Source organism: Cytobacillus oceanisediminis 2691 (genome assembly GCF_007678455.1).
In the GTDB taxonomy this organism is placed as follows: domain Bacteria; phylum Bacillota; class Bacilli; order Bacillales; family Cytobacillaceae; genus Mesobacillus; species Mesobacillus oceanisediminis_A.
The window spans coordinates 245,410-336,692 of record NZ_VEEP01000007.1 but is presented as its reverse complement, the minus strand read 5'-3'; the positions used below and the strand labels follow the sequence as shown (position 1 = coordinate 336,692).

The 91,283-nt window shown below is 39.4% G+C and carries 84 protein-coding genes and 3 pseudogenes; 17 read left to right on the top strand and 70 right to left on the bottom strand.

Annotated elements, in window-relative coordinates; translation table 11 throughout:
- Positions 1 to 196 precede the first annotated feature (196 nt).
- The 7 genes from FS736_RS15910 to FS736_RS15880 all read right to left on the bottom strand — a co-directional run bounded on the left by FS736_RS15910 (position 197) and on the right by FS736_RS15880 (position 5,581).
- Entirely contained in the window at positions 197 to 976 is a 780-nt protein-coding gene (locus tag FS736_RS15910; RefSeq protein WP_144479000.1) for a hypothetical protein, read from the bottom strand.
- A 235-nt stretch (positions 977 to 1,211) separates the two neighbouring features.
- Positions 1,212 to 2,030, bottom strand: a complete 819-nt coding sequence (locus FS736_RS15905) for a GNAT family N-acetyltransferase (protein WP_144478998.1) — start codon at positions 2,028 to 2,030, stop codon at positions 1,212 to 1,214.
- Positions 2,031 to 2,176: 146 nt separating this feature from the next.
- On the bottom strand, positions 2,177 to 2,554 hold the full coding sequence (locus tag FS736_RS15900; protein ID WP_144478996.1) for a VOC family protein: 378 nt from the start codon (positions 2,552 to 2,554) through the stop codon (positions 2,177 to 2,179).
- Positions 2,555 to 2,729: 175 nt separating this feature from the next.
- Positions 2,730 to 3,494 carry a helix-turn-helix domain-containing protein gene (locus FS736_RS15895; RefSeq protein ID WP_144479044.1) on the bottom strand — a complete coding sequence of 255 codons (765 nt, stop codon included), beginning with the start codon at positions 3,492 to 3,494 and terminating at the stop codon, positions 2,730 to 2,732.
- A 25-nt stretch (positions 3,495 to 3,519) separates the two neighbouring features.
- Positions 3,520 to 4,338, bottom strand: coding sequence for a VOC family protein (locus FS736_RS15890; protein WP_144478994.1), 819 nt, complete (start codon positions 4,336 to 4,338; stop codon positions 3,520 to 3,522).
- Positions 4,339 to 4,576: 238 nt separating this feature from the next.
- Positions 4,577 to 4,996 carry a VOC family protein gene (locus tag FS736_RS15885; protein WP_144478992.1) on the bottom strand — a complete coding sequence of 140 codons (420 nt, stop codon included), beginning with the start codon at positions 4,994 to 4,996 and terminating at the stop codon, positions 4,577 to 4,579.
- Positions 4,997 to 5,206: 210 nt separating this feature from the next.
- Positions 5,207 to 5,581 carry a VOC family protein gene (locus tag FS736_RS15880; protein WP_144478990.1) on the bottom strand — a complete coding sequence of 125 codons (375 nt, stop codon included), beginning with the start codon at positions 5,579 to 5,581 and terminating at the stop codon, positions 5,207 to 5,209.
- Positions 5,582 to 5,845: 264 nt separating this feature from the next.
- Here FS736_RS15880 and FS736_RS24375 point away from each other — a divergent pair, with 264 nt between their 5' ends.
- From FS736_RS24375 to FS736_RS15850, 7 genes are all read left to right on the top strand, one after another.
- Complete coding sequence (locus FS736_RS24375; protein ID WP_186326814.1) at positions 5,846 to 5,989, top strand: hypothetical protein; 144 nt, start codon at positions 5,846 to 5,848, stop codon at positions 5,987 to 5,989.
- Between the two features lie 172 nt (positions 5,990 to 6,161).
- Complete coding sequence (locus tag FS736_RS25495; RefSeq protein WP_395883520.1) at positions 6,162 to 6,617, top strand: CBO0543 family protein; 456 nt, start codon at positions 6,162 to 6,164, stop codon at positions 6,615 to 6,617.
- Positions 6,618 to 6,887: 270 nt separating this feature from the next.
- Complete coding sequence (locus FS736_RS15870; RefSeq protein ID WP_144478988.1) at positions 6,888 to 7,133, top strand: spore gernimation protein GerQ; 246 nt, start codon at positions 6,888 to 6,890, stop codon at positions 7,131 to 7,133.
- Positions 7,134 to 7,149: 16 nt separating this feature from the next.
- Complete coding sequence (locus FS736_RS15865; RefSeq protein WP_144478986.1) at positions 7,150 to 7,518, top strand: spore coat protein; 369 nt, start codon at positions 7,150 to 7,152, stop codon at positions 7,516 to 7,518.
- A gap of 18 nt (positions 7,519 to 7,536) precedes the next feature.
- Positions 7,537 to 8,673 (top strand): zinc-dependent alcohol dehydrogenase, encoded by a 1,137-nt coding sequence (locus FS736_RS15860; RefSeq protein WP_144478984.1) that lies wholly within the window; start codon positions 7,537 to 7,539, stop codon positions 8,671 to 8,673.
- Between the two features lie 17 nt (positions 8,674 to 8,690).
- Positions 8,691 to 8,885 (top strand): hypothetical protein, encoded by a 195-nt coding sequence (locus FS736_RS15855; RefSeq protein WP_144478982.1) that lies wholly within the window; start codon positions 8,691 to 8,693, stop codon positions 8,883 to 8,885.
- A gap of 18 nt (positions 8,886 to 8,903) precedes the next feature.
- Positions 8,904 to 9,203: a spore coat protein gene (locus tag FS736_RS15850; protein ID WP_144478980.1), complete on the top strand. Its 300-nt coding sequence runs from the start codon at positions 8,904 to 8,906 to the stop codon at positions 9,201 to 9,203.
- A gap of 111 nt (positions 9,204 to 9,314) precedes the next feature.
- Here FS736_RS15850 and FS736_RS15845 read toward each other — a convergent pair whose 3' ends face one another.
- Both FS736_RS15845 and FS736_RS15840 read right to left on the bottom strand, forming a co-directional pair.
- Positions 9,315 to 10,409, bottom strand: coding sequence for an L-dopachrome tautomerase-related protein (locus FS736_RS15845; protein WP_144478978.1), 1,095 nt, complete (start codon positions 10,407 to 10,409; stop codon positions 9,315 to 9,317).
- A gap of 493 nt (positions 10,410 to 10,902) precedes the next feature.
- Positions 10,903 to 11,766: an SDR family oxidoreductase gene (locus FS736_RS15840; RefSeq protein WP_144478976.1), complete on the bottom strand. Its 864-nt coding sequence runs from the start codon at positions 11,764 to 11,766 to the stop codon at positions 10,903 to 10,905.
- A 221-nt stretch (positions 11,767 to 11,987) separates the two neighbouring features.
- Here FS736_RS15840 and FS736_RS15835 point away from each other — a divergent pair, with 221 nt between their 5' ends.
- Positions 11,988 to 12,422, top strand: a complete 435-nt coding sequence (locus FS736_RS15835; RefSeq protein WP_144478974.1) for an Rrf2 family transcriptional regulator — start codon at positions 11,988 to 11,990, stop codon at positions 12,420 to 12,422.
- A 149-nt stretch (positions 12,423 to 12,571) separates the two neighbouring features.
- Here FS736_RS15835 and FS736_RS15830 read toward each other — a convergent pair whose 3' ends face one another.
- Positions 12,572 to 12,931: a winged helix-turn-helix transcriptional regulator gene (locus FS736_RS15830; RefSeq protein ID WP_144478972.1), complete on the bottom strand. Its 360-nt coding sequence runs from the start codon at positions 12,929 to 12,931 to the stop codon at positions 12,572 to 12,574.
- Positions 12,932 to 13,183: 252 nt separating this feature from the next.
- On the opposite strand from FS736_RS15830, the gene hxlA reads away from it, so the two are divergent.
- The 3 genes from hxlA to FS736_RS15815 all read left to right on the top strand — a co-directional run bounded on the left by hxlA (position 13,184) and on the right by FS736_RS15815 (position 15,197).
- Positions 13,184 to 13,816 carry a 3-hexulose-6-phosphate synthase gene (gene hxlA / locus FS736_RS15825; protein WP_144478970.1) on the top strand — a complete coding sequence of 211 codons (633 nt, stop codon included), beginning with the start codon at positions 13,184 to 13,186 and terminating at the stop codon, positions 13,814 to 13,816.
- Positions 13,817 to 13,824: 8 nt separating this feature from the next.
- The gene (gene hxlB / locus FS736_RS15820) at positions 13,825 to 14,382 is read left to right on the top strand and encodes a 6-phospho-3-hexuloisomerase (RefSeq protein WP_144478968.1); all 558 of its coding nucleotides are present in this window, start codon (positions 13,825 to 13,827) and stop codon (positions 14,380 to 14,382) included.
- A gap of 98 nt (positions 14,383 to 14,480) precedes the next feature.
- On the top strand, positions 14,481 to 15,197 hold the full coding sequence (locus tag FS736_RS15815) for a 3-ketoacyl-ACP reductase (RefSeq protein WP_144478966.1): 717 nt from the start codon (positions 14,481 to 14,483) through the stop codon (positions 15,195 to 15,197).
- Between the two features lie 68 nt (positions 15,198 to 15,265).
- Here FS736_RS15815 and FS736_RS15810 read toward each other — a convergent pair whose 3' ends face one another.
- From FS736_RS15810 to FS736_RS15735, 14 genes and pseudogenes are all read right to left on the bottom strand, one after another.
- Positions 15,266 to 15,529 carry a hypothetical protein gene (locus tag FS736_RS15810; RefSeq protein WP_144478964.1) on the bottom strand — a complete coding sequence of 88 codons (264 nt, stop codon included), beginning with the start codon at positions 15,527 to 15,529 and terminating at the stop codon, positions 15,266 to 15,268.
- Positions 15,530 to 15,672: 143 nt separating this feature from the next.
- Positions 15,673 to 16,071 (bottom strand): annotated as a pseudogene (locus FS736_RS25490) (YfmQ family protein).
- Positions 16,072 to 17,622: an ATP-binding protein gene (locus FS736_RS15795; protein WP_144478960.1), complete on the bottom strand. Its 1,551-nt coding sequence runs from the start codon at positions 17,620 to 17,622 to the stop codon at positions 16,072 to 16,074. It abuts the pseudogene before it with no gap.
- 320 nt (positions 17,623 to 17,942) lie between these two features.
- Positions 17,943 to 18,189: pseudogene (locus FS736_RS25485) on the bottom strand (IS110 family RNA-guided transposase); the annotation flags it as partial.
- Between the two features lie 697 nt (positions 18,190 to 18,886).
- Positions 18,887 to 19,309: a reverse transcriptase domain-containing protein gene (locus FS736_RS25215; RefSeq protein ID WP_260983626.1), complete on the bottom strand. Its 423-nt coding sequence runs from the start codon at positions 19,307 to 19,309 to the stop codon at positions 18,887 to 18,889.
- Between the two features lie 48 nt (positions 19,310 to 19,357).
- Positions 19,358 to 19,555, bottom strand: coding sequence for a hypothetical protein (locus FS736_RS25210; protein WP_260983625.1), 198 nt, complete (start codon positions 19,553 to 19,555; stop codon positions 19,358 to 19,360).
- Between the two features lie 252 nt (positions 19,556 to 19,807).
- Positions 19,808 to 21,826 carry a peptidoglycan D,D-transpeptidase FtsI family protein gene (locus FS736_RS15780; RefSeq protein ID WP_260983624.1) on the bottom strand — a complete coding sequence of 673 codons (2,019 nt, stop codon included), beginning with the start codon at positions 21,824 to 21,826 and terminating at the stop codon, positions 19,808 to 19,810.
- Positions 21,827 to 22,020: 194 nt separating this feature from the next.
- On the bottom strand, positions 22,021 to 22,242 hold the full coding sequence (locus tag FS736_RS25480) for a penicillin-binding transpeptidase domain-containing protein (RefSeq protein ID WP_144479042.1): 222 nt from the start codon (positions 22,240 to 22,242) through the stop codon (positions 22,021 to 22,023).
- 4 nt (positions 22,243 to 22,246) lie between these two features.
- The gene (locus FS736_RS25475) at positions 22,247 to 22,495 is read right to left on the bottom strand and encodes a penicillin-binding transpeptidase domain-containing protein (protein ID WP_395883522.1); all 249 of its coding nucleotides are present in this window, start codon (positions 22,493 to 22,495) and stop codon (positions 22,247 to 22,249) included.
- Between the two features lie 179 nt (positions 22,496 to 22,674).
- On the bottom strand, positions 22,675 to 24,711 hold the full coding sequence (pbp4, locus tag FS736_RS15760) for a penicillin-binding protein PBP4(5) (RefSeq protein ID WP_144478954.1): 2,037 nt from the start codon (positions 24,709 to 24,711) through the stop codon (positions 22,675 to 22,677).
- Positions 24,712 to 24,934: 223 nt separating this feature from the next.
- On the bottom strand, positions 24,935 to 25,840 hold the full coding sequence (bla, locus tag FS736_RS15755; RefSeq protein ID WP_144478952.1) for a class A beta-lactamase: 906 nt from the start codon (positions 25,838 to 25,840) through the stop codon (positions 24,935 to 24,937).
- Positions 25,841 to 26,882: 1,042 nt separating this feature from the next.
- Positions 26,883 to 28,679, bottom strand: a complete 1,797-nt coding sequence (locus FS736_RS15745) for a BlaR1 family beta-lactam sensor/signal transducer (RefSeq protein ID WP_144478950.1) — start codon at positions 28,677 to 28,679, stop codon at positions 26,883 to 26,885.
- Positions 28,679 to 29,068, bottom strand: coding sequence for a BlaI/MecI/CopY family transcriptional regulator (locus FS736_RS15740; RefSeq protein WP_144478948.1), 390 nt, complete (start codon positions 29,066 to 29,068; stop codon positions 28,679 to 28,681). The genes FS736_RS15745 and FS736_RS15740 overlap by 1 nt, the downstream gene beginning before the upstream one ends.
- Before the next feature lie 370 nt (positions 29,069 to 29,438).
- Positions 29,439 to 30,014 carry a dihydrofolate reductase family protein gene (locus FS736_RS15735; protein WP_144478946.1) on the bottom strand — a complete coding sequence of 192 codons (576 nt, stop codon included), beginning with the start codon at positions 30,012 to 30,014 and terminating at the stop codon, positions 29,439 to 29,441.
- Between the two features lie 403 nt (positions 30,015 to 30,417).
- Between FS736_RS15735 and FS736_RS15730 the strand changes: the two genes are divergently transcribed.
- Both FS736_RS15730 and FS736_RS15725 read left to right on the top strand, forming a co-directional pair.
- Positions 30,418 to 30,879, top strand: coding sequence for an Rrf2 family transcriptional regulator (locus tag FS736_RS15730; RefSeq protein ID WP_144478944.1), 462 nt, complete (start codon positions 30,418 to 30,420; stop codon positions 30,877 to 30,879).
- A gap of 40 nt (positions 30,880 to 30,919) precedes the next feature.
- Positions 30,920 to 31,588 (top strand): NAD(P)H-dependent oxidoreductase, encoded by a 669-nt coding sequence (locus tag FS736_RS15725; protein ID WP_186326812.1) that lies wholly within the window; start codon positions 30,920 to 30,922, stop codon positions 31,586 to 31,588.
- 319 nt (positions 31,589 to 31,907) lie between these two features.
- On the opposite strand, the gene FS736_RS15720 is transcribed toward FS736_RS15725, so the two are convergent.
- From FS736_RS15720 to FS736_RS15670, 11 genes are all read right to left on the bottom strand, one after another.
- Positions 31,908 to 32,348, bottom strand: coding sequence for an NUDIX domain-containing protein (locus FS736_RS15720; protein ID WP_144478942.1), 441 nt, complete (start codon positions 32,346 to 32,348; stop codon positions 31,908 to 31,910).
- A 355-nt stretch (positions 32,349 to 32,703) separates the two neighbouring features.
- Positions 32,704 to 33,204 carry a DinB family protein gene (locus tag FS736_RS15715; RefSeq protein WP_144478940.1) on the bottom strand — a complete coding sequence of 167 codons (501 nt, stop codon included), beginning with the start codon at positions 33,202 to 33,204 and terminating at the stop codon, positions 32,704 to 32,706.
- 214 nt (positions 33,205 to 33,418) lie between these two features.
- Positions 33,419 to 34,075 (bottom strand): lysoplasmalogenase, encoded by a 657-nt coding sequence (locus FS736_RS15710; protein WP_144478938.1) that lies wholly within the window; start codon positions 34,073 to 34,075, stop codon positions 33,419 to 33,421.
- A 376-nt stretch (positions 34,076 to 34,451) separates the two neighbouring features.
- A complete protein-coding gene (locus tag FS736_RS15705; RefSeq protein WP_144478936.1) occupies positions 34,452 to 34,901 on the bottom strand; it encodes a GNAT family N-acetyltransferase in 450 nt (149 codons plus the stop codon).
- A gap of 111 nt (positions 34,902 to 35,012) precedes the next feature.
- Positions 35,013 to 35,384, bottom strand: a complete 372-nt coding sequence (locus tag FS736_RS15700) for a hypothetical protein (RefSeq protein WP_144478934.1) — start codon at positions 35,382 to 35,384, stop codon at positions 35,013 to 35,015.
- 195 nt (positions 35,385 to 35,579) lie between these two features.
- Complete coding sequence (locus FS736_RS15695) at positions 35,580 to 36,149, bottom strand: histidine phosphatase family protein (RefSeq protein WP_144478932.1); 570 nt, start codon at positions 36,147 to 36,149, stop codon at positions 35,580 to 35,582.
- Between the two features lie 114 nt (positions 36,150 to 36,263).
- Positions 36,264 to 36,827 (bottom strand): hypothetical protein, encoded by a 564-nt coding sequence (locus FS736_RS15690; protein ID WP_144478930.1) that lies wholly within the window; start codon positions 36,825 to 36,827, stop codon positions 36,264 to 36,266.
- A 341-nt stretch (positions 36,828 to 37,168) separates the two neighbouring features.
- On the bottom strand, positions 37,169 to 37,528 hold the full coding sequence (locus FS736_RS15685; RefSeq protein WP_144478928.1) for a hypothetical protein: 360 nt from the start codon (positions 37,526 to 37,528) through the stop codon (positions 37,169 to 37,171).
- Positions 37,529 to 37,958: 430 nt separating this feature from the next.
- The gene (locus FS736_RS15680) at positions 37,959 to 38,702 is read right to left on the bottom strand and encodes an SDR family NAD(P)-dependent oxidoreductase (RefSeq protein ID WP_144478926.1); all 744 of its coding nucleotides are present in this window, start codon (positions 38,700 to 38,702) and stop codon (positions 37,959 to 37,961) included.
- A gap of 312 nt (positions 38,703 to 39,014) precedes the next feature.
- Complete coding sequence (locus FS736_RS15675; RefSeq protein WP_144478924.1) at positions 39,015 to 39,932, bottom strand: pseudouridine-5'-phosphate glycosidase; 918 nt, start codon at positions 39,930 to 39,932, stop codon at positions 39,015 to 39,017.
- Positions 39,916 to 40,893 carry a carbohydrate kinase family protein gene (locus tag FS736_RS15670; RefSeq protein ID WP_260983622.1) on the bottom strand — a complete coding sequence of 326 codons (978 nt, stop codon included), beginning with the start codon at positions 40,891 to 40,893 and terminating at the stop codon, positions 39,916 to 39,918. The genes FS736_RS15675 and FS736_RS15670 overlap by 17 nt, the downstream gene beginning before the upstream one ends.
- 323 nt (positions 40,894 to 41,216) lie before the next feature.
- Between FS736_RS15670 and FS736_RS15665 the strand changes: the two genes are divergently transcribed.
- On the top strand, positions 41,217 to 42,311 hold the full coding sequence (locus FS736_RS15665) for a carbohydrate kinase (protein WP_144478922.1): 1,095 nt from the start codon (positions 41,217 to 41,219) through the stop codon (positions 42,309 to 42,311).
- A gap of 185 nt (positions 42,312 to 42,496) precedes the next feature.
- On the opposite strand, the gene FS736_RS15660 is transcribed toward FS736_RS15665, so the two are convergent.
- The 8 genes from FS736_RS15660 to FS736_RS15625 all read right to left on the bottom strand — a co-directional run bounded on the left by FS736_RS15660 (position 42,497) and on the right by FS736_RS15625 (position 53,755).
- Positions 42,497 to 43,612 (bottom strand): Ger(x)C family spore germination protein, encoded by a 1,116-nt coding sequence (locus FS736_RS15660; protein WP_144478920.1) that lies wholly within the window; start codon positions 43,610 to 43,612, stop codon positions 42,497 to 42,499.
- Positions 43,612 to 44,706 (bottom strand): GerAB/ArcD/ProY family transporter, encoded by a 1,095-nt coding sequence (locus tag FS736_RS15655; RefSeq protein WP_144478918.1) that lies wholly within the window; start codon positions 44,704 to 44,706, stop codon positions 43,612 to 43,614. The genes FS736_RS15660 and FS736_RS15655 overlap by 1 nt, the downstream gene beginning before the upstream one ends.
- On the bottom strand, positions 44,703 to 46,235 hold the full coding sequence (locus FS736_RS15650) for a spore germination protein (RefSeq protein WP_144478916.1): 1,533 nt from the start codon (positions 46,233 to 46,235) through the stop codon (positions 44,703 to 44,705). The genes FS736_RS15655 and FS736_RS15650 overlap by 4 nt, the downstream gene beginning before the upstream one ends.
- Before the next feature lie 172 nt (positions 46,236 to 46,407).
- Positions 46,408 to 47,031 (bottom strand): trimeric intracellular cation channel family protein, encoded by a 624-nt coding sequence (locus tag FS736_RS15645; protein ID WP_144478914.1) that lies wholly within the window; start codon positions 47,029 to 47,031, stop codon positions 46,408 to 46,410.
- 54 nt (positions 47,032 to 47,085) lie between these two features.
- Positions 47,086 to 48,273, bottom strand: coding sequence for an amidohydrolase (locus tag FS736_RS15640; protein ID WP_144478912.1), 1,188 nt, complete (start codon positions 48,271 to 48,273; stop codon positions 47,086 to 47,088).
- Positions 48,274 to 48,333: 60 nt separating this feature from the next.
- Positions 48,334 to 49,755, bottom strand: coding sequence for an MFS transporter (locus tag FS736_RS15635; protein WP_144478910.1), 1,422 nt, complete (start codon positions 49,753 to 49,755; stop codon positions 48,334 to 48,336).
- Between the two features lie 325 nt (positions 49,756 to 50,080).
- Positions 50,081 to 52,417, bottom strand: a complete 2,337-nt coding sequence (locus FS736_RS15630; RefSeq protein WP_144478908.1) for a helix-turn-helix domain-containing protein — start codon at positions 52,415 to 52,417, stop codon at positions 50,081 to 50,083.
- 264 nt (positions 52,418 to 52,681) lie between these two features.
- On the bottom strand, positions 52,682 to 53,755 hold the full coding sequence (locus tag FS736_RS15625; RefSeq protein ID WP_144478907.1) for an NAD(P)H-dependent flavin oxidoreductase: 1,074 nt from the start codon (positions 53,753 to 53,755) through the stop codon (positions 52,682 to 52,684).
- A 220-nt stretch (positions 53,756 to 53,975) separates the two neighbouring features.
- Here FS736_RS15625 and FS736_RS15620 point away from each other — a divergent pair, with 220 nt between their 5' ends.
- Entirely contained in the window at positions 53,976 to 54,617 is a 642-nt protein-coding gene (locus FS736_RS15620) for a hypothetical protein (protein WP_144478905.1), read from the top strand.
- Between the two features lie 83 nt (positions 54,618 to 54,700).
- Here FS736_RS15620 and FS736_RS25205 read toward each other — a convergent pair.
- A pseudogene (locus tag FS736_RS25205) lies at positions 54,701 to 54,868 on the bottom strand (IS1595 family transposase); the annotation flags it as partial.
- An 89-nt stretch (positions 54,869 to 54,957) separates the two neighbouring features.
- Here FS736_RS25205 and FS736_RS15610 point away from each other — a divergent pair.
- Positions 54,958 to 56,451, top strand: coding sequence for a nitrate/nitrite transporter (locus FS736_RS15610; protein ID WP_144478903.1), 1,494 nt, complete (start codon positions 54,958 to 54,960; stop codon positions 56,449 to 56,451).
- Between the two features lie 83 nt (positions 56,452 to 56,534).
- On the opposite strand, the gene FS736_RS15605 is transcribed toward FS736_RS15610, so the two are convergent.
- The 5 genes from FS736_RS15605 to FS736_RS15585 all read right to left on the bottom strand — a co-directional run bounded on the left by FS736_RS15605 (position 56,535) and on the right by FS736_RS15585 (position 63,529).
- Complete coding sequence (locus tag FS736_RS15605; RefSeq protein WP_144478901.1) at positions 56,535 to 57,008, bottom strand: hemerythrin domain-containing protein; 474 nt, start codon at positions 57,006 to 57,008, stop codon at positions 56,535 to 56,537.
- A gap of 64 nt (positions 57,009 to 57,072) precedes the next feature.
- Complete coding sequence (gene narI / locus FS736_RS15600; protein WP_144478899.1) at positions 57,073 to 57,780, bottom strand: respiratory nitrate reductase subunit gamma; 708 nt, start codon at positions 57,778 to 57,780, stop codon at positions 57,073 to 57,075.
- Positions 57,777 to 58,334, bottom strand: a complete 558-nt coding sequence (gene narJ / locus FS736_RS15595; protein ID WP_144478897.1) for a nitrate reductase molybdenum cofactor assembly chaperone — start codon at positions 58,332 to 58,334, stop codon at positions 57,777 to 57,779. The genes narI and narJ overlap by 4 nt, the downstream gene beginning before the upstream one ends.
- Positions 58,309 to 59,856 carry a nitrate reductase subunit beta gene (gene narH, locus FS736_RS15590; RefSeq protein ID WP_144478895.1) on the bottom strand — a complete coding sequence of 516 codons (1,548 nt, stop codon included), beginning with the start codon at positions 59,854 to 59,856 and terminating at the stop codon, positions 58,309 to 58,311. Before narH ends, narJ begins: the two co-directional genes overlap by 26 nt.
- A complete protein-coding gene (locus FS736_RS15585) occupies positions 59,846 to 63,529 on the bottom strand; it encodes a nitrate reductase subunit alpha (protein ID WP_144478893.1) in 3,684 nt (1,227 codons plus the stop codon). Before FS736_RS15585 ends, narH begins: the two co-directional genes overlap by 11 nt.
- Positions 63,530 to 63,948: 419 nt before the next feature.
- On the opposite strand from FS736_RS15585, the gene eutH reads away from it, so the two are divergent.
- Complete coding sequence (eutH, locus tag FS736_RS15580; RefSeq protein ID WP_144478891.1) at positions 63,949 to 64,158, top strand: ethanolamine utilization protein EutH; 210 nt, start codon at positions 63,949 to 63,951, stop codon at positions 64,156 to 64,158.
- A 325-nt stretch (positions 64,159 to 64,483) separates the two neighbouring features.
- On the opposite strand, the gene FS736_RS15575 is transcribed toward eutH, so the two are convergent.
- The 21 genes from FS736_RS15575 to FS736_RS15480 all read right to left on the bottom strand — a co-directional run bounded on the left by FS736_RS15575 (position 64,484) and on the right by FS736_RS15480 (position 91,143).
- Positions 64,484 to 64,921 (bottom strand): GreA/GreB family elongation factor, encoded by a 438-nt coding sequence (locus FS736_RS15575; protein ID WP_144478889.1) that lies wholly within the window; start codon positions 64,919 to 64,921, stop codon positions 64,484 to 64,486.
- 352 nt (positions 64,922 to 65,273) lie between these two features.
- Positions 65,274 to 66,764: a glycoside hydrolase family 32 protein gene (locus tag FS736_RS15570; protein WP_144478887.1), complete on the bottom strand. Its 1,491-nt coding sequence runs from the start codon at positions 66,762 to 66,764 to the stop codon at positions 65,274 to 65,276.
- Between the two features lie 92 nt (positions 66,765 to 66,856).
- Positions 66,857 to 68,257, bottom strand: coding sequence for a sucrose-specific PTS transporter subunit IIBC (locus tag FS736_RS15565; RefSeq protein ID WP_144478885.1), 1,401 nt, complete (start codon positions 68,255 to 68,257; stop codon positions 66,857 to 66,859).
- Positions 68,258 to 68,486: 229 nt separating this feature from the next.
- On the bottom strand, positions 68,487 to 69,482 hold the full coding sequence (locus tag FS736_RS15560; protein WP_144478883.1) for a LacI family DNA-binding transcriptional regulator: 996 nt from the start codon (positions 69,480 to 69,482) through the stop codon (positions 68,487 to 68,489).
- A gap of 81 nt (positions 69,483 to 69,563) precedes the next feature.
- Positions 69,564 to 70,265, bottom strand: a complete 702-nt coding sequence (locus tag FS736_RS15555) for a polysaccharide deacetylase family protein (protein WP_144478881.1) — start codon at positions 70,263 to 70,265, stop codon at positions 69,564 to 69,566.
- 37 nt (positions 70,266 to 70,302) lie between these two features.
- Positions 70,303 to 70,695, bottom strand: a complete 393-nt coding sequence (locus FS736_RS15550) for a MarR family winged helix-turn-helix transcriptional regulator (protein WP_144478879.1) — start codon at positions 70,693 to 70,695, stop codon at positions 70,303 to 70,305.
- A 200-nt stretch (positions 70,696 to 70,895) separates the two neighbouring features.
- Positions 70,896 to 71,576 (bottom strand): adenine nucleotide alpha hydrolase, encoded by a 681-nt coding sequence (locus FS736_RS15545; RefSeq protein ID WP_144478877.1) that lies wholly within the window; start codon positions 71,574 to 71,576, stop codon positions 70,896 to 70,898.
- 126 nt (positions 71,577 to 71,702) lie between these two features.
- Positions 71,703 to 72,260 carry a hypothetical protein gene (locus tag FS736_RS15540; RefSeq protein WP_144478875.1) on the bottom strand — a complete coding sequence of 186 codons (558 nt, stop codon included), beginning with the start codon at positions 72,258 to 72,260 and terminating at the stop codon, positions 71,703 to 71,705.
- A 2-nt stretch (positions 72,261 to 72,262) separates the two neighbouring features.
- Complete coding sequence (locus FS736_RS15535) at positions 72,263 to 72,895, bottom strand: SCO family protein (protein WP_144478873.1); 633 nt, start codon at positions 72,893 to 72,895, stop codon at positions 72,263 to 72,265.
- Positions 72,896 to 73,289: 394 nt separating this feature from the next.
- Positions 73,290 to 74,975: a cbb3-type cytochrome c oxidase subunit I gene (locus tag FS736_RS15530; RefSeq protein ID WP_144478871.1), complete on the bottom strand. Its 1,686-nt coding sequence runs from the start codon at positions 74,973 to 74,975 to the stop codon at positions 73,290 to 73,292.
- Between the two features lie 15 nt (positions 74,976 to 74,990).
- A complete protein-coding gene (locus FS736_RS15525; protein WP_023626815.1) occupies positions 74,991 to 75,452 on the bottom strand; it encodes a cytochrome c oxidase subunit II in 462 nt (153 codons plus the stop codon).
- Positions 75,453 to 75,468: 16 nt separating this feature from the next.
- The gene (locus FS736_RS24370; protein WP_186326811.1) at positions 75,469 to 75,636 is read right to left on the bottom strand and encodes a hypothetical protein; all 168 of its coding nucleotides are present in this window, start codon (positions 75,634 to 75,636) and stop codon (positions 75,469 to 75,471) included.
- 629 nt (positions 75,637 to 76,265) lie between these two features.
- The gene (opuFB, locus tag FS736_RS15520) at positions 76,266 to 77,783 is read right to left on the bottom strand and encodes an osmoprotectant update ABC transporter permease/substrate-binding subunit OpuFB (protein ID WP_144478869.1); all 1,518 of its coding nucleotides are present in this window, start codon (positions 77,781 to 77,783) and stop codon (positions 76,266 to 76,268) included.
- Complete coding sequence (locus FS736_RS15515) at positions 77,780 to 78,727, bottom strand: ABC transporter ATP-binding protein (protein WP_144478867.1); 948 nt, start codon at positions 78,725 to 78,727, stop codon at positions 77,780 to 77,782. The genes opuFB and FS736_RS15515 overlap by 4 nt, the downstream gene beginning before the upstream one ends.
- A 226-nt stretch (positions 78,728 to 78,953) precedes the next feature.
- Complete coding sequence (gene mgrA, locus FS736_RS15510) at positions 78,954 to 79,943, bottom strand: L-glyceraldehyde 3-phosphate reductase (protein WP_144478865.1); 990 nt, start codon at positions 79,941 to 79,943, stop codon at positions 78,954 to 78,956.
- A 31-nt stretch (positions 79,944 to 79,974) separates the two neighbouring features.
- Positions 79,975 to 80,910 carry an aldo/keto reductase gene (locus FS736_RS15505; RefSeq protein ID WP_144478863.1) on the bottom strand — a complete coding sequence of 312 codons (936 nt, stop codon included), beginning with the start codon at positions 80,908 to 80,910 and terminating at the stop codon, positions 79,975 to 79,977.
- A 471-nt stretch (positions 80,911 to 81,381) separates the two neighbouring features.
- The gene (locus tag FS736_RS15500) at positions 81,382 to 84,312 is read right to left on the bottom strand and encodes a carbohydrate binding domain-containing protein (RefSeq protein ID WP_186326810.1); all 2,931 of its coding nucleotides are present in this window, start codon (positions 84,310 to 84,312) and stop codon (positions 81,382 to 81,384) included.
- Between the two features lie 117 nt (positions 84,313 to 84,429).
- Positions 84,430 to 85,764 carry a glycoside hydrolase family 30 protein gene (locus FS736_RS15495; RefSeq protein ID WP_144478861.1) on the bottom strand — a complete coding sequence of 445 codons (1,335 nt, stop codon included), beginning with the start codon at positions 85,762 to 85,764 and terminating at the stop codon, positions 84,430 to 84,432.
- Between the two features lie 18 nt (positions 85,765 to 85,782).
- On the bottom strand, positions 85,783 to 88,962 hold the full coding sequence (locus FS736_RS15490) for a cellobiose phosphorylase (protein WP_144478859.1): 3,180 nt from the start codon (positions 88,960 to 88,962) through the stop codon (positions 85,783 to 85,785).
- A gap of 26 nt (positions 88,963 to 88,988) precedes the next feature.
- Positions 88,989 to 90,323 (bottom strand): GH1 family beta-glucosidase, encoded by a 1,335-nt coding sequence (locus FS736_RS15485; RefSeq protein WP_144478857.1) that lies wholly within the window; start codon positions 90,321 to 90,323, stop codon positions 88,989 to 88,991.
- A gap of 22 nt (positions 90,324 to 90,345) precedes the next feature.
- Positions 90,346 to 91,143, bottom strand: coding sequence for a glycoside hydrolase family 16 protein (locus FS736_RS15480; protein WP_222125078.1), 798 nt, complete (start codon positions 91,141 to 91,143; stop codon positions 90,346 to 90,348).
- Between the last annotated feature and the right edge of the window lie 140 nt (positions 91,144 to 91,283).

The window sequence follows — 91,283 nt, the reverse complement described above, 5'->3', positions numbered from 1 at the left end:
TCTAACTAAATTACGAAAAACCTTCCAATTCTAAGAATATGAAGGTTATTTGGTATACCCTTTTTTAGTATATCACGGTTGAATTTTAGATTTTAATGAAAAATATTGACAAACTATTAGCTGGTTTTGTTTAATAAAGGATTCAACAAAAAAGGTGGCTAATCCTTCTGGATTAACGCACCCATTGGTGAAACACTTAAATTTTTGTTCCTTGTTCTAGTTCGCTCAATAAATTCTGTATTTTCCTTGCCTGCTGGAAGCTTTCTTCAGATGCATAAGTACCCGATAATGTGTTATTAAATTCTTTAAGTATTTTTTGTTCAATAATATTTATTGCCTCAGTCAAAGAATGATGTTGTCCTAGCTTATTTCTTGTATATTCTTCGTATTCTTTTTTGGTCAATGCAGCTTCTAAAAGTTGCATTAATCCTCTATCTTGATGCCATCGCTTGATATTTCTTTCATTAACACTTCTTTTAAAAATTATTACTAGACGCCCAGAAAATGCTCTATATATTGTAAATAAGATCCATAATTTTTCTCCTAAATATGGTCTTTTCTTTTCTAATTCATCCATACTTCCAATAAAATTGACCAATTCTTCCTCTGAGGGTAAATGCATTTTCAACGAGGTAAGATACATATTTTCCTCGTTGTTGTATTCTTCGGGCAAAAAAAGAGTATAGAATGTCACTATCTTAGATGAAGATTCTCTAATTTTAAGAACTTTATCCCACATTTCCTCAATTGCGGCTGATCTCTTTTCTTGAGCTTGATTGTATCCTTGAGAGAAAATGTTTAGCGAGGAATTCATTATCTCATTGTTTTTATGAATATCCCCTTTAAGCGATTCAATTTGCCTTTGATACCTATTGCTCCATTTCATAATTGTTCTTTGTTTAAATAGCGTTATTAATGCTGTTACCAATCCTGAACCACTTAAAATATATACTATAATTTTACTCCATTCATTCATTAATTTTTCATCCTCTTAAGATAATTATTGTATAACAGAGACTTTCTCGATGATACACCAATATTGCTAGAAGAATAAATCGTATTATAATTTAATTGTAACATTGTAAAGTTACAATTAATGGTCCAATAATAAAATTAAACACCATTCTTCAACTAACACCTTTAGCTTAATAAGGCATCCAGCAAAAAAGTTCAGTAATCTTTCCTGGATCAACGCACCCATCAGTGAATTTTTACTTTTTAACCCATATTGCTTTTGTATAAGCTATACTCAATCCCGCTCTCTCCATATTATTTTGACTGACTGAGCCAAATTTTGCTTGTCCCACAATTAAATCGCATTTTTTTAGATATGCTTGGTAGATACGATACTTTATTAATGCACTTTGTATACCTTTTTTTCTAAATGTCGGTAATGTTGTCGCTGCAGCTAACGTAGCTATACGGTCTTTTATGAACAAAACTCCAATTCCAGCAGGTTCTTTTTCATAGCTGGCTAGATAAAATGCCCAATTTTTTATGTTATAAAGTATTTCATTATTTTGTGCTATTCCACTTTTTAAGAACGGTGGCATTTCAAAACCCTTTGTGTAGATTTCTGCAAAAGTATCAAATTCGTTACTTTTTAACTTACGGATAACAATTTTTTGGTCACCTAATACATAGCTTGGTTTTAATTCGTTTGAGCGAGACGCATAAAGAGTTGTATGAAAATCATTATGATAATAACCAGTTTCACTGAGGTGGGTTAGTAATTCTGGAGAAGTATGTCCTGGAGTTAATTCAAATCGTACAGGAATTTCTTTTTGCTTATAAAAATCTATTATCTTACCTATTTGATTTTCATCACCCTTTCTTAGCCCCTTAACCGTGTTGAAGGATGGACCAGGTATGTTCTTTACCGAGAATGCAGTTGCATTGCCAAACTTTTGAATTTCAACTTTCATTGGATTCCCATCTATTTTTTGCATTTCTGTTAACCTAGAGCTTAAAGTATCAATTTCTGAATTCTCCAGCCTCTCTGCTAATCCTTTATCCACAACTAAGCCCATTCTCACACCTCCCCGAAAAATTAATTAATGCTATATTTATTCAACAGTGACATTATTATCTCCTTTTATTCAACTAAACTGCTTCGTTCGTTCCACAAACAAAAGAGGTGCTGTTGGCACCTCAAAAATTAACCTATAATAAGATTCTATTGGCAAACCCCTAAAGGATTATTATCTGGATCATAAAAAGTAAAAAATTTAGTTGCTCCATCTCCACCAATTGGATTTACTTTTACTTCCTTCTCCAGTAAGAGTTTGTGGGTTTCTTCTATATCATTAGGAATAAAATTATAGTATTTCCCCACCCCAAAATTATTTTCTGGAAACTTCATTGGTTGATGATTTGCGGTTTTAACCAAACACACTACTGTTGGGGATTGTTCTCCAATACGCATCACGGCTGCATCTTCTTCAATATAAATCAGTTTAAATCCAAGTATGTCCTCATACCATTCTGCAGACAATTGAGGATCTGTAACAGGAATAAAAACTCCTTCCATACCTTTAAAGAGGGCAGTTGTCATATATCCAGCTCCTTGTTAAAATTTGTATTACGTTTACAATTCTACACATTTGTTATGTAAACCTTCTTTAGCAAACTGCATTATTATTTGTTCAATAAGAAAAAGCCACCTGGTACATTTGGCAGCTGTTCTTGAATATCGACCCCTTAGTCTAACAATATATTCCGCTTTAACACTAACTTTGTATTAAAAGAGGAATCATGTAACTAAACGTTTGCGCATTCGGTGATTCAAATTTTTCTAACTTAATTCCTTTAGTGTTAAAACCAAAACGGTGAACTAACTTGATAAAATTAAAGCAGATAAACTGGTCATAGACATTAAAATTCATTGTTGCATATAATGTGGGCTCCAATTGTTCTATATAGATATTACTATCACTTTTTAATGAATCGGAGGAAATCTCTTCATTTAAGATAAAACCTACCTCTCCCACCATTGAAGCGCCTTTCGAATCTAGTGTCCTTATAAATATTCCAGGCCGCACATCTATCCCTAATTTTTTCAAACTATCTATATCATCCTTCATTACAGATTGAAAAGGGTTTATCATTCTGGGTACCACATGTCTAAACCAGACAAATGTAGTTGGAGAAGCCCATTTAATTAGGTGCATATGTTGCTCTTTATAATTCAAACCATTTAAGTATTGTTTAGCAATATTTAATGAAGATAACTTTGCTTCAACTTCTTCTCTCCATGCAGAGATTAATTGCTGCTTCTCTCCTTCATCTACTTGCAGAAACTGATATATTTCTTCAATCTTTATATCTGCTAGCCGGAGGGAATGGATGATTAAGGCCTTTTCAACTTGATTTTCTGAATATATTCTATATCCATTCTCTAACCTCTTAAGCGGTTCTAACAATTTTTTTTGGTCATAGAATCGAAGAGTGCTTGGTGATAGACCTGTTCGTTCGGAAAACTTATTAATTGTCATTTCCAAAACTCTTCCCCCTTTTATCTTAGAAAGGATATGACCAAACATTTATACGGTTACCATCTAAGTCAAAAAAATGAAAGCCTGCCCACCCATTTTTTGGATCACCTGCAACTTCAGACAATTCCACCCCTTTTAGTTTTAAATGGTTGTAGGTATCATTAAATACTTCTGGTCGGATATCAAAATAATTTCTCACAGCAGGGTTAGCCTTTCTAAAATATTCATGTTCAAGCTTTTCCAGCCAAATATTATCATAGAACACTTCAGAAAGCTGCATCCAATCATAAGCGTCTTCAATATGCAGGTGAGCAAAATCTTTATTGTATTGTTTTACTAATTTCACTCCAAGGTATTCCTTATACCAAGATATAGCTCTGTCGATATCACGCACTCCTATTCTTACATTTACATCACTGAATCCTGTTATTCTTGATGTAAGAAATTCTCCTTCAATACTTTTATTATAAACAGCTGTAAGCCTAGCGTTCTCAAATCCAGTAATATCAAAACTAACTTGCCCATCAGGTAATGTTTTCAGTTCTGTAACATTAATTCCTTCCCTATCAAAATAGTTTAGTGTTTCCTTGAGGTTCGTTATCTCGAAACCTATTCTCATGTTGCCTTCAAAGTCATTATCAGCTTTAAAATGCTCCATATCAGACTCAAAAGATTTTAAAGTTACAACACCTAATCTTGGCATTTTAAGAAAAGCCTTTTTCCCCACTGGAGTAATTACCTGGTCCAAACAAGACCACCCCATATGCTTGGTATACCATTCCACTCCCTCTTCAAATTTATCCCATGATACCATAATAAAACCGCCATCCCAACGGAATGTCATCTGTCGCACCCCTACTTTCTAATTTCTGATTCGGTATGTTCTACCAATTTCATTCTAAAGGTTAAAGTAAGTTTAAGGTCAAGTGTTTTTAGGTTAATTTATTTGACTAATCTTCCCCTTTAATCGATAAGAAAAAAGAGCTGCCGATCCCTGGTGGATCTTCAACTCACAAACGTTCCCGTTATGGAACAAAGAGGAGGCTATGCCTTATTAAAACATCGCCTTCTCATTAAATTATCTATTTGGAATTGAGATATTTTTCTTTAAAGATTGGACTTAGTTCACTCCATACATCAAATTTATTACCATCTAAATCATAAAAAACGAAATTTCTTCCTGAGTGTCCTCTGTTTTCAATCTCTCCAACTCTAATTTCACTTTGCCTGAATCTTTTATGTATTGCTTCCAAGGCATTTAATCCATTAACTTCGAATGTTAACGAAAAACGCTCATTACCGTAAATATCAATGAAATTGGAGCTTTGATTTTCATTAGATTTTACAAGAAAAATACTTTGATTGGCAAAGTTTAAAATAGCTTTGTCTTGATCTTTGTAGCTTAACTCTGCTCCTAGCTTATTTACATACCAATCAGTAGAAAGGTCTACCTTAGTCACTGGTATATAAGTTGTGCCTATCCTTAGTAATTGCTCATCCATTTTTCTGCCCCCTCCAAAATTCCAAAATATACTAAATTTAATTATTCAACAAAAAAATACTTACTTCCTGCCTTAAAGTAAGTATTTTATACTGTTTTAGTAACCGTTAATCAACTAAACTGCCCCTTTACTTAAAAAAAGCATTCTAAAAAAAATGCCCTTTTAGTATAAGAGTGACCTTCCACCGAATATTACCTTTATATATATTCCTTACCAGTGCACCTGAAGTTTATTGCCATTTAAATCAAAAAAATTGAAATAGGCATGTCCATTATCCTCTTTTATATCCTCAACCTTAACACCCTTTTCAATAAGGTGTGTATGAAACTTAGATAGTTCTGGACTTGTAAAACCAATGCTAAAGGCTGGGACATTACCAATTGTGAAATGTGCAAATGTATCATCTTCAGTAGGAACTAAGATAAGTAAAAATGGTCCCTCATTAACTTTTATAATGGCAAATGGATCCTCAGTAATTGTTAATAATTGAAGCCCTAGTATATCTCTATACCATTGTGCAGACTGCTCCAAGTTTTTTACCGGAATTCTAATATAATGTACTTGTTCAATAAATGAATTACTCATAAACTACCTCTCCTTTATTTAGTATGATTTATTAAGTAATTCCCTTTTTATATCCCTTTTTCCTTCCAATTTATTGAACTAACCTGCTCCGTTCGTATAATAAGAAGTTCGATAAAAAAGGTGCTTAGTCTTTCCGTTTGGTTGAATCAAAGGAGTGATAGACATCACAACCAAAATGCAAAAATCCCTTGATTCTTTTGAATAAAAATAAGGTTCAAGAGCAAAATATTGTTGCAACATTAAAAGAAGAAGGTGGTGGTACTAATGTATGGTAATAATAATAATTTGTTTGGTATAGGAATGATTGCAATGCTTTTAACATCAATCTACACTGCAATTTTGGCTTCACTACTTATGAAAACTAAGGAACGGGTAGATTATATTTATCATAAGGAACGTTCAAAATAAAGATGCTTAAAGATGGCGATGATTTCATCGCTTTTTTTATTAATCACTGATTAACCCCCCTTTCTCTACATTGTTTACTTAACTAATCCCCTCGAAGGTCCTAAGTATAACCACCAGTATAAGAGATAACCTATCTTATGGAAGTGCTAAACATGGGGCGAAAATTATAAAATTGCTTTATTTCTTTGGTATTAGTTCCTTTATTTACTTAATTAAAAAACCACTTGCAAAGGACTGGCTCCTTGTTTTCTTTATAAAAAGTTATTATGCATCATTGGTCGATCAACTAGTTGTAAATAAAGGTTATGTTAAATATCCCACCATATTTCCAAAACGAGTTAAAACAAGTTTTATTTTTGATTACATACTTTTCCCAATTTCTTGTGTCTTTTATAATCAACTGACTAAGGATTCTCGTATCCTTCAGTGCCTTTTAAAAGTTCTGTATTTCAGTGTACCGATGACTATTACTGAGCTATGGCTAGAAAAAAATACACAGCTTGTTAAGTATAAAAAGGGGTGGAATTGGAAAACCACTTTCTATTCGCTTTCTTTTTCCTTTTTATTGGTCAGATTTTCAATAGCTGTTATAAGAAGTATCTTCAATAATAAATACGATTTTTCTTAAGATTGGGGTTCTTAATCACAAGAGAGTAAAAAGGATAAGGCATTTCTTCTTCCTTTCTTATTTTATGTTCAACCAGATTTTTCTAGTTGTACATTTTTTAAAATAAAAGAAAAAACCGTCCCAACAATCATCCTCAGTCAACACAATGCATAAATGTTCCAACCATTTAAGCTAATTTACCAATTTTTAAAAAACATTAAAGAATGTTTTCCTCCTACTTTTGGAACAATACAATTTGATTGTATTAACAAATCAGGAGGGTAATCAGAAATGGATAATCAAAAATTAGCCGATCATGAGTCATTGGATTTACATGAAGTTATAAATTTTAAAACCCTTTGCTTAGCCAAATCAAAACTAATGCAAGGATTGGTTTTTGATCAGGATTTGAGAAATTTAATGAAAAAAGATGTTGAACAATCCATGCAAGCGCTAAAAGAATTACAGGCAATTTATCAACGTGCACCTTTTGAAGCTCCTGTTCCTCAAAACCGGCCAACACCAATAGTAAATTGAAAAGGAGGCAAATTCATTGAATAATGACTATTTAGACCCTATAAACTCGCTACACGTACCAGAGCTAGCAGATACCACATTTGCGATGGATTTACTCCTTCGTGCCAAAGAAGGTGTCCGCAATATCGCTGTCGCATTAACGGAGACCGCATCACCTGATCTTAGAGCCCTCTTACGAAAACAGTTAATGCAAGGGATTGCCATGCACCAAGAAATTTCAGAACTAATGATTAATAAAAAATGGTTCCATCCATACGAACTAAGTGAACAGTATAAACTAGATCAACTCTCTGCTAACAATACATTGATGATTGGAAAAATGAATCTTTTTCCTGTTGAGACCAATAGAAAAGGTATGTTTGACCGGACACCTGATGATCACTAACACTGGAGGCTGTAACCAATGAAGGCAGTAACGTATCAAGGTATTAAAAATGTTGTAGTCAAAGACGTCCCAGATCCAAAGATTGAAAAACCAGATGACATGATTATTAAAGTTACGAGTACAGCTATATGTGGGTCTGATTTACATTTAATTCATGGAATGATTCCAAATATGCAAGAAGACTATATTATCGGTCATGAACCGATGGGAATTGTTGAAGAGGTGGGACCAAATGTTACGAAAGTAAAAAAAGGGGATCGTGTTATTATTCCTTTTAACATTGCCTGCGGGGAATGCATTTATTGTAAAAACCATTTGGAAAGCCAATGTGATAATTCTAATGATAATGGTGATATGGGTGCCTATTTCGGATATTCTGGTACGACGGGTGGCTATCCCGGTGGGCAAGCCGAATATTTAAGAGTGCCCTTTGCCAACTTTACTCATTTCAAAATCCCTGAGACTTGTGAAGAACCAGATGAAAAGTTAACAGTTATTGCCGATGCGATGACTACCGGTTTTTGGAGTGTTGACAATGCAGGCGTAAAGGCCGGAGATACTGTTATTGTATTTGGCTGCGGTCCGGTTGGCCTTTTTGCTCAAAAATTTTGTTGGTTAAAAGGAGCAAAGCGTGTCATTGCTGTAGACTATGTCAATTATCGCCTACAGCACGCCAAACGTACCAACAAAGTTGAAATTGTTAACTTTGAGGACCATGAGAATGTGGGAAGTTATCTTAAAGAAATTACCAAAGGCGGCGCTGATGTTGTCATTGATGCCGTTGGTATGGACGGCAAAATGACTGATATGGAGTTCCTTGCGAGCGGAATGAAGCTTCAAGGGGGAGCGTTAAGTCCATTTATTATGGCTTCACAAGCAGTGCGTAAAGGCGGGACAATCCAAGTTACAGGCGTTTACGGCGGCAGATATAACGGTTTCCCATTTGGAGATATTATGCAGCGGAATATCAATATCCGCTCCGGCCAAGCCCCTGTCATCCACTATATGCCATACATGTTCGAACTGGTAACAACTGGCAAGATTGACCCAGGCGATGTCGTAAGTCATGTCCTTCCTCTTAGTGAAGCAAAACATGGCTATGAAATTTTTGATACAAAAATGGATGAATGTATTAAAGTCGTGTTGAAACCTTAAGGAAGGAGGTATGAAAAATGAACTACGCCTTGCATGAAGTTCTTGAGGTCCATGAGATGGCGGCATTTAAGACCAATTGTCTTACTAAGTCCAAAACGATGAAAGCATTAGTTACAGATCAGCGATTAAGAGATATTATGCAGCAAGACATTGATTTATCTACGATACAATTACAAGAATATGCTTCTATCCTTTCCAATGCTAAGCAGTAAATTAGGAGGTGAACGAACATGAATCCAATCATTGAAACTTTCACTGGCATGGACGCACTATCTGATCAAGTGGTTGCAATGGATTTATTGATTGCAGCTAAGAGTGGAGTAAGAAATTATGCCATGGCTGTTACAGAATCAGGAACGCCCGAAATTAAAGAAATTCTCACTCGCCATTTAACAGAAGCACTAGATATGCATGAACAAATTTCCTTATATATGGAAGAAAAAGGATGGTATCATGCTTGGGATACAAACGAACAAATCAGTTTGGATTTAAATAATATCGATACAGCATTGAACTTACCCACTCTATAAAAATAAAATAGGAACAGTTTAGAATTACACCTAAACTGTTCCCACAAAAACTCAAAGAGTCTTCCCTTTCTTGACCAAATTACAATTATAAATTTGAAATTATTTTTATGATCAAATGGTAGGAGCAGGAAATTCACCAATTTTTATACGAAGTAAACTATAAGGTTTTTGTCGCAGGTCTTTCCCATAATGAAATCTTGCCTGCCGATGTAATTGGTTCACAATGACATATAAGTATTGATCCGGCCCAATCGAAAAAGTATCCGGCCATAAGATTCTCGGGTCATGTGCGATGGTTTCCATTGTGCCATTTGGCCATATCTTTCGAATACTGTTGTTTTCATAGTCTCCGGCATAAATGGCTCCTTTTGCATCAGTGATCATTCCATCAGACGCCCCTTTTTCTCCCCAGTACACCACATGATAAGGTAAATCCATGTCCGGTATATTTCTGTCTCTCAGGACTTCTGTTGGAATCGAGTATAGATGACGGCTTGTAAGTGGACAAAAAAACAAAACCTTTCCATCTGGAGAAATCGCAATACCGTCAGACGCCAATCTAAATGGAGAGGTGGAACCATCTTTGTTTCGGTTCTTCAAAATTTCTCCTTCTACTTTCGGTAAAATATAAGGATCGGGTGAAGTTGAATTTGCCCCATTTAACCGTCTAAACGCGTTTCCAGTTTCTAAATCTACAACGATAATAGCTCCGGGTCCTTTGGAAGATGAATCCGTTATATATGCATAACCTGCGTTTCCAACACGAAAATCAAATCGGACATCATTCAGATAAGTTGTTGGCAGGACCACATCTTCTGTAAAGGTATATACTCTTCTAATTGTATTGGTTTTTAAATCGACAGCGACTAATTTTGCCCCACCTTTTATGGGTTCAGAAAAATTGGGTGCCGCTGTATCCAATACCCAAAGCGTTCCCCTGCCATCCGCAACCACACTTTGGACACTGATGAAAGTCATTCTGATATTTGCGGGGTTAGCCAAATTGGTTTGAAAGTTAGGATACGGCTGCAATTGACCCTCAACAATTTCCGCAACCGTAAATTTAACATCATCTCCCCATTTCGGAAAACAAATAAAAATACGACCCGTTTCCGAAACACTAACACCTGTAGGCATAGCCCCATAAAATGTATGAACCAGTTCTAAATTACCGAAATATTTTTCACTAGGCAGCATAGATTTCATGATATCCTCCTCAACCATTTAAAACGGGATATCACCTATATATGATTTATATTTTTTCTAGTGCATGTTTTGTAACAAATTTTCCTTTACGAAAAGATGATGGAGTTGATTGTTCGGAAATTCGAACCATTCCCTATTCTTCAAGGCTGATATTTTCTAAGAAATATATAAGATAATGCTGATGCAAAAAAGCCTAAAAATTGTACCATGGCAATTTAGTAAGCTAATTTTTTATAGTCAGTCTCACGATTTATTATTATCTCCTATAAACATTAATAGGTTGGTCGCCTAATATACCATTACTATTCAAAATTTCTCATTAACCCAAAGAAGCAGACCAATTCAGTTGCGAATTAGACTGCTTCTTTGGGTGCTTTTTATTTTTTTTACTCAAAAACCAGACCTATTACTTATTTTCTGCATTATGTTGTTTATTTGTTTATTAAAAGGCAATCTTTATTAACGGATTTAAAATAAAATCCCAAAATACACTTTATTGGATACTTTGAACGATTTGAGATAACCCTTCGCTAAGTGGTGCAGCAGGACGACCTAGTAGTTTTTCAAAATCGCTGCTCTCGATTTCAAGTGTACCCTCTCGAATATCTTTCTGGATACCAACTAGAAAAGGAATGAGGAATTCTGGAACGCCAGCACCCTTCATTATCTCAGCATAAGAAGCATCATCAACCTGTTGTACTGGTATTTCCTTACCCAATACAGCGCCAAGTGCAGAGGCAAACTCCTCCTGTGTGAATAACTTGCCAGAGAGCTCATAAATAGTGTTTTCGTGCCCGTTACCAGCTAATACTGCCGCTGCAGCCTCTGCATAATCCTGTTGTAATGCCCATCCAACCTTTCCGGTTCCTGCAGAAGTCACCCATGGGGCTCCTGCCAGTACACCTTGAATGCTTGAACTTTCATTCTCCAAGTACCAATTGTTACGTAAGAAAGAATAAGGAATTCCTGTTTTCAAAATAGCTTCTTCTGTTGCCTTATGTGTTGGCGCAAGCATGTTTTTACTTTCCTGTGCGTTTGCAATGCTAGTATATGCAATAAATTTAACACCGGCACGCTCTGCTGCAGCAACCGCATTTGTGTGCTGACGAATTCTTGTTTCATTGTCTCCATCCGCAGAAATAATCAATAAGCGATCGATTCCTTTAAAAGCTATATCTAAAGTTTCTGGACGGTCAAAATCTCCCTGGCGAACTTCTACTCCTCGAGTTTTTATTCCTTCTGCCTTCTCCGGATTACGAACACTAACTGCAAGTTGATTAGCTGGTACAGTTTTCAACAATTCATCAACAATTTTGGTACCCAATTTCCCTGTAGCTCCAGTTACTAACAATTTCATCTTCCATTCCTCCCAATTAAATGTTTTCGTTCCATCCTTCAGTTACATCCAATTCGATTAACTGTAACCATCTCTATTACATGTAACCATAATAATTACAACTCGAGATTTTGTCAATAACTATAAATGATAATTTTTTAAGGTATAATATAAACAGTGTAACCAATTTTATTACAATTAAAGTTTTATCCTTATGAAAATGCAAGAAAGGTGATGAATAAATGTCCATTAGCAGCCGATTCGCTGTAGGCGTTCATATATTATCTCTTATAGAGTTTAATAAAGAAGGTGTAAGTTCATCTGAATATTTGGCAGAAAGTGTAAACACAAATCCAGCACTTATAAGAAAAATTATTGGAATGCTAAAGAAAGCAGGGTTAGTAGAGGTACATCCTGGTATTCCGGGAACTAAACTTGCAAGGAATTTATCTGACATAACTCTGTTAGATGTATATAAGGCAGTTAATGTAGTACAGGACAATGAGTTGTTTAATGTTCATGAAAGTCCAAATCCTAAATGTCCTGTAGGAAGAAACATTCAAAATACGATCATTCCTATATTGTCTGCCGCACAATTAGCGATGGAAAAGGTCTTAGGAAATGTAACCATCGAGGATGTAGTTAAGGATATGCTTGAAAAAGAAAAAATAAATTAACAACTAGTCATAGTTTAATAAAAGTATGTCATTACCATTGGCATTTACAATTTAAAAGATATGTTTTGTCAAGAAAAAGAGGCAATGCTATTTCACATTGCCCCTTTCTATATTGTGGTGCTATTTACCTCGATTTATATAGTCAAGTTTTAATTAATTGACTCTTTCTTAGGGTTTAACCCTACAGTCTCCATATAGTTTTTACCCCATTTATACATAGCATCAAGAATCGGCATCAAGCTTCTCCCCTGTTCAGTAAGGGAGTATTCCACTTTTGGAGGAACAACCGGGTAAACTTTCCGCTCTACTATCAAGTCTTCTTCCAGTTCACGCAATTGGTTCACAAGCATCCTTTGCGTGATTCCTGGCATGAGAGCCTTCAATTCACCAAATCGCTTGGTTCCTTCTTTCCCTAGATGCCATAAAATAAGCATTTTCCACTTTCCACCGATAACTGATAGCGTCAATTCCTTCTCACAGTTAAAGATCTTATCCTGCATTCGTGACATTTCACTCACCTCAATCGTTATTATACCCCATAGTATACTTTTTAGCACTATGTAAAATAAAAGTGCGTACTTCCACTAAAATGTTATAGGTTGTATACTTGCAATTGTTCAGCGATTAGGAACATCATCGATCCTGGTTGCTGGTACAGATAATACTCCAAAAGGATAATATTCCTGAAGAGGATCTATTTAATTTTGGAGACAGTATAACTGCACGAAAAATCCGAATAAAATTAATAGGAGTGAACATATATGGAATTACAATTAGCTTTAGATTTAGTCAATATTCCAGAAGCCATTGAATTGGTGAAAGAAGTGGAGGAGCATATCGATATCGTAGAAATCGGTACCCCAGTCGTAATCAACGAGGGTCTCCATGCAGTAAAGGCAGTAAAAGAAGCATTCCCTAATTTAAAGGTATTAGCAGACCTGAAAATCATGGACGCTGCTGGTTATGAAGTGATGAAAGCCTCTGAAGCAGGTGCTGATATTATTACGATTCTAGCCACAGCCGAAGATATGTCTATTCAAGGTGCTGTAGAAGAAGCGAAAAAACAAGGCAAAAAAATCCTTGTTGATATGATCGCTGTTAAAGATCTGGCTGCTCGAGCTAAAGAAGTCGATGCAATGGGTGTAGACTATATTTGTGTCCACACTGGCTACGATCTTCAAGCAGTAGGTAAAAACTCTTTCGAAGATTTGCAAACCATTAAAAGTGTTGTAAAAAATGCAAAAACTGCAATCGCAGGCGGCATTAAATTAGAAACACTTCCAGAAGTCATTAAAGTAAATCCAGATCTTGTCATTGTTGGCGGCGGTATTACAGGTCAAGCTGATAAAAAAGCTGCAGCAGCAAAAATGCAAGAAATGATCAAACAAGGGTAATTTCGAGCATGCATACGACACAATATTTAGCTAAGATCTTAAAAGAGTTGATCAGAACAACTGATCTCATTTCGAATGAAGAAGCTGAGAAATTAGTCAATGGGATTCTTGAAGCAAAGAAAGTGTTTATAGCTGGCGCAGGTAGATCTGGATTTATGGCCAAGTCATTTGCGATGCGAATGATGCATATGGGCATAGATGCTTATGTCCCAGGCGAAACGGTGACCCCTAACTTTGAGGAAGGTGACCTGATCATCTTCGCCTCTGGTTCAGGTGAAACAAAAAGCCTGGTCTCCATGGCTGAGAAAGCAAAAAGCTTAGGTGGAACTGTTGCAGCTTTAACCATTTTCCCTGATTCCACTATTGGAAAATTGGCAGATATGACAGTTAAATTACCCGGATCTCCTAAAGATCAATCGGAAGGTGATTATAAAACCATTCAGCCTATGGGCTCATTATTCGAGCAAACTCTTTTACTATTCTGCGACGCTCTCATTCTGAGGTTCATGGAGAAAAAGGGCTTAGATTCGAATAAGATGTATGGCAGACACGCCAATTTAGAATAAAACGCTGATTGTCTATGAGAGACCGCAAACTGTTCCATGCAAGATTGCGGTCTTTCTATTTAACTTTGTGTAAAAACCTTGTTCATAGGAGTGAAAAAATGAATTCATTAAATGGCAAAACTGCTTTAATTACTGGTGCAGGCAGAGGTATAGGACGAGCTACTGCTATCGCCTTAGCAAAAGAAGGGGTCAATTTAGGATTGCTTGGCTTGAATATGTCTAACCTTGAAAAGGTTGCGGCTGAACTAGCACAATTTGATGTGAAAGTTTCAATAGCAACAGGAGATGTTTCCAATCTCGAATCAGTTATTAATGCAGTTGAACATATTAAAGCTGATCACGAACCAATTGATATCCTCATTAACAATGCTGGAGTTGCCAAGTTTGGCGATTTCCTTGATTTAACTCCTGAAGAATGGGAGAAAATCATCCAAGTGAATTTAATGGGAGTTTATAATGCAACAAGAGCCGTACTTCCCGGCATGATTGAAAGAAAAACAGGTGATATTATCAATATCTCTTCCTCTGCCGGACAAAAAGGTGCTCCTGTAACAAGTGCTTACAGTGCTTCTAAATTCGCTGTTTTAGGACTAACAGAATCACTTATGCTCGAAGTAAGGAAGCACAACATCCGTGTAACAGCTTTTACACCAAGTACGGTTGTAACAGACCTTGCAATTGATACTAACCTTGTCAGCGGTAATGAAGATCATGTTATGCAGCCAGAAGACCTTGCTGAATTAATCGTAGCCGGCCTAAAATTAAATCCAAGGGTATTCGTAAAAACTGCTGGGCTTTGGTCAACCAATCCTTAATCTAAAAGAAGCAGATCCATTTGGATCTGCCTCTTTTTTATTCACACCATTAGCAGCCGCATCCGTCATTAATGGTACATGGACATTACTCTCTCCAAATCACAAATCAACTCATTAATTTCTTTTTGTGTCAGGTGTAAAGGCATTTGATCGTAAAGGGTAATTATTTGCCCATCAGCTTCATGCTGATGTTTTTTTAAATAATGATAAATATTGTTTAATTGGTTTTCTTTAAGAACCGATTCTGTATTTAAATTTTTCACCTTCTGTAAGGAAAATTCATTCATGGAGGAATCAAATTCACCTGCAATAATTGTACCTTGCAAATACATGGTCTCACTCCTCAAAATCAATAATTGTTAGTTTCCCCTACAAATAAATACTAGATGCACAATGTTAACAAAAGATAGAAGGAGCGATATATAATTCACTCCCTCAACCCTTTTATCAGTATTAAAAAATTGATTTGCTCACTTTACAGTGTAGAACCCCCTCGGCTTGCGGACATTCCCTTCTGAAGACTGTAGGACCGAAGAATATATGCAACTACTTTCTTTTTGAATTTTTTTACTAAATGAACGCAATCGTTTTAACAAATAAACCATAACTTAACATCAGTCTTGCCTCTGTGAGTTTGGATTATAATTGGAGTCTTATTGCTCTCTGGATTAAAATACAAATCCTCAGTCCCCGGCCAAATATGATTTTTCTCTAAAAATGTTGCTCCGTTTACGGAGTGATCTGTTCGAGCTTTTTCACTGCCTTTATATAGAGGAATAATCGTCTGAAAACCACATAATTCAACTTCTGAAATGAAAAAGAATGCCTTTGATTGGCATTCTCCTTTCGCTAGTCTTTGATTAATGAATTTCACTTATTCATTCTCAGTTATATTGGAGCTATAAGTTTTTTCTTTTTTTATTTGGGTTTTGAATGATATTTTAAAAGTTGTTCCATTATTCGATTTGCTTCTAACATCGACGCTTCCTTTATGGTTCTGAATAATTTTATAGCTCACCATAAGCCCTAAGCCATTTCCATCTTGCTTTGTCGTAAAAAAAGGCTCTCCCAGTTTTTTAATCTGTTCGGATTCCATCCCTATACCGTTATCCTTTATTGTGATAGATATATTTTGTTCTGCCCTTTCGATAATAATGTCTATTGTGCCGCCAGTAGGCATTGCCTCAATGGAATTTTTAATTATATTCAAAAATACTTGTTTTAATTGATTTCTTTCCCCATAAATCACTACATCTTCTATCGGGAAATGGTATTTAATTTTTACATTTTTCATGATTGCTTCGGGCTCGAGAAATTTAACTACACTGGTTAAAATACTTTTTATATTACAATCACTGAAGTAAATCTGGTGAGGTTTTGCAAAGACCATGAATTCACTGACAATAAAATTGATACGATCAATTTCTTCAAGGATCGTGATTGCATAATTTGGTTCAATCTCATTAGCAGACAGAAGCTGTACAAATCCACGAATGGTTGTTAACGGATTTCGTATTTCGTGGGCAAAGCCTGCTGCCAATTGTCCGATCATTGCAAGTTTCTCTGCTTTACGCAATGTTTCTTCAGTTTTTCTTTTTTCAGTTATGTCATATTGAATTGAAATATGTTTATAACGCTCTCCATTTGAATCTACAAACGGAACGATGGTTGTATCTAACCAATATTGTGTCCCATCCTTCGCTTGATTAAGAATATCCCCTTTCCAAACCTCTCCCCCTTGTATCGTCTCCCATATTTCATGAAAAAATGAAGGAGGATGAAAGTTAGAAGAGTATACATCATGTTTTTTCCCGAGCAATTCTTCTCTGGTATACTTATATAAATCGCAAAAATTATCATTTGCATATAATATTTTATCTTCACGATCTGTAATAGCAAAAATGGTTGCTTCATTTAAGACTTTCTCTAAATCCGCCAGCTCTCTTAGTGTCATTTTTAAATCCTCTTTAGACTCATCTAAGGCAAGCTTAATGAATAACAATTCCTCATTGTAGATATTCAAAAGTGTTTTGGAAATAAGCTGGTAGGAGTATTCAATTATTTTAAGCACTTCAAAAAAGCTGCTTATGGAAATCCTATTTTGTAGCAATTCTTGTTCAAGCAAATCCATAATTGAGCAACGAGTCAGATAAACAAAATTGATTGATTGATCCAGGGAGGCTTTAGATTTGATTAATTCTAGGCCAAAGGCTTCTACAAAGGTAATTAAGTTATTTTTGTGTTCCTCATTCGGATTAATTAAAAACTGCCCTATATGAATAAATAAGTTCTTCTCAGAAAACCCAGGAATGTTATATATTGGGTTATGAAAATTTTCTTCATCTATTGGCGTCTTGAATTTTTTTAGAGTATTCCCACTTAGTTCTTTAAACTTCCTGCCAATATACTCAATTTGTTTATTCATCCTAATACCTCAATAAAATTTTTTTTACTTAATATTTAGATAAATTTATTCAAATACCTTTTTTCTAAACAAAATTATAATTTAGTAGAGTAAGAAACTTTTTTAATTGCCAGGATATCCATCCTTCAGTAAAAACGCTATAGTTCTTTCAATAATCTCTTCAATAATAATTCGTACTAATCCCCCTTGGATAAAAGCACACGAATGTAAAAGGATATTTTTCCAACAATTGGCTTTAAGCAAAGATTTATTACGGAATTCAACCATGTTTTATTGGGTATTATCTCGGTTTTCTTAATTTCTTTTCACCAAATGAGGGTAACTTTCACTACCTCAATATCTTGTTTCATAAGCAATTAGAAAGGTTTATCCAATAGTGGCCAGTAGGTTCCATACCAACTAGGGCTGCCTCAAGTCTATGTATTCTTCTAAGCTTATTAATCCTGATCAATTGGGTTGAAAAGGATTGGACCTCCTTCTACAATCGATATTCACTGCTCTGGCTACGTGAAATTGCTGTGCAATATCCATACCAACCACGAGATGTTTATCAGCAATTCTTTCTATTAGTTAATTTTGTTTGTCCTGCATTTTAAATTTCATAGTAAGGGTTCCTCCTAAGGTTGAGTTTGAGTCGTGTCTTACTCATAACTTACTGAGGATCCCTATTGTGGATTTTTTATTAAGAAAGAGCCTGAATTTATCTCAAGTAAATGATTTCCTTTGACTTCTTCTGTTTAGCCATTTAAATAGTAAGCTCTGGATTTTCTCTTTAAAGTTGTTAACAGTTTGAGTGTTATCAGTGATTCAATAATAGTTGTAATAACCTATTAGTGAGCGTTTAAATCTATCCAAAATCATATGAATATCTTTATTCCTATTATTCTTCAGCCATTCTTTCGTTTCTTTAAGTTTACCTTGAACTTTCCTCCTGCTGGTTTTCCGCTTTACTCGGAAATTACCTTGTTTACTTATGCCACAATTATGGGTAAACTCGAGGAAATCAAAAGTATCTGGTTTGCCAGTCCCGTCACGTTTTGCATTCTTTTCCGCAAACCGGCCGAAAGGAATAATTTTCGTTTTATCCTCGGCTATTTCCAGGTTAAACTTCTTAATCTCGCTTTTAATGAATGGAAGAATTGCTGGGCTTCACTTTTACTCTGAAAACAACAACAAAATCATCTGTGTACCTTACTATAAATGCCTGGCCTTTACATTGCTTCCTAACCACTTTTTCAAACCATAGATCAAGAACCTAATGGAGTTAGACATCTGCTAATATCGGAGATATCACTCCACCTTGCGATGTGCCATTGTCTGTCTTGTATTTCTTACCTTCCTCCATGTATCCACCTTTAAGAAACCTGCTAATTATTCTCAGTAGGTTAGGGTCAGTGATTCGGAGTTTCAAGAATTCCATCATCCATTTGTGGTCAACGTTATCAAAGAATCCTTTAATATCTACATCCACTACATAGCTTACTGCTCTCTTCTCAATATATTGATTCAGTATTTTCAGGGCATCGTGACAGTTTCTATTTGGACGGAACCAAAATGAGCAGTCTAGAAAGTCATTTTCATAGATGGCATTTAGTATTTTCGTATTGCCCTTTTGAACAATTTTATCTTCATGTTCCGGTATTCCCAGTGGTCTCATCTTGTTTGAGTTGAGCTTTGGGATGTACATTCGTCTTACTGGAACAGGACGGTATCTTTTGCTTTTAAGCCTACTTACTTAATCCTCTATGTTTTCTTCCAGGTTGTCATTGTATTGTTCTTTTGTCGTTCCGTTGATACCAGTGGCCTTTTTATTAGGCAATTCATGATGACACTGAGTTACAGATTGCTCATTCAATAAATGTGCAAGAGATGTAAACATCATTTTAGGCTCAAATTTTGCTAATTCTGCTATCCTTAGTAGTTTTGTTTCCATTTATTATTCCTACCTCTGTGTGTAGTAAATGTGTCCTAGTAAGGGTGATAACTGGTAGCTATCCTTCCCTCCATCGGCATTACCCAACTTCATTGGTACTATGCTGCTATCGTCATTCACCCCGAAATGCAAGGGGGATTTTTCTCTTTTCTCTAATTTGATTACATGTGCGATAAAAAGATATCAATATCATTTTGTGGTTTTGTACTGCACCCCAAAAGTTAGAGTGAAATCTAACCTTTGGAGGTCACTTCATTTGTTGTCCTTTTCTTTAAGGTCAAAATATGCCCGAAAAACCCGCTGACTGATGATATTAGCTGCACTGTGCGGCTGGGCATAACCATCTCGGTAAGCATTGGGTACAATTACGGCAATTGCTATCTCAGGATTATTGAATGGAGCATAACCAGCAAAAGAAAGATTCCACGTCTTCACCCCATTTTTATAGGATTCAGAGGTCCCGGTTTTACCTGCGGCATTGTAGGGTTCGCCTTTAAAATATCCTCTCGCGGTTCCTTTGGGACCATGGGTAACCAGCCAAAAACCTTGTTGAACCCGCTTTAGCATCTCCTCACTCATATCCACCTGATTCAGCACCATTGGTTCGATTTCATCGATGAGGTTGCCCGGTTCATCGCCATTCTTATTGGGTTCACGAATCTCCTTCACCAATTGAGGCTTCATCCGGTATCCTCCATTAGCAATCGTTGTAATATACTGGGCAACTTGCATGGGTGTATAGGTATCTAGTTGTCCGATGGCAATTTGAAAGTAGGTGCTTGTATTGGTTCCTTTAATTCCAGCCGTTTCATTATCAAAACCAATTTTGGTCGGAATGCCCAAACCAAATTGGTTGAAATAATAGCGGATGGTTTCAATTTTTTGCGGATTGATATTCAATGTGCCATTTGGGATATACTTGCCACCCATAATTTCTATCGCTGTTTTCCACATATAAACGTTTGATGAACGCTCTAATGCCTCTAAATCATTAATTCTGTTCATCACTAGGTATGAGGAAAAGGTTTTAGGAGAACCTTTAAATCGCATGACTTCATCCAGCTCGATTTCCCCGAAATCCCTGATACCCGTTTGGTAGCCGGTTAATACGGTGGCCCCTTTTACAACGGACCCCTGTTCAAATGCATAAGTGAAGGTTCCCGGTGTAAAATCAGTAAACTCCCTGGACTGCCTGTCAAACACATTTCCTGACATTGCAAGTATGCGGCCAGTTTTCGGTTCAATCGCCACAACAAATGCAGTATCAAGCGTATCCGTATGCGGCTTTTGTATTGCACTGATTAACTCTTCCTGGATAATTTTTTCCACTTGAGCTTGGAAATCAATATCAATGGTCAGAACAATATCCTTGCCGCTCTTCCCTTCTGATACAGTCTCTGTACTCACCACATTTCCATTAGTATCTGTCACCGTTTCCACTTTTTCCTTTTGGCCTTGCAACACACTATCATAAAGTTCTTCGATATAGCTTTTCCCGACGCGATCATTCAGTTCGTAACCTTTAGACGTATAGTATTCTACCTTATCAGCCGGAAGGCCTTCATCTTCACTCGTTACTTCCCCAAGCATATTCCAAAACGTTTCCCCGTAGGTACGGCCCCTCTTCCAATCGGTCGAGACATCCACACCCGGCAAATCTTCCAGATTTTCACTGACCTTCGCATATTCTTCCTCTGTTACATTTTCATTTTTAATCATCGTTGGAGTTAAAGCGATGGCGGAAGAAAGTTTCCGGTAGATGGCTGCAAGGTTTTTGTCCATTGCCTGGAGATCGCTTTCTGTAATGCGGTTTAATTTTAATTGGTATAAATCCTTGTCATTCAGCTTTTTCTGTTCATTTAATTTCTCCTCCTTCTTTGTGATTAAATCCGTCCCATTGTTATGTGCCAACAGCCATATATCTTTCAAATCCCGATCGGTTACTTTATTGATCTCTCTATCAGTCATGACCAGAAAGGTAGTTAACTTTTTGGCCAGTTCAAGCAATTCGCCCGGCTGTGGATATTTCGGCGGTGTATAGACAATTGCCTTTTCCGGAATATTGTAGACTACTAACTTATTATTCGTATCATATATTCTTCCACGCGGAACTGAATAGCTGACTGTTGTCACATCTGTCTCCTTTGCTTGAGCCGAATAGGCTTCCCCTTTAATAATTTGGATAAAGCCAAGGCGGAGAATCAAGATAGAAAACAGAACAAAGACCATGAAAAAGAGACCATTCAGTCTCAATTGGATTAGGTTTTTCACTATATTTTCTTTCTGCCTTTTCTGCTTCAAAAAGTATCAGTCCTTTCATTCTGGAAAGAATTAAATACTACAATTGTAGTATTATTGTAAAAAAAGTCCCAAAAAGGTAATTCCTTTCTGGGGTTGATTATTATAAATCTTTTTATGATGCAGGATCTGCTTGGCAATCTCGGCTGCCTTTTTTCTTCTAATTGTTATAATAATTGGACTTGCTCAATTGGTGATATTTTTAAAGAAGATTCTATCCAGTAACTATCCAAATTCCCTGAAAGATCCGCATTCCCGTATTTTATTTTGTGAAAATAATCTTGTAGCTGCTTTCTCGCTACCTCCTGATCGTTATTTTGGAAATACCAATTAATGGAACGGCTCAAGACAGTCGCTAAATTTTGATGCCATTCTGAATAGGGATTAATTTAATCAATCCCAAACCTGTTCATTGTTATACGTGGAAATTACATTAGATCCCAATGCAAATAAGGCAGAAAATATTTTAAAGGTGCTATTAGGAGATATCCTCTGTTCACTCATCTCTCGATTATAAATTTGATATTGTTTGTTAGAGGAATTATATAAACCAATCTTCCCTAGTAGCCCTTTAAAAAAAGAGCTTAGATCTTCAACGGTAGTGATTGGAGCAAAGTACCTCAGGAGTCGAGATGGGCTCATATTTCCATACAACTTTCATCACTCCATATTCTGATTTTGATAATTGTGGAATCTCTCTCATTATGACCCTCCTACTTTTACATCTGTAGTATTTTTTTAGCGAGAAGATCGCATTACTCGAAGTTTTAAGAGTACTTTTACCTATTGTAAGAGTTCCCGCATGATGAGGTATATACCAATCACCTCATTTGTAAATATGAATATAGTTGCTCTATAAATGATCGGTTCAGCTGGGTGGCTGAACTACCTGGTGTATAATGTTCGACGAGTGAAAGAAGAAGAAAAGAATTCTGTTCTGCTTCAAAAGCAAGTAAAAAACTATTTTCATTCCCCTTTTCACCTTGTTTCATTTTTAGCTCGGCAGTTCCGGTCTTGGCTGCCAGCTTATATTTTGGGTTGTATAGAAGGTGGGCCGTCCCTTTTGGGTCACTTACCACCGTTGTTAAACTGTTTTTCATTTCATTTGCCGTTGAACTGGTGATCGCTGATTTGGTTTTTGGTTCACTTTTATCATCTAGCAATCTCGGATAAACCAAGTTTCCCTCGTTTTGAAAAACCGAATACATGACGGCCTGTTGAATGGGTGTAATCAATAATTCTCCTTGTCCGTATGCAGTATCTGCCAACAGGATTTCCGAATCAAATGCATTTTGCTTAGAGATTTGGGCTGCGTTCATGACGATTGGCAGCTCTAAATCTTCCCCAAAAATAAACTTATTCAACCCATTTCTATACACTTTTTCTCCTATTTCCAGGGCCTCTTGTGCAAAATAAATATTATCGGAATAAATTAACGCTTTTCTCATATCCACATTTTGCACATCGGATACTCGGGTGACGGAATAACCTCCCCAGGTTCCATCCTTCTTCCAGCTTAATTCCTTTATGTTTCGTAGCTTATCTGGGTAGGTCACTTTGGCATCAAGACCAATGCTAGCGGTAATCGTTTTAAAGGTAGAGCCAGGCGCATACCCAACTGCAAATCTTGAAATAAAGGGTTTGTTATCATCCTTTGCATACTGATCATATTCCTGCTGAGATATACCTTGAACCATTTTATTAGGATCATAGGAAGGAGAACTTACAACGGCATAAAGCCCTCCCTTTTTAGGGTCCATAACGACAGTAGAACCAGCTTTTCCGTTTAGATGTGTAAAGGCCTCCAATTGGATATAAGAATCAATGGTCAACTGAATATCTTTACCGTCCAACTTTTCTACCTTTAGAATTTCTTGCTTTTTATTCCCCTGTTCATCAACAATCAGGATTTCTCCTCCATCTTTCCCCCGCAGTCGTTGATCAAAGGCCTTTTCTAATCCAGCTCTTCCAATCATCTCTCCTTCTGCTAAAGTTGGATGTTTATCCAAATCTTCCTTTGTCACTTTTCCAATGTAACCAATTAAATGAGCAGCAGCTTCCTTAAGCGGGTAATAACGAAGTTTTGTATTTTGATAGACCACTCCAGGTATGACTTCTTCTTTATCTACTTCAATTATTTTTAAGGGAACAAATAGATCCTCTTTTACCCAGCTTTGATTTAGTTTTTGATGAATTTCCTCTATTGGCATACCGAACTGTTGGCTAATCCTTTGTAGCGTATCGTCTTTGTCATCGCCTTGATTTAATTCTTTCGGTACTACCCCTGCCCATTTAAACTCTTCGTTTACCGCCAATCCGTTCCCTAAATGATCTTTGATCTCTCCTCGTTCTGCTTCTAGAGAGTTAAAAGCCACTTTATCTTTTCCTTCCATTCCAGGAAATATCAAGTGAGGACCCCACTTCACCCTATAATGGTCCTCTGTTTTTTCTATTTTTGTATGATAGTTCAAATTCTCTACTGTTCCTAAAGGAGTTGTAAAGCTTAATTTATAAGATAACTCATACCCGTGGTTTTTGACTTTCTCTAATTCAACTTTGGAAGCATGTATATTCTTAATATTGATTCCGTTAAATATACGATCATATTTATCTATGACTTCTTCCAAAGTATAATCCAAAGAAGTGTAGGATTGTTTTTCAAGTACATCCCCTAATTTTTCATATTCTTTGTCTTCTAATAGTTGAATAAAAGTATTAGCTACTTCCTGAACTTCATTGTGACCTTTTTTGTCCATGATTTGGAATAAACTAAATCCCCCAATCCCAGCTAAAATGAGGAATATTAAGAGGTAATAAGGATTGATTTTCCTCTTTTTTCTTTCGACTCTACTATTCATTCTATAGCTCTCCTTTACTATACATTTGGTCCTCCAGTAAAGAGTCTTGTTAATGCTGTATAAATAAATGGCCTCCCATTCGGGAGACCTATATTGTTGATTTTAGCCTATAGAAAAAATATAAGTCTTTACATGCTAAGCTTACTATTCATTGCACAGGATGACTGTTAAGCCTAGGCAATGATGTAATTGAGAATTATGATAGGTAAATTTAAATATCCGTTCACTTCAAAGAGTTAAGTGCGACTTTGGCAGCTTCAGCGATCAGCGCATTGTCATAGGTCGCATTCTGTGTTTCGCGGCTGGATAGAACTGCAATAACGATGGGAGCTCTATTCGGCGGCCAAACAACCGCAATGTCATTCCGCGTTCCATAGCTTCCTGCCCCGCTCTTGTCAGCAACTTCCCAGCCAGTTGGTGCACCAGCACGAATTAATGCATCCCCGGTGGCGTTACCCCGCATCCAATCTGTCAGGATAGTACGTTTTTCTGTTGGAATCAAGTCGCTTACTGCAAAAGCCTGTAGGCTGGTAGCAAGTGCTTTTGCTGTGCTTGTGTCACGTGCATCTCCAGGAACAGCTGAGTTCAATTCCGTCTCGTAGCGATCAACTTGGGTAATATTATCGCCAATCTTCCTTAGTGCTGTTTCAAATCCTTTAGGTCCTCCCAGTTTCTCTAATAAAAGGTTCCCAGCGGTGTTGTCGCTATATCGCACAGCAGCCTCAGTAACTTCCCGAAGAGTCATCCCGGTATCAATGTGAAGTTGTGTAACGGGTGAGTATGAAACGATGTCTTCGCTATTGTATGTGACTAACTCGTCAAGTTGATCAATTGAGTATTGATGCAGCAATGCACCTGCTGCTAGAGCTTTGTAAGTAGATGCGTATGCGAACCGCTCTTGAGGTCGATAAGAGACTTTCCGATTTGTACCTGTATCGATGGCGTAGACTCCAAGCCGGGCATCATATTTGTTCTCGAGTTCAGCAAACTTACGGTGTAGTTGTGGTGTTGGTGTTTTCTCCACTGCCTTTCCATGCTTGTCGGAAAAGTTATCGGTGGTCATCGACCACCCTGCGAGGGGTACAATGGCAACCACTAGCACAAGCAGGGCAACTATTAAATGATGCATTCTGAAAATATTATGTTTTTTCATCGAGATACTAACCTCTTTTCTATATTTTTATTAACATCAATCGGCTGTTAACCAGCTGATTCTAAAAGTCGTGTATTACGGTTCGAATTCAATTTAACTATGTTTGCAATGGAAAATTCTTTCCGTTTGAAATTAAATTGACCATGTTTAATATCTATTTTTCATACCTGATGCTGCTCCTAAATGACGGAGTTGATTATCCTCCTTTCTCCAAAATTGATTACTTGTGTAATATAAATACTACATATGTAGTATAATAATTACAAACTTAATACTACACTCGTAATAAATAGTTGTCAAACTCATTTTGTAGTTTGCCGTGATTTCCATTAAGGTAAAAATATACCTTAAAAATGGCTCACTGATGATATTAGTTGCACTGTGCGGCTGAGCATAACCATCTCGGTAAGCATTCGGTACAATTACGGCAATTGCTATCTCAGGATTCAGGATTATTGAATGGAGCATAACCAGCAAAAGAAAGATTCCAAGTCTTCACCCCATTTTTATAGGGTTCCGAGGTCCCGCTTTCACCTGCGGCATTGTAGGGATCGCCTTTAAAATATCCTCTCGCAGTTCCTTTGGAACCATGGGTAACCAGTTTTTAATACGGTGCCCCCTTTTACAATGGACCCCTGTTCAAATGCATAAGTAAAGGTTCCTGGTGTAAAATCGCTAAACTCCCTGGTCTTACTGTCAAACACTTTTCCTGACATCGCAAGAATGCGGCAGTTTTCAGTTCCATCTCCACAACAAATGCAGTGTCAAGCGTATACGGATTTTGGATTGCACTCATTAACTCTTCCGGCATAATTTTTTCTACTTGTGATTGAAAAGGAGGCTATACATTCTCTATCGAATTCGGTTTCTAAATATATTTTCTTTCTGCTTTTTCTGCTTCAAAACAAACTAGCCCTTTCTAACTGGAAAGTTTGTAAACAACTTTAAATACTACAAATGTGGTATTTAGTATCAATAAATCCCCAGAAAGGAATGTAATCCTTTCTGGGGTTAATGATTAATAGATCTTTTCATCATGCAGGATCTGTCTGGCAATCTCCGCTGCCTTACTTCCTTGAGCCTGCCCATTCTTATTTTGAATATTGACGGCAAAATAATAACGCTCATCACCTTTTTCGACAAAACCAATAAACCAGCCATTTACATCTTTTCCATTAATCTTGCCGGTTCCCGTCTTGCCATACAACTTCCCATTCTTTTGCCCATCTATTAAAATAGCCTTTTTTACTGCATTGATATTTTCTACATTAAAACCCCATTGATTTTCATCAAATTGATATAATAATTGTGCTTGTTCGATGGGTGATATTTTCAGGGAAGATTCCATCCAGTAACTATCCAAATCCCCTGAAAGATCCTCATTCCCGTATTTTATCTTTTGAAAATAATTTTGCAGCTGCTTTCTCCCTACCTCTCGATCGGTTTTCTGGAAATACCAATTTACGGAATGACTTAAGGCAGTCGCTAAGTTTTGATTTTGATTCCATTCCGGGAAGGGATTAATTTTTCCATCCCAAACCTTTGAATTGTTATTTTGAGAGATCACATTGGATTCCATTGCAAATAAGGCAGAATATATTTTATAGGTACTATTAGGAGAAATCCTTTGTTCACTTAACTCCCTATTATATATTAGATATTGGTTTTTAGAGGGATTGTATAAAACAAAGCTGCCCTTATAACCCTTAAAATAAGAGCTTAGATCTTCATTGACTACATTCTTACCGGTAAAATGATACACATCATCCTTGCTGGCAATCACGGTGGTGATGGGAGCAAGAAATAGCACAACCATTCCTAAAACAGCACAGATGGCCATACTTTTCCATTTCAATAATAGAGAATCTCCAGAGTAGCTTGCAATGCACTGGATTCTTTGTTTGATTTCTTTTTTTGTTCCGCCTATCCCTGGAGCAAACTGATCAAGGGGCCGATCATGTTTTTTATCTGCAAAGCGAATGATGGTATACCCATATTCAATATATCCGCTCTCATCCAAGAGGTTTAAAACGGATGCATCACAGGCCAATTCCCGATCCATTCGAATCCTTTTTAAAGCATACCAGATTACTGGGTTAAACCAATATATAATATGGAATAACCACATGACATAATTCACGAATAGATCTTTGCTTTTTTGATGGTACAGTTCGTGCAAAAACACGTGTTTTAATTCATTTAACGAAAAAGTTTCTGTCGTTTTGCTTGGTAAAAAAATAAAGGCTTGAAAAATCCCGAACGTGATCGGTGAGGAAATAAGAGCGGTCTCCCGCAACTTTATGTTTCTTTTCACCCCAACTATCTCTTTACATTCTTCTAATAGTTTATTTAGCTTTTGGTTATGAACAGCCACAGCCGACTTTTTGATTTGATTGATTTGATAGTTTGAATATACAGCAGCCCCAATAGAAAGAACCACTCCAATCACCCAGACTGTAAAAATTGTCTGGTAGACAAATTCGGGCGCTTCCTTGTTTACCGATACCGTGAAATCATGTATTATATCGCTGTTTGGCGCCGGAGAGGCACCCACTCCATTAATCCTTTCACTGCTCAATGGCGCTTCTCTATGAAAAAAAAGAAAGCTTTTTAAATAACGGATTTCTTCACCAAAACGAAAATAATTCCAAGGTAAAAATGCAGTAAAGATTGGAATGCATAGAAAAAACCAGATATGATAATGTGCTTTCACAGTCATATGATTGTTTAATAGCTTTTTGATTAATAGAATGATGAAAATAAGGAGTGATACCACGATTGCACTTACTAAAAGCCGCAGTAGCATGGTATCCATTATTTTTCCCCTTCTTTCTTATCCCTCATAGACAATATTTCCTTTAATTCGGATATTTCCTCTTTTGATAATTGATCATTTTCAATAAAATTTAGTATCATTGAATTTAATGTACCGCCAAAAAACTGTTGCAGGAAGGATTTACTTTTTTGCTCAACATATTGGTGTTTTTCAACCAATGATGTATATATAAACACTCGGCCATCTTTTGTTGCATGCAAAGCCTTTTTCTTAACTAGGCGTGCCAGCATCGTGTGAATGGTATTTGGCTTCCAATCGCTCTTATTCGAAAATTTCTCCACTACCTTAGGAGTAGAAATCGGCTCATATTTCCATATAACCTTCATCACTTCATATTCTGCTTCTGATATTTGTGGAATTTCCTTCATGATAAACCCCCAACTTTTACAGGCGTAGTATTAGTATAGCAAGAAGAGCCTAAAACATAAAGTATATTTCAAACTATAGTCCATGGTAACAAGTACCACCCTTCCATAACTTCCGTTTGTCCAATAAGGAATTCAAGAAGGGGCTGAAGTCCTCTCTGGAACATCGAATCCTTCTATTTAATAAGGTTCTACCGTAAATCCCTTATAGATAAACTAGTAGCTTAACCAAAATTTGAAAACGAAATAGAACCCATAAATTCGATTAATCTATATAAAAATGTTGTTTTTTGGCGATAAGAAAACCGCCTTGATAAAAGGCGGTTTATTGAGCTATCGTTCCCGCTAGAGTAATCTACTTTGGATGAAAGGGTCATTTTATCTTCTGGTAAATGAGACCTATGGCTCCAGAATCAAATGTCTTGTTTTCGATAAGTTTAAGATTGATCTTCTCCTGTAGACCATGGAATAACGGCAACCCGCTGCCAATCAGGACGGGAGAAACCGTAATTTTAAACTCATCTATTAAATCAAGCTGCATAAGGTAGTGTGCGAACCTAGGACTGCCGAGGATGACCATATCCTTGCCTGGCTGCTGTTTGAGGTTCTTGATCTCTTCCTCGACATTCTCTTTCACCAGTCTGGAATTGTTCCATTCGACTTTCTCCAGCGTCGTGGAAAAAACGATTTTGGCTGTCTTTTCGATCCACTCGGCATGATTCCGTTCATGCTGCGAAGCTGATGGGTTCGAATGCACAGATGGCCAGTAACTGTGCATCATCTGATAAGTCCCACGTCCCCAAATGACAGTGTCGGCAGTACTCAGAATTTCTTTCGCGTGTTTTTCCAAATCAGCATCGTAGGAAACCCAGCCAATGTCCATTTCACCATTCGGCCCTTCTACAAAACCGTCAAGCGATGCGTGCAGAAATAAAACGAGTTTTCTCATTTTCAGTTCTCCTTTGTTTATGAGGGATATCTACCTAAACTATATTATAGGACATTTCAGGTTAGGCCATTTCTTATGGATTGCTAATCCTAAATGAAATATTCTACTCATCCTCAAAAAATCCTTCACTATATTCTGTAATGCTCCCCCGTTTGCTTAATAAGGATTTCAACAAAAAGGGTGGTTAATCCTTCCTGGATCAACACTCCCGTTCATTTAATAAGAATTTCGAGTCATAAAAGACAGGTTCAATAACGATATCATTTGTAAAAAAGCCAATTCTTTTTTTTATTTCCGTGTTTTTTTCTTTACTTTTTAATTTTCGTTTTATAAAATCAGATAAACAAGATAACTATTATCCAGTTAATCTTATTTAATTCTTTATAGAAAAGGGGTGATTATTATGCAAATTAAAAATGGATTCGAACAAAGTGTATATGCCATTTGTTTACTTAGTATGTTACCTGCTAAGTCCGTACTACCAGGCGAAGCAATAAGTAACCAAATAGGAGCTTCACCGACTTATTTTCAAAAAATATTAAGGAAGCTTGCAGATTCTGATCTGATTACTTCAGTTCCTGGTAAAAAAGGGGGATTTAAACTAAAAAAGACCCCTAGTGAAATAAGGATATATGATATTTTTCTAGCAATCGAGGGACAGCAAGCATTGTACTACTCCAATAATGTTTTAGGAGAGATGGTTCATAAAAAGGACAAAGAAGCATGTGTGCTAAGTGACTTAATGGAAAGAGCGGAAACTTCTTGGATAACAGTCTTAAAAAGCGAGACTATTTCCTCTCTATTTACAGAGTTGCATAAAGAAAAAGAACTGCAAGATTGGGTAAATCAAAATTCAGTTCAATAAACCAACAACCAGAATTAACCATAGAATGGAGAAAATAATCATGAATACAGATTTTCAAGTAAAAGAACAAGTAATTAATGCTTTACAGTTTAGACATGCAACTAAAAATTTCGATACCAGCAAGAAAATTTCAAAAGAGAATTTTAACTTTATACTTGAAGCGGGAAGATTATCTCCAAGCTCATTAGGTTTTGAACCTTGGAAATTTTTAATTGTGCAAAATCCTGAATTAAGGGAACGACTAAAAGAAGTTTCTATGGGTGCAGTAAGTCAACTTGATACCGCAAGTCATTTTATAATCATACTAAGTCGCACTGATGTTAGATATGACTCTGAATATATTTTTGACCATATGAAAAACGTTCAAAAGATGCCAGATGAAGTTATGGAGTTTGTATCTAATGCTCTAAAAGATACGCAAGAAGCCCGTGAAACGATAAATAACGAACGAGCATTATACGATTGGTCTTCAAAACAAAGTTATATTGCTATGGCTAACATGATGACATCTGCTGCTCTTATTGGAATAGATTCCTGTCCAATGGAAGGCTTTAATTATGATGAAGTGGAAAATATCCTAAAAGAAGAAAATTTATTAAAAGGAGAAAACTGGAAGCCATCGGTAATGGTAGCTTTTGGCTATAGAAAGGAAGATCCAAAACGTCCTAAAACCAGAAGAAATTTAGATGAAATTATAGAATTTGTATAAATACTAATATAAAAGATAGCTAAAGATTAAGGTAATTCCCTTTCGGAGTTACCTTAATCTTATTTTTTATAAATCATCAGTTTTACTACATCTTCCTTTGCAATCAATGCATGTAGCTTTATAACACATTTATAGATTTTTCTTTTAAGTTGAATAAGAAAAAAACCGACGAAGCACCTGTTGATCTTCAACTATCGCAGCCTATAGTTTAAGTTCATTTCTTCACAAACTTTTCTTTATTACAGAAATGCCGCCCCCTAGTTGAACAAGCGACAGCCCTGTTCTGCTATAGCTAACCGCTAACTCAACAATAATATCACTAACGAATAAACGCCAATTCTTTATTAGCCAGCGCATCTTTTAACCATCGAGGATGCATTTTCAATAAGTCTTGCGGTAGGTTTTGTTGTTTAAAAAACTTAATTTCTAGCGACTCGGAAGAATTACATCGTAGTTCACCACCAGTAATTTCAGCAAGAAAACAAGTTGTTATAAAATGTACTATCTTACCATTTGGATAGGCAAACACCTGTGAATTAGGGTCAGAGTACACTCCAATAAGCTTTTTAATCCTTATATCCAAATTAGTTTCCTCTTTTACTTCTCTGATTGCTGCCTCAGAAACTGTTTCTCCTATTTCTATATGTCCTGAAGGAATACCCCAAAGTCCTACATCTGACCTTTTCTGTAACAAAACTTGTTTTTCCTCATTCATAATAATAACTGCAACCCCGGCTTTTAAGTCATCAATTCTTTTCATACAATAAATCTCCCTTAAAGTAATAAAAAAGGTCCGAAGAGAAAGATTTCAACGCATAACAAATACGCTGAACCTTTCCCCTCGGACCTTTTATGTCAATAGGTGCCTTTTACATATTGTAAAAGATGTAGCCCTTGGTCACTGACCTATCTAAATAGCGGTACCCTAGCTACAATTTTCCAGTTCATTTTTACTTTACATTAAATACTCGGAAAATGAAAGGTACTCTTTTACTAAACTTCCTCTATAGCTCAATACGGGATTCCAGAAAAAAGTGGATAACCCTCTTGATCATCGCACCTGTTACTTGAATAAGAAAACAGGTTCGCCAAAACAACTATCCTCAACTCACCCGTCACATATCAAGCCTTTGTTCTAACTCATCTTTTTGACGCAAGTGATGACGAAAATGCATACCAACCAAATCATACCATTCCCTTGCATTCAGCCATCCTAACCCTCCATGCTCGACTTTATAATTTGGGTTTATCTTATCCACTTTCGAATTCCATTGACTTAACCTTAGAATCACTTCATCCATTCTGCGGATAAGATCGTCCTTGCCATCTGAATTATTAGGTGGAGTATTTAGTTCATCCGGTAATTTAATTTTTATTGGTGGAAACCCTCCAATCTTATATAAATGCTGACCAAACTCCGTTTTCCCAAGGGGCTGTTCATCACTTAAAGTGGAACATTTTTCTATATTGTCTAGATACTCATGAGCAACAAGGATTAAATGGTCATACATTTGCCCAATCGACCAAACCTCTTCATCAGATTTATATCTTAGCTGTTCCAAGGAGTAATCTTGTAGCTCGTTTTTGTAAGTCTTAATTAGTTTAAATTCGCTCAATTTAATTTCTCCTTTTTATTGATTAACTCTAATCTAATAGTTTTACCTTTTTGTATATGTAACTAATTATTCAATTTCCGATTACAAATACCTTCTTCAACAAACCTGACCCGTTAGAGTTCAATAAATACTAAAGGTGCACTTACAAACTCCAACCTTTCACAAAAGTTCTAAACCTTACAGCTCCTATTATTAAACTTTTTGAAAGAATACTTTACAATCCTTCTTTTCTAGATTTGGTTAATAAGCTACCGAGGCTATGGGCAATTAAAAACTGAGCTGTGTAATATGTAGACATGATGAGTAAACTTGATTGTGGAACATCAGATACAAACAGATTCCAAGATAATATAGAATCGGATAGGACAAATAAAAAACTTCCTGCAATTGCCCATTTATTACCTGTCATAATGGCTGACCATGCCATAAGTGAAATCACAAAAACATATGCAATAACAGGAATAATGAGATTACTGTTTCCATTGTCCATCAAAGCTTTTACAAGTTCGTTACTAATTAAGAAAGAGTAAACAAATATAAGAATGATCATTGCGAAACGTGTTTTAGAAAACTTCCATGTTCTAATGAATCCGAATAAGTAAAATAGATGCCCTGTTAAAAATGCTGCTAATCCAAAGATAAAAGAACCTGCAATTAAGCCATCTCCCAACATACATATAAACAATCCAGTTATTATAATCCATTGAGCAGGTTTAGGATTAGTATTGCAATGTAGGTATGCATAAATAAGTATTAATACCATGGGAATGAGCTTAAAAGTGATTTTAAGAGATGCAGGATCTTCGGGGATAAAAAAGATATAAAGGCCACTCATCAATAAGATTAGAAGAGGTAATACAAATTTTTTCATATGTACATCACTTCCTAATAATTTTTATTATATTTTATGTTTTATTGTAGATTAATAGGACTTTTTAAAAGAAACTGGTAATTATAACTTCAGTAGTAAGCCGATAGGGAAAGCACCTGTAACTTTGGAATTGCATGGTTCATATGCTAAATCAAATTGGATTTTTATTACATTGAATCTTTTCCTTGATCTGCTAAACTTCCAATAGTGGAAGACGTGACAGCTTTATTCTGCTATTGCACCCTTATGTTTCAGTATTTATTTACAATCCCTGGCTATTGTTTCGACCAACACAAAAAAGAACCGACATTTACCAAGTCATTGCTTTTACTATAGCTTTTTATGCCTGATACCTTTAGCCTCCGTTAACTTTTGTTTATTTTGAAATCCATTCATATTGAATATCAGGTAAATTTTCTTCATTTTCGTGTCCTCTACCAATGATTTTAAATCCATTCTTTTCATAAAATCGTTGTGCATTTTCATTTACTTCAAATGTATATAATGTTAATCTCCCACTTGATATTACTTTTACTTTATCTAGTAATGATTGACCTATACCCATTCCTTGATAATCTGTATGAATATAAAGTTGGCTTATTTCCGTTTCATTAAAAGCAATCATTCCTACTACTTTATCGTCAATTAACGCTAAATTTATTTGAAACTGTTTAGGTAATATAGTATTTAAAAAATAAACGTGATTTTCAAAGCTATGAATTTCTTTCTGACCAATTGCCTGCTCCTTACTATCGCGCCACATTTTAACTGTTTGTTCAGCGTACTTTGGATTATACTGAGTAATGATGATTTGGTGTTGGCTCACTGCAATACCTCCTCATTTTTGTTACTGCTTTTTTGTTGTTTTCTTGTTATAAGTTTGCACCCGTATGTTTAAACAATTCAAACATGATTAGCCTAATACCACTATTACTTATTAATCTGTTTTAATTTCATAATCTGTTACTATGTCTTTATCATCAAACCAAAGGAGCAGCCATTCACTATCTATACTCACAAGACCACGCTCGTCACCTAGATAATAAACCAGATTGTTTGGTTCCTTAAAATAAGCCTTTTCTTCTTCCTCGCCCAGAAGTTTAATAATTTCAGTTTTAGTCTTTCCTTTTAACTCCACTTCCGAGAACATACTATCTATCATATCGACTCTTTCCGAAGGCTTATTAAACCATTTCTCTTGGTTGAATTCATCAGGTGAAAATATTAAAAATAGCACGTAAATGGTTCCGCCTACAATTCCTAAAAGTGTTCCAAAAGTAAATGCGACGACTTTAATGGTTTGTTTCATTATTTCCTCGAAATTTTGACTTCGAAAATGTTAATTTATTAGAGTAAAAGCATTCTTTATCGTTGCAGCTATTTATAAGTTCGTATTTAACTCTTCTGCAATCGTTAGTGGAGCAAGAAAAAGAGATGCTGCAGCAACTCTTTATTTAACACAACACTGACAAAATATTATCGTCCTATTGTTAGTTAACAACTTTTAACTAGTCCATAACCTTTGAATATCTACTAATTCCTGTCCGATGAATTCCATCTTGTATATATCTGGTTTTGATGTATTTAATAAGAAGTTCAAATCGTACTTATTGTCATAATACCTTAACATTAATGTCATAATAGCCCCGTGAGTACCTAAAAGTACTTTTTGTCCTCTATAGGTATTCAATATTTCTTTTAAAGCCTTTATTGCTCGTTTCTGACAATCAGCATTAGATTCTCCTCCCTTTAAAGCATATTTTGAATCAGCAAATGACCTTTCTAATAAAGGGTATAATGCCTTGTTAGGTATTCGAGAATTTTCAGCAGAAAAGACTCTTTCTTTAAGTTCTTCAATTACTAAAATTTCCTGTCCTAATTCTATTGCTAACTGTTGAACAGTTTGGATGGAACGTTTGTAAGGACTCGAGATAACAGCATCAATGCACTCACTTTTTAAAAGTTGAGCAATTCGTTTAGAGTCTGAGACTCCTTTTTCAGTTAGTTCTCTTGTTCTTTCATCTCCAACTTTTGGGGAATCACCGTGCCTCAGCAAATATATATAAGTTTTCATTATATCCCTCTTTAATTAATATATCTTCCTAGTACTAAGAGCCTCTTAATAGCTAAAAATATGAGATCCCATAATGGCAGCACTTCCAGAATCGGTGTTGAATAGAAAGTCACCCTATTTTAAATCAATTTCCTTAAACCAAAACTCCAACGAATCCATTGGTTCTTCTCTAATATGGACATAATAGACTTTAATATCGCTGGGGTTTATGTTTTCTGGGAAAGCAAAAGAAATGCGAAACTCCTTAGTTGTCTCAATATCAAAAAGTTGAGGTTGCAATTTAGGTGCATCTATTTCTTTTAAGCTTTTGTGAACTGCTGCCTCTAATCCCTTATAATCCATCTCGTTATAGTCTTTGTATCTGTTACGTTTCACATTGGACAACTTTATATTATCCGGAACGTAAAATACAATATAATCGGTGACGAATCTGTAGTTATCCATGGGTTTCACCCAAACACCTGAAAGAGAATATCGTTGCTTTTCTCTTTCCACACTAATCTCCAGGGATTCAGAAGTTGTATGATACCAAGAGTTAAAGACTACGTATCCAATAATGAATAAAACAAAAAAAACTGGAACTGTTAGACAAATTGATAAAAACCTACTTTTCTTCCAAATGCTAACTGCTAAAATTATTAAACCAAACACAATCAATATTCCAAGAATAGTTGTCATATTAAACTCCTAAAAATCTAATTCCATTTAATTTAACCTTTAAATCTCATATATGTAAATACTTAGAAATAATTAGTTGAACAACCTCCGCCATTAATCTGGCTTGCTAAGCCGAATATCGTTATAACTATCTTGCTTTGCTAGTTCATTAACTTTGTGTCCCCTCTAAAATACTTAATTACAAGTAAATAATCTCCATTGGCTTAACCAGAAAAACCCTCATAAAATATGAAGCCAGTTTTGAATTCCCATTAAAAATTGTTTAAACACCATTAGCCCGTTCTGACAGAAATGAAAAAACCCTTCTCAGACGAAGGGCTTTGTAAGGTATATTGATTTTTTTAGATTGCTTTCATGCCTTCTAGGATAATTTTTGCATCTGCGTTTAGATATGCTGGTGTATCTTTTCTAATCAGTAAGTTGGGATGGTCCTTTACAATCATTTTTATTCCTCTTACGTCGAACTTATTGGCGTATGTATTAATTGTATTTATGATAGCCATATCCTTTCTTGTCAATGGCTGCCCATCATGAACCTGCATTTGCAAGAGGAAGTCCAATAACTCCCTTGCATTTTTATTTAACATATTTCTATGTTCATTTAAGATTTCAATGTTTTCTTCAATATAAACCCTTGCGATAGCAAGTTCCATTTCTTCTACGTTTTTGTTTATCTTTGCTGTAAGTGATTCTAAACTCAATGTATCCATCTCCTTGTTTGTGGCTACAGTGTATATCGGAATAAAAACGATTTACTTTAAACAAGTCAAACTTATAACTAACAATAGGGGAGAGGTATTTTCTTTTTTCAGGATTTATCTCTTAGAAATCTAGTTGTCCTCTGTGTTTTCTTTGTCATTTTCTATATGGCCTAGAGTCCTGGTTGTCATATTGATTTTGAGACATATTCCTTTTAAGTCGTTCTGATCTTAACTGAGTACCTAAGCTCTCTTTATTCATCTGGAAACCTACGTGTAGCATATATGAATTATATCCCTTCATAAAAAAAGCCAGTTAAGTTTTAACTTAACTGACCTTTTTTTACCACATGCTCTTAAAATAGTGCACGTGCACAGACTTAATTTATTTAATTGAACTAGATTGGATTATATGCCAATAAGTTTGGTACAATTACAAATCTGAAATCATTCCGCCATCAACAACGAATTGTGCTCCAGTGGAGTAACTAGAATCATCAGAAGCAAGGTATACAACTAAATTAGACACTTCTTCAACTTCTGCCCTTCTTCTTAGGGGAATATCTTTTTCAAGTTGTTTTAGATATTCTTCAACATCTGGCTGGTCAGCCATAGGTGTTTTGATAATTCCTGGATGGACAGAATTCACACGGATGTTATATTGCCCTAGTTCGGTTGCAGCACCTTTAGTCATACCGGTTACAGCATGCTTTGAAGCACTATAAGCAATAGCGGTTGGAGCACTTACCAAACCATCTACGGATGAAATGTTAACAATAGAACCAACGCCAGCTTTTTTCATTGAAGGAAGTACTTTTTGCATCCCTAAGAATACACCCAGCTCGTCTACTTTAAATGTTAATTCGAAGTCTTTTACAGTTAGTTCTTCTAATGTTTTGAAGATACCAATTCCTGCATTGTTTACCAGGACGTTGATTGGTCCAAATGCCTCTTCGGTTTTTGCTACAACTTCTACCCAGTTCTCTTCACTGGATACATCTAATTTAAGCGCAATTGCATGGTCTCCTAATTCATCGGCCAGTTTTTGTGCACCTTCAAAATTAAGATCCGTAATCGCTACTTTTGCGCCTTCTGCCACAAATTTACGAGCATGCATAGCACCCATACCTTGTGCTGCCCCTGTAATGATTGCTACTTTCCCATCTAATTTACCCATTATAAATTCTCCTTTCGATTTTAAAAACAACTTCATATACAATTTGTATTATTTGCTTTAATGAACAATTTAATAATAATCCTATTATTAATTACTTTCAATTAAAGAGTCTCGAATTAAAAGTATTTTCCTATATTAATACGCTTGTTTAGATTTTTTGCCTTAGTATGCCGACCACTGCATTTATCTGATCGGTATTTTGCTGACCATCAATAACTAAAAAGCATATTATAAACAACTTCAATAAAGCAGAAACCAAGATTGATAGATTTCGCTCTATTGAAGTTGTGTTTGGTTTATTAAGAATTCATTTTACTTCGTTTGGCTGTTAAAGCTGACAGCAATTTGCGTTCCTACTTTAGCATTGTGTTTTACTAATTCGATATTCGCATCAAGGCTTTTACCGTTTGTTAATTCTTTGATTTTTCCGAGCAGGAATGGCGTGCTGTCTTTCCCGATGATATGTTGTTCTTCTGCTTCTTTCACTGCTTGATCAATAATGGAATTGATATAGTCTTCATCCATAGCAAATTCTTCCGGGATCGGGTTTGCAATCACTGCTCCGCCTTTAAGGTTTAGTTCCCATTTTGTTTTTAATGTCTCGGCAATAACGTCGACAGAATCTGTGGAGAAGTTTAATTTATGTTCGCTGCTTCTCGTATAGAATGCTGGAAGGTACTCTGTTTCATAACCAATTACCGGTACTCCTTTTGTTTCGAGGTATTCCATAGTAAGCGCCAGGTCAAGAATTGATTTAGCACCTGCACAGATGACTGCTACATCCGTTTGAGCAAGCTCTTCGAGGTCAGCCGAGATATCCATGGTTCTTTCTGCTCCTTTATGAACCCCGCCAATACCGCCTGTCACGAAGATTTTGATATCCGCTAAGTCAGCACAAATCATGGTGGATGCAACAGTGGTCGCGCCTAGTTGTTTTGTGGCAACGATTTGCGCAAGATCACGCCTTGATACCTTTGCAACACCAGAACTTTTTCCAAACAATTCTAATTCATCATCTGTTAAACCAATTTTGATTTTCCCATCAATGATGGCAATTGTTGCTGGGACAGCACCGTTATCCCGAACAATTTGTTCAACCTCACGGGCCATTTTAACGTTTTGCGGATACGGCATACCATGGGAAATAATCGTGGATTCCAATGCAACGATAGCTTTCCCTTCCTTTTTTGCTTGTTGTACCTCTGCTGATAATTCAATATATTGTTTCATTTTTTAATTCCTCCATATCTAAGATAAATTGTTTTTGCGTTAACTCTTGTCTAACTGTATATTTTGACATGATCGTTTTATGGGCATTGATCAAACCTGACTTGATAATGTAGTCCATTTCTTTATTTTGTAACCAGGAATAAATGACTCCTGAGCAAAAGGAATCTCCTGCACCTGTTACATCTACAACCTTTGGTGTTTCGATTGCCGGAAAGTAAGATAGCTCTCCATTTTCGACTCCCGCCATCACACCTTTTGAGCCATTAGTGACAATCACATTTTTCACACCTAATTCTAACCATTTCTTTACAGCATTTTCCCAGTCTTGAACATCCAGGATATTCATGTTCATGAATGTTTCGGTTTCATCCTTGTTTACGATCAGCCAGCTGACACCATGCAGCGATTTTGTAAGCCTATTCATTTTTGGGGATGAAACAGGGATGATCACAAATGGAATTTGATGCTGAGAAGTGAAAGAACATAGATAATCAATCGTTTCACTTGGACAATTCAAATCAGCAACGATACATTTAGCTCTTTTGAGAATGTGGATATTACTGATTAACAGTTCAGGAGTGATTTTTTCGTAAATATCCATATCCGCTAACGCGACTGATAAATGGCCATTTCGGTCCAAAACGGCCGTATAAGTTCCCGTTGAAGAATCTTTAAATAGCGTGACATACTCCAGATTCATGAACGGGGATGATGAATCATAGATTCCAATCCATTCAGCATCGTTTCCTCTTGCTGTTAAAAGGATGACTTCTTCCCCTAATCTGCCCAGGTTTTCGGCAATATTTCTGGCTACTCCGCCAACCGATGTAGAAGATTTGACAGGATTGGAAGTTTCGCTAGTTATGTCAAACTTCGCATAAAATTTTCGATCAAGATTGGCTCCGCCAATGCAAATGATAGGATTTGTTTCCTTGAATGCTTCGGCCATTTCCTTCGTCATTTTATCCCCCCTTCCCAAGTTCAAAACATTTGTTTATTTAATAAACATAAGTTTAGTATACGCTTTCTTTTTTATTTGTCAATGAGTTTAAAAGAATAGTAGTCTCTAGATTGAACATCAATTACTGGAAAATGCATTTTAATCGTCCCATTTTACAGGGGCTTTTTTGCCGTTGTTTTTTTGGTTATAATGGATTGATTAAAACAACTATCAAAAAAAACAATCAGTTGATTCTGCAAAAGCTTAACGAGATGAAATTAAATTTGAAAATCTATTCACGTTGAGTTGAAAAACTATGGTTTTTCGGGAAGTGAGGTTGTCTCATGGATAAAGAGAAGCAAATTTTACACCATATAAGAATGAATCCTTTCATTTCACAACAGGAATTATCAAGCAAGGTAGGGTTATCCCGACCTGCTGTTGCTAACTATATTGCCAACCTGACAAGACGCGGAGAGATCAAAGGGCGCGGTTATATACTTGGAGAAGAATCGTCAATCGTGTGTATTGGCGGGGCAAACACAGACCGTAAAGCACGGACGAATCAGAAGGTACGCTTATATTCTTCAAATCCAGTAAGAATTACCGAAACATGTGGCGGGGTGGCTCGCAATTTTGCCGAAAATTTAAGCAGGCTCGGCGTCAGCACATCTCTAATTGCATGTGTCGGAGAGGACAAAGAAGGAAACTGGTTATTGAAGGAGACGAAAAGTGTTGGTGTCGATATTAGTCAGGTATGGGTATTGCCAATGGAACGGACAGGCAATTACACAGCATTGTTAGATGTTGATGGTGAAAGTATTGTTGCGATGGCTGACATGACTATATATGAAAAAATCACAACCTCCATGTTTGAAGAAAAATGGTCCCATATCGCTGCTTCACAGGCTGTTTTTCTGGATACGAATATTCCTGAGGACAGTATACGATATTTAATTAAACGCTGCAGAGATGAAAGCATTCCTTTATATATTGATCCAGTATCTTCAACGAAAGCACAAAGATTGCCTGTTCGCCTTGACGGAGTAGAATTACTGCTCCCGACCCGGGAAGAAGCCGAAGTCCTGTCAGATATGAGAATAGAATCTATCACGGACTGCCAGTTAGCCTGTGAAAAAATTAGGCAGCGTGGGGTTAAACAAATCATTGTAACACTTGGGAATGAAGGTGTTTTTTACTCGTCATCTGATGAATCCGGGCATTTGCCGCCATTTACAACTGACATTATTGATGTCACTGGAGCAGATGACGCATTTGCTTCATGTGCCATCTATGGGATGATGATGAAAGAATCGTTAATCGGCTCGTGTCAATTAGGCCTTGCTGGTGCTGCGCTTACCCTTCAAACTGAGGAATCAATATCCCCAGTTTTGAAGCCTGAAAAACTTCATGAAATCATAAAGATGTTTTCTGAGTAAGAGCAAGAAATAACAGGTGAAGCAACAATATCCCTTCACCTATTCAAATATGGGTGACTCAAAAAGTTGTATGAACGACTTTTTTCTGGGTCACCCCTCCCTTGGTAAACTGTTTTTGACGCTTTCAATTTGCAGAAAAAAATAGAACAATCAGCAGGCTTAAAAAGCTCTCTAACATTTTTTTATTACTTTGTCGCCCCCATCGATTTTATTTCTATATTTAAGTCCATATCAATATTTGCTTCCGAAAGAGCTTTGCCCCAATCATCCTGCACTTTTTTGTAATGTTCATATTCATAGGCTCTTGCATAGATTCCAAGCCCGATGGGGTCAATTTTGTGGTCCTGGACTTTTTTAATGACTTCTTCGAACTTTGATTTCAATTCTTTCTCAATCATTTTCTCTAACTCTTCATCTTTTACACTGTCTTTAGGAAATAAGCGCTCTACAATATTAACACCCAAATTAATCTTATAATGAAAATGGAATTTCCCCTGGGCATATTTGGTCTTTACGTTAGATTGAACTCGCCTTACATCTATGCTTACTTCTTTAGTATTAAAAACCTCCATTTCATCCTCCAGCGCGGGGAGTTCCAGGGAATAGGTCAATTCCTTCTTCTTTTGATCCTGGAGGACTATGAGGAGAGCAGATTCTTGAATACTGAGCGTGTCTACAATCTTTCCCTTCTTATCCAACAATGATACCCCGACAAGTTCAAGGTCTTTTTCTTTTTTTATTTCCGATATAGACGGCGTCATTCCCTTTTCGTACATTTGCCGATGCAGCACCTGGAGTGTGGTCATTACAGTCTGCGTACGATCACTGTTTTTATCAATCACTTCTTTCAAATATAAAGGTAATTGCGGTTTATTATCGGGTTCAAAATAAATAACATCCGAGACAGGGCCATCCACCACGATTACCCTTGTATTCAGGGAAAAGGTGGGATTCCGATATACTGTATCCAGAAGAGAAAACCAGCCTTCATGTTTAAGTACGCGTTTTCCAATCAGTAAAATTTGAATTTTCGCCGCAGTGACTTCACCTGTGGCTTTCACATCAAAATATTTCCGGGATTCCCTGATTGATTTAGCCTTTACCTGATAGGTTTCTGTATTTTTTTTGCTCTCTTTATTGAATACTGGACTTGATTCAGAAATAATCAGGTTGTTTTCATCATCCAGATCAATGCCTAGAATCAATGAAATCGTTAAGTCTTCCAGCGGGACATTTCCTCCGCAACTTGAAAGCAAGGCAACAAGAATCAACAAAGGTAAGGTTAGAAACAGGCGTTTCATTAAGATGCCCTCCTTTTAAAAAGCCCTCGTATCTTTAACCCCCCCCACAAACAAAGAGGAAAAGCAAATGCTAGAAGCAAACTAAACTGTTCCGTTATTTGCTGAAGAAAGGTATTTTGATCGAGAGTGGGAGGAAACAAAATCACGTAAATCCCTTCAATCAGCAAAAGCAAGAATAAATGCCTATTGTTATTTTGATTTCCTGTCAGCCGAGTTGTGCAAAAAACCGTTAAATACATGAGTGGCAGTACGGTAGTAGACATAACAAACAAATAAAAGGAAAAAAAGACAATTTCCAATCTTTCAATAAACTTGAATTCAAGGACTTTCAATTTGGCAATAGTCGGTTCATTATATGCCGTAATTTCATCGGGACTGAAAAAAGCAAAGGCTCCTATTGTGATCGTCAAGAATGCGAGAAGCGACAAGCTATTGGCAATCACAATCCCCAATGATGCTTTTTCTTTCTTGTGCAAAAAGGGATAAAGAAAAAAGGCAATTTCAAAACCAACGAATGAAAAGATAGCCGTTTTTGCAGCTTTAAAGATTGGGAGCCATCCTTCCTTTATTACGGGAAGCAGATTAAGCCACTCGGCATTCTTCAAAGGAATTAAATAAATGGCCACCGTCCACAAGGTCATGAAAAAGACGAGTTCTGAATACCTTCCTAAAATGTTGATGTTCTTTCTGGCTATAAGATAGCTGGGTATTGATAACAACAAAATCGTTACATACACCTCAGTATAAGGTAAAATCCATGCCTGGATAAAAAGTGCTTCCCTAATAAATATCACATGAGCTAATAAAGCAAAATATAACCCAAACAAGATCGTTCCTGCTTTCCCGACCCATTTGCCAAAATAATGGGTTAATAAATCAAGAAGCGTTCCATTCGGGTGTTTCTTCATGATTTGTATGATCAATAAACTAGCAAGAGTTGAAATCGACCAGGAAATGAAGATCGCAATCCAGCCATCGGTTCCTGCTATCTCCGCTAGTTCACGTGGCAAAGTCAGTACCCCAACACCCATTTGCACGCCATGTATTAAAAAGATATATTGCATTAAGGTTATCCGATTTTTCATATTATTCATTGCTCTTCGTCACCCTTTGGCTGGCGGGGATTAGCTCTTTTCATTTGAATCGCATTTGTACTGAAAGGGCGCTTTTCGAGCGACCACTGAGGGAAGCGAATAAATAGATCCTTCCAGTCAGGAAAACGTAAAGGAGCAACCGGACTGCCATAAGGCATTCCCAGTGATTCGAGACCGATAAAATGGGAAAGTAAGATCATCAGTCCTACTATGATTCCGACGAAACCAAACAATGAAGCAAGAATCATCATCGGGAACCGGACAATCCGAATAGCTGAACCCATTTCATAATTAGGTATGATGAAAGAAGCGATTGCTGTCAAAGCAACAACGATCACCATAATATTGCTGACAATCCCAGCTTCTACGGCTGCCTGGCCAATGACAATACCCCCAACAATGCCTACTGTTTGCCCAATTTTGGCAGGAAGCCGAATTCCCGCTTCCCTGAGCATTTCAAGAGTCAGCTCCATAATAAAAGCCTCAATAAAAGGCGGAAAAGGAATCCGTTCTCTCGATTCTCCGATAGAAAATAACAGCTTCAGTGGAATGACTTCAAAATGAAATGAAATAGTAGCAATATAAATTGCAGGAAGGAAGATCGCAATGAAAAAGCCAATATATCTAAGCAGTCGAACAAAAGATGCTACCATCCACCGGTTACTATAGTCATCTACTGTTGTGAAAAAATTATTAAAAGACGCAGGTCCGACGATCACACTTGGAGAGCGATCGACCACGGTTACGAATCTGCCCTGTAAAATTTCTGTTGCTGCGAAGTCAGGTCGTTCTGTTAATAAAAATTGAGGAAAGGGAGAGTATGAATGGTCTTCTATGTATTGTGAAAGTACCCCCGCATTGATGACGCTGTCGACATTCACCCTCTGTATCCGGTCCACAAGCTCTTTCAATATTTCCTGATCCGCTACATCCGCCAGATATAATATGGAGAGCTTCGTCTTCCCTCTTTCTCCAACTGTCATTTCCTTTATTTTCAGTTCTCGATTAGGAATTTGCTGACGGATTAATGCAATATTATCGCCGCCAGTTTCCGTAAACCCCACATGTGCCCCAGATAAATAAGTTTCAATAGGGGAGTCCTCCAGAGATCTCTTTGGAAATGCCGGCGTGTCATATATGTACGCCTCTTTATGGTTATCCAAAAATAAGACGCACTCGCCACTTAATATTGCACTTTCCACTTGCTTCCATGTGGCAGCCTCTTTGATATGACCAAGAGAGACCTTTATATCTCCCTCCTTCTTTTCTTTCTCTCCCTGGAATAAAAGCGGGTCCAATATATGATCAAAAACAACCTTACTATCGGTGATTCCACTTAAATACACAAGCGCAGCCTTATTACTGGTTTGCCTTATGACTAACTCCCTCACGACTAGATCAGGTGTATCACAAAAAATGGCTTGAATTTCAGCAGTATTCTCCTCTAATTTTGCACTTATCCGTCCCTGATTTGTTCCATATCTGGATTCAGAACCCTCTGATGCGTTATACTTCCGAAAAAATACCATGTGATATTCCCACCTAGTTGATGATAGTTTATTTTGTATCGTCAGTTGGCAAATCATACATGAATAGTAGTTACTGCACGTGGAAGAACATCCTCTTAGACACAAAAAAAGCCCATGTATACATGAGCTTTCTGAGTGTCTGTATATAAAAGCAATATTTTTGAATCCAAACTTATGATTTATCCAAACTCCTTTTACTATTTTGGATGCTCTGTGGCAGATTCCATCTAAAGTAAACTGATATGATTCGAAACAGAACGATGGCAATTAAGAGCAGAGTCGTGGCATACGGTCCCCGTATCAAACCTAATCCAATGGTGATTCCCGCGATTGCTGCCCATAAAGCATAAATTTCTGAGTGGAAAATCATTGGCTTCCGCCGTGCAAAAACATCCCGTATCATCCCGCCTCCGGTTCCTGTCATTACAGCTGCAATAATGACCGCTATTAGAGGTGCGTCAATGGAGACTGCATATTTTGCTCCTTGTATGGCAAATGACGCTAAACCAATCGCATCGAAAAATATTACCCATTTTTTAAAACGATTGATCCATTTATTATGGAGGATAAAAACGATGGTCATAGCCAAAAAGGCAAATTCGAATAAATAATCCTGCTTCCAAATATGTTCAATAGGCAGTCCAATTAACAGATTACGAATAATGCCGCCACCAAAGGCAGTAGTGAATCCTAATACATAAATTCCTATTAAATCATATTCTTCTTCCCTTGCGACCATTGCGCCACTTATAGCAAAGGCTAGGGTGCCAATGATGTTAAGGAATTCCCACGTCATGAGCACCCACTCCAATCTCTGGTTCAATTTTTAAGATAGACCTTACTATATCTCCTAATCTAATTCATAATAACCGCAAACAACATGTCCTACCGCTTTAGCTGCGACAAGCAGGGCATCTTCATCGATATCGAACTTCGGATTATGGTTGAAGTACGGATCCTCTACTCCTTTAGGTGTGCAGGCGATGTAAAAGAAGCAGGAAGGGAATTTTTCAGCATAGTATGCAAAGTCTTCGGATGGAGCCATTGCTGGGAATTCCTTCACTTCTTTTATATCTTTATCGTTTGCACTCTTAAGAATCTCTGCAACCTGTGCTGTTACGGCTGGATCATTATATAATGGCGGATAATCATTTAAATAAGTCAGTTCACAGCTTACACCAAATTCTTCTTCGATTCCTTTCACAAGACGTTTTACTTCTTTTTCAATAGTAGCTTTCGTTTCAACAGTCATATACCTGATATCACCTTCAAGTTCAATGCTGTCTTTAATGACATTGAAGGTTCCTTTTCCATCAAAGGATCCAATCGTGATCACCCCGATATCAAAGGGACTTAACCTGCGGCTGATGATTGTCTGAACGGCTGTTACAAAATGGGCCCCAGCGACGATAGCATCGTTCGCCAAATGCGGCGAAGAACCATGTCCGCCTCTTCCATTGATCTTTAATTTCATGTAAGCCCTGCCGTTAAAAGAATATCCAGAGTGATATCCGACAACCCCAGCTGGACCCATCGGCAGCAGATGGATGCCGAAGATATTATCTAAATCATCAAGTACACCGGAATCAACAATGCTTTTAGCTCCGCCTGGCGGTACTTCTTCCGCATGCTGATGGATGATTTTGATTGTGCCTGGTATTTCCTCTTTTAATTGAATAAGACAATCCGCCAAAACCATCAAATAAGCTGTATGTCCATCATGGCCGCATGCATGCATGACACCCTCATTTTTCGATTTAAATGGTACATCTGTTTCCTCGACGATTGGGAGGGCATCAAAATCAGCTCGCAAACCAATGTTTTTACCTGATTTCCCGCCTTTTATCGTGACGATGATCCCGTGTCCGTTTCCGACATTCGATTGTACCTCGACATCTTTTCCTTTATAAAAATCTAAAATATATTGAGCTGTTTTTTCTTCTTGAAAAGAAAGTTCAGGATATTCGTGAAGATGCCTGCGTATTTCAATGATTTCATCCTTACGCGATTCAAGCATTTCCATTAATTTTTGTCTCATGATCCTATCATCCCTTCTTTAACTTTTTAAAACTCAACAAAAAGCTTCGTTTACCAAGCATTATTCTGCAACTGGCTTTCGGCTGGTCCGAGATCCTTTGGCAGGAGCAGTCTTGCCGGCATCTCCCGGTACGAGGAAGATGATTGATAAAATCGAAAGTATCCCGAAAATGACGTTTACGATAATCCCAATTGAAGCTGCTGTTTCTAGATTTCCGTTTCCTGCGATTGCACCGTAGACGGCTGCAGATATAGCAACGCCGAAGGCACTTCCAAGTGAGCTAGCCATTTTGTAAACCCCTGCTGCTTCACCGACCTTGTCTGCGGGAGCATTGGAAACTGAAGTATCTGTTGATGGAGTTGCATAAATTCCAAGTCCAAGACCAAATAGGGCAAATCCAATGAAAACGGTAATGGTATAAGCAAGGTCTGGCAAGAATGTCAGTCCCATCATCGCCACGCCGACTGTTGTAATGAAGGCTCCCCAAATCATCGGTAATTTAGCTCCAACCTTCTGCAGGATTTTTTCACCTACACGAATCATGGCAAGCACTGCGACTAGATAACCGAGTGATAGCATACCGGACTGGAAGGAATTAAATCCCCGCCCTACTTGTACATACGTATTGGCGACAACTAGTGTACCTGCGATAGCATTAAGCAAGAAATTCGAAATCGTCGCGCCTGTATATGGTTTATTTTTAAAGACATCGAAATCAATCAGTACGACCTCTTTACTTCTTTCCACTTTGATGAACACAATGAAACCAATGATTGTAACTGCCAGAAGACCTAATGTAAGCGGGCTGGCCCACCCTAAATCAGCTCCGTAGTTGATAAAGACATTCAGAGCAATCATTGTGATGATAAAAATCGATAAACCTGTGTAATCGAATTTAAAACCGCCCACAGATTCTTGTTTACTTTCTGGAGTATCCTTCAGCAGGAACATTCCAATCAAAGCAAAGATGATAGAAAAAATGAAGATCCATCTCCAGCCCATTGAGGTAGCGATGGCGCCGCCTGCAAATGAAGCAATCCCAGAACCGCCCCATGATCCAATGGACCAAAAACTTAATGCACGCTGCCGCTCTTTTCCTTCAAAATAGGCTTTCATCAATGCAATGGTTGATGGCATAATAAATGCAGCTGAAATCCCTTGAATAATACGTCCAATAATCAGCATTGCTGAACCCTGGGCTAAAACAAGGAAAAGTGAACCGATAATACTTAATATAAAGCCAATGTACGCAATCTTTTTCCTGCCAATTTTATCGGCAAGGCCTCCGGCAGCAACAATGAACATTCCGGAAAACAAAGCCGTTAAACTAATTGCGATGTTTACCGTTCCAATTGATATGCCCAAATCCTGCTGGACTGCTGGAACGACATTGACAATCGCCTGGGCAAACAGCCAGAAGGTAATAACACCAAACACTATGCCTGTGATCATTTTATTTGTACCTTTATAACTTGTCTCCATGAATATAACCTCCTAATTCACATAAATGGCAATAATAGTATTGTCCCAAATTGAAATTAATTAAGTCAGTTTTTGTTCTGCCTAACGTTCACCTTCCTCCTGGAATGAACATCTTCTCTTTGTTCCTACAAGAAAATTGTAGTCCAAATCCTGCAGATTAGAGAGTCATTATTTGCTGTATTCCTTTTCGTAAAATGTAAAATATTTCACCACCACTAATAAGGGTGAAAAAAGGGAGGTCAAAATTTGACTTCCCTATGCGAAATCCTGGATTCTTAAGATGTAAAACAAAAAGCCATTGCCGATACGGCAATGACTTTCTGTTTTACATCGCTTTTCTTATTTCAAAAAAATGAATAGCATTAACTGTTAAATAGGAATAAAATGACCATTCTCCTGTGATGGTTTCATCATAAAGCTCAATATCTGGATGGCTTGTCCTATTGATGTAATCGATAATCTCCAGATCAATTCCATGTCTGCTGTTAAGATTCCACCATTTCGTATATAAAGCTCCGTGATCTTTATCAAAAATATATTTCCGAATTTGATATTCCCCTGCTTCAAGCCCAGCAATCTTGACCTGGATCTCTTTATTCAGCTTTTGCAAAAATGCTTCCTCGATGGAGTAATATGGATTTATCGTTTTACAATTCATCAACACCAACTGATAGCCCCGGTCTGTTTTGGTCATCAAATAATCAGACCCCCGGGCTATGATGGTCCCATCGAGCTTATTAGCAAACATCATGGCAAAAAATGCAGGTCTTTTCCCGCTGAAATAGTGGAAAAATTCCAATCCCTCAATACGGATTCTCTGTCCATTATCACTGCCTTCATGCAATGCAGTATTAATCCAAAAGCCGATGGACTCAACATCATTGGCTATATCCAATACACTTTTCAACACTAAGGCTGCACGAAAAAAAGTTCCATTCGTAAAACGGGTGTTTCCAGAAAGTGTGTTCCATGAAATAAGGTGCATCGGTTTCTCAAGATGATGTTTTTTCAGATAAGATTTAATTTTCGCCGTGTTTTCCTTTACATAATCCTTTGTCAAATTAAAACGGTTATCACTCAATTCCTTGAAATCGATCATGTCATTCTGATTTGAATGATACGCAATGAAATCGATATGATTCCCTTCCGTCAGTATCCATTTATGGGGTTCCTTCGTTTTCTCTTCTTTAAAAGAGAAAGGCAAAAAAACACCCACATGAATGTCCGGTACCAGTTCTTTCAGCAAATCGTACATTTTTAAATAGACACGTTTCAATTCCAAAGCTTCAGCACCAGTAAAATAGGACTCATAAAATAAGAAATGCCATGTTTTCAGATAGGAGGCCCCATATACTTGTAAACAATGCTTCATAAAACCATAGAGCTTTTGGAAATAGAATTCTTCATTCTTGGTAATTTCCTGGTATTCAATTCTTACAAAAAGCGATAGTCCATTTTTCTTCATGAAATTCAAGGCAACATCTGATTTAAAATAAGGGGAACTTGTGGCAATTTCTTCATCTGTTTCAACTTCTGCCGTAATCGTCTCCCCGCTCAGCAAATGGCTGATTCCGATATAATTAAGACGCATATCATCTTTTGTCATTAGTATTTGCGACCTGACATCTTCTTTTTGCAGTTCCTTTAATTCCCGGACAATCAGTACATGATCAGGGAGGGACAGGTTTTGATTGATTGTATCTGTTACTTCAAGCTGCAATTCTTCAAACCGGGTCTCGGTGTTGGTATATGATTGGTCATGTTTGGTCAGTACGCTTCCCAATTTGGCCAGAATTTCAGGAGTATTGACCAGGGTATCAGTATCTTCAATCGACAGGCTTTGAAATGAATCGATTTGGGCTTCTGAATGATTCTCCCGGTAAATATGAGGAGTCACTTCATACTTTTCTTTAAAAAGCTTGGAAAATGACTTTGTATTCGCAAAACCATTTTTCATTGCGATTTGTGAAATCGTATCATCTGTATACACTAAATCTTTCACACTGTGTTTCAATCGGATTTCCATTAAAAAGCGATTGAAGCCCATGCCCATCTTCTGCTTAAAATAACGGGATAAATACCCTGTTGAAAGATAGAACTTTTGTGCCATATCTTCTAATGTAATTACCTGATGATAATTTTTCTCCAAATAATCCACCATTTTTGTCAGCCGGATATCATTAGCATCGATTTTTTCGATGGCTGTTCCTCTTTGCTTAAACCTGCGAATCAGAATCAGCAAAATGTCACATATGTATCCTTGCATCTCAATTTGATAGCTTTCATCTTTTCTGCTGTAGGTAATCATTAATTCAACAAGTAATTTCCTCATTTTATCAAGCATGATTTCTCTTCCCATTTCTATTTCTTGAGAAAAGACCTCAAACCGGCTGTTCCGGTATTCTGGATAGTATCGATCCATAAATGAGTCCGATATATCCAGCACTAACACCCTATTAGCTTCATTTCCTTTCACCTGAAAAAGCTGATTTCGATTAATGACAAGCAAATCCTGTTCCTTTAAAACATAATACCGGCTATCAATCTCAACCATTAATTCGCCGTCAATCACAAAAATGAATTTCAAACCCTGGTTCACTTTTGGGGATAAAAATTGAATCTTCTTCAAAGAAATTTGAAAATCGGTCAGCGGCTGATTCATGTGTTCACCTACTATCTAATTAACGAATGATCTTGCCAGTCCGTACGGAAAATTATTAATGTTTTAGATAAAACCTATTTTAACACATAAAACATGTCCCTTTTTCACTTCAGATTCCTATAAAGTAAGTACTATTCATTTATATTTAAACATTGTTGAATTTTCATACATAGGATTCAAAAAAGACTGCAGTCCGACTCTGTTTTAATCGAGTCTGCCTGCAGCCTGAGTCTAAATATCCATTCTCTTTACACATGATGAAACTTATAGGTGAATGTTATTTGCATCATTTACAATCCTTCTGATTAAGTCTTCTGCCGATTGCGTTTTAGCAAGTCTTGGACTCTGGCCGGACCATAGTGACATAAATTCCGGATTGTTTTGTGCTGCTGAAGCTTTTCTGATTGATTGTGTAAGTGCATTTTGGACTGGGAATTGAGGGAATGGAACCTCTTTCTCCTGCATTTCTTCTATAAACCGATTTTTCATGCCTCTAGCCCATTTGCCGGAGAAGGCATTTGTTAACACCATCTGATCTTCGGAGGCATCCAATATAGCATTTTTATAAAGTTGATGGGCTCCGCTTTCCGTACATGTTAAAAAAGCTGTGCCCATTTGAACAGCCTTTGCACCTAAGCAAAGGGATGCCATTAGCCCTCTTCCATCCATGATGCCGCCAGCAGCAATAACAGGAATTTTCACATGGTCGGCAACCTGAGGAATTAACGATATTAGACCTATGAGACTTTCCTTATCTCCGCTGATAAAATTCCCCCGATGGCCTCCTGCTTCACTGCCTTGCACAATCACGGCATCCATTCCGCTATTTTCAGCTTCAATTGCTTCCCTGACTGTCGTGGCTGTTCCCAATAAAATAATATTGTGAGTTTTAAGTTCTCTTACGATTTCCTTAGGAGGCAGTCCAAAGGTAAAGGAACAAACTCGGATGTTTTCATTAATAACAATCTGAATCAGTTCTTCAAATATTTCGATATTCATCTTGTAATCTGGAAGATCAAGCTGTCTTTGGTCCTCAAGTTTCAATTTTTCGCGTATAGGCTTCAGGGCATTTTCAGCAGATTCAATTTCATCCGGCGTAACATGAAATTCATTCGGCACGAAAAGATTAACACCAAAATTTCCGGTAGTAAGCTGTTTGATTTCCTTGATTTGTTCCTGCATTGCATCAGGAGACATATAGCCTGCCCCTACCATTCCAAGGCCTCCTGAATTGGAGACTGCTGAAACCAGTTGAGAAGTCGTAATGCCTCCGGCCATTGGTGCCTGTATGATCGGGTATTCAATATTCAAAAGCTCAGTCATTTCATTTTTCAGCATTGAATTAGCCTCATTTCTTTTGAACTTTATCTATTAATCAATTCTATACGTAAAAAAAATCCCCTTTTTTGAAGGCTAGTTTTAAAAAAGCCTGGTTTCGTAACGCTCGTTTCGTAAAGTTTGTTGTTTTAGATTTTTTTAAAAGAAACTAATTTTTACTATTCTGTAACTTTTGTGTTTAATTTTCGTATGGATGATTACTTGAAATGGAGGTATTAAAATGAAGAGAGGTTTTAAAACTTACACTTTTATCATCCTATTAGTTCTTGGTACGATATTCGTTTTAGACTACTTTGACATTTCTCGATTGGTAAATAACCTTCAAAATGATAAAAATATACTAATAGAAAAAGTGTCTCGCTTAGAGAAACAAAATCAAAAGAGTTCTACCGAGACGGAACAGTTGCAAAACGAAAATAAACAATTAGGTGAGCAAATTTCTCAATTAAAAGAGGAAGTTAAAGAATTAAAAACGTTCATTCAATACCAAGATTTAAATGATGCGATTAGCACAGTTAACTCCTATAAGGCAGCGAAAACATTTTTTCAAGCAAATAACTATATAGCCTTTGATGGTACTGTAAGTTACTCATATCTTGACCTTGAAGGTAATTGCCCTTGTTTTTTCAATTTTGACGGGCTAGGATTTGAATGGAAACCTAACGTAGTTGGAAACCTTAGTGAATTTAGAACGGAAAAGGGGAAAATCATTCTCATTTTTACTTCAGTTCAAAACGAACATACTGCTTATCAATTTGTAATGACCAAGGCAACGGGATTGAAGGAAAATAAATCCTCGCCTATTGGATTCGATTTAGATAAGGAAGAACAATGGAGAATTCTAGAGATTAAAAAATACTGAGATAGTTCGGTGAGGATCAGGACCATAAATTTATGGACCTTTTAAACTGCCCTTAAAATTTCCACTGTGGTTTTATTCGATTTTTAGCACGATGAAATAAGCATTTGTTCTGCCTGTTTTTCAAAGGACAAATGCTTGTCTATTTCTAACCACCCGTACCAATAAAGATAGTTATCTAAATACCTAGTCGCAACACCCTGGAACCGTTTCATCCAAGTTTTTAGATGACTATAGAGGTTGTTGACATTTTTCTGTAAAAATATTCGGTTTACTGGCATCAATATGGGTATTTTAAGTATTGACGCCGTTATCTTTGCTAATCAATGAAAGGAGTTCTACAATGCAAAAAGGAAGCTTTCAACTCGTTCTTCAGACCTCAAGTCTGGTGATTGGTTTCATGGTGTGGGTCATCCTTTCCTCCCTTATGCCCTATATCTCGGCAGACATTGATTTGACTGCAAGTGAAATGACTCTAGTAACCGCAGTACCAGTTATTCTCGGTTCAATTTTAAGAATTCCTATAGGCTATTGGACAAACAGGTATGGGGCCCGTTTGATTTTCACCATTAGTTTTATCATCCTCTTGCTCCCCGTCTTCATCATAAGTTCTGCTGACTCAATCATAATTTTGATCACAGGCGGTCTGTTGCTTGGTATTGGGGGAGCTGTTTTTTCTGTCGGCGTTACCTCGTTACCTAAATATTATCCAAAGGAAAAACACGGTTTTGTAAATGGGATTTACGGTGCCGGAAATATCGGTACGGCCTTCACTGCATTTTTAGCTCCAGTGATTGCAAATGAATTTGGTTGGCGTGCAACAGTTAATATGTACCTGATCTTATTGATCATCATTGCAGTCCTAAATTTTCTGCTCGGGGACAAACAAGAGAAGAGGATTAAGGTGTCCCTGGGTGATCAGATTAAAGGTGTCTATCATAATCCTAAACTTTGGCTGCTTAGCTTATTCTACTTTATTACCTTCGGGTCGTTTGTGGCGTTCACCATCTATTTGCCAAACTTCCTGGTGAATCATTTTGATCTCAGTAAAGTGGATGCTGGTCTTAGAACAGCAGGTTTCATTACCATTGCCACATTCCTTCGCCCAGTTGGCGGATGGCTTGGCGACAAATTCAATTCGTTCATCATCCTGATGTTTGTCTTTACTGGGCTGACGTTTAGCGGATTTCTCCTTTCCTTCACCCCATCCTTGCCGATTTACACAATCGGCGTTTTGGGAGTAGCGTTTTGTGCGGGGATTGGGAATGGGACAATCTTTAAGCTAGTTCCAATGTATTTCTCAAAACAGGCTGGGATTGTGAATGGAATCGTTGCTGCGATGGGTGGACTCGGAGGGTTTTTCCCTCCATTGATCCTCACCACCTTGTTCAATTGGACAGGGCATTACGCAATTGGATTCATGGCGCTGTCTGAATTTGCACTTGCCAGCCTGATACTCGTTGTATGGCTTTATTATCAAGACCAACTCAAGCTCGCTTCCACCGTTCTTGAAAGTACAGAATCTGGGATGATGATTACAGACATGAATGGAATCATCAAGAAGGTCAATCCTGCTTTTACAAAAGTGACTGGTTATATGGAAGAAGAAGCGATTGGAAAAACACCTGCCCTTCTGCAATCAGGTAAACACGACAAGGATTTTTATAGAGAGATGTGGGAAAAGATTAAAGCTGATGGTTATTGGCAAGGAGAAATCTGGAATAAAAAGAAAAATGGAGAAGTTTTTCCTGAATGGCTGACAATTAGTACGATAAAGGATGATGCTGGTGAGCCCAAAATGCTAGTCGCGATGTTCAGTGATCTTTCAATTCATTAGAAATAGCAGAGAATCTTTTTAGCCGATTCTCTGCTTCCTGTTTTCACCAATTGCGTATCCTAACTGCACACAGCAACCTTAGGCTATTGTCCGGAGGCTGGTTTTTCATCTTGTTCGCGGATTTGGTCAAGATGATGATGGTCCTGCCTGAATAGGATCCGTTCTTCTTCATGATTATGAATATCCACCAAATGAAGAATGGTTTTGAAGCGATCGATGACTTCTTCTGTTACTCCTTCGTTCGGCAGTCTGCCTTTGACGTCGGCCACTATCATTCGAATTAAATCATGGTCTCTAATGAGCTTGATTACTTCTTCCTTCAATTCAGGCTTTTTTTCCATGATCTCCATATAAAAGCCTTCTTCCTCAGAATCCGCATGAGCAATTGTCCTTGTTTCCCAGTGCTCCACAAGCGCGTCTGCAGCTACTGCACAATCCTCTTCACGCTCTTCCCTGAATAGCTTAACCAGCAATTCCGTCAAATCACGTCCTTCTGTATAATAACCATCATGGATTGATTGATGGGAAAAATGATTCTTTAACGCGGGACCTGACATATACGTATCCTCCTTTACAAAATCGTAAAGAAAGGCTGAAATTCAGCCTTTCTTTCTTTAATGATTAATTTCTCTTTGTGACATTCTTTGCAGGTGTCATCCTACGGTAGACCAGGTATTTCCTCTTCAGATATTCCAGTGGCAGGCTCCACACATGCACAAGCCTTGTGAATGGCCATACTGCAAATAAGGCAAAAGCCAACAGGATATGCGCCTGGAAACCAATCGGTGCACCAATCATATAACCAGGTTCCGGATTGAAGGTAAGGATTCCCCTGAACCAGGGACCGATTGTTGTACGATAGTCGAAATCGCCGCCTGAGGCTGTGTACCCAACGGTATTGGTAAAACCAACAATCACCACGATTCCCAGTAACACAAGAGATAACCAGTCCTTGAATTTACTGTTCACTCTGATCCGTTTTACAGATGCCCTTCTCATAAAAAGCAACGCTCCTCCGAGGACGCAGATGACTCCTGCCGCTCCGCCGAACCAAACTGCGCCGAAGTGATACATATGATCTGTTACCCCGATGCTATCATAAATGATTTTGGGGATAAGCACCCCTGCCACATGACCGAAGAATACAAAGATAATCCCCCAATGGAACAGGATGCTTCCCCACTTAAGTTTCTTTTTTTCAAGAAACTGGCTGGATTTTGCTGACCAGCCAAACTGATCAGTATTGTAGCGGTATATATGCCCCAGCACAAAGACCGTCAGGCAAATATAAGGGAAGACCACCCATAAAAAGAGATCGAGGCTGCTCATATGATTCTCCTTTCACCTGATTTACTGACCTGCTCATTTGACCTTAGCCGCTTGATGCATAACACACATGCCCCAAGCAAATGATGGTATGGACTGTTCATCGATTCTAGTTCCAGACAGAGCCGCTCGATTGCCCGGAAATGCAGTTTAAGAATCTTTGCTGATTTCTCTGTTTCCGTGATGGAAGCGAACTCCAGGATCAATGGAAGGTAATCAGGCAATTCATCACTCTCCAGATCCGCTCCTGCCTGAAGGAACTCATTCCTCAGCTTCACTAGTGCAGGGCCTCTTTCCCGGTTATCCTTGAAGACAGAATAGGTAAGATAGAGCGTACTCCTGTCATTAAAATCAAATGTAAGCACATAGTTCTGGCACAATTTTTCCATACTGGTCCTGTCTAGGTAGTCCAGGAAATTTTCAATCATGCCACGTACTTGTGCATCATCAATCAAACTCGCCTCTTCATAGAGCAGTGAAAGATACTCCTTCCATTCCTTATCCGGATAATGCAGCAGAATGGAAGACAGCTTATAAACCACTTGGCTTTTGTTCATCTAAATTCCTCCAGTAATCTTCACCATAATAATAGAGGGGATCACGTTCAGAACCGACACTGCATGATTCACAGTCCTGAGCCAGGTCTTCGAAGCCTGCGTTTCCTTGCATAAAATGCATGTCCCCTGATCGCTCCTTATGGGAAGGCGGAATGACATAGCGTTCTGAATACTTGGCAATCGCCGAGAGCTCATACATATCCCTTGCCACTTGTTCGGTCATACCTGCCGCTTCTAGAACCTCAAGATTGGGTTCTTTACCTAAGTTTACCTGGCGCATATACATGCGCATTGCAACCAGCTTCCGAAGGACCGCTTTAACCACATCAGTATCCCCAGCCGTAAAAAGATTTGCCAGATATTCAATAGGGATACGGAACTGGTTGATCGTCGGAAAAATGATATTCGGATCAAGATCATCAATTTGACCGCCGAAAGCATTGACGAAAGGGCTTAAAGGCGGTACATACCAGACCATTGGAAGTGTCCGGTATTCCGGGTGAAGCGGAAGTGCAATCCTTTGTTCAACAGCCATTTTATAAACCGGTGATCTCTGTGCTGCTTCAATCCAGTCATCAGGGATGCCTTCTTTTTTCGCTTCCCTGATCACTTCCGGGTCATGCGGATCAAGGAACATCCCCAGTTGTGCCTCATGTAGTTCCTTGTCGTCCTTGACTGATGCTGCCTCTTTGATTTTATCCGCATCATAGAGGACAATTCCGATATATCTCAGCCTGCCCACACATGTTTCAGAACAAACTGTTGGCAATCCCGCTTCAATACGCGGGTAGCAGAAAGTACATTTTTCAGCCTTATGTGTTTTCCAATTAAAATAAACCTTTTTATAAGGACAGCCTGTCATGCAAAATCTCCAGCTGCGGCAGGCCTCCTGGTCCACAAGGACGATTCCATCTTCTTCTCTTTTGTACATCGCACCAGAAGGGCAGGATGAAACACAGGAAGGATTCATACAATGCTCACAAATTCTTGGCAGGTACATCATGAATGCCTGTTCAAATTCAAATTTGATTTGCTCATCAAGCCCAGCCATGTTCGGATCCTTCTTCCCTGTTACATGCACCCCCGCAAGATCATCCTCCCAGTTTGGTCCCCATTTGATATCCATGTATTCTCCGGTAACCTGTGATTTAGGCCTCGCCACCGGTTGATGCTTTTTCTCCGGACTTTGGATCAGATTCTCATAATCATATGTCCATGGTTCATAATAATCATCCATATCTGCCAGGTTTGGATTATAGAAGATATTCAGCAGTTTATTGACACGGCCTCCAGCCTTAAGCTCCAGTTTCCCGTTTTTAAGTGCCCAGCCGCCCTTTCGCAGTTCCTGATTCTCCCATTCCTTCGGGTAGCCAATTCCCGGTTTTGTTTCGACATTGTTCCACCATTGATATTCCACACCAGGCCGGTTTGTCCAGGTATTCTTGCAGGTCACACTGCATGTATGGCAGCCGATGCACTTATCTAGATTCATGACCATTCCGAACTGTGCCTTAATCTTCAAGCCAATCCACCTCATCCCTGTTCATTTTCCGGATCACTACCTTCTCATCTCTCTGGTTTCCGGTCGGTCCATAGTAGTTGAATCCGTAGCTCAATTGCGCATAGCCACCAATCATCTGCGTCGGTTTGATGTGGATACGGGTTGGACTGTTGAACGTCCCGCCACGCTGTTTTGTGATCGGAGAGCCTGGCACGTTGATATACCGCTCCTGTACGTGATACATGAAGACAATTCCTTTAGGCATTCTGTGACTGACTACCGCTCTCGCTACCACCACCCCGTTACGGTTATACATTTCGATCCAATCATTATCTTCTATCCCGACAGAAGCAGCATCCTCATTATTCAGCCATACATGTGGCCCTCCACGGAACAACGTCAACATCGGCAGGGTATCTCCATACGTACTGTGATAGGACCATTTAAAGTGAGGCGTCAGGTAGCTGAGTGTAATTTCATTCCCTTTTGCATCAGGTTCATGATCTCCTTTGTAAAAAGCAAGCTTATGAAGCGGAGCCTTGAAGTTAGGAAGCTCCTCCCCAAATTCAATCATCAGGTCATGATCCATATAAAAATGCTGTCGTCCAGTCAGTGTTCGCCATGGCACAAGCCGTTCAACATTTGTGGTAAAAGGGTTATAACGACGATTGCCTGTTTCGGACCCGCTGAAAACTGGTGAGGAAATCACCTTCCTTGGCTGAGCAGTAATTTCCGCAAATGACATATGCTCTTCAGCCCGCTCTTCTGCCAGGTCTTTTAACTCAAGACCCGTTTTCTTTTCTAACGCATCCCATGCTTTCATTGCAAGCGAACCATTAGTGGTACTTGATAGGGTAAGAATTGTCTCGGCAGCATTCCTATCGGTAAAAAGGCTTGGCAAATCCTTGTATTCCTTTGTTTGTGACGCAGTACCATTTATCGCCTTCAGCTTTTCATATTCCTTGGCCGCTTCCCAGCCAATCCCCTTTGAACCAATGGATTCCTTTACATTCGAACCGAGTGCGATGAACTTGTCATATACCTTTGTCAAATCACGCTCGACCAAATGGAGACGCGGCATATTCACGCCCGGTTGCGGCTCGACATCTCCATTTTTCCAGTCCGGGATTTTCCCATATGGCTGGGAAATTTCATCTCTGGAATCATGCAAGAGAGGGGTTGCAACCAGGTCAGTCACCGGTTCATTAAAATATCTTCCAGCCATTTCAGAGAACGTCTTGGCAAGATTCTTGAATGCGTCCCAATCTGATTTCGCTTCCCATGGCGGTGTGATTGCCGGATTGAATGGATGGATGAATGGGTGCATATCCGTGCTTGAGACATCGTACTTCTCATACCAGGTCGCCGATGGAAGAATAATATCAGAGTACAGACCGGTCCCACACATCCTGAAATCATAGTCAAGCATCAAATCGAGCTTGCCTTCTGGCACATCCTGGACCCAGCTGATTTCTTTTGTCAGATCTTCTTCATTCTGTTCACTTAAATTGCCATGGTGGGTGCCAAGTAAATGCTTAAGGAAGTATTCATGTCCCTTAGCTGAACTGCCAATCAGGTTTGCGCGCCATACAAACAGGACTTTTGGAAAATTCCTTGGATCTTCCGGATTTTCTATGGCGAATTTCAGTTTGCCGTCCTTCAGCTGCTTAACCACTTCTTGAATGATGGCATCTTTGTCGGTTTGACCTGTCCTTTCTGCCATCTTGATTGGATTCTCATTGAATTGTGGGTAAGAAGGCAGCCAACCCAATCTTGCTGACAGCACATTATAGTCGCCGGGATGTTGGTAAGTAGGCTTGTCAATCAATGGTGAAATGAGTTCATCCGATGTTTGGTTGTCGTACCTCCACTGCTCCGATGCAAAGTAGAAGAAAGACGTCCCGTTTTGCAATCTTGGCGGTCCGCCCCAATCTCTTGCCATCGCCACTGTCTGCCATCCTTCAAGAGGGCGTACCTTTTCCTGCCCGACATAATGTGCCCAGCCGCCGCCGTTCACTCCCTGGCATCCTGTCAACAGTACAAGATTCAAGATTGCCCGATAAATCATATCGGAATGATACCAGTGATTGATTCCTGAGCCCATAATAATCATTGATCTTCCTTTTGAATCGATGGCGTTTTGGGCAAACTCCCTGGCTATCTGCGCACAATCTCGTCTGCTGACTCCTGAAATTGATTCTTGCCAGGCAGGAGTATATGGCTTTAAATCGTCATAATCAGCAGGATAATCACCTGGCAATCCGCGATTCACGCCACAATTGGCAAGAAGCATATCGAAGACGGTCGTCACATACACCTCTTCCCCACCTTTAATGATTTTCTTTACTGGAACTCCTCTTTTCAAAATTTCTTTTTTATCCGGCCCGAAAAATGGGAAGCCGGCCATGACAATCTCATCTTCTATTCCTTGCAGGGTCAAGACTGGATCAATACCATCGAGCTGGTTATCACTGTCTTTCAAGTGGAGATTCCAGCTCTGGTTATTTTCCCATCGATGTCCGATGCTTCCATTAGGAACAGCAAAGTCATTTGACGTCTGATCAAGGACAACGGTTTTCCATTCTCCGTTTTCTGTCTGTCGGCCTATATCGGAAGCCCTTAGGAACTTATCCCCTTGATAAAAATCACCATTCTTTTTCAGAAGGAGCAGATATGGCAAATCCGTATATTTTTTTACATAGTCATTAAAATAATCAACCTGTTGATCCACATAGAATTCCTTTAGAATCACATGAGTCATTGCCATCGCAATAGCCCCATCCATACCAGCCTGAACAGGCAGCCATTTGTCAGCAAACTTGACGAATTCAGCATAGTCAGGACTTACTGCGACTACTTTTGCTCCTCTGTATCTTGCCTCCACATAGAAATGGGAGTCAGGTGTCCTTGTCTGCGGAAGGTTCGAACCCCAGACAATTAAATAGGAGGAATTGTACCAATCAGAGCTTTCAGGGACATCTGTCTGCTCTCCCCAGATTTGCGGTGACGCTGGCGGCAAATCTGCATACCAATCGTAAAAGCTTAATAAAGGTGCACCGATTAAATTCAAGAACCTTGAACCCCCGGCATAACTGACCATCGACATTGCGGGGATAGGGGAGAATCCAAAAATCCTGTCTGGTCCGTACTCCTGGATTGTATGAATCAATGAGGCAGAGATAAGCGTATTCAGTTCATCCCAGCTAGAACGGACAAAGCCCCCCTTCCCCCTAGCAGACTTGTATCGTTCGGATTTGGCTGGGTCATTCACAATACTCTTCCAAGCCTGAACCGGGTCCTTATGTTCGTTGAATGCTTCTCTCCACAATTCAATTAACGCGCTTCTCACATAGGGGTATCTAATTCTTACAGGGCTATATGTATACCACGAAAATGTTGCTCCTCGTGGACAGCCCCTCGGTTCGTATTCAGGCATATCGGGTCCTGTTGTCGGATAGTCTGTCTGCTGCGTCTCCCAGGTGATGATTCCGTCCTTTACATGAACCTTCCAACTGCAGGAACCCGTACAGTTCACGCCATGAGTTGTCCTGACAACCTTATCGTGCTGCCAGCGCCGGCGGTAAACTTTTTCAGTTGATCGATCATCAGGTGCAATTGTGGCATGATCGGAAATGTCTTCTGATCTCCCGAAATAGCTCAGTTTCCTTAAGAATGGCGGTAGCTTTTCACTCAATTTTCTCATCCCTTCCTTTCTACTATTCTTATACTTCTCAAAACCATGAAAAATTATCCTTTTTCAGGCATTTTTGGAAGACCCCTCGCTTGCCGATTACCCTGGTTGTCAGAAAATAAACATTATTGGAAAAATACCATAAATTTATTTAACGCTAGGACATATAATCATCACAATAAAATGGACAATGGAATGAACCTTACTTAATGGAATTATTTTTCTCACAGTTACTTCTGCATTCAAAGATGTAAGAACATTATATAAATAAAAAAACAGGTTATTTCCCTTGTAGATGGGGAGAAGACCTGTCTTTTATACAAATATTAATTTTGAATACACGGGAGAGAAATTTTGATTTCAGTGCCCTTAAACATATAGCTGTCTATGGTTATGAATCCCTCCATGTTTTCAATTACCTTATGCGCAAACATCATCCCAGGTTCCATGATCAAAACATCAGAGTAAAAGTCGTTAACACCGCTTTTGCAGTCAGTGGCTCTTTTGTTCTTGGCAGTCACCTCGGATTTATAGGACCCGTTGATAAAAGCTCTATTGTCCCGATGATTGCCGGAAAACTGACAGCGGGAATTTTAGCAGGTAACATTGCCTATTTTTCTGTCAGAGAATAATTGGTTTCAATAATATAAAAGACGTGCATACACACGTCTTGAATTTATTTTTATAACTTACTAGTTTTGTCATCCAGAAGGTCCAACTATGAAAAAACAAGGGTATTTTTGTGTTTTCACCTTTCAGCCAGGCTGATTTTATCAGAAATGGTCACATCGCTTCAGTGGCTGGAAGTATGCATCATCCTGCTTTCTGCCGTACTAAACGAAGCAGGTACCTGCATTTATCTGGGAAGAAACTGACTTATTAAGAGGATTAAAGACAACACTAAGCGAGAAAAAAAGCTTTTTGCCACTCCCCCTTGTAGTCAGGTCCAGTCTATGTTCAATTTCCAGAAAAGGATATTCTTTTGACTGATAAAGAAACTGTACCATTGGGAACAACCAAAGAAATCTCATCTCCCACATTTTTTAACAAAAGCTGCCTTCCAACCGGTGATAAAAATGAAATACAGTTAGCATCCGGGTCTGAATGATCGGGCAGGCTTATAAAGTAGTCTTCCGTTTCCTTTTCATCTCGAAACAGGACAGTTACTTTTGTGCCAATAAACACTTTTGACAAAGGATCATTCCAGTCTTCATCTTTTATAAAGCTTTCCAGTTCACTAATATAGAGACTTAGAAAATTCTTGACTCTTTCCTGTATTGGGGTTGAATACAGGTACATGTTATTTAATTCATTATAGTTCTCTTCAATAAAGACGAGCTGCTTTAGAAACGTTTCCCTTATAGAATCAATGTGTGCTATCTGGCTAAGGCTCATAGTAGTTCGCCTCCTTGCTGCAACTAAACACCTTGCAAAACTTCATTTCCACTTTCATATCCCATTCCTCCTAAAAAAATATATAAATATATGGCAGACCCCATAATTTTTGAAGGATCTGCCATATGCCACGACCATATCATATTCATTCCGATAAAGCCAGAATTATAGAGTCACATTTTCTTTTCAGAGTCAAAGCGATTTATACTCTTAATTACACTTTCAAGTATCTTCTTTTCTGCTTCAACAAACTGATGATTGATTTTAAATCACCATAATTATTAAGAAACCCTTCTGCTGTCTGATAAAATCGACTTCTCGGAATGAATACAGTTTCGTCATCACCCTACGCTTAAATCGAAATTCCTTGCGCCAGCTCATATTTGCTATAACTGCAGCTTATGTTACCATCGCTGAACATCCTGATTCCCTTTGACTCTGCTTTGGGGAATACACGTGCAGTAAATACCACTTCCCCATCATTGATAAAAATCTCTGCGATGCTGTGGTCAACAAAAACCTGGACCTTCACATTGTCCCCTAATGCAAGTTCAGCGCTTCTTACATAACCGTATTCTCCGCCAAACGCAGCTTCGAAATTCTCACGATTCAAGCTCACTATCTGCTGCTCACGGTCAAACTCCAGTACAAGCCCTTCCGTTTCAGAAACAAACAATTCAAGCCCGAATTTGTTGCTTTGGATGCTATTAAAATTAAGATCTATTTCATACTGGTCTGATGGGTTTCCGATTTCCCCGCCAGTTTCCGAGATCGTCATTTCACCGGAGTTTGATGTTTGTCTAAGCAGCTTTAAATCCTGTGCAGGCTTTTGAACCAACTTTCCATTAACAATTCCCAGTTCTCGCGGAACGGATAGGCAATGCGCCCACGACTCCCTGTCAGAAGGATATTCCACTTCCCCCATTCCAGCCCATGAAAACAGCAGCCGCTCCTTGTTTTTACCCACAAAGGTCTGAGGTGCATAAAAATCAAATCCTTTTTCCAGCTCCTGGTAGCACTCTACTTGATAAGTAAGGTTTTCGATATCCAGTTTGCCCAGCAGATAGATGACATTATAGAGATTGTGATAATCATGACCTTCCTCTTTCAAGCCCTGGGGTGAAAAAATCATCACATCCTGTCCATTCAATTCAAAAAAGTCCGGACATTCGAGCATATAGACGGAATCAGGAAATTCCAGATCAATCTTTAATTCGCCTCTAAAGGACCAGTCAATCGCATTGGCAGAATCATAGACAATAATGGCTCCTGTTAAATCCGTTCTTTGTGCACCAAGGAGCATGTAGTAGCGGCCATTCCTTTCAAAAACTTTGGGATCGCGGACATGACCGGTATATCCTTCCGGCACACCTTCAATAATTGGATTGTTTGCGTATTTCGTAATCGTACCAGCCTTATCCATGATGGCCAGACACTGATTAGCCGATCTTTCCACTGCGCTATATTTAATATTCCCCGTATAGTACATGTAGAGCTTTCCATCTACTTCTAGAGAAGCACCGGAATAGGCTCCGTGCGATTCATAATCCTTTACAGGGACAATGGCAACTGGCAGACGCTCCCAGTTGACCAAATCCGTTGATTTCACATGCCCCCAGTGCTTCATTCCATGAATCGCATCAAACGGAAACCATTGAAAAAAGACATGGTATTCGCCGTTGAAATAGGCAAGTCCGTTCGGATCATTAATCAGGCCATATTGAGGATGAATATGATAAGCAGGCTTCCATCTGGAATTAGCTGATATTGCTTTAAGCCCTTCTAATTCATTTTCTTTAGCTTCAAAAATCGTTCGATATTTTAATTCAGTATGTCTTGCCATGTTGTTCCCTCCTGCTGAAATAGCGATGAGAGGAATCGCTTCCTCTCACCTGGAACTATTATTGAGTTGGCCTTTTACCCTTTAGTAACTAGTTACTGGTTCTCCTTTAACTGCTTATCGGAAAAACCAAACATCCAAGTTAAAACAAAAGCTATGGCAATTGCGATGATATTAACAAATAAATACAGTAAAATTTGTCCATTCAAATAGAGCAAGGTACCTGGAATAACTGTAATCGCCATCCCCGTTGCTTTTAAGCCAAAGATGGATGCGAAAAAGCCGCCAACACCACCGCCAATAAGGCCCATCAGGAACGGTTTTCCATACCGGAGATTCACACCGAAAATGGCAGGTTCAGTTATACCCAGAAAAGCGGATAAGGAGGATGGCAGTGCCAACGCTCTCAACTTTTTGGATTTAGTCTTTAAACCTACTGCCAATGTAGCGCCACCCTGGGCAGCAACGGCAGCGGTAACAATTGCGTTGTATGGATTATTGCCCAATTTTTCAAGCAGAGATATTTCCAGCATATTGAAAACATGATGAACACCTGTTACAACGATGATTTGGTTCAAGAACCCAATCAGGAATCCGCTGATGCCAAATGGCCACTCCAAAACGGTAACTGTTGCATCCAAAATCCAGTTTTCAACTGTATGGAAGACAGGGCCGATCACAAATAATGCCAGGCTAATCATTATTAATAAAGTTAAAAATGGCGTTACAATCAAATCAAAGGCATCAGGAACACGTTTGCGAATCATCTGCTCGAGCTTGGCACCAACAATACCGGCAATAAAAGCTGGCAATACAGATCCTTGATAACCTACCACTGGAATAAACCCAAGAAACATGATTGGGTCTGCGCTCCCGCCTGCTACGTTCCAAGCATTTGGCAAGGACGGACTAACAAGCATGAGCCCCATGACCAAACCAATAATCGGTGATCCGCCGAATACCCTGAAAGTAGACCAGGCAACAAGTGCAGGCAAAAAGATAAAAGCAGTATCAGTCAAAACTTGAGTAAATAATAGAAAGTTTTGTGATATATCATCTGGTGTTAAACCAAATAAAGCCAGGATTTGTTCCTGCATAACAAGACCGCGCAGACCCATGAATAATCCAGTTGCGACAAGAGCAGGAATGATGGGCACAAAAACATCCCCGAAAGACCGAATCGCTCTCTGGAAAACTGTCCCGCTCTGAGCTGCCTCTTTGGCTTGCTCAGATTTTGTGGAACTGCCAATCCCCAGACCTATTACTTCTTCATAAATTTTATTGACCGTACCCGTTCCAAGGATTACCTGATACTGACCAGAGTTAAAAAAGGCACCTTTTACCTTCTCAATTTCTTCTACTCTCTGTTGGTCTATTTTTTCTTTGTCCTTTACCATGATCCTTAGCCTGGTAGCACAATGGGCAGCTGATAAGATATTTTCTTGTCCGCCTGCTGCATCAATAATTTCTTTTGCAATTTGACGATTGTCAGCCATTAGTAAACACTCCTTTTTTAAAAAATTTCTTAATGAAACCAATCACCTGCGAACATGAAATCGATTTCATATAAACCCAAAAAAAAATGTACTTCTTTAAAATAAATTAAAAATTAAAATAAATGGAATCGATTTCATATTTCTATAAAAATAAATCCTAAAAACATTCATTGATTAATTACATCAATGTTTATCCTTAGGCTGTAATATGAAATCGATTACACAACGATTATATACTATCTCTAACTATTAGTCTATAACCTAAAATCATCTTCTTATCATTCTTTTCATTCTTTACAATTTGATCAAGGAGCATGAAAGCCGCTTCTTCGCCCGCCCTCTGATTTTCATATTCAATTGTGGTTAATGCCGGCTGGACATATTGAGAAATATCAGCAGCACCCATCCCTGAAACAGCCATTTGATTGGGAATCTTATAACCAGCTTCTTTCAAATACTGCATGGCTCCAATAGCAATTCTGTCCGTTACTGCGAATACAGCATCTGGGTAGTCATCTTTTTTAGATTGCTCCATTATTTCTTTCATCGCCTCGTAACCAGATAATATACCGAAATTTGTCTCTTTGACCCATCCCTCTCTGACTGTAAGGTTATGTTCTTTCATTGAATCCAGGAATCCTTTTTTGCGCCTTATTCCCACTGCACGGTCTGATTCATCGACACCAATGAAAGCGATGTTTTTATATCCTTTTTCGATAATCGCTTTCGCCATTGTTTTCGAGGCTTCATAATCATCATAGGTAACACTGCATACACCTGGAATATCTTGTCCAATAGCCACAAAGGGTATTTGAAGCTGCTCGATTTCTGCCATTAGTTCCTTATTTATATTGGTAGCAATTAATACAATCCCATCAACCTGTCTGCTTTTTAACAATCGGATATATTCGATTTCCTTTTCAGGATTAAGGTTAGTTGTAGTCAGCAGGATTTGATAACCGTGCTCGCTAAATACATCATTCATACCGTCTACTACACGACTTGATGTTTCGGTACTGATTTTCGGAAGGATAACACCAATTACTTTTGTTTGTTTGGTTCGAAGTGATTTTGCATGTTGGCTGGGCACATACCCTGTTTTTTCAATTACCTCCATCACTCGCTTTTTAGCTGCTGCACTTACATAACCCGATTCATTTAAAACTCTCGAGACTGTTGCTCTTGATACATTTGCCATCTCTGCAATTTCCTTAATGGTCAACATCAAAACATCTCCCTAACTTGCTATCAGAACCATAATACCAATGGTTTGCATGATTCACAATGCCTCATATACATTTATAGATCAATTAACTTCCTGAAGCTCATTTACCGTGACGAATTTATACCCTTCTACTGTTAAATCCTTCAAAATTCCTTCGATGGTCTTAAGCTCATCTCCAGATTGATCGTACATCGGATGCAATAAAATAATGGAACCAGGCTTTACATTATCTATCACGTATTCTATTTTATCAGCAGATGTATGATAGAAGGAATCTGGTTCAAGATTCCAGGTGATGGTGTCAATATTTTGCTGATGCAAGTAATAGGGCAGTCCTATTAGTTTTTTCCCGTTAGGAGGCCGAAAGTCAATCTCCCCTTTATACCCTGCTGCTTCAATTAATTCATTTGTTCGGGTAATTTCCTTTTTGATAAAAGTCGGGGATTTCAACACCATCCTGTTATGGGAGTATGTGTGATTCCCAATTTGATGACCTGCCCTGGCTATCATTTCTGCTGCATCTGGATTTTTTTCGATTTCGTTTCCAATCAGGAAGAATGTTGCTTTAGCATCGTACTTCTTTAGTATTTGCAAAATTTCTGGCACTTGTTGTGTTGGACCATCATCAAAGGTTAATGCGACTACTTTTTCTTTGGTTTCCACCTGGGATGTTAGACCGCCAAACAGTTGAAAAGTCCTGGAATTCATTAATTTATATGTCCCAAGCAAAAAAAGGAATACGATCGTAATTATAATTCCAAGATAGACAATTCTCTTTTTCATAAGTTACCTCTTATTTCTCCCGTCATTCAGTTATGTATCAAAGCTTCTCCTTAAACAATCCGATTCGTTTGATCTCTTCCAGATGGATTTCAGACAGACCCTCAAGGATCTCCATCCCTTTAGCGGTTACATCTACAAAGACACTCCTGCCGTCTTCCGGGTTTTTCCTGCGAGAGACCAGTCCTGACTTTTCGCAGCGATCGATCAGGCCGACGCATGAATGATGGGTGATTTGCAATCGTTCTGCCAGCTCGCTCGGTGTAGCATACTCCCTTTCCGGATATCCTTTTATGGCTAGCATCAGTTGGTGCTGCTGGGCGGTTATGCCCATATTTTCAGCTGCTGTTTCACTGAACTTCTGGAACTTCCTCAATTGGTACCGAAACTCAGCAAGGTACTCATATACGTCTTTACTAAGCAAAAATTCCACCTTACTTTCTTATTGATAAATATATCTTAACACGATATAATTAAAATACAAAATATCGTAATACGATATTTATATCTAAATAAAGGGGTGCTTTTTATGGATTTTTTACAATATCTTTCTCCAAACTCTATTTCCGGAGTCATTATTTTTCTAGCTGGCAGTTTATTGACCATTTATTTGAACTTAAAAGTTTATAAGCTTTAATATGGGATTAAATCTATGAACAAGAATCGATCTTTTTTAGTGAAATAATCCTTTGTCACTTTTTTCTCGCCTAATCCATAGTTGATAGGAAATTCAAAGTTTGGACCATCAAATACAAATGAATGGAATTCTCCATTCTCTCCGCAAATATCATGTTCTTTCGGGTATTCCATGATGAATTTTCGATCATATACTATGCCTGCGCAGGACGGATCCAGCCTTTCTAAATCAACACATGTTAAAACCGTTTTGAAACCAAGATCAACAAAATCATGGCTTACTTCCTCTACCGGTATACCCCAGAGCGGAAAAACAGGGGTTATTCCCGATTCAGAGAATAATTCCTCCCGATACTCTCGTACATCCTGAAGATGTATATCGCCAAAGGCAATATGGGTAACGCCGTCTTTTCTCATCCCTGCTATCGCTTTACCCATTATTTCTTGATACTTTTCATCCGGACAATCCTGCGGAAGCCAGACCTCTCTTAATGGAATTCCCAATGACTCAGATTGAAGCTTCAACAGCTCATAGCGAACCCCATGAATCGATACCCGGCCGAATCCTTCTGTCAGGGTCACGAGCAATGAATCAACCTCAAAAACAGGGTTGTTTTGTATTTTGTATAATGCCAGCGTGGAGTCCTTCCCGCCACTGAATGAGATTGCTATTTTCATTTTAGTCCTCCTCTACACTGATTCGCCTTTTTGGCTGTTTGTATATCAAGTATTTCTAACAAACTACCTTTAACTTATTATACTTTATAGCATCGTGCTGTGAAATCTGCACAGTGGATCAATTCCTTATTCATATAATGAAGGGTCCACTAATACCGTATACGCCAGGTAAATTACCATACAGATCGCCATTGTGATAAATCCCCACCCGAGGATCATCTGGTCAACTACTAAGTAATTATTGCATAGCTGGTCGTTTGCTTGAATATATAACCAGCCCATTCCCAGAAAAACCACTGTGAAAAATCCAATCGTAAAATTTTTTCGATTCTTTTTGAGTTTTTTCCAGGAGTCTCTTAGAGGCACTCCCGCGAGGAAAGGCAAACTGAAGAATTTGAAAAATTCCACACTATTTGCAGTCAAGGCTTCATCCATTGTGCGCGGCAGCATCCAATAACCCATGATGATGATAAAAAGAAGGATTCCTGGGATGCCCTCTTGATTATATTTGGAAAAGAAATGAGGAAAGCGCTGCTGGAAAAACTGTCCCATGAAAAAACCGGCAATCACCAGCATCGGCATCTGCATATGCATGTGGATGATCATGACGGATTCCATTAAGTTTGCAACAGGAGGAAGCATTAAACCGATTAAAAGGGCAAGCCCGAACAAAAACTGATTCATCGTCATTTCCCCCTGTCTGCTTCTAAAGTCTCTTTCAGCCTATCTGCTGCCTCATTTACCAGTGTAAAATCCATTACATCCACTAGTGCGCCTTGACGGTCCAATAAATAAAACGCAGAATTATGAGCGAAGTTCCCATTTCCATCCGGAATCACAATGACGCCAAACTTCTTCAGCAAGGTATCCAACTGTTCCTGGTCAGGGATTCTGGCCATTCTCCATGTCTCTCCATCACTTCCGAATAAATCCTTATACTTGTTCAACGTAGCCGGATCATCTTTGCCCGGGTCAAAGCTGATGCTTAAAAAGATGATATCCTTGCCTATATATTCACTGGGAAGCAGTTCGTACACCTGCGACATATTTTCTTCTAGCTTAATGCATATCGTAGTGCAGCCTGTATAGATAAAAGTGATAAATACATATTTTCCTTCAAATTCGGAAATAGAATAGGTCCGATCCTCACTATCCTCAAAGGTTACTTGTGGAAACTGGGGCTGTTCTTCAACCAGTTTTGTCACTCTTGCTGTCTCTGCTGTATAAGCTGTGAATCCGTCTGTTCCTGTATAAAATAAAAGAAGTCCAAACACCAATATAACTATACAAGATACGGCCGTTTGCCGATTTTTGATCAAATTGATCACATCCCATTTTTCAGTGGTGATTCTTATATAGGTCCTGTTTTCACATTACATTCTGACTTGAAAGAGATAGTCCTGATTTCAGGAGCTATCTCTTTGTTTACATAACAAGAAAGTAAAAAGTTTTTTGCAATTAGATTAGTGTCCAGCTACAGCGCCTAGCCCCTCGAGTCGTTTTTCTAGCTCCGGCTCCTAACTCCTCGAGACGCTTCAGTCCTGCCAATGAAGTCAAAGAGCAACTTCACTGTCAGGCCCTCCAGCGCTTGTCGGAGTTGGGCAGTCGCCTCCGCTTTTCAATTTCAGTCCTGCCAATGAAGTCAAAGAGCGACTTCACTGGCAGGCCCTCCAACGCTTGTCGGGACTGACCAAGGCGCTTTCGCTTTTCTTTTTACCAAGTCTTAAATGGCGGCGATCCTGGAGGTGCATTCATGATCATGTCTGCGATTGGCAATACATAAGCCATCGAAACAACCAATAGCATGAGCACAACCCAGATTCCCCAGCGCTCTGTCCAGTATGGCGTTTTCGACGCTCCTGCTTCCTCTTCGGCAATTGGGAATTCTGTTACTCCCTTTGGTGCGAAAAACATGAGGTTGAATACCGCATAAACTTGAAGGATGACGGCAATCAGCAATAAGCTTGCTCCAATCCCCACCGCTGCCATTAGAGGATTCCATCCAAGTTTTTCTGCAAAGTCCCCATAGGTTGTGAAGGATGTTCTCCTTGGAGAGCCAAATAGCCCGGCAGCATGCATGGAAATCGACATGATCACCATACCTATAGTCCATATGACGGTTTGAATCACTCCCAATCTATTAATGGCAGGTGTCAGCACCCGTTTTGACAGATATGGAACGAGCCAGTAACTGATGCCGAAGAAGGTCATGATGACAGACATTCCAAGTGTTAAGTGGAAATGGCCTACCACCCACATTGTATTGTGTATAACCTGGTCCAATTGGTTCGTGCTTTGTGCAATTCCGCCAGCTCCAGCGGGAATGAATGCTACCATGGCGATAAACGGCGACAGGAATCGTACATCGCCCCATGGCATCTTTTTATACCAGCCAACTAAACCCTTTCCGCCTTTCGCTCGTGCAGTACGTTCAAAAACCCTGAACATCGCGTATGCGGTCATTAAAGATGGAAATCCGATTGCAAGGCTCATGAACACGTGCATATATTTAATCGACTCCGAAATACCGGGGTCAATGATCTGATGGTGGAATCCGCCGGTAATGTTCATAATTACTAACGGAATGACAACCATACGTGTTAAGAGATCATTCCAACGGTGTCCGCCGATTATTTTTGGTACGATGACATACCATGCAGAGACAGCTGTCAGATACCAAATGTTAACGGCAGTATGGCCAAATGCCCAGAAAAGTGTACGCGCCAGCAATACGTTTATGCCGTCTGTCCAGCCAAGTGTCCATGGAATGATCATGAACAGGACTTCCACCGCAACAAAAGCTGTTGCGCCGACTAACAGGACGAAGACACCTGTTGCAAAGAAGGCGAGGATCGGGAGGTGTTGTCCCTTGTGATTCCTTCTCCAGTTCGCAACCTGTGTAAACGCTCCTAATGCTAGCATCCAGATGCCCAAGACAATGAATACCAGGCCAAAGTAAAACATTGGTGATGCGGCCATTGGCGGATAGAAGGTGTACATGACCGAGGCTTCATTCTTTAAAATTGGAATGACGACCAAAACAAATCCGAATATCTTCATCCAAAAACCGATCCATGCCATTTTCCTTACTTTAGGCAGCAATCCTCCCAGCGTGTGAGAGAGTCCGGCATAAAAATACCCAATCGTGAAGAATGCCGATAATACAACGACTAACAAGATTCCATGGGCCGTAAGCACCTGATAATAGTTAAGCCATGGCGGCAATTGCAGGACACCCGCTCGATTCAGGCCTTGAAGCAAGCCCAGGAAACCGCCAAGCAGCAATGCGATGAACGCAATAGATAAGTATGATTTCGAGATTCTTGCATCTTCCTGGCTAATTCCTAATACTTGATTAGTTTTTTGTTTAAATGAAGTTGAGTTTACTGCAGACTGCATATTTTTTCCCCCCTTTTATTTAACGATGATTTTCGTGCTCATGGCCTGGTGCCCGGCACCGCAATATTCATTGCATAGCACCAAATATTCACCTGGTTCATCAAACTTCTGAGATATTTTTTGGATATGACCCGGCATAACCATTGCGTTTAAATTCGTATTTGCCACCTGGAAACCATGGACAACATCTTTTGACGTTAAAGTGAAATGGACTGTAGAACCGGCAGGAACTTCGATTTCCATTGGTGTAAAACTAAATACCTGAAGCGTCATGACAACTTCGTACTCGTTTTCACCAATTTGTTTTATTCCCGGCTCATCAAATGGAGCTGTTTCATCGACCTTTTGCGGATCAATCGTTTCTTTATGGCTTGGCGGCCCCATTCCTAATGCCACTGCCTGGTACCCAGTAAAAATCATGAATCCCATGATCATTCCAAAACTTAAAAACAGCCAGATTTTTTCATCTAAATGCATTTTTTCTCTCCCCCTTCTAGACTCTTGCCATATAAAGTCCGAATAGAATAAAGTAGGTAGCAAGAATCACTGCTCCCACTACGCCAACCGATATCCAGGTCCCTACCTTTGTTTTCTCGTGATTTGTAACCTCCACGATTTCACCCTGAACTTCTTCCTGGCCACTTCTGTCTGTAACTTTCAACCAAATCCCCTCCTTTGATTTCTTACCTTCATCTTAATTGCGAATGATTATCAATGTAGTGAGTCAAATCACATATCAAACCCCTGGGAGTACTAGAAATTTAACTTTTTTTAGGAGCGGTTCAAATTTACGCAAATAAAAACCCCCGCTGTTGTGACGAGGGTTTTTAACAGTAATTTGTCATTTCATGAAAAAACTATAGCTCGATTCACTCCCTTTAATATGCTGGGGCGGGCGAACCTCTTAGAGTAGTTAAGAATCAGTTTATTTGTTTTCAAAAGAGGGTAAACAATCATCTATCATGAAAGCCTGCCAGGTTTTTTCCTTCATGGGATTTTTAAATTTCCTAACACATCAATATTTCAACAGGAGGATTTCATATATTTAAGGATATTTTGACATCAGAAGAACATAATTTAGTAAAAGAATTAAAATATAAGGTTATGGATGTGACGAATAAAAATGAAAGAGAATCCATTTATGGCGAAATCAATGCCATTTTTGCACAGGCAAAAACTCGCTTTCTATCGAGTATTAGTAATTAGTCTGTATTAATTTCACCACTGACATGAGGCAGGAAAACCAATTGGTTTTCCTGCCTCTTGTCTTAACTGATGTTCATGATGTATTTATTCTAATAATCCGGCTTCTTTTAAATACTTCCGTGCTGTCTCTTCAGCCGACTTCCCTTCTACATTCACCTGATAATTCATTTTCCGCATTTCATCATCGGTGATTTTACCCTCGAGCTTGTTAAGTGCCTCGACGATTTCGGGATATTTTTCTGCTGTTTCAGCTCTCATGAGAGGGGCTCCCTGATATGGAGGGAATAAGTTTTTATCATCTTCAAGTACGACCAGCTTGTAGCGCTGGAGCTCACTGTCGGTGGAGTAGGCATCCACCAGGTTGATTTCCCCGCTTTTTATCGCTCCGTACCTAAGTTTTGGCTCCATAGTGGTCAAGCTTGGCAGATTCAGATTATAAAGCTTCTGGATTCCTTTGTAGCCATCTTCCCGATCTGAAAACTCAAGCGTGAAGCCAGCTTTTAATGATGTTTCAATCGATTTCAAGTCAGATATGGTTTTCAAGTCCTTTTCCTTTGCCAATTGTTCCGGAACGGCTAAAGCATAGGTGTTGTTGTAATCCATCGGCCGAAGCATATCCATGTCGAACTCTTTTTTCATCCCTTCTTTTGCCTGCTGATATACTTCTTGGCGGCTTGTACTCTCGGCTGTTTCTTTTAAAAATTCCGAGATGGCCGTGCCGGTAAATTCCGGATAAATATCAATATCTCCATTTTTCAATGCGGTGAAAACAAAAGATGTTTTTCCCAGTCCCGGCTTCAGCTGTACCGAATGGTCCGTTTCTTCTTCGATCAGGAGCTTGTACATATTGATCAGAATTTCCGGTTCCGATCCCAGCTTTCCGGCGATGACAAGTTCGTCTTCATTTTTCCCGCCGAGGAATGGAATGGCCATCATGAGGATTACGGCTAATGAAATGGCCCCAATTGTTACAAGTGATTTTTTAAAAGAAACCGTTTCAAACCTTCTAAGCACGAGGTCGAACAGGATCGCAAGAAGGGCAGCGGGTATGGCCCCAAGAACGATTAATGCCGTGTTATTACGATCGATTCCGAGGAGGATCAGGTCACCTAGCCCACCGGCTCCAATCAGGGCTGCAATCGTTGCTGTTCCAACGATCAAGACCATCGCTGTCCGGATTCCAGCCATAATGACCGGCATCGCCAATGGAAGTTCCACTTTCATCAAACGCCGCTTGCTGTTCATTCCCATGGCCCGGGCAGCTTCAATTAACGCGGGATCTACCTCATTGATTCCTGTATATGTATTCCTTAAAATCGGAAGAAGTGCATACGCCACTAGGGCAATGATTGCCGGGACTTTGCCAATTCCGAACAGAGGAATCAACAGTCCGAGCAATGCAAGTGAAGGAATTGTTTGCAGCACCGCAGTTACTCCTATGATTCCTTCTGATATCCGCTTCCTTCTTGTCAGGAAAATACCGAGCGGAATGGCGATTAACACTGCGAAGAATAGCGCAATGAAAGAAATCTGGATATGTTCGAGCAGGGCACTTAAAAGTTCATCTTTTCTTTCTGCAAAAGTGGAAGTCCAGCCGTTCATTTCATCGCCTCCATTCGGCCAGATAAAATCTGGATCATCCCCTGTCGGTCAATGGTACCGATTTTTTCATCACCATCAACAACCGCTAGCTGTTCATGCTCACTCAATAACACGAGGATTCCATTGATCGACACCTTGCGGGAAATGACAGGAAGGTGCTCCATCTCCATAGGATTCGCAGGATGAACAGCTTCAATGATATCCACCATTTCCCCCTTAGATTGGTCAATCCCGACAAACTCACGGACAAAGTCATTCGCAGGCTGTTGCAGCAGTTCTTCCGGGGATCCTGTCTGGACAACTTCCCCATTCCTCATCAGGCAAATCCGGTCACCAAGCTTCAATGCCTCGCTCATATCATGGGTCACGAATACGATCGTTTTCTTTATGTTGTTTTGCAATTGAATCAGGTCATCCTGAAGTTTTTCCCTGCTCAATGGGTCCAATGCGCTGAATGGCTCGTCCATTAAAATGATCGGCGGATTGGCAGCAAGCGCCCGGGCTACGCCAATCCTTTGCTGCTGCCCTCCGGATAGTTCATGGGGCAGCCTTTTACGATAGGTTTTCGGGTCAAGTCCAACCATATCCAACAATTCATCGATCCGGTGACTGATTTTATTCTGATCCCATTTCTTCATCTCTGGGACGACCGCTATATTTTCTTCGATCGTCATATGCGGAAACAAGGCAATCTGCTGAAGCACATACCCAATATCCCAGCGAAGCTCGTGAATATCATAGTCACTGATCATCTTATCCTTGATCCTTATGTAGCCGGCCGTAAGCGGAATCAGCCGATTGATCATTTTTAAAGTCGTCGTCTTACCGGAGCCGCTCGGACCGATCAGGACAAGCAATTCCCCTTCGTTAATATGTAAATTAAAATTCTTCACCGCATAGGTTCCATCGTCATATTTCTTTGCGACATTTTCAAAGCTGATCACTTTTTCACCCCTAAGTTTTCTTGTCTAATTTTACTATTAGTGTTAACACTTTCATCAGTTCTTATTTTTCGTTACAGGCAGAGCCGGATATTGCTAATTAAATACTACCAAAACCTATGTCTTTTGGTAAAAGAAAGCTAATCTACCTTTACCCTGATACCAAGAAATTTATTCCGGCAAAAAATAAAGCTGCAAAACCAATTGGCTTTACAGCTTGTTCAGGTAACTATTTAAGAATATCATCAATCATGTTCAATTCTGCCTCACTGAAATCCAGACGGTTCAGGGCGGCGACATTTTCTTCAATCTGGCTTACTTTGCTTGCGCCTATAAGGGCTGAGGTGATTTTCTGTTCCCTAAGAACCCAGGCCAGTGCCATCTGGGCAAGTGACTGGCCCCGTTCCTGTGCAATTTCATTTAGTTTTCTAACCCTGGCAAGAACTTCTTCAGATACATCACCTTCATTGAGGAAACTGTTTGGCTTCAGGGCTCTGGAATCTTCGGGGATTCCGTTTAAGTATCTATTGGTCAGCAACCCTTGGGCAAGTGGAACAAACGCAATCGATCCGACTCCTTCTTCCTTCAGCAAATCTGTCAGTCCATCTTCTACCCATCGGTTGAACATTGAATAAGCAGGCTGATGGATCAACAACGGTGTTCCCAGTTCTTTTAGAATCGCGACAGCCTGTTTTGTTTCCTCTACTCCATAATTGGACAAACCAACATAAAGAGCCTTCCCCTGCCTGACGACATGATCAAGTGCCATCATCGTTTCCTCTAGAGGAGTTTCCGGATCCGGCCTGTGATGATAAAAGATATCGACATAATCGAGTTCCATCCTTTTTAGACTCTGGTCGAGGCTGGTTACCAGGTATTTTCTTGAACCCCAATCACCATAGGGCCCCTGCCACATGCCGTAGCCAGCTTTGGTCGAAATCACCATTTCATCACGGTATCCTGAAAAATCCTTGCGGAGGATGCTGCCGAAGTTTTCTTCTGCTGATCCCGGGGGCGGTCCATAGTTATTCGCAAGATCGAAATGGGTAATACCCAGATCAAAAGCCCGCCTGATTAACGAACGCCCATTTTCAAAAGTATCCTGGCCGCCGAAATTATGCCATAGCCCTAGTGAAATGGCTGGCAATTTAAGCCCTGATTTACCGCATCTGTTATAAGTCATCGTTTCATAGCGACTGCTGTCTGGTTGATATGCCATAATTTTAACCTCCAAATATTCCTAATCATTTCTACCATCCCAATGGATTGGCTTGCAGCGTCTTTTCCCATAATACTTCTAGGTTTTCTACTTTTTCCGTTGAAATCCTTTTATCTGACGCAGATAAATTCTCAATCAGCTGTTCAAGTTTCTTGTTTCCAGGTATTACGGTAGACACCTCCTGATAATCAAGTATAAACCTTAAGGCCAACTGGACCAGCGATTCCCCTGGTTCGAGCATTTCCTTGAGGACAGGCAGCAGCTCGGCTCTTTTCCTGAGTTGATTCTGATCCCAACGGCTCCTGATATCTGTAAAAACACTATTTTCATCATACTTGCCTGATAGCCACCCAGAATCAAGCGGAACTTTAACAATCAGTCCCACATTCTTCTCTGCAGCCATAGTGAAGGCGCTTCTAGGCTCCTGATGAAAAATATTGAACATCACTTCGATGATCTGACTGCCAGTAGACTTCATGAGCTCCTCCATTTCATACCCGGAATCGACTGAAGCTCCGTATGCCCGAATCTTCCCTTGCTGCTTGAGGGATTCCAATATGTAAAAGTGATCGCTTTTTCCGGTCAGGATTTCAAGCGGGGGATTATGCAATAAAATCGAATCCAGGTAATCCGTTTTAAGCCGCTGCAAACTACCTTCAACCGAACTGCGGATCTTCTGCGAATCAAAATCAAGGGTGTTATCTGGATGATGGCCAAATTTGCTGTTAATCACTGCCTCGCTCCTTCTTCCGGAAAGAGCCTCTCCAAGCAATGACTCACTTTTGCCACCTCCATAATTAGGAGCAGTATCAAAGAAATTGCAGCCCCGGTCAAGTGCTTCATGCACCAGCATGATTGCCTGATTGTCATCCATGCCTTCCCAGTCCCTTGCATTGCCGAGCTGCCAGCCACCGAAACCAACTTCCGACACTTTTATCCCTGTACTTCCAAGCTGTCTGTAATTCATCTTCCTCCTCCTCTACTGTCATGCTGGCTGTTCGTTTGCATCAATCAGTACCTTCTTTTCCCATACTCTGCTTTTCCACCTTATGTACATGATGATTCCCCTGAACCATTCATCAATGATAAAGGCGATCTAATAAGCCAATCTGTTTAGGAAGACTGTTTTTCTGTAAAGTCATCTTGCATTTCCACCTTTAAAAGTTTCCTCTGATAAAATTACTCTGGCCACGCTTCTTCAATATTCCTTTTCCTGAATTTGAAGGAAAAGAGGCAGAAAAGCCTTGCTGTTCTGCCTCTTGATTTCGACTATTATTGAATTATATTGACGAGTTTTAAAATTATTCGACCACATTTTGAGTTTTATTGGCGAATTTCTAATTTATTCGACCACATTTTGAGTTTTTTCGGCGAATTTTTAAATTATTCGACCACATTCCCAATTATTTCGACCAAGTCAATACATCCGCTAATTCACCTATTTTTTTATGATGCTTACATTGTCCAGATAGACATTTGTTGCCGCATTGCCTTCGAAAATATTGCCCAGCTCGAAAACGATTTTGCCATCTGCATAGGTTTCTTCAGTCATGACAAAAGTGATGCTGTGATGGGTCATATCTGTCGTTAAATCCACTGTGTGTGTTGGCATATAAGCTATGAACCAAGGGTCCGTGCTCAATTCCCTGCCAATATTGACATTCATTTTCCTTGGCACATCTGCTCTTGCATCAAAAGCTACTGTATAGCTGCTGCCATTTTCAAAAAGCAAATCCTTTTGAAATACCTGAGGAGAATACGATGCACCGCCAATCTGTGAAATCGCAACCTTTAGTTCTCCATTGTCAGCCGTCATCTCTCCAGCAGCATACCCGCTCCACTGGTCGCCCCACCATGAGGACCAGCTTTCCGTTCCAGCGCTGAATGTTCCGTTATCAATTCCCGGAGTGGAGCCGGGATCTTGCTCGGACGGAGCGTCTTTAACCTTCAACACCACGTTATCGATAAATACATCATGTGCGCCGACTGGTGAAAGAGCGTTTTTACCAAGCAGCATTTTGAAGGACGCAATGTCATCGGCGGGCATTTTGAATTCATAGGTGAATTGCTGCATTTGGTTATTAAGTGTGATCGATTTACTCAAGAACCGAGTATATTCAGCGTTCTCAATCGTTACCTCAGCCTGTCTATCCTTTGTAGAACGGGCATCGAAGGATAATTCATAGACCACTTCTTTAGTAAGGTTCAAGTTCGGCTGTATCAGCTGGACGCTCCAAGTTTCATTTCCTTCATTGCCAATAGCCACTTTGGCCTCTCCATTTTCTGGAGTGATCTGGGCGCTGGCATCATAATGAGCATAATTTTCCCAAGCTGATAATCCGTCTGTGAAATCCCCATTTTTCAAAGGGTATAAGTCAATGTCTCCATAGTCCGGAATGTTGGATGTTTTTATCAGGACAACATCATCCATATAAACATCGACATCTCCGCCGCCAAAACTAAAGACAAGCTGAGCTTCTGAATCAGAAATATTTTCTGGCATTGTAAATTCAAATGTTTTCTCTTCCATATTGGAAGTGAGCTCAATTGTGCCAATTCCAGAGTAGTTAACCGTGCCGCCAACATTCAAAAGGCTGACTTGAATCGGTCTTTGTTCTGCTGCTTTTGCTTTAAAGGAAAGCTTATAATCATTTCCCGCAACCAGGTTAATCCCTTTTTGGTCAAGCTGGACTGCTTCAGGATGGCTGTCCCCCTCTTCAATTGCCACATGAAGTTCTCGTGTGTTTTCAGAAACAGAGGCCTTTGCAGCTGCTTCTTCAACTGAGAAATTCCAGAATATCATCCGGTCCATGCCACCCTGGTCGAATGTTCCATTATAAACATGGTTGCCATTTGGCAACGGCTGTTTTGCACCATTTTGATCTACTGGTGTGCCTGTAATATCTTCAACTTTTACATTGCCGATCCAAACCGGATTCGTCCCATTGCCGCCAAGATTGAACTCAAGCCTTGATGCAATATCAGTCTCATTCAGCATATCAAATGTAAATTCATAGCGTTGCAGCTCGGCAGAAAGCTGGAAGGATTCCTCATTCGAATACTTCACCCAGCCTCGTTTCTCGCCAGCCCCTACTTTTACCATGACCTTTCTTCCCGCAGTCGATTTGGCATCAAAGCTGACCTTATACTTCCCGCCATTGCCAAGCGAGATGTTCTGGATCATTTGCAGGGAATAAAGCTGTGAACCTGGATTCGTGATATTCATTTTAGCAAAATTCTTGCTATCGATTTCCTCTAGTTCTAATCTGCCGTCTCCTCCGAACTCTGGCAACTTCACAAAGTTCCAATATAGCGGATCCAGTTCCACCCCAGGCTGATCCACTACTGTTACTGGCTTTTGATAGTTTTGGTCATAAACCAAATTGCCATCCTCTAAAGGCTGCTTAGCATCTGCTGGCAATTCCACAGGTCCGGACACCGGTTCCACAGGTTCGCGGTAATCCCGTTTCTTCAAGTCGTACACCCTTACATAGTCGACTTCCATCTGGCTTGGGAATTTCGTCGTCTCGTCAACTTCACCGTCAAACCAGCCTCCAACTGCAAGGTTCATAACCAAATAGAATTCCTGATCAAAAGGTGCAGGATAGGAATAGTTTGCTGCGTTATCCTTTCCTTTTGAATACCATTTATTTTGAGTTTGATAGAGTTGACCATCAACATACCAGCGTAGCTCTCCAGGCTCCCATTCGAGAGCATATGTATGCCACTTGTCAATGCCTCTGTTTTCAGGAAGTTCGAATTCCTTACCTGTATACTTGTTATTTGGCCAGCCTTCGCCATAATGGATTGTTCCTGCCACTGTATTCGGCCGGCTTCCCCACGCCTCCATGATATCGATTTCACCGGAGGCTGCCCAGGAACCATATTTATCTTCTTCAGGAAGCATCCAGATCGCAGGCCAAAGTCCTTTGCCTGTTGGCAGCTTCGCCTTGATTTCGTATCTGCCGTATGTCTTGCTGAAGAGACCTTTTGTTTTGAGTTTGGCAGAAGTATAATCGTATGTTCCAAACTGGTCTGTAACCTGTTCTTTTTTCGCTTTTATGACAAGCTTGCCATCATCAATAAAAGCGTTTTCATCAGAATCCGTATAATACTCTTTCTCGTTGTTGCCCCAACCTGAAGTAACCCCGTTGCCATCCTCATCTACGATCCAGTTCCCGATATCATAAGTCCATTTGCTGCGGTCGATTTCCGGACCGCTGAACTCATCTGACCAGACAAGTGACCACTCAGATTTGTTCTGTTTGTTTTTCAACTCTTCATTTCCTGGTTTATCTTTTGGCGCCCCGAAACTGGCTGCTGGCAAAATCATCATGGCACTCAACAAAAGAGCCAAGGTCTTCTTCATACCAATTCCTCCTTCATTATTTTACAAGCATTAAAGACTTCTAAAATAAATCCACCTCCTTTTCATGTTGATCATTAGCGTAAATCACATTTTGTCATGACAAGGAGGTGGCAGAGCTTAACTTTCTATTATGAATGTTGTAATTGAATGACCAGGCAGCTCGGCTTTGGCAATCTTGCCTCCGACCGATAATGAGAATGACTCTATTCTGTCTTCATCATTCATGACAACTGCGACAACAGAGCCATCTTCATTTGTAATTGATACTGCTTTTAAAGAATCATGATTTAACTCATGTCCGATTCTAACTGCGTTCGGCTTGATGTATTTGCTGAAGTGCCCAATATAATAAAAGGAGCTGTTATAGTGAACCTCACCAGTTTTCGTGTCGACGATCACTGGAGCATCGCAGTAGTTACCTACATGGTTTGGCCCGCCCTGTTCGTTCAGGACAAGATTCCAGTCAATCCAGCCTTCAAGCCAGTTGTTGATATCGCCCATGATGTTCCTGGCGTAACGTTCTCCAGTATGCCAGGCACCCAGCTGAACTCCTCCCTCAATGCATCCTTCGGTAAAAATCAGGTGCTTGTCAGGGAAGTCTTCGTGAATCTTGCTCAAATTCTCGAATTCTTCTGATACATACCAGTGGAGACCTGTACCCCAAATATATTTTGCAGCCTCAGAATCTGATAGAATCGTTTTTGCCCGTTCATAGGCGATATCCCGGTTGTGGTCCCAGATGATGATTTTCTTGTCCTCAAGGCCTTCCTTTTCCATGACAGGACCTAAATGATTTTTGACAAAATCGCGCTCTTCTTCAGCACTATATCTGCAAGAATCCCAAACCTGCGTTGCTTCAGGCTCATTTTGGACGGTGATCCCCCAGATCGGCACACCTTCTGATTCCATGGCTTTGATATATTTGGTGTAATACAAAGCCCATGTATCATAGAACTCTGGCTTCAGTTTTCCACCGTGATTCATCTCATTATTTGTTTTCATCCATGCTGGCGGGCTCCATGGAGAAGAAAGAATCGTCAATTCCTCTCCCCTTGATTTCACAGCATCCTTTATGAGCGGCAGTACATATTTGTTTTCACGCTCAATTGTGAAGGTTTTAAGCTCCGTGTCATTCTCTTCAACATAGGTGTAATTTTCGAGGGCAAAATCACAGCTATGGATATGGGTCCTGCCCAGGCTGTAACCAAGACCTGTCTCCTGGTTAAAATAGCTGTCGATTATTTTTGCGCGTTCTTCCCCGGGAATTTGCGAAAGTGTGTAAGCAGCTGCCTCTGTAAAAGCTCCGCCGAATCCCATGAAGCTTTGGTATTTCTTTTCTGGGTCAAGCTTCATCACAAGATCTTGCACAGGCTCATCTGTAAAAGAAATATGGCCCTTGTCAGCAAAACGCTCTCCGTTGTCCTTAGCACTCTGGATCAATTTTAATTCCATGTGTCAGCACCTCATCTATTAATCTAGGTAAACATCCATCCTTGATACTTTTCCGTCCCTAACAGCTTGTGCATAGGCATCCTGCAGCTTATCGCCATTAACCTCAACCTCTTCGCCATTCATTTGGAGTACATACTTAACAGTCTTGGCACCTTCATCACCGAAAGTGTTTCTCCTTGATGGATTGTGATAGGTTACCTGAATTTTGCCCAGCAATGTAAATTGCACCTTGCCCTCTGAATCGAAAAGCCATGAAGGAAGAATCGGCTCAAGCTGCAGCGTCAGCCCTTTTTCGTTTACGTCAAAAAGGTTTTTCCCCATCATCATCAACTGCCAGATGCTTAAAAATTCTGCCGTCGTTCCACTTAGCCTTGCGACAAAGCCTTGTCCATGGAGACTGGAATCAGGATTAACACTGCTCGCAATAAATGATGAATTTTCAAGGACGCTCCTTCCGTACACTTCTGCATCCATGAACGGCGGCATTGCATAGATGATATCTTCATAGAACTCTTCATACAATCTGGACTTCAGGACACTGAGCAGATATTTGAATTCCATATGCATGAAGATGGATTCCCGCTCAAGCCAGCCTGGAGTGAATGCCCTCGCACGGCCGATATCAAATGTTTGGTCTTCAAGAGATCCAGAAGTTTTGTACATTTTCAGCTTACTGTCGTAAATTTCCGAGTTCCTTACATGCTGATATGTCGACCTAGCTGTTTGCAGGTCGGCAGTCTTCAAAGCCCTTGCAGGACCTTCAAGGAAATGCGGAAGAACAGACACTTCAAAGCTATTGACCTTGACCAACGGCAAGCCCTTTTTATTCAGTTTTTCATTTCCGTTCTCATCGACGATCTTTTCCCAGTTCACTGCTTCGAAGGAGAAATAAGTTGGAAGCAACCCATTGCCAAGCTCCGTTGCCTTGTCAATTCCCGCTTTTGTTTTATGAAGCATTTTCTTTACATAAGCAGTAAGCTTTTGCAACTCGATGTTCTTTTCCGTACCTTCAAAGCCGTTTTTCACTAACTCGCGGTATTTTTCACGGGCAGCCGCTGTTTGATTCCAGTAGCTGTAATTATCCAGTTCGCCATTTTCAAATTGGTTCAGGAACTCTACAACTGAATCAGCCAGAACGGCTATTTCTGCAGGCAGGGCAATCTCCAGTTCTGCAGCCTCTCCAGAAGATATGAGAAATTCAAGCAGGCGTTTCAGCTCTAATGTCTCACTCATGGCTGAACCGAATATTCCTGGCAGGCCATTCATGGAATCATTCCAGCCTGGCTTATTCGCTTCCATTTCCACCCCCATCCCAAAAGGATCCAATGTAGAAAATTTCAGCAATGCCAATGAGAACAGTTTGCTGTAAAGATTGGAAGTAAAGAATTCACCATCAGGTCTCATCACCCAATTTGACCCTTGCTGATGCCCAAATTCTGTGATGGCTTCGTATTGACGGACTTTGCCATTAGCGAGGACATATTTTTCAGAACGCGGATTCACAAACACTGGACTGTGGAAGTATTTGTAGCCATAATCATCGAACAATAGCTGAGCTTTATTTTCCGGATAAACCTTCAAATAGTTTTCAACCAGATCGAGATTGTACGTCCAGTGGTCCATCCAGTAGCCTTCTCCAAACTCCGCTTCAATGTTCTGGGAGCTCTTTGAAAGGACTTTTTTCAGGAAATCCGGAAGTGATGAGTTTAGCTGAATGTCGCTGTCTGAAAACGTTTGGAGTAAATCTCCTGGTGTATAGGTTCCGATCAGCTTCTTTTTAATGAATTCAGCATCCTTCTGCAGAGGAACCAGTTCATCCAGCCATCCCCAATCTGATTGATTTTTTAGTTCAAAGCTTGCTCCTTTTACGACGAGCGGATTATAGCCGTCCGCCTGAATCAGGCTCATGAACAGCTTGATATTGTAGTCTCCCGTCTCAGGATGGAAAAACACATCATTCCTGCGGTTCTGGTTCACATCACGGAAGTTTCCGTTTCCCTGCGAAAAGTACTCAGGTGCAAGCGAGAAAAAGTTGTAATCCCGCTCCAAGTCGCCGTGCTTCCGGGAAAACACATAATAAGTAAAGGCTGAACCATCTGTCTCCAATTCAATTGGAAAGCCGCCGCGCAGTACATTATCAAGATAGCTCTGGTTTACATAGGCATCAAATAGCGGGGATGCTGTCTTTGTCTCGACATCCTTCGTAATCTCCGTAACAAGGTTCTGCGCTTCTTCGTATTTTCTATCCATATATCCGGCAGTTCTTATGTCAGCTGCTTTTTCGTTAATGATTTCAATGTCCTTCACATGACCGACAAGCGTGTGGAATGTGACTTGTTCTCCTTTTCCAAGCAGCCTTCTAAGACCGGAGAATCCACAAGGCACTTTGTTGGAGGTAACCGGCTGAGCTTTCGATAACTCATGAAGTGATTTGCTTTCAAACTCATCCGGGAAAGAGAATGAACTGTTCGACCCAAAGACAAGCTCCGCATCAACGACTGGAGTGATCAATTGCCCATGGTCATCGAAGCTCAAGTAAAAATGACCTTTCGAAATTTCTTCAACTTCCGCAGAGTCATTCGTAGAAGAACGGACTCTGTAATACGGAATTCCATTTTCAAGATTGAAAACATCCATCCAGCTTTTAAGCGTATTTCCAACCGCTTTGTATGCTGCATCATCGATTCCGTATGGGATGATAGCTGGAAGACCATCAAGCACTTCCAGTTCGAATGATCGTTCAGATAGATTTTCTATTTCAACCTTCCTTACCAATGAGCCGAAGTTCTCATTCGGCAATGTGAAATATGTGATTAGTGATTTCACTCCATATTGGTGGTTGATTTCTTCAATTTTCAGTTCGTTTTCTTTTATATACATGTTTCTCGTACGATCTTTTTTGCGTCCATATGACGAGAATGGTTCAAAAACGATTTTTCCATCCAATTTGATAAAAGTGCGGAAACCATTCATTGATACTCGCTGGTAGGCCTGGTTTGCCGGGAAAAACTCTGTGATCGCATGGTTTTTATCCTGGACACCAAAGCTGACCATCGCCTGGCCGCGGTTTACGTAAAAAGCCCACATCGGTATACCGTACAACCCGGCCAATCCCGGCAGGAAGCTCGAAAAGGTCTTTGCCTGATCGAAGTCTTCAATTACAAAATATTGTTTTTCATCAAATCGATATTTCCCCATTATTTCTCACTCCAGAGATGTTGGATTTAGATTGAGCGGTTCCTGATAATTTCGGCATAGCGGTAACCGCTATCCTTAAGGATTCTCTCCTGTGTCTCGAAATCAACATACGTGATTCCAAAGCGTTTGTCGTAGCCAAATGCCCATTCAAAATTATCGAGCAAAGACCATAGATAATACCCGGCGACGTTCATGCCCTCCTCATTGAGCTGGGCAACGGCACGAATATGTTTTTCCACATAGTCCTGTCTCTCGGTATCATGGACACGATGGTCATCTGAAACAAAATCATCGAACGCCGAGCCATTTTCGGTTATATAGATTGGCAGATTCGTATATTCCTTGCGCAGGCGATGAATCAGTTCTTTAAATTCAGCCGGCGATATATCCCATCCCATTCCGGTCTTTGGATAATCTGAATAGGCACTCTTGAACAGGAAGTCCGATGCTGCATTGAATTCAACAAGACTGCGATTATAGTAGTTGATTCCAAAGAAATCACATTCCACAGAAATTTTCTCCAAGTCGCCTTCCTGGATGAAGTCGAAGGAATGGACATATTTTGAAAAAAGATTCATCATATCCGCAGGGTAAGATCCTTTTAGCACAGGATCCAGGAACCACCTATTCGTGTAGCCATCCGCATTATTGGCAGCCAGCTGGTCATTGGCAGAATTGCTTGCCGGGTACACCGGTGACAGGTTCAGCGTAATCCCGATCGGAGTTTCCGAAGCAAATTTCCCTTTCAGCAAGGAAACAGCTTCACCATGGGACAGAAGCATATAATGGACAGCCTTTACCGCCTCTTCCATATTGGTATGTCCCGGTGCATGGACGCCCTGATGGTAGCCGAGGAAACCTGCGCACCATGGTTCATTATGGGTAATCCACATTTCCACATGTGCATCAAGTTCCTCAAAGCATTTTTCAGCATACTCCAAGAACCAATTGACGGATTCCCTGTTTGTCCAGCCGCCCTTTTCATGGGCCCACATTGGCAAATCCCAGTGGTAAAGAGTGACTGCAGGCTTAATGCCATTTTGATTCAAGAGTGTTATAAGCTTTTTATAAAAGTTCATTCCCGCTTCGTTATACTTGCCCTGCTCCGGGAAAATCCTTGGCCAGGCAATCGAGAAGCGATAAGAATCCACACCAAGCGTTTTTAAAATCTCAATATCCTTTTCATATAAGTGGTAGTGGTCACAGGCGATATCCCCGTTATCCATATTGAAGACCTTACCCGGAGTCCGGGAAAACGTATCCCATATAGACAGGGTTCTTCCATCTTCCTGATAGGCCCCTTCAATCTGATAGGAAGAGGTTGCTGTACCAAAAATAAAATCCTTTGAAAACTTGTTCATCCTCTGTTCACCTCTGATGAGTTTATTTTTTGTATACTTTGATGTAATCAATTGCCATCTGTTGAGGAAACTGAGTTGTTCCATCAGGATAACCAGGCCACTTTCCACCAACAGCAAGGTTCAGCTGCAGGTAGAACTCGCGGTCGAACGGTGCAAAACCCGCTTGCTGTTCTTCTGAATCCTGAGCTTTGCTGAACCATTCTGTCTGCCTGGCGTACAGAACATCATCCACATACCATCTGAATTCACCTGGTTCCCAATCAAGGGTAAAGACATGGAAATCATCCGAGAACTTTTTACCGTTTGGAAGTGTATAGTTCTCTCCTGTATATGTGTGAGGCATTCCGTAATGCAGCGTTCCATAAACCGTGCCAGGCTGGTGGCCAATCAACTCCATGATGTCAATTTCCCCGCAGGCCGGCCATCCTGTGTATAATTCCATATCTTCTGGCATCATCCAGATTGCCGGCCAGATTCCCTGGCCTTCAGGCAGCTTCGCCCGGATCGAAAAACGACCGTATGTCCAGGCTGCCTTACCTCTGGTCGTCAATTTTGCAGATGTATAATCCATCACGTTATACTTCTCATTCCTGGCTTCGATAATCAGGTGGCCATTTTCAATCCGTGCATTTTCTTTCCGTCTTGTATAGAACTGGGATTCTTCATTGCCAAACCCCGTTCCCGCCTCAACGAAATTCCACTTACTTTCATCTATATCAGGAAGATCAAAGTTCTCCTCCCACACCAGGCTCCACACTGTTTCAGTTTTTGAAAGCGCCATCATTTCTTTGTTTGCCTTCCCCTGATCTTTTTGCTCCACCTAAACTTCCCCTTTCAGAAAAACTGATTGCTTCGAACAAAATATCTCTCAATTCCTATTCTACCTTTGCCAGCAAAGCATCTTGAGATAGAGAATTTTGTTTAGGGTGTCAATATTTTAGAAGAACGGAATTCCAGGTG

What these genes read in the sequence shown, in the direction of transcription:
- FS736_RS15910 (WP_144479000.1), bottom strand. Translation starts at nt 976, where the DNA reads ATGAATGAATGGAGTAAAATTATAGTATATATTTTAAGTGGTTCAGGA.
- FS736_RS15905 (WP_144478998.1), bottom strand. Translation starts at nt 2,030, where the DNA reads ATGGGCTTAGTTGTGGATAAAGGATTAGCAGAGAGGCTGGAGAATTCA.
- FS736_RS15900 (WP_144478996.1), bottom strand. Translation starts at nt 2,554, where the DNA reads ATGACAACTGCCCTCTTTAAAGGTATGGAAGGAGTTTTTATTCCTGTT.
- FS736_RS15895 (WP_144479044.1), bottom strand. Translation starts at nt 3,494, where the DNA reads ATGACAATTAATAAGTTTTCCGAACGAACAGGTCTATCACCAAGCACT.
- FS736_RS15890 (WP_144478994.1), bottom strand. Translation starts at nt 4,338, where the DNA reads ATGACATTCCGTTGGGATGGCGGTTTTATTATGGTATCATGGGATAAA.
- FS736_RS15885 (WP_144478992.1), bottom strand. Translation starts at nt 4,996, where the DNA reads ATGGATGAGCAATTACTAAGGATAGGCACAACTTATATACCAGTGACT.
- FS736_RS15880 (WP_144478990.1), bottom strand. Translation starts at nt 5,581, where the DNA reads ATGAGTAATTCATTTATTGAACAAGTACATTATATTAGAATTCCGGTA.
- FS736_RS24375 (WP_186326814.1), top strand. Translation starts at nt 5,846, where the DNA reads ATGTATGGTAATAATAATAATTTGTTTGGTATAGGAATGATTGCAATG.
- FS736_RS15870 (WP_144478988.1), top strand. Translation starts at nt 6,888, where the DNA reads ATGGATAATCAAAAATTAGCCGATCATGAGTCATTGGATTTACATGAA.
- FS736_RS15860 (WP_144478984.1), top strand. Translation starts at nt 7,537, where the DNA reads ATGAAGGCAGTAACGTATCAAGGTATTAAAAATGTTGTAGTCAAAGAC.
- FS736_RS15855 (WP_144478982.1), top strand. Translation starts at nt 8,691, where the DNA reads ATGAACTACGCCTTGCATGAAGTTCTTGAGGTCCATGAGATGGCGGCA.
- FS736_RS15850 (WP_144478980.1), top strand. Translation starts at nt 8,904, where the DNA reads ATGAATCCAATCATTGAAACTTTCACTGGCATGGACGCACTATCTGAT.
- FS736_RS15845 (WP_144478978.1), bottom strand. Translation starts at nt 10,409, where the DNA reads ATGAAATCTATGCTGCCTAGTGAAAAATATTTCGGTAATTTAGAACTG.
- FS736_RS15840 (WP_144478976.1), bottom strand. Translation starts at nt 11,766, where the DNA reads ATGAAATTGTTAGTAACTGGAGCTACAGGGAAATTGGGTACCAAAATT.
- FS736_RS15835 (WP_144478974.1), top strand. Translation starts at nt 11,988, where the DNA reads ATGTCCATTAGCAGCCGATTCGCTGTAGGCGTTCATATATTATCTCTT.
- FS736_RS15830 (WP_144478972.1), bottom strand. Translation starts at nt 12,931, where the DNA reads ATGTCACGAATGCAGGATAAGATCTTTAACTGTGAGAAGGAATTGACG.
- hxlA (WP_144478970.1), top strand. Translation starts at nt 13,184, where the DNA reads ATGGAATTACAATTAGCTTTAGATTTAGTCAATATTCCAGAAGCCATT.
- hxlB (WP_144478968.1), top strand. Translation starts at nt 13,825, where the DNA reads ATGCATACGACACAATATTTAGCTAAGATCTTAAAAGAGTTGATCAGA.
- FS736_RS15815 (WP_144478966.1), top strand. Translation starts at nt 14,481, where the DNA reads ATGAATTCATTAAATGGCAAAACTGCTTTAATTACTGGTGCAGGCAGA.
- FS736_RS15810 (WP_144478964.1), bottom strand. Translation starts at nt 15,529, where the DNA reads ATGTATTTGCAAGGTACAATTATTGCAGGTGAATTTGATTCCTCCATG.
- FS736_RS15795 (WP_144478960.1), bottom strand. Translation starts at nt 17,622, where the DNA reads ATGAATAAACAAATTGAGTATATTGGCAGGAAGTTTAAAGAACTAAGT.
- FS736_RS25215 (WP_260983626.1), bottom strand. Translation starts at nt 19,309, where the DNA reads ATGTACATCCCAAAGCTCAACTCAAACAAGATGAGACCACTGGGAATA.
- FS736_RS25210 (WP_260983625.1), bottom strand. Translation starts at nt 19,555, where the DNA reads ATGGAAACAAAACTACTAAGGATAGCAGAATTAGCAAAATTTGAGCCT.
- FS736_RS25475 (WP_395883522.1), bottom strand. Translation starts at nt 22,495, where the DNA reads ATGAGCCCATCTCGACTCCTGAGGTACTTTGCTCCAATCACTACCGTT.
- pbp4 (WP_144478954.1), bottom strand. Translation starts at nt 24,711, where the DNA reads ATGAATAGTAGAGTCGAAAGAAAAAAGAGGAAAATCAATCCTTATTAC.
- bla (WP_144478952.1), bottom strand. Translation starts at nt 25,840, where the DNA reads ATGCATCATTTAATAGTTGCCCTGCTTGTGCTAGTGGTTGCCATTGTA.
- FS736_RS15745 (WP_144478950.1), bottom strand. Translation starts at nt 28,679, where the DNA reads ATGGATACCATGCTACTGCGGCTTTTAGTAAGTGCAATCGTGGTATCA.
- FS736_RS15740 (WP_144478948.1), bottom strand. Translation starts at nt 29,068, where the DNA reads ATGAAGGAAATTCCACAAATATCAGAAGCAGAATATGAAGTGATGAAG.
- FS736_RS15735 (WP_144478946.1), bottom strand. Translation starts at nt 30,014, where the DNA reads ATGAGAAAACTCGTTTTATTTCTGCACGCATCGCTTGACGGTTTTGTA.
- FS736_RS15730 (WP_144478944.1), top strand. Translation starts at nt 30,418, where the DNA reads ATGCAAATTAAAAATGGATTCGAACAAAGTGTATATGCCATTTGTTTA.
- FS736_RS15725 (WP_186326812.1), top strand. Translation starts at nt 30,920, where the DNA reads ATGAATACAGATTTTCAAGTAAAAGAACAAGTAATTAATGCTTTACAG.
- FS736_RS15720 (WP_144478942.1), bottom strand. Translation starts at nt 32,348, where the DNA reads ATGAAAAGAATTGATGACTTAAAAGCCGGGGTTGCAGTTATTATTATG.
- FS736_RS15710 (WP_144478938.1), bottom strand. Translation starts at nt 34,075, where the DNA reads ATGAAAAAATTTGTATTACCTCTTCTAATCTTATTGATGAGTGGCCTT.
- FS736_RS15700 (WP_144478934.1), bottom strand. Translation starts at nt 35,384, where the DNA reads ATGAAACAAACCATTAAAGTCGTCGCATTTACTTTTGGAACACTTTTA.
- FS736_RS15695 (WP_144478932.1), bottom strand. Translation starts at nt 36,149, where the DNA reads ATGAAAACTTATATATATTTGCTGAGGCACGGTGATTCCCCAAAAGTT.
- FS736_RS15690 (WP_144478930.1), bottom strand. Translation starts at nt 36,827, where the DNA reads ATGACAACTATTCTTGGAATATTGATTGTGTTTGGTTTAATAATTTTA.
- FS736_RS15680 (WP_144478926.1), bottom strand. Translation starts at nt 38,702, where the DNA reads ATGGGTAAATTAGATGGGAAAGTAGCAATCATTACAGGGGCAGCACAA.
- FS736_RS15675 (WP_144478924.1), bottom strand. Translation starts at nt 39,932, where the DNA reads ATGAAACAATATATTGAATTATCAGCAGAGGTACAACAAGCAAAAAAG.
- FS736_RS15670 (WP_260983622.1), bottom strand. Translation starts at nt 40,893, where the DNA reads ATGACGAAGGAAATGGCCGAAGCATTCAAGGAAACAAATCCTATCATT.
- FS736_RS15665 (WP_144478922.1), top strand. Translation starts at nt 41,217, where the DNA reads ATGGATAAAGAGAAGCAAATTTTACACCATATAAGAATGAATCCTTTC.
- FS736_RS15660 (WP_144478920.1), bottom strand. Translation starts at nt 43,612, where the DNA reads ATGAAACGCCTGTTTCTAACCTTACCTTTGTTGATTCTTGTTGCCTTG.
- FS736_RS15655 (WP_144478918.1), bottom strand. Translation starts at nt 44,706, where the DNA reads ATGAATAATATGAAAAATCGGATAACCTTAATGCAATATATCTTTTTA.
- FS736_RS15650 (WP_144478916.1), bottom strand. Translation starts at nt 46,235, where the DNA reads ATGGTATTTTTTCGGAAGTATAACGCATCAGAGGGTTCTGAATCCAGA.
- FS736_RS15645 (WP_144478914.1), bottom strand. Translation starts at nt 47,031, where the DNA reads ATGACGTGGGAATTCCTTAACATCATTGGCACCCTAGCCTTTGCTATA.
- FS736_RS15640 (WP_144478912.1), bottom strand. Translation starts at nt 48,273, where the DNA reads ATGAGACAAAAATTAATGGAAATGCTTGAATCGCGTAAGGATGAAATC.
- FS736_RS15635 (WP_144478910.1), bottom strand. Translation starts at nt 49,755, where the DNA reads ATGGAGACAAGTTATAAAGGTACAAATAAAATGATCACAGGCATAGTG.
- FS736_RS15630 (WP_144478908.1), bottom strand. Translation starts at nt 52,417, where the DNA reads ATGAATCAGCCGCTGACCGATTTTCAAATTTCTTTGAAGAAGATTCAA.
- FS736_RS15625 (WP_144478907.1), bottom strand. Translation starts at nt 53,755, where the DNA reads ATGCTGAAAAATGAAATGACTGAGCTTTTGAATATTGAATACCCGATC.
- FS736_RS15620 (WP_144478905.1), top strand. Translation starts at nt 53,976, where the DNA reads ATGAAGAGAGGTTTTAAAACTTACACTTTTATCATCCTATTAGTTCTT.
- FS736_RS15610 (WP_144478903.1), top strand. Translation starts at nt 54,958, where the DNA reads ATGCAAAAAGGAAGCTTTCAACTCGTTCTTCAGACCTCAAGTCTGGTG.
- FS736_RS15605 (WP_144478901.1), bottom strand. Translation starts at nt 57,008, where the DNA reads ATGTCAGGTCCCGCGTTAAAGAATCATTTTTCCCATCAATCAATCCAT.
- narI (WP_144478899.1), bottom strand. Translation starts at nt 57,780, where the DNA reads ATGAGCAGCCTCGATCTCTTTTTATGGGTGGTCTTCCCTTATATTTGC.
- narJ (WP_144478897.1), bottom strand. Translation starts at nt 58,334, where the DNA reads ATGAACAAAAGCCAAGTGGTTTATAAGCTGTCTTCCATTCTGCTGCAT.
- eutH (WP_144478891.1), top strand. Translation starts at nt 63,949, where the DNA reads ATGCGCAAACATCATCCCAGGTTCCATGATCAAAACATCAGAGTAAAA.
- FS736_RS15575 (WP_144478889.1), bottom strand. Translation starts at nt 64,921, where the DNA reads ATGAGCCTTAGCCAGATAGCACACATTGATTCTATAAGGGAAACGTTT.
- FS736_RS15570 (WP_144478887.1), bottom strand. Translation starts at nt 66,764, where the DNA reads ATGGCAAGACATACTGAATTAAAATATCGAACGATTTTTGAAGCTAAA.
- FS736_RS15565 (WP_144478885.1), bottom strand. Translation starts at nt 68,257, where the DNA reads ATGGCTGACAATCGTCAAATTGCAAAAGAAATTATTGATGCAGCAGGC.
- FS736_RS15560 (WP_144478883.1), bottom strand. Translation starts at nt 69,482, where the DNA reads ATGTTGACCATTAAGGAAATTGCAGAGATGGCAAATGTATCAAGAGCA.
- FS736_RS15555 (WP_144478881.1), bottom strand. Translation starts at nt 70,265, where the DNA reads ATGAAAAAGAGAATTGTCTATCTTGGAATTATAATTACGATCGTATTC.
- FS736_RS15545 (WP_144478877.1), bottom strand. Translation starts at nt 71,576, where the DNA reads ATGAAAATAGCAATCTCATTCAGTGGCGGGAAGGACTCCACGCTGGCA.
- FS736_RS15540 (WP_144478875.1), bottom strand. Translation starts at nt 72,260, where the DNA reads ATGAATCAGTTTTTGTTCGGGCTTGCCCTTTTAATCGGTTTAATGCTT.
- FS736_RS15530 (WP_144478871.1), bottom strand. Translation starts at nt 74,975, where the DNA reads ATGCAGTCTGCAGTAAACTCAACTTCATTTAAACAAAAAACTAATCAA.
- FS736_RS15525 (WP_023626815.1), bottom strand. Translation starts at nt 75,452, where the DNA reads ATGCATTTAGATGAAAAAATCTGGCTGTTTTTAAGTTTTGGAATGATC.
- opuFB (WP_144478869.1), bottom strand. Translation starts at nt 77,783, where the DNA reads ATGAACGGCTGGACTTCCACTTTTGCAGAAAGAAAAGATGAACTTTTA.
- mgrA (WP_144478865.1), bottom strand. Translation starts at nt 79,943, where the DNA reads ATGGCATATCAACCAGACAGCAGTCGCTATGAAACGATGACTTATAAC.
- FS736_RS15505 (WP_144478863.1), bottom strand. Translation starts at nt 80,910, where the DNA reads ATGAATTACAGACAGCTTGGAAGTACAGGGATAAAAGTGTCGGAAGTT.
- FS736_RS15500 (WP_186326810.1), bottom strand. Translation starts at nt 84,312, where the DNA reads ATGAAGAAGACCTTGGCTCTTTTGTTGAGTGCCATGATGATTTTGCCA.
- FS736_RS15495 (WP_144478861.1), bottom strand. Translation starts at nt 85,764, where the DNA reads ATGGAATTAAAATTGATCCAGAGTGCTAAGGACAACGGAGAGCGTTTT.
- FS736_RS15490 (WP_144478859.1), bottom strand. Translation starts at nt 88,962, where the DNA reads ATGGGGAAATATCGATTTGATGAAAAACAATATTTTGTAATTGAAGAC.
- FS736_RS15485 (WP_144478857.1), bottom strand. Translation starts at nt 90,323, where the DNA reads ATGAACAAGTTTTCAAAGGATTTTATTTTTGGTACAGCAACCTCTTCC.